Below are 89,946 nucleotides of genomic sequence, written 5' to 3' on the forward strand. Positions count from 1 at the left end.
CCCCTTCCGGTAACGGAAAGGTCTTTGCTGGAGGCAAAAGTCCCTCCGGTAAAGCGTAGAACCTCATGTGTTTATGCAGATCTGAAAGAACTTCATTTACAAATGGAAATCTTAAAGGCGGCATAAATGCAGGCAGATATACAGCGGACTACCTGCAATGTGGGAACCTGCCATATCTGGCATGGAAAAATGCGCATAACTGCGCTGGCCTAAGTTACAGGCGTATCCGCCGATATTTAGTCTGACGCCTAAAGCGTCTGGAAGCACGCGACTTCAGTCGTGTGAGGATAAAGTTTTTAATTCACGGAAGAATCCTTTATGAAAAATAAATAATGCGAATGCAGAAGAAAGGAAATAGCAACAATGGGACAGATACATGATATTGAAAAATTAAAAATCAAGACAGGCAAAAACACTCCGGAGAATTGACTTATGAGCACATTAAATATTCTTCTTAATCAGATCGGAATGTTTGTCATCTACATTCTGGCAGGCATCATTCTGATCCGGACACATGTGTTGAACCGGGAAAATATGGAAGTCGTTTCCAGACTTGTGATCAAACTGGCACTGCCGGTCATGATTTTTACAAATACGGTAAATGGAGTGGATAAGCAAATGCTTTTCCACTCCCTGCCGATTCTCGGAATCGCATTCTTTATGTACATATGCCTGTTTGGACTCAGCTTTCTTTCGGGAAAAATACTGCACCTGCAAGGTGACCACCAGCAGCTTTATTCTGCTATGAGTGCTTTTGGAAATATTGGCTTTATGGGAATCCCCATTGTCACAAGTATCTTTCCGGAAAGAGGAATGCTGTATATCTCGGTATTTACCATGATAGACCAGCTGATGCTGTGGACAGTCGGGGTAAGGCTAACCTCGAAGGCAGAGGATACAGTGGAAACTACTTCAAAAAATTCATCACAATGTGGAAAAAATGTTGGTGCCGTAAAGCATTCTACATTTGACTTTAAAAAGCTAATTAACCCGGTAACAGTTGCTATCGTATTGGCATTATTCTGTATTCTTGCAGGCCTTACCTTACCGGAGATTCTGAACACAGCATTCTCAAAAATCGGAGCAACAGCAACACCTCTGGCAATGATTTATCTTGGCGGAGTCTTTGCATGTATGGATGTAAAAAAATACATTTGCAAACTGGACTATTATGGAATCGTCGCAATCAAAATGCTGATTTTTCCGGTGCTGTTTTATCTGATACTGGGGTTACTTCCAATATCGGCAGAAATCCGTATGACCATGACACTCACATCCGCTATGCCGGTAATGTCATCAGTAGTTATGATGGCAAATACATACGGCACAGACGGCGACTATGCCATGGGTGGAATCCTGGTGACAACAGTCTGCTCGATCGTGACGTTACCGTTTGTATACTGGGTGCTGCAGTTTATCTGAAACAGGAGCAAAAATAATGAATGAGCGTAAACAAAGTTGACGAAAAGAAATAGTCCGGCTACCCTGCAATGGGAATCAATAATGCGGGAAATAGAGGGAGAAGATTCTGCTGAGGAATGGCGGGAATCTGTTCTGTACAGATACAAAATTCCGCCAAAGAAACCAAAGATCAGTCCGGTATATCCACCGGCACAAAGGATAACTGTTAATTTAGTAATACACCGATCATAGAGATGAAAAATCCTGCCAGAAGTCCGAGTGTTGTCCATTCAATAAGTGAAACTGCCAGAAATACAGCGGAAGCATGTGATTTTTTTATCTGATTGTTAATAGAAGTCCATGCGGTTTCAGGCTGTATGATTAAATGTATAACAGATTTGAAGCAGAAGGAAATGTTTATGGCAGATCAGAAAATAGATAATCTTTTAAATCTGGCTATGGATGCGACGCCAGAGGAACGCAGGAAATGTTACATCTATGCTGTTTTTATATTTGGGTGATTTTGAAATGTGCCAGACACTACGCCATGTTTTGGAACATTGAGGGTCTGACCCTATGAAGTATGAATACAGGTATTTTGCCAATTAAAAAGGAAAAAACTCAGTCTGCCTTAAACAATTTTGATGAATTTACCATGGTAAGTCCAAGTATTCTGGCGCAGTATATCGGATTTACGGAACTCTTAGCTATGATAATGACAGACAAAATTTCCGCGGGAGCTTCCGGTAAAAATATCATGTTCAGCCCGACAAGCTTGAACGTTGCACTCGGCATGATCGCAGAAAAAAGGACCCCCGAAAAACAAGAGTCCTTTTGTGCATAAATAAAATGACAGCATCTTACTGTGGCAGTGGGATGCTACTTTTTATACCAGAATTTCTTACATTGCACTTTCGTCTTTCCATCTGGGGCATCCGTCATCCTTCCGATTTTGAACCTGTAATTTTTGGTCTTTCCGGCTGGGATATTTACATTGTAGGTTTTGGTGGGCGTTGCAGTTTCATCCAGCGGTATCTCAAAATACATTGTTACCTTTGTAATGGTATAACTTGAAGTGTTTTGCATACGGGCAGTTATATACAGCTCGCCGGTGTTGGGATTATAATCATATCCCTTGTAGCTGACCTTGAGCTGGTTTAGCTTAGGGGTAGCTGACCGGTACCAGAACGATAAGCATTTTACCTTAGGTGATTTATATGGCTGCTGAGCCATTTTTCCAACATAAACAGTCTTGTTTACTGTTTTTCCAGGATTGATTGTTACACTGAAGGTCTGGGTTATGGTTCCATCTTCCATGATTGGGATCGTATATTCCATTTTTACTTTTGTAATTGTATAACTGGAAGTATTTTTCAGCTTCAGCTTCAGATATAACTTTGCGGTATCATTGTCATATTGGAATCCGCTGCAGCTTACTTTAAGCTGCTTGGCAGTTGGCTTGGAAGCAGCCAGTGTCAGCTTTGGAAAAAATGAAAGTACGGCAAATGCTGTCAGAAAGAAAAATACCAGATAGCTTCTGCGTTTTTTTATAAAGCGGTCCTTCATACTCATAAAATCTCCTCCTTACACGATAGGCTATAATAGTTTCAGGCAAATATTATGACTTTTGGTACACGTAATATTTTGCCCAAGTTTATTCTATAGTTACCATATAATAGGAGAGAGGAAATTTCTATTAACTATTGGTTAATTTTTTTATTCCAGTAATCTGTTTTTTTGATTCAGATCAATATTCTTACTGAACATTGGGGTCAGAAAGGATTCATACGCCATTTCGCCTGACAGATTACTCACGAATGTTCCTGCTCGGTTTGTCATAATTGTTTCCTTTCCCTTTCTCTTTAACTTCTTCAGATCCGCAGTTTTTCTTCATCCAGCAAATTTAATTTTTTTGCAGAAAGTATAAGTTCTGTTTGTAGAAATGCAAGATTGCAGGCTGTTAAAAATGCATCCATGAGTAACTCGATACTGATCACTAATGCAATTCCTGCAGAGGGGATTCCTAATTGTGCAAATAAAATGGTATAACAGGATAAACCTCCGCCGGGGATTGGCGGTGTTGCAATTGCCAGAATCGTACAGGTTATAATGGAGGTTATGATCCAGACGATGGTTATCTCTGTGCCAAAGCTCTGACCGGTACACAGGGATACAATAAAAAACTGGATTGCTCCAGCTGGCATAAAAATGATTTGTCCGATAGAAACACCAAAGTTAATTAATTTTTTATCTATACCAAGTGCCTTGCAGCTTTCAATGTTGGTTCCAAAAGCAGCTGATGAGGAGGAGGTAGAAAGTGCAATTAAAAAGGTAGGAAGTAATTTTTTTATTAAAACTCCAGGCTTTACTTTACACTTCCAGCAGACCAGGCCAATATAAAACATGAGAGTTATACTTGTAATGAGTATAACTAAAATAATCTGTTTTATAAGACTGAACAGCCTTGATGTTACTGTTCACTCTGTTCACAGCAACACGCTTCGCGATGCACAGAATTTATGCTGATCGCATAAATTCGCGCGGTATGTCTCGGGTTTTCTGTTGCCATGCATCCGTAGGGAGCTGCCAGTGGCAGGTCCTGTAGGTGACCTTCGCTCACAAAAAACACCTCGCGGGATATTACCAGTGAACAGTAATGCCTTGATTCTTCTTACACTGCTGTATACAGAAAGTAAGTGCCTCAAACATTGATACAGGCATGATAGCGGAATTTCCACTGTCTTATACTACACCATGTTTTGAGACACTTACGAATTCTGGTAATATACGGATAATTACCTGCTTTTGTTAAATTGCAGAACTTACCTGCTCCGGGTTGAATACAGTGAGTTTACTTCCGGCTGCTGCGGCAATGAAAATCCAGATAAACATTTTAACCGGGAAGCAGAGGAAGAGGAGCATGGTCACTGCCAGCGGTTTTTTCATAATTCCGCCAAGGAGTGCAGCGGTAACGATCGCGGCTCCGAATACAACATGTCCTCCGTCTGCTCCGCATGCCAGCATTGCTACGCCATATCCCATAGATACTCCGGCAAAGATTACGGGGAAGAAATGACCGCCCTTCAGTCCGAACTGTATACAGAGATTCGTCAGCAGAACTTTGAAAAATGCAATCCCGATAAGTGTCAGCGGAAGATAGGAAGTGTAAGTTTCCATAAGATTTCCCATCTGCTCTTCTCCGGAAAAGAGAAGTACAGGAAGGAAGGTTCCTGTGATTCCGAGACATAATCCTGCCAGAGTTTCTTTTATAACCGGTGGAACTTTCTGAGAAATACTTTTAAGCAGCTCATGTGTTCCAAGATAAAAGTATGCCAGAATAAGACCACACAGGATATACAGGATCATAAACAGGTAATCTTTCTTCTCGAGTTCAACCATATCAAAGGATGGGAAACCGGAAAGTCCTGCGCCAAACAGAGAGGATAGGCCGGCATAAATTCCTGTGCCTGCCGCAAGCGCGATCCCATAGATGAATAATTTGGAACCCTTTGTTAAGGAAGTAAGATCTTCATCTGTATTTTCCTCTACTTCAAAGATACCAAACAGTGGTGCATGAAACAGGACACTCATGGAAACTGCTGCTCCGATCTGTGAATAATTTTTGGTATTCTGTCCGGCGAATTTCAGATTGTCTCCGGCCCAGTAACATAAGCCTACGATAATTCCGGTAAGACCTGCTTCTGGTCCGATACTGCTTCCTATCAGAAGTGGAAGAAGAGCAGCAATCATCATTACAAGCATGTTTTTGTATTCGTATCTTTTTTCTTTTCGGACTTTGTCCATGACTGTTTCGAGTTCTTCGGGATAATCTCCCAACAATTTTCGAAAAACACCTGTAATTGCCGCGCCGACTGTGCAGACAAAAATCGTATAATATGGAAGAGAAATCTTTTCCGGAATCCAGTTCCACAGGAATTCTGTTCCTACGGACATTATTTTTAACAACAGCCATACCAGTGCACCGGCTGCAGCGCCAATGATCGCACAGAACAGCCATAGTTCCATCTGGTTTTTCAGAGCGACATTTTTTTCTGCTTTTTTGTTAGTCATATAGTGATAACCTTCTTATTATTTGGATTCTTTTCCAAAGCTGATTCCAAGGACAATCATGTTGATTCCCTGCATTAAAACAGAAAATGCGATCATATATCCTGCAGAGATCATGGTAAGTACAGGGTGGGTAAATGATATGATGCTGACAATGACAGATAAAACACCACAGATAATGCTCAGGATTCCTTTTCCCTTGGAGGTGTTGTATGTCTTCATGCCGCCGACGATCTGGAAAATACCATAGATCAGGATGACTGCACCGACCATATAAGCTGCCATTACATCTGTAATGAATCTCTGGATACCGCTGAAAAGTAAGATAAGACCTGCAAGTCCTTCGAGAACACCGAGGATACATGCGCCGATTTCTTTCTTTTCTTTAGATAAAGAGAGAGCTACAAGTTCGATACCATTTACAAACAGAAGGATTCCCAGAATCCAGCCGATAGAGAGAAAGGTTCTCATTGGTCTTACAAGAGTATAGATGCCTAATAATACAGTTAAAATTCCTGTGATCAGGATGACGATTTTTAATGTTTTGTTGTCTTTCATACGAGAATTCTCCTTTATATGTCACAAAGCTTTTGTGTTGCAAGTGAAACCGTTTTATACTATACTTCAATTAATTTCAGGCAGTATATTATTTCATTGGAGGACAGGTATATGAAAAGAATTAAAGTATTAGGCAGTGTGTTAAAACGGACTCGCGCAGATAAAATTATCATTGGTTTTATTGTGTTTATTTTTGCTATCGCAGCAGTGATCCAGCTGGTTGAACCGGACATTAACCGATACGGAGATGCGCTGTGGTATTGCTATGCGGTGATCTCCACTGCCGGATTTGGCGATGTGGTTGCGATTACCTTTATTGGAAAAATGTGTTCCGTTCTTCTGACGATCTATTCGCTTTTTGTAGTTGCCATTGCCACCGGGGTAGTGGTTAATTTCTACACCCAGATGGTGGAATTGCAGCGAAAAGAGACACTTGCCATGTTTATGGATCAGCTGGAAAGACTTCCTGAGCTTTCCAGAGAAGAGCTGGAGAATATTTCCAGAAAAGTGCGCCAGTTTCGGTAGCTGTGGATCTTACTGATCTCTGGAAGAATGTTCTTCTTCCTGCTTGCTGCGTACCTGCGGGATCAGAGAAGCTGCCAGCTTTCCTTTTCCGCGGTTTCGCAGATACAGAATACCAATGATAGAAAATACCACTGCGCCGATAAAGTTTACGATCAAATCTTTCATGGTATCAACAATACCAATATCAAGATAGCCTCCCAGATTCCAGGTCTCGCCGTTAACGACCAGAGACTGAACATCTACATGGATCGGAACATTTGCACCGGTAGGATTCAGCTTTACAGAGTTGATGGCCGGTACGATCCAGTCCTTCTGCATATCCATTCCAAAGAACCAGTCCATGCTGAATTCAAAGAATTCCCACATAACACCAACAGTCATTGAAAAACAGAATGCAAAAAAAGCTACAAAATACGGTGACATTTTAATGGAAAACCTGTCACTGCGGTTAAAAAGATCAATCAGTGCAAATCCGATGGCAGCCATCAGAAAACCGTTAGTAGTATGCAAAATGGTATCCCAGATAGGGATTTTTACATAAAAGGCATTGATCTCGCCAAGAATTTCTGCTGAAAAGATAAAGATCAGAATGACTGTTTCCAGTCCCGGTGGTATTGTGACGTTCAGTTTCCTGTCCAGAAACTGGGGAACCATAAAAAGGATCAATGTCAAGATTCCCAGAAACATATTGTGGTAATTTCCAAGGAAAAACTGACGTACAACGGATAAGATTACCAGGGCGGTAAGCACCATCTGGATTTTTGTTCTGTTCTTTTTCAAACCTGAATTAGCTTTCATTTTTCTTTTCCTCCTTCCTTATTTTATATCCTTATCCTCACTGTTTGTATTTTAACATAAGTGCATCCAAACAACAAGAATTATAGAATAATAAGCTGTTTCTGGGACTCGTGGCAGAATTTTCTGCCGGTTTTCAGACAAAGGAGTTTTTCATATAAATTGGAAGAAAAAACAGTTTCAGATAAAATCTGATTACCTTCACTGTCCAAAAGATTTTGGGCGTCCGCAAGCTTGGTGATAAGAGGAATTCGGCTGTGCTGCTTGATCCGGCTTAGCAGTTCACTGCTTTCTTTACGGAAACCAAGAACCCGGGCAAAGGGAATCTGTGTAGGTGCAGTATGGATATTTAATATAATATGAAGCAATGCCCTCTGTATTCTTGTCTGAGTCAGCTCTCTGGTTTTTAAAACAGATACAGACTGGGAAAAGGACAGCAGGAGATTCTGCTGATTTATGATCCTTCGGGCGAGATCTTCGGAAACATCCAGATAGGAAGAAAGGCTTTTCACATTCTCCTTCATTAGGCAGTAGGAGAGAATAGAGTCCAGAGAATTTTCTGTGAGAAATTCACCGGAATTTACAGCTTTCTGAAAAACAGGAAAAGCCTGTTCAGGAATCTGGGATGCCAGGGAATCCGGATTAGGGGAATTCTGAAGAATCAGATTTCGTATGGCAGTTGCAGATGCAAAGAAATCAGTGGGTGACTGTAAATCCGGGGAAGTTGCTGTGGAATTTCCATCAGGGACAGTGGTTTCATGATATCCCATTCCTTCCCTGCGGATCGTGACAGGTCGGATCCGGCTGTTCAGGCGGAGAAGTGCCTTGCAGTATTCGATTCCCAGGATATTATTTGGTGTATTCAGAATCTGTGTAACTTCATTTAAAAGAGGAGTGAGTACCCCGTCAAAATCGTCACCGCTGAAGTTGCGTGGATTCTTAAAAAATTCTGTCAGTGCCTGGCTTCTGGCAGCGGGAAAAGTCAGCCCTTCGCTTAAAAAGCTTTTCAGCAACTTCTTGTATTCTTCCGGTTCTTCTACAAGAATCTCAGCCAATTCCTTCAGTGCGCTGATCTCCCCGGATTCACTTCCAAAACAGAGCATATCAACAACGCCAAGGCCGTCTAACAGGGAAACACCGCCCATTGCAAAGGCTTCCGCACTTGCCGTAGAGATGGATACCGGCATTTCAAGTACAAGGTCAGCACCACACCGCAGAGCCATTTCTGCACGTGCGTGTTTGGAGATGAGAGCAGGAGTGCCGCGTTGCACATAATCTCCGCTCATGGCAACAATAACGTAGTCTGCTTTTAACCTTTCCTTTGTATACCTGATTTGATATTCATGTCCTTTGTGAAAAGGATTATATTCTGCAATAATTCCTGCTGTTTTCATAAATTTATACAGATGCTCCTTTCTGAAATTCTGTAGAGTTCTCTCTTTTTTACCATATTGCATCTTAAAAAATACTTTTTTATGTCATATTCTACCATTCAGATGCTTGAAATACAAGGCTTCAGGAGGTATAATGAAGACAGCGCAGAAAACAGATTACTGTTCACTGTATATATTCGGTGAATGGTAATGACATCTGGTATACAGATATTGTGATATCAGAACTGCTATATGAAAGGAGCCATTTTAATCATGGGATTTATTGACACACTCAAAGAGAGAGCAAAAGCAAACGTAAAAACAATCGTACTTCCGGAGACAGAGGATAAGAGAACTCTGGCAGCTACAGAGAAAATTTTAAAAGAAGGAATTGCAAAGGTTATCCTTGTTGGTAACGAAGAAGCTGTTAAAAAGAGTGCAGCTGAAGACGGATATGATATTTCCGGCGCACAGATCGTAGATCCTGCTACATCAGAGAAAACACAGGGATACATTGACAAGTTAGTAGAATTAAGACAGAAAAAAGGCATGACACCGGATCAGGCTAAAGAGATTCTTCTTAACCAGTATCTGTACTATGGTGTAATGATGGTAAAAATGGGCGATGCAGACGGTATGGTATCCGGTGCATGTCATTCTACAGCTGATACATTAAGACCATGCCTTCAGATCCTGAAAACAAAACCAGGTACAAAACTTGTATCCGCATTCTTCTTAATGGTAGTTCCGAACTGCGAATATGGCGCAAACGGCGCATTTGTATTTGCTGATTCCGGTCTGAACCAGAACCCGAATCCAGAAGAACTTGCAGCAATCGCAGCATCTTCTGCAGAATCTTTCGAACTTCTCGTTCAGGAGAAACCAGTTGTAGCTATGCTTTCACACTCCACTAAAGGCAGTGCAAAACATGCTGACGTAGACAAAGTTGTAGAAGCTACAAAGATCGCAAAAGAGCAGAATCCGGAACTTGCACTTGACGGAGAATTCCAGCTTGACGCAGCTATCGTTCCAAGCGTAGGCGCTTCTAAAGCTCCTGGAAGCGAAGTAGCTGGTAAAGCTAACGTACTTGTATTCCCGGACCTTGATGCAGGTAACATCGGATACAAACTTGTACAGCGTCTTGCAAAAGCAGAAGCTTACGGACCTGTAACCCAGGGTATTGCTAAACCTGTAAATGACCTGTCCCGTGGATGCTCTGCAGACGATATCGTTGGTGTAGTAGCTATCACAGCTGTACAGTGCCAGGCTGACGACAACAAATAAGATTTCGTCATATAACAGATTCCAATCGGATCGAAAATATTTGATTGACTACATAATTAAAGGCATCGGAGGAGATATGTTCTGATTCTGATGCCTTTGATATCATTGCTCATATTTCCCTGGAAATAGTGAGAATATTAATATTATAATATGAAAGGAAAAGCTGACAGAAATATCCGAAGACTTGTACCGGGATTATGGACAATATTCGAAATTTGTTGCCGGCAGAATATGAAAATGAACGTATTAGTAATCAACTGTGGAAGTTCATCCCTGAAATATCAGCTGATCAACTCTGATTCAGAAGCAGTTCTTGCAAAAGGTCTCTGCGAGAGAATCGGTATCGATGGAAGATTAGTATATCAGAAAACAGGCTGTGACAAAGAGATCACAGAAGCTGCAATGCCTACACATAAAGAAGCAATCCAGATGGTACTGGATGCTCTCACAAATGACAAAACAGGCGCAATCGGAAGCCTGAAAGAAGTAAACGCTGTTGGACACCGTGTTGTACATGGTGGTGAGAAATTTGCGAAATCTGTAGTTATCACAGACGAAGTTATCGCAGCAGTAGAAGAGTGCAATGACCTTGCACCGCTTCACAACCCTGCAAACCTGATCGGTATCCGTGTATGCTCCGAGCTTATGCCGGGTGTACCTCAGGTAGCAGTATTCGATACAGCTTTCCATCAGACAATGCCTGCAAAAGCATATCTCTATGGTCTTCCGATCGAATATTACAAGAACTACAAAGTAAGAAGATATGGTTTCCACGGAACATCCCACAGCTTCGTTTCCAAACGTGCTGTTGAATTCCTTGGTCTTGACAAAGACAACTCCAAAGTTATCGTTTGCCACCTTGGAAATGGTTCTTCCATCAGTGCTGTTGTAAACGGCGAGTGTGTTGATACAACAATGGGTCTTACTCCACTTGAAGGTGTTGTTATGGGAACACGTTCCGGTAACATTGACCCGGCTATCATGGAATTTATCGCTAAGAAAGAGAACCTTGACATCACAGGTATGATGAACGTTCTCAACAAGAAATCCGGTCTTCTTGGATTATCCGGCGGATTATCCAGTGACTTCCGTGACCTGAACGATGCAGCTCAGAGCGGAAACGAAGATGCAGCTAACGCAATCGACGTTCTCTGCTATGGTATCGCTAAATTTGTTGGCGGATATGTTGCAGCTATGAACGGTGTAGATGCGATCGTATTTACAGCAGGTATCGGTGAAAACGCTATTCCTGTACGTGAGAAAGTTGTAAGCTATCTTGGATACCTTGGAGTTACACTTGACAAAGAAGCTAACGGCGTTCGTGGAGAAGAAATCGTGATCTCTACACCGGATTCCAAAGTTAAGGTTGCTGTAATCCCTACAAACGAAGAACTTGCAATCTGCAGAGAGACTGTAGCTCTGGTTTAATCTGAAAGGTTGGAATAGTCTGCAGTATTACTGAAATTGAATGAAACAGTAATTGCTGTGATTCGTTTAGTACATCGTTTCGTAAATAACTATGTACCAGACTTTAGAGATAATTGAAATCAGCAGACAACAGAGTGTCTGTGTTATGTCCGAACGAGAGAAATATAGTTGGAGGAAACTATATTTATATAGAAGGGAAAGGTGCATCTGTCAGGGGCACCTTTCTTTCTGTCTAAGGCTGCAGTGGAATATAAAAAATGGAAGTTATTGTAATTCTGGTGCAGCATATGAACTGATACGAAGATATTTCTCAGTAAGGATGGAAATTGGTGTATAATAGTTCAGTCTATATGAGAAAATATCCCGTAAAGGAATATTACTTGACAAAATGTGAAATTTTTCTAATTTATCGTTGACAAAAGCAAAAGCGGTATGTATAATAAAACAAGTGTGGATAGGAGAAAAGTATGCAGATACATTTATCAGATATTTCATCCAGTGAAGGCATGCGTATTCAGAAAACTGTAGAGTTTGGAATGGATACAATTTCCTTTCAGTCGGGAACTTTTCCGGTACTTGCGAAAGAGCCGGTAGAGCTTACTATTGTGAATACAGGTGACAGAAATCTTGAGGTGACAGGAACAGGTAAGATTACCGTTGGTATTCCCTGTGACAGATGCCTGGAAGAGGTTTCCGTTGAGATTCCTTTAGAAATTGAGCGAAAACTTGATATGAAGCTTACGGATGAAGACCGTGTGAATGATCTGGACGAGAGTTCTTATCTCACAGGTATGGACCTGGATGTGGACCAGCTGGTCTATCTTGAGGTACTGATGAGCTGGCCTTTGAAGGTTTTATGTAGAGAAGACTGCAAAGGAATCTGTAGCCAGTGCGGGAAAAACCTCAATGACGGTCCTTGTGGATGCGTCGAGGAACCTAAGGATCCCCGTATGGCAGCTATCAGTGATATATTTAGTAAATTTAAGGAGGTGTAACATAATGTCCATCTGTCCGAAGAATAAATCTTCCAAAGCAAGACGCGATAAGAGAAGAGCAAACTGGAAAATGAGCGCTCCGAACCTTGTAAAATGCAGCAAATGTGGCGAACTGATGATGCCGCACAGAGTATGCAAAGCTTGCGGAAGCTACAACAAAAAGGAAATCATTAAAGTTGAAGACTAATTCTTAATGATTGCAAAGCATAGCAGGTTGTCCCATTAGCGTGGGGAGCCTGCTTTTTGTATGTAAAGAATATTTGAGTTTATAACATCATGCCAGAAAGTATTTTTCTCTGTAAAGCTGACAGTAAAGAATTGTATAGTTAGTAATAGAAGGAGTTACTGAGAACGGAGTGAACAATAACCAGAAGAAAAGTACATGTTATGATGAAATGAATGATTGAGATATATGTTTATAAGAATGGATGAGGGATAGAAGGAATGAACGAAAAGGAGAAGGTAAACCAGATCACAGAAGGTGTGATCTGGAAACAGCTGCTGTTATTTTTCTTTCCAATTGTATTTGGAACATTTTTTCAGCAGATTTATAATACGGCGGATACGATCGTTGTCGGTCGTTTCGTAGGAAAGCAGGCGCTTGCTGCAGTCGGAGGTTCTGCCAGTCAGATTTCAAACTTGATCGTGGGCTTTTTTGTAGGTCTTTCTTCAGGGGCTGCAGTTGTAATTTCGCAGTTTTATGGGGCAAAGGATAAGAAGAATGTAAGTAAGGCGCTGCATACCGCATTTGCATTCTCGATCGCAGCAGGTATTTTTCTGACTGTGGCGGGTATTTTTCTGACAAGACCGGCACTTCTGCTTATGAAGACACCGGCAGATGTTGTAGAGGATTCGGTTATTTATCTTCATATTTATTTTGGCGGAATGATCTTTAACCTGATCTACAATATGGGTGCTGCGATCCTGCGTGCAGTTGGAGATTCCAAGAGACCACTGTATGTTCTGATCATCACCTGTATTCTGAATATTATTCTGGATTTGCTGTTTGTGGTTGCTTTTGGCATGGGAGTAACGGGTGTGGCAGCGGCAACAGTTACTTCACAGGTGATCAGTGCGGTGATCGTAATGGGAATGCTGTTAAAGACAAAGGAAATCTATGTGTTAAAACTGCAGGAGATCCGCTTTGACAGGAGAATGCTGTTTTCTGTACTCAGGATCGGAATCCCGGCAGGACTGGAATCTGTCATGTATAATATTTCGAATATTGTGATCCAGGTATTTGTCAATAATCTCGGAACAGATACTGTGGCAGCATGGGGGACCCTTGGAAAGATCGATGCGTTATTCTGGATGGTAATTAATGCTTTTGCGATTTCCATTACTACCTTCGTTGGACAGAATTACGGGGCAGGAAAGTATCACCGTATGAGAAAGAGTGTCCGTGTCTGTATGACTATGAGTATGGTCGGTTCTGCAATATTGATCCTGTTTATGTATACATGTGCCCCGTGGATCTATAGTCTGTTTACTACAGACAGTGCAGTTATCGCACATGGCGTACATATGAGTCGTTTTATGCTCCCGTCATATTTCATCTATGTAATTATCGGAATTCTTTCCGGTGCATTGCGCGGAACGGGAAAAGTACTTGTGCCGATGATCCTTACCTGCGGAGGAGTCTGCTCTCTGCGTATCGTATGGCTTTTCACTGCAGGCAGGATGTATCCGGGAATTAATACAATTATGCTCAGTTATCCGGTTTCCTGGAGTATTACTGCAGTATTATTTATTGTATATTATTTTATGAAGTTTCCGAGTAAGAGAAATGAAATTTAATCAAATCAGGTAAGTCCCCTGCTTCAATTGCGAAAAGCGATAAGCAGTGGGACATATAGAAGATATTCTGGTTACTGTTCGTATGATATCCTGTAGAGGATATCATACGAACAGTAACCGTTTTTTTATATCGCAGGAAATTTCACTGTGATGTAAAATGCTCTCTGGAAAGGAACTTTTGTTACTACACCATTTTTCATGGAATAATGCAGTTTATCATATGTCTGTTGCCGAAATCTGTCAGATAAGGTAAGCTAAGAACAGAGAAAACAAAAAATTTGCGGTACATAAAAACTGTAAAAATGAAAGTATGGAAAGAATATGAGAAAACAAAAAACGGTTGGTCTGATTTTCGTGATAGCCCTGTGTCTGGCAGGCATATGGGGACTGAAAGTAAATATGACAGTCTGGGGTGCTGTGACAGAGGTGACTGATATTATTGCACCTCACGACATCCCGGCAGTGGCAGTAAAAGTGAATGAGGGCAGTGAAGCAATTTCTGAGAAACTGCCTGAAGTTTGCTATACGGTTTATACAGAAGCGGATACATTGCATGTTCCGGTATCCTGGGATGTTTCTGCTGTAAACATGAAATTGGCAGGTGTTTACACCATCGCAGGTGTACTGAAACTTTCACCGGAATATAATACTGATGGTATCCAGATTCCGCAGGTGAAGACAACGGTTTCTGTTCAGTATTCTGACAGACCTGATATTAATACATATTACAGGCTGACAGCAGCTGGGCTGTACATTTTTCCCTGGCTGGATCAGGAAGACACTGATACTATGAAAGCTTATCTGAAAAAGGACAATGGACAGTGGCTCGATCTCACAGAAGAGGGATTTGCTCTCTGTGATAGTGAAGGACTGTATGTGTCCAATCAGAGTTTGATCGTGGGGAATATCTATTCATTGCTTGTAACTTATGATAATGGAAAGAAACAAACAGGCACCTTGCGTTTTCTGTATCAAAAAGACGGCAGTCTTAAGATTTACAGTTATCAGTACAGCCAGCTTGGAAATATACAGAAACCGGGAAAGATAATACAGTCTTATAATACAAAAGATGAGAAAAATCTGAGTCGATGCGCGGCATACGCAGTCAGGACAGGGGGAAACCTGGAGAAAATTGAACAGGATCTGGAAGAGAGTGTCAAACTGAAAGTCAGCACTGCAGAGCAGTTTGAAAATACAGCAGAGAATCCGGAATTGATCCTGGAATCTTCCTGGGATCTGAGCCAGGTAGATACGGCAAAGAGAGGGGTGTACAAAGTTACCGGAACATTTGTGATCCCGGAAGGATATAAAGTAGTTGATGGTCTGACACTTCCTGTGGCATATGCCTATCTTTCCGTACAGAAAAAGGGTGAACCGCAGATCAATACATATAGCATGCCGACGGTAGACCTGCTGGAATTTCCTGTGCTGCTGGATGGATTTTCGACAGAGGAATGCCGGAATATGCAGGTTTACCTTTCTGAGAATAAGGGAAGTTACCGGAAGATTGACAGTGATCTGATGGAAGTGACTTCGGATGGAATACAGATTTACTACAGAGAGATATTAGAGAAAGGAAAGAACTACGATATCTGTGCTGTTTATGAAAACGGAAGCACAGGAATTTATTCATTTTCCTATAATGATGATTTTATTGTCAATGAATACTGGCATGAGAGGAACTTCTCGGACAGGGAGGAGAAAAATCTCCCTGATATTGTGCAGAAAGCGCCGGAGACATCAGCTTCATCAGGATCACAAGGCAGTAACAAAACACCATCAGATCCGTCGGAAGAAAATGAAGAGTATTCAAATGCGGGAAGTATGGGCTATCATTACAATGAATCCTACGGAAAATCTGACAGTATAAATGGACAGAGTAACAGCAGTGATAACAGAGAGTCTGCATCAAAAGCTGTAAATGTATCTGACGCAGATAATTCAGTAACGGAATTGAGTACAGATACGATTATTGCAATCAGCGGACAGAGACTGCTTCTGATGATTCAGCAGAATGGCGGCGCAAAGTTTGAGAAACAGGGAATCTCTGTGACTCTCTCTTCCGATATAGTAAATGGATGGAAGATTGGTGCAGATGATGAAATTCAGATCAGAATTGAGAAAACATCAGAATCAGCGTTCTCTCTGCGGATTTTTGTCAGAGGCGAGGAAGTGACGGAAGTTCCGGGAACAGTGATAGAGTTTCTGGTATCTGTATTTAATGGGATTCAATCACCAGAGACAGTGAAAGCAGAGGATGTACAGGGAAATCAATATGCAGTAGATTATCAGGAAAAGCAGAATATTTTGCGCGTTGAGATCAACCAGACGGGAGATTATTTTCTGACAGGCGAAGGAGCAGATGCGGTTCAGTGGGCTAAGGAACAGTCTGATGTCGGGCAGGCAGGATTTACAGAGGTCTTATTGTCTGAAGGTGAAGCCGAGAAGCGCACAGAGGATCCCGGCACACAGTTTCTGACAATGATACCGATTTTATTGGCAGTATGTGTGATTGTTTTTGCTGTAATTTTTGTACTTCGTAAAAAACGCAGATAAGATACAGGTAAAATATGAAGCACTTAAGAGCAGAAGGAGGTGGCAGCGATGAAGAAAAACTGGAAATATTCATTATTACTCATAACAGTTGTAGTTGCGGTGGCTATGGGTGTATTCTTTCTGTTCTATCGCTTTGATAATAAATATACGGCGAAGGGTGATCAGGCGATTCAGGGAATTCTGTATGTACCTGATGATGATTCCGTACATTATCTTGCCAGGGAATGGGAATATTATCCGGATGTATTGCTGACGCCGCAGGAATTGCGGGAGCATAAGGACGAATACTATAGTCGTTATGTTTCTATTGGTGAGTATGGCGGAATGGATATGGGTGATAAAGACAAATCTCCTTTTGGGAGTGGTACATATCGGATGACACTGGTGTTTCCTGAGCAGGAAAAAAGATATGCCATTGGCCTGGTAGAGATTTTTTCTGCCTACAAGTTGTATGTTAATGGAAATCTGATCGGACAGGTGGGAAATCCAGATCCTGAGAATTATCAGGAACAGATCCAAAACAGGGTATTTACCTTTGAAGGAAAAGGCGCAGTGGAAATTATGATCGCGGTGACAGATATGCATTCAGTGTCATCAGGAATTCAGTATGTGCCAGTTCTGGCTTCTCCATTTAAAGTAAATATCATCCGTGGACTGTCAATCGTGATTGATGCAGTTTATATAGCGCTTACATTTTTTATCCTGATTTTTTCCGTATATATGTTTGTACGTACCAGAAAACCGGAGATTGGATTTTTTGCCCTGCTCTGTGTCTGTGTGCTGGGATATAGTTTTTATCCCATCCTGCATACATTTGTGGCAGTAAAAGTACAGCCGAGTTATGGATTGGAAGCATTATTTTATTATCTGATGTTTGCCTGCGTTGTGCTGGTGCAGCAGAAGGTTCTGGGAGATGAGAGGAGGATCCCGGAGATTTTGGCATCTGCAATTGCTGCGGCAGGAATACTGATTTTTGTGGCAGAGCTGTTGTGCAGCAGAGCACAGTCTGCGGGCGGGCTATATCTGATCTCACACTTTACAGAGATTTTGAAGTGGGCAGTAGCCGGTTATCTGCTTTTCAGAAGTGTGAAAGAGATAAAACAGAAGCACAGCGATGTCCTTTTGGTGGGAATTGTTGTTTATGGGATATCTCTGGCGGCGGACAGAATATGGAAATTATATGAGCCGATCATTGGAGGGTGGTTTACAGAATTTGGTGCTGCAGTGCTTGTATTCAGTGTAGGACTGACTTTGTGGATGGAGCTTGCCAATGCTTACAGATTTCAGCTTGCCTATGGAGAATACAGCCGTCAGATGGAGCAGAAACTTCAGATGCAGAAACAGCACTATGAGGAACTGACCGAAAAAATGGATGAGATCAGCAGGATGCGCCATGATATGAGACACCATCTGCGTGCGCTCATGTCTTATGCACAGCAGGGAAAATATGAAGAATTGATGGATTATCTGCAGGAGTATGCTTCTGTTATGATGGAAGAAGAGAAAGTGGTCTGCTACTGCAGAAATATGGCAGTAGATGCAGTGATTCATTTCTATGCAGGAGAACTGAGACAACGGGGGATTTCGTTTGAATATGATATGATGCTGCCGCAGAATATCGGCATTTCAGATACAGATTTGTGCAAGATTTATGGAAATCTCTTGGAGAATGCAGTAGATGCGGTAAAAGAGCAGCCGCCGGAAAGTCATCCGTATGTAAAAGTGCTTACAAAGATTAAGAATAAAAAACTGCTGATAGAGATCTCGAATCCTTATTCTAATGAAATCCAGCGAAAAGACAACGGATTTTATTCAACGAAACATGATGGTTTTGGAATCGGAACGGCATCTGTGACAGAGGTGGTACAAAGAATTGGAGGTTATGTGGCCTTCAGCACAGAAGAGAGTATCTTTAAAGTGAATATCTTTCTGCCTGTAAAAACAGTGCAGTAAACAAAAAAGTTACTGACCAAGCCGGCAGTAACTTTTTTGTTTACTTATCAGAGTCTGATGAGAATAAGTATTCCAGATATGCTTTTTTTATTGCATTGGAACCACGCTTGCGTACAGTGACAAGTTCCTGATTGTCCATAACAAATCCCTCGTCAGTGGCTTCTTCTATATGATCCATATTTACGATGCATCCTCTGTAGCAGGAAAGAAAGCATTTCATTCCCACCAGAAGTTCTTCGAATTTCTGGAATGTAATGTAGGAGCGGATAATGCCTGCGTCTGTAGTATGTACCTGGACCGCGTTGCGGTAAGTATCTACATAGAGAATACTTTTGACCGGGATCTTTACAGGGGTACGGTCGGAGATCAGCTCGATGTATCTGGAGTTCTGCGACTGTCGGATCTGGATAGTAGAAAGAATCTTGCGGAGCTTTTCCGGATCAAAGGGCTTCAGCAGATAGTAGGATGCCTGTACGTCGTAACTTTCGACTGCATAAGAATCGCTGCTTGTAATGAAGATCAGAGCTGCCGGATCCTCAGCGTTGCGAAGCTTTTTGGCAGCATCCATGCCGGTCATGTTACCCATATAAATATCCATGATGATCAGGTCATAAAATTCAGGGGAATACTTCTGAAAAAAAGCTTCCGCACTGGAAAAAAGGCAGATCTCTGCGGATATATTCTGTGATTCATAATAAGAAGAAATAACAGACTTTACCTGGTTCAGATCTTCCGCAGAATCGTCAAGGATTGCAATATTCAAAAGGAGTACCTCCTAAGTTTAACTTAAACATGAGTTTTATTTTAGCTTATTTGCGGGCGTTATTCAAGTCTATTTTCGTTCTTGCGCATATGCTGGGACAGAAGTTGTTTTGAAATTTAAGGAGTTATTGTCTTGAATTTTCTGCCCCAAGGAGCAGCCTGCCAGACAGTGAGTGAACAGGAACCGTCATATTTCACGGAAAATGTCATTTAATCCCATGTGTATTGCAAATAATGTCGGAATTCCTTATAGTAATATCATAGAAATTCAAAGAAAAACATTTCAGGAAAGGGATGGTAAACAGTATGAAAAATTGGAAAAAATTAATGGCAGGTTTTTGTGCAGCAGCAATGGTTACTTCTATGGTGGCTCCGGTATGGGCAGCAGATGAGGAAGCAGCAGATGAGGAAGCAGCAGAAGAGGATACTGCTGACGATGGTGATGTAGCAGATGTATCAGAAGCAATGACCGGTATCTGGCAGGACAGTGCAGGAGATATCTACGGATTCTACAAAGACAATTCTTTCTTTGGACAGTGGGTTGAAGAAGAAACAGATGTTTTAGGTGTATACAGTCTTGCTTCAGACGGTGAGTATACAGCTCTGGCAATGCAGTTTGCAAATGATGACGGTACACTTGATGATGAGAATATGGAAACTTATCTGGTACAGATAAATGAAGAAGAGAATGTACTGGAACTTTATGATCCGGACAGCCTGGAGCTGACAGCAACTCTGGAACCATATGAGGCAACCGGTGATGAAGCAGATTATAATCAGACTTATCAGGACATGGGGGATCTTCTGACAGAGTGCTATTCCGGACAGACAGAAGCTGGGGAAACATTTATCTATGCAGCAAATGATGATGGAACTTTCTGTTCAGTACTTGTAATTAACGACCAGGATGAGTTCGTAAGCTTTATTGGTGAAGGTACTTTTGATGAAGAGAACAATACAGTGACAATTGATGATGAAGTATCTGAGATGTCTCTTACATTTGGTGTAACATTAAATGATGATAACACTCTGACACTGGATATGGGTGATCTTGGAAGCGCAACAGTAGAAGAAGCTTTTATCGCAGTTGCAGTTCAGGGACTGAAATATGCAGTTGAGAATGGAACAGAGATGAACTAAAGATTTCTTTCTCCTTTAGAAAAGAATAAGTGATTTGGGAAATGCTCCTCTCCGGGTTGTTCTGGAGGGGAGTGTTTTTTTGTGTGGCTGCAAAGGGACGCGAAGAAAAATCGTTTGTTTTGTGTATTATAATGCAATGAGCTTTTTTAATAGATAAAGGTTACTGGGGGTTTTAGAATGTCCGGGAAGATGGTATAATGAGATGCAAATTCGTTTTCATTCACAGGTGCAGGAACCGAAGGGAAACGAAAATTACGAGAGAGGTTTTTATTTATGAATATTTTGAACATAGAGCATGTTTCCAAGGTATTTGGAGAGAAAGTGGTCTTGAACGATGTTTCTTATGGAATCCATCAGGGTGATAAGATTGGTATTATCGGGATCAATGGAACCGGGAAATCTACGATCCTTAAGATTATTGCGGGGTTGGAGGAGCCGGATGAGGGACAGATCATTACGCAGAATGGTCTGCGTATCACATATCTGCCGCAGATGCCGGAATTTCCGCAGGGGTCTACGATCCTGGATTATGTGGCCGAGGGGAAATGGCAGAAGGACTGGAGCACAGAGAGTGAAGCCAGAAATGTTCTGAATAAGCTGGGGATCACAGATCATGAGGAGAAGATCGATCATCTCTCCGGAGGTCAGAAGAAGAGAGTGGCGCTGGCGAGGACTCTGGTAAATCCGTGTGATGTGCTGCTTCTGGACGAGCCTACTAACCATCTGGACAATGAGATGGTGACTTGGCTTGAGGATTTTCTGAGAAGCTTTAAGGGCGTTGTGATCATGGTTACTCATGACAGATATTTCCTTGACAGAGTTACCAATAAGATCCTGGAGATTTCTCATGGGAATCTTTATGCGTATGAGGCGAACTATTCTAAGTTCCTGGAGCTGAAAGCGGAGCGCGAGGAGATGGAACTTGCCAGTGAGAGAAAGAGACAGAGTGTTCTTCGTATGGAACTGGAATGGGCGAAGAGAGGATGCCGTGCGAGAAGTACCAAGCAGCGTGCCCGTCTGGAACGTCTGGAAGCGCTGAAGAATGGAAAAGCGCCTGTAAGGGATGCGAATGTGGAGCTGGATTCTGTTGAGACCCGTATGGGAAAGAAAACGATCGAGCTTCATCATATCAGCAAGAGTTTCGGGGAGAAAATGATCCTGGATGATTTCAATTATATTGTGCTGAGAAATCAGAGGCTGGGAATCATTGGTCCGAATGGATGTGGAAAATCAACTTTAATCAAGATTATTGATGGGATGATCCAGCCGGATGCGGGTGAGGTGGAGATCGGGGAGACGATCCGTATCGGTTATTTCGCACAGGAAGTGCCGGATATGGATACGAATCAGCGTGTAATCGACTATATCCGTGATGTGGCGGAGTATATTCCGACAAGAGATGGAAAGATTTCTGCAACCATGATGTTGGAGAGGTTTTTATTCGATTCTGCGATGCAGTATGCGCCGATCGCCAAGCTTTCCGGTGGTGAAAAAAGACGTCTGTATCTGCTGAAAGTTCTGATGGAAGCACCGAATGTGTTGCTTCTGGATGAGCCAAGCAATGACTTGGATATTCCGACACTGACTATTCTGGAGGATTATCTGGACTCTTTCGCGGGGATTGTGATCGCGGTATCTCATGACCGGTATTTCCTGGATAATATTGTGGACAGGATTTTTGCATTTGAGGGGAACGGACATCTGACCCAGTATGAAGGCGGATATACAGACTATACAGAGGCTCTGGCAAGAAAAGGGGCTGCAGTATCTGAAACTCAGAGTGCAGATGCAGGTACGGAAAAGAAGAAGGCATCCCAGGCAGACTGGAAACAGAATCGCCCGCAGAAGCTGAAATTTACCTATAAAGAGCAGAGGGAATTTGAGACGATAGATGATGATATTGCTGCGCTGGAGGAACTGCTTGAGAAACTGGACAAGGATATGGAAGCAAATGCAACCAATTCCATGAAACTTCGTGAGATTATGGAGCAGAAAGAGAAAGCTCAGGCAGATCTGGATGAGAAGATGGACAGATGGGTTTATCTGAATGATCTGGCAGAGAAGATTGAAGCGCAGAAGAATGAGAAATAAGCAGATGAGAAAAAGAAGCAGAATGAAAATGTGGATGGTATATTTCATGGTGCTTGTGATAGCAGCAGGATTTTCGGCCTGCAGGTCATCACAAAATGACGATAGTGTACCTCAGGTGGATGAAGCAGATGAAGATCTTACGCTGCCTGCTTATGAAGAAGAGTGATGATTATGGTTCACAGGTAATGTTCTGCGTATCGCAAAGTGTGTTGCCTGATACGAAGTGAACAGTGACAATGAATTTCTCAGATACTATTGACTTTACAGAGGATTCTTTAGTATCATACAGATTATGAGTGAAATGTAAATTGTATAAACGAAGATATTGCTCTTTATGGAAAATAAAATTTTATTGCTGCAGGCAGTTTGATATGAATTTTGATTTCATTGCTGAGAAGGCAGAAGTAACAGGCAGTATCGGCAAGATAACAGGAGATATAAATATGGCAGAACAGGTTAGAGTTGTGGTAGACGCAATGGGAGGGGACAATGCCCCGGTAGAACCTGTCAAAGCTGCAGTGGAAGCTGTAACAGAGAGACAGGACATAAAAGTAATACTTACAGGAAAACAGGAAGTAATTGAGAAAGAACTGGCGAAATACTCCGGATATCCAAAGGAACAGATTGAAGTTGTCAATGCATCCGAAGTGATCGAGACAGCAGAGCCTCCTGTTTTTGCAATCCGTAAGAAAAAAGACTCATCAATTGTGGTGGGCCTGAATATGGTTAAGAAACAGGAAGCAGATGCTTTTGTTTCCTCAGGAAGCACAGGCGCTGTTCTTGTAGGCGGGCAGGTACTGGTAGGCAGAAGCAAGGGAGTGGAGAGACCGCCGCTTGCACCGTTGATTCCTACTGTCGATGGAGTTGCTTTGCTGATCGACTGTGGTGCCAATGTAGACGCACGTCCGTCCCACCTGGTACAGTTTGCAAAGATGGGTTCCATCTACATGGAACACGTGGTAGGCATCAAGAATCCGCGAGTTGCCATCGTAAATAACGGTGCAGAAGAGGAGAAAGGAAATGCACTTGTCAAAGAAACATTCCCGCTTCTCAAAGAATGCAAGGGTATCAACTTTATCGGCAGTATTGAAGCCAGAGATATTCCGGCAGGATATGCAGATGTAGTTGTATGCGAGGCATTTGTTGGAAATGTAATCCTTAAATTATATGAGGGAGTCGGTTCCGCTCTGGTCCACAAGATCAAAGAGGGAATGATGACCAGTCTCAGGAGCAAAGTGGGAGCACTTCTGGTGAAACCTGCATTAAAGGAAACACTGAAATCCTTTGACGCAAGTGAGTACGGCGGAGCACCGCTTCTCGGACTGAAAGGCCTTGTGGTGAAGACTCACGGAAGTGCCAAAGCGGTCGAGATCAAGCATGGTATTTTCCAGTGCGTACAGTTCAAACAGGAGAAAATCAACGAGAAAATCGCAGAGCGTATCCTGGAGGACAAGGAAGATACATCGAAACCTAAAGCCGAGTAGAGGTAAATATGTGTTACTGCCTTTACGCTTTTTGCAGAATGAAAGGCGAACAGTAATCAAAAATTTGGCAGCAGAGTAAAAAGAAAAATATAGCTCAGATAAACAGGAAGGAGGCCTTTGTATCATGGAACTGGAGAAGATAAAAGCTATCATCGCAGAAGTTCTCAATATTGATGCAGATTCCATCACAGCAGACACTACATTTGTAGATGATCTGGGTGCGGATTCTCTTGATATCTTTCAGATCATCATGGGAATTGAAGAGGAATACGACATCGAACTGGAGAACGAATCTGTAGAACAGATCCAGACAGTAGGAGATGCTGTCGAAGCGATTCGCGCGATCAAATAAAATATGGAATAATATGGGACTGTCAGCTGGCAGTCCCCACTGGTATATTGTTTTGTAAATACCTATACCGGTTATGCAGGATCTGGAGTGAGTATACTGGTGAAAATACAGATGAAACAGGTAGTATAGTGCGATCAGATTTGCAGCCAAGGGAAGTGGAAAGTTATTTTTAGAACAATGTATTGGTATGGAGAGGAAAAAAAGAATGAACAAAAAAACAGAAGAATTAGAAGAAATCATAGGTTATCATTTTAAAAACAAACATTATCTGACACAGGCGCTGACACACAGTTCTTATGCCAATGAGAAGAAGCTTGGCAAACTGGGATGCAACGAGAGACTGGAGTTTCTGGGAGATGCAGTCCTTGAGCTGATCAGCAGCGATTATCTGTATGCAAGATTTACTCAGGTACCGGAAGGGGAACTGACTAAGAAGAGAGCCAGCCTTGTCTGTGAGCCAAGTCTTGCTTATTGTGCAAGAGAGTTTGGACTTCCACAGTTTCTGTTTCTTGGAAAGGGCGAAGACATGACAGGCGGAAGAAACAGAGATTCTATCGTATCTGATGCAACAGAAGCTTTATTGGGAGCTATCTATCTGGATGGTGGTTTTGCTAGTGCAAAGGAGTTTGTGCTGAATTTTATCCTGAATGATATTGAACACAAACAGCTCTTTTATGATAGCAAGACCATCCTGCAGGAAATCGTGCAGGAAAACGGAACACAGCCGGTGGAATACATTCTGGTAAAAGAAGAAGGCCCGGATCATAACAAGAATTTTTCGGTAGAAGCAAGAGTAAACGGCAAAGTAATGGGACAGGGAAGCGGTCATACAAAGAAAGCAGCAGAGCAGGCTGCGGCTTACCAGGCAATCCGTGTACTGAAAAAATAACATGATTGTTCATTTAGGGTTCGATAATATGCTTTTGTAAGGTGTTATTCGAGAATATTAATTTTGTAATATATCTGATAATATCAATAAAGGTGTTATTCAGGATACTATTAATGGGCAGCAATAGTAACAAACAGGAGAATTATGTATTTAAAGAATATAGAGGTACAGGGATTTAAGTCTTTTGCTCAGAAGATCAATTTTGAATTTCATAACGGAATTACCGGTATCGTAGGTCCGAATGGAAGCGGAAAGAGTAATGTCGGTGATGCAGTGAGATGGGTTCTGGGGGAACAGAGCGCCAAGTCTCTGCGAGGAGGAAACATGCAGGACGTTATTTTCTCCGGCACAGAGACAAGAAAGCCTTTAAGCTATGCATCCGTAGCGATCACTCTGGATAATTCAGACCATAAGCTTCCGGTTGATTTTAACGAGGTTACGGTTACCAGAAGGCTTTACCGTTCAGGAGAGAGTGAATATAAGATCAACGGAAGTGCCTGCAGACTGAAAGATATCAATGAGATGTTTTATGATACAGGTATCGGTAAAGAAGGATATTCCATTATCGGACAGGGACAGATCGACAGGATCTTGAGCGGCAAGCCGGAAGAGAGACGAGAACTCTTTGATGAGGCAGCAGGAATTGTTAAGTTCAAGAGAAGAAAGAATACGACCATCAAGAAGCTGGAAGAGGAACGCCAGAATCTGGTCCGTGTCACGGACATTCTTTCAGAATTGACCAGACAGCTGGAACCATTGGAGAAGCAGTCCGAGACAGCGAAGATTTATCTTGCAAAAAGAGAGGCCCTGAAAGAACTGGATGTAAATATGTTTCTCATGGAGTTTGCCAACACAGCGCAGGCTCTGAAAGAACTGGAAGAGAAGCATCATATTGCACAGAATCAGTTAGAGGAAACCCAGAAGTCCTACGATCAGACAAGGATTGAGTATGACCGTCTGGAAAAAGAGCTGGAAGACTTAAATACAAAGATGGATGCCCTGCGCATTTCCAGCCAGGAGCAGGCAATCCACAAACAGCAGTTAGAGGGTCGGATCAATGTATTAAATGAGCAGATCCTGGCAGGTGCACAGAATGAAGAGCATTACAAAGGACGACTCCAGACGATCGAGGCGGAGTTATCTGTAAGAGAATCTTCCAGAAAGAAATTAGAGGAAGAGCGTTCTGATATTTATGCACAATTAAAAGCTGTACGTACAAAGCTTTCCGAAGAGGAAGAGAAGTTAAAGACAGCACAGGAAAATATTGAAGCCTGCACACAGGAAGTGGAAGATGGCAAGAATGAGATCATTGAGATCCTCAACAGCCGTGCCAATGTTAAGGGAAAAGCCCAGCGATTCGATGCAATGATGGAGCAGGCGGACATCCGTAAGGCAGAGATCAGCCAGCGTATTCTCAGATTAAAGAGTGAAGAGGAAGAACAGCAGACTATTCTTTCCAAAGCGCAGAAGCAGTACGATGAGATTACAGAGCAGATTCAGTCTATCAACGATGAATGTGCTCAGTTGAATCAGAGTGCCTCACAGATCCAGAATAAATTAAAGGAGCAGAATGCTCAGTTAGAAGCAGGACAGACTGCGTATCACAGAGAAGCGTCACGTCTGGAATCTCTCAGAAATATCACAGAGCGCTATGACGGATACGGAAACAGTATCCGAAGAGTCATGGAGCAGAAGGAACGTGTTCTGGGAATCCAGGGCGTTGTTGCGGATCTGATCCATGTAAATAAGGATTATGAGATTGCCATTGAGACAGCATTAGGCGGAAGCATCCAGAACATTGTTACAGACAATGAGCAGACGGCCAAGACTTTGATCGAGTTTCTGAAGAAGAACAGATATGGTCGTGCGACTTTCCTGCCAATGAGCAGTATCAGTCCGCGTGGAGAATTTTCTCCGAGAGAGGCACTGAGAGAACCGGGAGTTGTAGGAATTGCCAGTGAACTGGTGACGACAGCACCACAGTATCAGCAGATTACGAAGTTTCTTCTTGGCAGAGTGCTTGTAGTTGACAATATCGACCATGCGATCGCGATTGGAAGAAAATACAGACACAGTCTGAGAATGGTTACAACTGAGGGCGAATCTTTAAGCCCAGGCGGTTCCATGACCGGTGGTGCGTTTAAGAACAACAGTAATCTTCTGGGTCGCCGCCGTGAGATCGAGGAGCTGGAGACAAAAGTCAACCAGTTAAAGAAGAATCTCCTTGAAATGCAGAAAGCAATTGAGGACAGCCGGAATCAGAGAAACATGATCCGTGATACTGTCGCAGAGTTTCAGGAGAAAGTGCAGCAGAAATATATTGAGCAGAACACTGCCCGGATGAATATTAAGCAGCAGGAAAAGAAGGCAGAAGAGATTCGTGGCGGATACGACCAGATCAATCGTGATCAGGCGGAGATCAAACGCCAGGTAATGGAAATCAGACAGGATTATGAGCGGATCACTCAGGAATTGGAGAATTCCAAACAGGATGAGAAAGAGCTGGAGAGTTTTATCGAGACGAAACAGTCCGAACTGGACGAGTGGAAAGCCGAAGAGAGCAGGATTTCCAAAGAGCTCGAAGAAATTCGTCTGCAGTCCTCATCTCTGGATCAGAAAGAGAAATTCGATCAGGAAAATCTAAGCCGACTGAAATCAGAGATGACAGCGTTTAAGACTGAGAAAGACGACATCTATGAATCTCTTGCGCACAGCAGTGAAGAGATGGAGAAGAAACAACAGACCATCGCAGATCTGAAGAAAGAGGCAGAGGAATCTGTTGTCAGCGAACAGCAGGCAAAGGAAGAGCTGGAGAATCTGCAGAAAGAAAAAGAAAGCAGAAATTCTCAGCATAAGGAATTCTTTGAAAAGCGCGACCAGCTTTCCGGCCAGATCGGTCTTCTGGATAAAGAATGCTACCGTCTGCAGGGCCAGATGGAGAAGCTGGAAGAGAGCAGAGAAGAGCGTATCTCCTATATGTGGGAAGAGTACGAGATTACTCCGAACAATGCTCTTTCTTATAGAAAAGAAGAATTGACAGACCTTTCCGAGATGAAGAAACAGGCAGCTCAGATCAAAGATGATATCCGCAGACTGGGTTCTGTCAATGTAAATGCCATCGAGGATTACAAGGAACTTCTGGAACGCCATACGTTCCTTTCCGGTCAGTATGAGGATCTGGTCACAGCAGAGAAGACTCTGGAGCAGATCATTCAGGAACTGGACGAGGGAATGCGCAAGCAGTTTTCCGAGAAGTTCGGTGAGATCCAGAAGGAATTTGACAAGGCATTCAAAGAACTCTTCGGAGGGGGAAAAGGAACACTGGAGCTGGATGAGGAGGCGGATATTCTGGAAGCGGGAATTAAGATCATTTCCCAGCCGCCGGGAAAGAAACTGCAGAACATGATGCAGCTCTCTGGTGGAGAGAAAGCGCTGACTGCGATCGCACTTCTATTCGCGATCCAGAACCTGAAGCCGTCACCGTTCTGTCTGCTTGATGAGATCGAGGCAGCGTTAGATGACTCCAATGTTGGACGTTTTGCCGGATATTTACAGAAGTTGACGAAAAACACACAATTTATTATAATAACTCATAGACGTGGAACTATGAACGCCGCAGACCGGCTTTATGGTATTACCATGCAGGAAAAAGGGGTATCTACACTGGTTTCTGTTGATTTAGTAGAGAACCAGCTTACCCAGTAACAGGAGGAGTGTCACATGGCAGAAGAAAAGAAAGGCTTTTTTAAGCGATTAGTCAGTGGACTGACAAAGACCAGAGATAATATCGTAGCCGGATTTGACAGTATTTTTAGTGGATTTTCCAGCATTGATGAAGACTTTTATGAAGAGCTGGAAGAGATTCTGATCATGGGTGATATCGGGATCAATGCAACCACTTCTATTATTGAGAATTTAAAGAAAGAGGTTTCCGAGCGTCATATCAAGGAGCCGATGGAATGTAAACAGCTTCTGATCGATGAGATCAAGGATCAGATGCGCGTGGACAGCACAGAGTACGAATTTGAGAACCGTAAATCCGTAGTTCTTGTGATCGGTGTCAATGGTGTTGGAAAGACTACTTCCGTAGGAAAGCTTGCAGGCAAGTTAAAGGATCAGGGCAAGAAGGTAGTCCTTGCAGCAGCAGATACTTTTCGTGCGGCAGCCGGCGAGCAGCTGACTGAGTGGGCACACCGTGCAGGTGTTGAGATCATCGGCGGACAGGCAGGAGCTGATCCTGCGTCAGTTATTTATGATGCAGTGGCAGCAGCCAAAGCAAGAAATGCAGACGTGCTTCTCTGCGATACAGCAGGACGTCTTCATAATAAAAAGAACCTTATGGAAGAACTTCGCAAGATCTACAGGATCCTGGAGAGAGAGTATCCGGATGCATATCTGGAGACACTGGTTGTTCTGGATGGAACTACCGGACAGAATGCTCTCGCACAGGCGAGACAGTTTGCGGAGGTTGCAAATGTCAACGGTATCATTCTTACCAAATTAGACGGAACTGCTAAAGGCGGTATCGCAGTTGCGATCCAGTCTGAGCTGGATATACCGGTGAAGTACATTGGCGTAGGAGAGAGTATTGACGATCTTCAAAAATTCGATGCAGATGCTTTTGTAAATGCGTTGTTTGATGTGGACCATAAAGAAAACCCGGACGCTTAAATTCTGTGCATCGCGAAGCGTGTTACTGCGAACGGAGTGAACAGTAACATTTTCAGAATGCCGGATTCTGGAAAATAGACAGTAATTACTTAACATTATAACTGAAAAAATGGAGGAACAACATGCTTACATTAGAGAGTTTTGAACAGGCATCAGAGATCGTAAAACAGGTCACACAGGAAACAAAGCTGATCAAGAGCAGCTATTTCAGTGATCTTACAGGAAACAAGGTTTATTTAAAACCGGAAAATATGCAGCGTACAGGTGCATACAAGGTTCGTGGAGCTTACTATAAGATCAGCACTCTTTCAGATGAGGAGAGAAACAAAGGTCTGATCACAGCATCCGCAGGAAACCATGCACAGGGTGTTGCTTATGCGGCACATAAATACGGTGTGAAGGCAGTGATCGTTATGCCGACTACTACTCCACTGATCAAGGTTGAGAGAACTAAGAGCTATGGTGCAGAGGTTATTCTGCACGGGGATGTATATGATGAGGCATGTGCACATGCACTGGAGCTGGCAGAGAAAGAGGGTTATACCTTTATCCATCCATTCGATGATCCGGCAGTTGCTACAGGACAGGGTACTATCGCAATGGAGATCGTTCAGGAGCTTCCGCTTGTTGATTATATTCTGGTTCCGATCGGTGGAGGCGGACTTGCTACAGGTGTTTCCACACTTGCGAAACTGCTGAATCCACATATCAAAGTAATCGGTGTGGAACCGGCAGGGGCAGCTTGTATGAAAGCTTCTCTGAAGAAAGGTGAGGTTGTGACTCTTCCTCATGTAAATACAATCGCAGACGGTACTGCTGTACAGACACCTGGTAAAAAAATCTTCCCATATATCCAGAAGAATCTGGATGATATCATCACAATCGAGGATGATGAGCTGATTGTTGCTTTCCTTGATATGGTTGAGAACCACAAGATGATCGTAGAGAACTCTGGTCTTCTGACAGTGGCAGCGCTTCGTCATCTGGATGTGAAGGGTAAGAAGATTGTTTCTATCTTAAGTGGTGGAAATATGGATGTGATCACGATGTCTTCTGTTGTTCAGCACGGCCTGATCCAGAGAGACAGAATCTTTACAGTATCCGTACTCATTCCGGACAAGCCGGGTGAACTGGTGCGTGTGGCAAGCGTGATTGCTAAGGCGCAGGGTAATGTTATTAAACTGGATCATAACCAGTTTGTAAGCACAAACAGAAATGCGGCAGTGGAACTTAAGATCACACTGGAGGCGTTTGGTACAGATCACAAAAACGAGATCGTCAAGGCCCTCGAAGACGCAGGATGCAGACCGAAGGTTATTCGTCCTAGTCTGTAATTGTGTTGGAGTAATATCCACCGTATAGGCGAATAGTGGATTTTAAAAATTCAGTGTTGGCGATTGCGATAGCGATTAAAAATTAGAATAAAGTATTACTTATTATGTAAGTAATATAGATGAAAAATGGGAAGCCCTGGTGTTCAGTGTCTGGATGCCGGGGCTTTTTGTAATTTGTATTAAAGTTCCAAAATGGAAAATTTACTTTGTCAAGAGAAAATGCTTGACACCGAATCTGAAATAGGTTAAGATAGTCAAGGTGATTACAGATGGAGAAGTTTGTAGAGCAAGGTTATTTATATGATTTTTATGGAGAACTTCTGACAGAGAGGCAGCAGCAGGTTTATGAGAGCGTGGTGTTGGAGGATTACTCGCTGAGTGAAGTCGCAGAGGATCTGGGCATCAGCAGACAGGGTGTGCATGATATGATCAAGAGATGCAACAAGACCCTTGAAGAGTATGAACAGAAGCTCCATCTTGTAGAGAAATTCCTGAATATACGGGCGCAGGTGAAGCAGATCCGTGTACTTGCCCGGGAATATCATTCCGATGAAATTGCAAATATTTCCAATGAGATTTTAGAGGAGTTATAACATATGGCATTTGAAAGCTTGACAGATAAACTGCAGAATGTATTTAAGAAGTTGCGAAGCAAGGGCCGCCTGACAGAGGAGGACGTTAAGCTTGCCCTTAAGGAAGTAAAGATGGCTCTGTTAGAGGCAGACGTAAACTTTAAGGTTGTGAAGCAGTTTACTAAATCTGTACAGGAGCAGGCAATCGGACAGGACGTTATGAGCGGTCTGAATCCGGGTCAGATGGTGATCAAGATTGTTAATGATGAACTTGTGAAATTAATGGGAAGTGAGACAACAGATCTGCCTCTTCGCCCGGGAAATGAGATCACAGTGTTCATGATGGCAGGTCTGCAGGGTGCAGGTAAGACCACCACAGTTGCGAAGCTTGCAGGTAAGCTGAAATCCAAAGGTAAGAAACCTCTTTTAGTAGCCTGCGATGTTTACCGTCCGGCGGCTATCACACAGCTGCAGGTCAACGGCGAGAAACAGGGCGTGGAAGTATTTTCCATGGGAGATAAGCAGAAGCCTGTGGATATTGCGAAAGCAGCCATAGAGCATGCGAAGGCAAATCAGCAAAATGTCGTACTTATCGATACAGCCGGTCGTCTTCATGTTGATGAAGATATGATGCAGGAACTTGCAGATATCAAGGCGAACATTCAGGTAGATGCAACCATCCTCATCGTAGATGCAATGACCGGACAGGATGCGGTAAATGTAGCAAGTACATTTGCTGATAAAGTAGGAATCGACGGTGTTATCCTTACCAAGATGGACGGTGATACCCGAGGCGGTGCAGCCCTTTCCATCAAGGCAGTAACCGGTAAGCCTATTTTATATGTAGGTATGGGCGAGAAGCTCTCTGATCTGGAGCAGTTCTATCCGGAACGTATGGCTTCCAGAATCCTTGGTATGGGTGACGTCATGAGTCTGATCGAGAAAGCGGAAGCTTCTATCGATAAAGAACAGGCACAGGATATGCAGAAGAAGTTAAAGAAAATGGACTTTGACTTCAACGATTACCTTACCAGTATGGAACAGATGAACAAGATGGGCGGTATCGGCAGTATCCTGAATATGCTTCCCGGTATGGGCGGTAAGATGAAGGATATTGAGGGAATGATCGATGAGAAAGCCATGGACAGAACCAAGTCAATTATCCTTTCCATGACACCTCAGGAGAGAAGCAATCCGTCAATCCTGAACATTTCCAGAAAGAACCGTATTGCCAGAGGCGCAGGAGTAGATATCTCCGAAGTAAACCGTCTGGTGAAGCAGTTTGAGCAGAGCAAGAAGATGATGAAGCAGATGCCTGGTCTTATGGGCGGCAAAGCCGGTAAGCGCGGCGGTGGATTTAAACTTCCGTTCGGACTGTAATTGAGAAGTTAGCGAAGCGGATAACGCTTTGACATAAAAGTTACTGTTTCATAGCTGAACAGTAATATAACATAAGAAAACAATATATTTTATTTAATGGAGGAAAAGAAACAATGGCAGTTAAAATCAGATTAAGAAGAATGGGACAGAAGAAAGCACCTTTTTATAGAATCGTAGTTGCAGATTCCCGTTGCAAACGTGATGGAAGATGTATCGAAGAAATCGGAACATACGATCCAAACCTTGAGCCAAGCGCTGTAACAGTTGATGAAGAAGCAGCTAAAAAATGGCTTGCAGCAGGAGCTCAGCCTACAGACGTTGTAGCAAAAATCCTCAAAGATGCCGGAATCGAAAAATAATTCAGATTTACCATGTAAGGTATTTCTGCAGCGTCCACAGGGGACGGGTCAGGGAGGTATGTAATGAAAGAATTAGTGGAAGTAATTGCAAAATCTCTTGTTGAAAATCCGGATGAAGTAGTTGTTACTGAGACAGAAAAGGAAGACGCGATCATTGTTGAACTGAAAGTCGGACCTGCTGATATGGGCAAGGTTATTGGACGTCAGGGAAGAATTGCGAAAGCGATCCGAACTGTAGTAAAAGCGGCTTCTTCAAAAAGCAGCAAAAAAGTGATTGTAGATATTCTGCAATGAAAATAAGGGTCAGGAGCTGTGGAACAATTCCCATGGCTCCTGATTTGGGTTTATAGGAGTCAGCAGATGGAAGATTTATTAAAAGTTGGTGTGATCACTACGACACACGGAATACGCGGGGAAGTAAAAGTATATCCTACCACAGATGCAGACAGATTTCTGGATCTGGATTATGTTCTGCTTGACACAGGCAGAGAGAAAAGAAAGCTTGAAATTGAGAATGTTAAGTATTTCAAGAACCTTGTAATTCTGAAATTCAAGGGGATTGATAATATTAATGATATAGAGATGTATAAGAAAAGAGAACTCTGGGTTCCGCGAGAAGAAGCGCAGGAGCTGGAAGAAGATGAATATTACATCGCAGACCTGATCGGAATGGACGTAGTTCTCGAAGACGGAAGCAAATTTGGAACTCTGAAAGATGTAATGGAAACAGGTGCCAATGATGTCTATGTAGTAGAGGATACCAAAGGCGAAGAAATCCTTCTTCCTGCGATCAAGGAGTGCATTCTTGACGTAGATGTGGAGAAGAATGTAATGACCATTCATCTGATGAAAGGATTAATATAAATGAATTTTCATGTTTTAACCCTGTTTCCGGAGATGATCGAAAATGGTATGAACACCAGCATTACCGGACGTGCCATCGCAAAAGGTCTCCTCACATTGGAGGCAGTGAACATCCGTGATTATGCGTTCAATAAACACCAGAAAGTGGATGATTACACTTATGGCGGCGGCGCCGGAATGCTGATGCAGGCAGAACCGGTTTATCTTGCCTATGAGGCGATCGCAGAGCGTACAGCAAAGAAGCCGAGAGTTGTTTACCTGACTCCTCAGGGACAGGTATTTAACCAGGCTATGGCCCGTGAGATGGCGCTGGAAGAGGACCTGGTGTTCCTTTGCGGACACTATGAGGGAATTGATGAACGTGTTCTGGAGGAAATCGTCACAGATTACGTGTCTATTGGAGATTACGTACTTACAGGCGGTGAGCTTCCAGCTATGGTTATGATGGATTCCATTTCCAGAATGGTCCCGGGAGTGCTGAATAATCAGGAATCCGGAGAGACCGAATCCTTTGCGGGAAATCTTCTGGAGTATCCGCAGTACAGCCGTCCGGAAGAATGGCATGGCAAAAAAGTGCCGGAGGTTCTCATGTCCGGTCATCATGCAAATATAGAGAAATGGCGCAGAGAGCAGTCAATTTACCGTACGGCAAAAAGACGACCGGATCTTCTTAAGAAAGCAGATCTGACCAACAAAGAGTGGAACTACGTGCGCCAGTTAAGGAAACAGTGGAAGGAAGAAGAGGAGCAGACAAAATGAAAACATCAGATTTTTATTATGACCTTCCTCAGGAACTGATCGCTCAGGATCCTCTGGAGGACAGAAGTTCATCCAGACTGATGCATCTGTCATTGAAAGACGGCAGCATTGAACATCGTCATTTTACAGATGTTCTGGATTATCTGGAAGAGGGAGACTGCCTGGTTATCAATGATACAAAGGTAATCCCTGCCCGTTTATACGGACATAAAGAAGAAACAGGAGCATTGATCGAGATCCTGCTTCTGAAACGAAGAGAGAACGACATCTGGGAATGTCTGGTAAAACCTGGCAAGAAAGCCCGTCCGGGTGCGAAGATCACATTCGGAAACGGGATCTTAAAAGGTGAGATCATTGATGTGGTAGACGAAGGAAACCGTCTGATCCAGTTCCATTATGAAGGAATCTTTGAAGAAATCCTGGATCAGCTTGGTGAAATGCCTCTGCCACCTTACATCACACATAAACTGAAAGACAAGAACCGCTATCAGACTGTTTATGCAAAAAATGAAGGCTCTGCAGCAGCGCCGACAGCAGGACTGCACTTTACTAAGGAACTTCTTGAGAAAGTAAAGGAAAAAGGTGTCAACATTGCCCATGTGACTCTTCATGTAGGCCTCGGAACTTTCCGTCCTGTTAAAGTAGATGACGTAGAAAGTCACCATATGCATTCCGAATTCTACATGGTGGAAGAAGACCAGGCAAAGCTGATCAATGATACAAAGAAAGCTGGCAAGCGTGTAGTAGCAGTGGGAACCACAAGCTGCAGAACACTGGAATCTGCAACAGGGGAAGATGGAATCCTCAAAGCCGGAAGCGGATGGACAGAAATCTTTATTTATCCGGGCTATCATTTTAAAATGATCGATGCCCTGATTACAAACTTCCACCTGCCGGAATCTACACTCGTTATGCTGGTATCTGCACTGGCAGGTAAGGAGAATATCATGCATGCCTATGAGGTTGCAGTACAGGAGAAATATCGTTTCTTCTCCTTTGGAGATGCCATGATCCTGATATGACACCGTTTTCCAACAAATGTTAGGTGGTTAAAAGAATACGAGGGGATTAAAAAACCGGGAGGTCTGAAAACGACTTCCCGGATATTTTTTTATTATCATTTATGATGGCTGCATATCCTTGTATATGAATTTATGAGTAAGACCGTTTTTGAATACAATTGAGGTAATTTTTCCGTCTGTAGTATATATGGAATCAAGAATTGTATCCATATATGTTTTTAAAACGTCTGGATCCACAGAGCTGGCCAGATTTTTGAAATAAATATATTTCTTATCTTTCAATTCTTTCTGAATCAAAAGATGGCTCGCCTGCTTGATAAATTCTTCATCGGACATGAAGGAACTTTGAGACATTAATCCAAGTTGTCCGTTGATGTTTTTCAGACGAGATTCTATTTCTACCTTTCGAAGAATAAAATCTTTTTCGGATATAGAATTATTTGAATACAGGTAAAGATCCTGTAGACGTTGCAAAGCACGTTCTTGTTTTTCTTTTTCCCTTTTCAATTTTGAAAGTTCTGGATTAACAGCAGCTTTCTTTTTCTTAGGCTTTTTAATGGCAAAGATATAAGAATTATCAGAACTATATTTGGACAGAAGATTAAAAAAATCATTTAATCCATTAGTTTCAATTGATGAAACTTCAGAAAAAGTGGATCCATGTAAAAGGAATTTCTGCAATTCATCTGGTGTGTTGATTGTAGAAAAGGTTTTCTTTGCATTAAGCATATTCAAAATGTAATTGATAACAAATTCGCCTACTATCATATCATTTACAGTAGGATTATCGCATTTTTTAGTATTTCGTCTTAAAGGACAGCTGTAATTAGAAGGGCGGTAGCCATCAGTATGAAGTCTGCCCGGAGTAGATACGAGACGACTTCCGCATTTGCCGCAATACATAATACCCTGAAAAATGTGAACCTTTTCAGAAGTATGGAGCCTTCCCGGAACATTATCAAGATTCCGAACGTTTGTTTTTAATGTTGAAAGCATTGCGTTATGTTCTTCCAAGGTGAATATGGAAGGGTGATGATTTGGAACCATAACCCATTCATCTTCTGGATTAATAGTTCTGTTTTCGACTCCTTTATATCGATTATATCTGTAAATACCAGCATAGAAAGGACTGGAGGCAATGACCCATACAGAATGAGGAGACCAGTTTACACCGGTTCTTGTTTTATACCCTTTATCATTTAAAGCCTTGGAAGTATAAACAAGGGATTTGTTTTTGAGATAAAGGTCTTTTAATTCGCGACAGATCATAGCTTCATCTTCACGTATGGAAAAGGCTTTTTCTTTAGGATCATAGTCGTATCCAAAGGGGATGCGTCCACCATTCCATTGACCATTGTTGGCTCTGGATATCATTGTTGCAGTGACACGCTCTGAGGTCATATTTCTTTCAAGTTCAGCAAATACCAATATAATTTTTAACATAGCCTCTCCGATTGCGGTTGAGGTGTCAAATTGTTCATTTTTACTTACAAAAGTGACTCTTAATGCACGCAATTCTTCGTACATTTCTGCAAAGTCCAGTAGATTTCTGGATACTCGGTCTATTTTCCATACCAGTACATGTGTAAATTCACCCTTGCGAATCCGTCCCATCATATCTTGGAAGGCTGGCCTATCAGTATTTTTGCCTGAGTATCCGGCATCTTCAAATATTTCATAATTATCCGTCCCGAGGATAAGCTGGCAATATGCGATGAGATCCTTTTTCTGCATAGGGATAGAATCCCTGTCTACCTGATAAATAGTAGATACTCGAATATATATTGCGACTTTTGTTTGACGTGTAGGAACTGAGACGTCCCCGTTTTTCGCCTTTTTTCTTGGCATAGTATTTTCCTCCATTGCATAAAGAAAGCCCCTGCACGGGGCTATCATTGATTTTAAATAATATTCGGCATGTATTTATTAAGTGCCGACCACACGGTTTCCCTGTCTTGTTTGGTTGCAAGCTGATAGCAGGTGAGGAGCTGTTGGAGTTCTAAGACAAATGGATCCTGCTTAGAGTCATGTGGAGAATGTGTGCTGACAGTAATTTTCTGGCTCATGTAAAAAGCCTCCTATTATTTGTACTTATTGTCCCGATACCATTTAAAATATTGCGAGGATATTATGCCCTTTTACTGTTTACATATTTTTTTGGTTTTTCAACCATATGAGTACGCAGAAAATCTTTGCAAAGCTGTTGACGTTCTTCAGGGATTTGAGAAATGATCTCAATCCATTCAGAGTCGATTTCATTATTATGAGTTTTTCCAGAGTATGGAGCCTGCCCTAATCCGTAAGTCAGTTCATCAAGACTGATCTGAAGATATTCGGCTATTTCCATAACTGTATCTAAACGCGGGAATTTGCCTATTTTCCAAGCCCCAACGCTTCCACTTGCCTTGCCAATCGCAGCTAAAACCGCAGAAATACTGGTACCATTTCGTCTGCAAGCATCTTTGAAATTATCGTAGAACATAATACCTCCTTTAAAAAACTCAAAAAAATGAGTGAAAAGTATTGACCTACTCATTATATTGAGTTAATATAACAAATGTAAGATGATTTTGAAGATGATTTTAAAGATTAAATCACTCTTCATTTTAATGCAATTTGTATAAAAAGTAAATAAAGAAAGGAGCAAAATATATGGCGGAAAAATTATCGCCTTGGTGCAAGAGAGCTAAAATCGCCATGATTCAGAATGATATCGGAGTGACTGAGATGGCAGAAAAGCTTGGCAACAATCGATCATATATTTCGTCAGTTTTAAATGGCCGTGTGGTATCACCTCCCATAAGAAAGCGTATCAGTGATTACTTGAATATATCCGATGATGATTCGTACTCAAATAATTGAGTACAAGTTCATTATAAAATGTGAGGGGTGAAAACAGAATGGAGTTTGACTGTACGAAAGATGGCAAAAATATTTACTTTGCTTGTAGAGAAAGGGCTGCAGTATACAACGATCTTGTAAGCAGTCGGGAAAGAGCAGCAGAACTGCTGGGAATAGCTACTTCAACCTTGGCAAACCATGAATTAGGTATAACAAAAAATGTGCCGCCTGATACAGTGGTGATGATGTCTGATCTGTATCATGCACCGGAGTTAAAAAGTTATTATTGCAAACACGAATGTCCGATAGGAAGAAATCTTCCACTTGCGACTCAGGTAAGTGGGCTACAGGGAATTACAGTAAAAATACTGAATAGTCTTGATGAAGATGGTGTTCGGACCATGAAAAAACAGTTATTGAGTATTGCTGAGGATGGAGAGATTACAGAGGATGAGCAGGAAGAGTTCAATGGTATTGTAAAAAAGCTGGAAGTCCTGGCAACTGCAATATCCGAATTGAGAATGCTGGCAGAGAAATATCAGAATAGATGAAAGAGGCTGGTATAAATGGAACTGAAAGATAAGTTGCGACAGATTTTAAAGGACAGATATGGCATAGAGAGTGATGCCGATGTTATGAAAGAATTTGAAAACTTTCAGGGAGTGGATTTTGGAATATTTGTAAATCCGCAGAAAGACGAGGCGAAAAGTGCATAAAAGAAACAAACCAATTGAGAATGAGAGGGCAGGCATTCCAGTAGTATTTCTGACCGGATGGATGATTGAATCCGGATGCAGAGAGGCATATACAAAATGCAGAAGTATGAAAGCATAAAACAGCAGTTGGAGAAAGACGGCTACAAAATATCAAATGCAGAATTTTCATGTTTGATAGAATATGCAAAAAAGAAAGCTGCAATTGCAGGAAAGAATGAAGATTATCTCCAATATTTATTGCCGGATATAGTAAAAGAATATTTTTTCAGAATGGCAGTAAATATGACAGCAATGTCAAATATGAGAGATAAAAAATAAAAAGGAGGCACAACACAATGAATGAAGTACAGACTAATACCAGAGGAAATGTCCAGTCGGTAGATTTTACGAGTCAGGAACAGACTTCACCTGTTAGAACATCACAGACAGAAATGATGGTGACCAGACAGGCACAGGAAGTTCAGGTTGCGATGCTGGCGGCAAAGAAATTTCCGAGAGATCAGATTGTGGCATATAACAATATTATGAGAGCATGCCAGAGGAAAAAATTGGCAGAAAGTTCTATGTATGAGTTCCCGAGAGGAAATGAAAAGATCACTGGTCCATCAATCAGACTGGCAGAGGCCATCGCTCAGAACTGGGGCAATATTGATTTTGGATTCATGGAGCTGGAACAGAGAAACGGAGCCAGTCAGGTTATGGCATATGCGTGGGATCTTGAAACCAATTCAAGACAGACGAAATTATTCAGCGTTCCTCATATCAGACATACCAGAAAAGGTGACTATCCGCTTACAGACCCAAGAGATATCTACGAAGCTGTTGCGAATCAGGCGGCTCGAAGGGTAAGGGCTTGTATTCTTGGAATTATTCCGAGTGATGTGGTGGAGGCAGCAGTGGAAAGATGCCATAAAACATTGCGAGAAGGATATGACGAACCACTTGTAGATCGTACAAGGAAAATGGCAGAGGTATTTGAAAAGGAATTTTCCGTAAACATCTCAATGATTGAAAAATATCTCGGATGTAAAAGTGATGCGTTTACAGAAAATGATTTCGTAAGACTGAAAAAGGTATACCGTACATTACGAGATGGAATGGCAAAGAGAGAGGACTACTTTGAAATTGGTCTGCCAGTGACAGATAACAGCGAAATTAGTGATCCTTTTAAAGGAGGAGAAAAGAAGCAGGAAGTCAGCAAAGAAGGTGACAAGAAATGATGCTGAATGATGAAAACTATTATAGCCCAGAAGCGAATCAAGAATATATGAGTGTATCTCAGTATAAATCGTTTATGAGCTGCGAAGCTGCGGCTATGGCGGGTATTTCTGGAAAGTATGAAAGAACAACCACCAGAGCATTATTGGTGGGTTCCTTCGTGGACACTTATTTTGAAGGTACTCTTGATAAGTTTCTGAAGGAGAATCCGGCACTTTATACCAGAAAACATGAGTTAAGAGCTGAGTTCAAAAGGGCAAATCAAATTATTGAAGCTGTAAAAACGGATCCGAAGTTTATGGATGCTATGAGCGGAGAGAAACAGAGAATCTTCACTTTTGATTTATTCGGAGTGAAGTGGAAAGCGAAACTTGACAGCTATAATCCTGGCAAAGCAATTACCGATTTAAAGGTTGTTGCTCGGATGGATAAGTTACCCATGTGGAGATATGACATTCAAGGGGCGATTTACCAGAAGGGTGTAGAGATTGTCACTGGTGAAAGGTTACCGTTTTATCTTGCCGTAGTCACAAAAGAGAGGGTGATGGACAGAGACATCTGGCAGATACCGCAGTCTACTCTTGATATGGCGTTAAGGCAGGTGGAGGAAAACATTGGAAGATATGCAGATATCAAAGCAGGTCTGTTGAAACCGACACATTGCGGAAAATGCGATTATTGCAAGAGTATAAAGCAGGCAGCAGTAAGAAATTACAATGAATTGTTGGAGGCATAAAGGGCATGAAGTTAATTAAAATTTTAAGTGATATGATCCAGATCAGATCAGATTACAAAGAATTTGACGATGTAAGAATCAATGATCTGATTTCTGTATCGGATGGAGATGTGGAACTTGTAACAATGGTAAATGCGCTGACCGATACTGACACAGAAGAAAATGAAGATATTGGAGAAAATGATTATATCTTAGAACACAGCAGCATGAAGATGCTGGAATGCTCCATTATTGGAACTGTAAAGGATGGAACCTTCCAGAAGGCGATAGACAGATATCCGACTATGAAAGTAAATGCGCATCGAATTACGAAAGAAGAATTTGCATCTATGCTGAGCAAATATACAGATGGTTTTTGCCTTGGAAAATATACCGCATATGATTTCCCTGCATATGTTGATGGAAATAAGTTTTTTCAGAGACATGCCTGCATTGTTGGAAATACAGGAGCAGGAAAGTCTGAGACGGTTGCAAAGATTCTGGAACAGACAAGCAAGCTGCAGGGGGCTAATGTAATTGTATTTGATATTCATGGAGAGTATAAAAATCTGTCCTATGCAAGAAATATTGAGATTGGCAATGAGAGACCGTTTCCGATATGGATGTTTGGCTTTACGGATATGATCTCGAATATTTTGAAAATCAAAGAGGAAACAGCGACAGTCGCAATGACTGCCCTACGTAGATGCTATCACGAAGTATGCCCGAATGGTAAAGAAAATCGTCCGGTATATTTTGACTATGTGAAATTTACCCGAATGATGAAATTTCTTGATGAAGAAGTGGTTGGAACAGGTGAATTTTACAAATCTGGAGCAAAGGCTGGAGAGGAAAAAGTGACGAAGGGAGATTACAATGGAAAGCTCACAAATATTGTAAATATGCTTGTTGATAAGGCGCAGGACAGCAAATATCAGTTCCTGTTTGAGAATATGAGCCAGCAGTATTTATACGATTTTATGGGAGATGTGCTGAATAACGATGTACCAGTTAAGAATATTGATCTTTCCGAAGTTCCACACGATGTTGCAATCTCAATTATTGGTGTGATCACAAAACTTTTATATGAAATTCAGAAAACATATAAGAGTAGTGACGTGAATCCGGTTACATTGGTTTGTGACGAAGCGCATGTATATATTCCAGATGGATTGGTACTATCTGCTTCTCAGCGCCGTATGGTGGAGATATTCGAGAACATTGCAAAGGAAGGTAGAAAGTTCGGTGTGACATTATTTCCTGCAAGCCAGAGGCCATCAGAACTCAATAAAACGATTATGGCTCAGTGCGCAAATTTTATCGTAGGCAAGATGAACAATGAAAATGATAAGTCAATGATCAAAGGAATGATGCCGGAAGGAAGTGAAAGCGTAATTGAGGAAACCTCGATGTTTTCGCCTGGAGATGTATTCGTAATTGGTGATGCGGTACCGATTCCATTGAAGATTCATGTTGCACTGGCAGAGGAAAGACCACAGTCCAGAACAATTGCATTCTGGGATAGATGGAAAAACGCCGGGAAGATTGATGTTACTGAGGCGACAACAAAATATATTACAGGATGATAAGGGGGCAGCAGGATGGCTCAGAAAAGAATGTTCACAATGAAGGTAATAGACAGCGATGCGTTTTTAGATATGCCAATGTCGGCACAATGCTTATATTTCCATTTAAACATGAGAGCCGACGACGATGGTTTTGTTGGGAATCCAAAGAGGATAATGAGATCGGTCGGGGGCAGGGACGATGACCTGAGGATCCTGATTGCTAAGCGTTTTATTCTGACATTTGAAGATGGTGTGATCGTCATAAAACATTGGCGTATGCATAATTGTATTTCACAGAATCGTTATCACGAAACTCAGTATACAGACGAAAAAAGCCAGCTACTTATTAAAGATAATAATTCATATTCTTTGACGCATGGGACTCCTATAAATGATACAAAACTTGTTAAAGCTCAAAGTGGAGCAGCGGTTTTGGAAGATAAAGATATAAACGAGGAAAGCACTAAAAAAACTAAGAGAAATGATTATCCAGATGATTTCGAGGAATTTTGGGCTGAGTATCCTAAAAAAGCCGATAAGGGAATGGCCTATAAAAAATATCAGGCTCGTATAAAGAGTGGATTTTCGCCAGAGGAGCTGAGACAGGCAGCAAGAAATTATCGAATGGAATGTGAAAGAGAACATAAGAATCCTCAGTATATCAAACATGCAAAAACATTTCTTGGAGATGCTACACCGTTTGTGGATTATCTGGAAAGAAAACAGACAGCAGAAAATAATTCGACAGGAAAAGCAGACTTTAGTCAATATTTGTAAGGGGGCAGTGAGAAATGGACACAGCAGCACAGTATATCCCCATGGAACCTTCCGAAGCAGTTACGCAGATTCATCATGGAGATTATAAAGACGAGGACGGCTTGTGGCATTGTGGCATATGTGGGAAAGCGAGACAGAAAAGAATAAACAGTCCATTTTTCCCAAAAGTGGTCTGGTGTATTTGCGATTGCAGGATAAAGGAACTAGAGGAACAGAGACAGAAAGAAGAGTATCAGGAAGAGATGAGCCGTATTCAGCGGTTAAAAGATGCTTCTATGATGGCCAGCAAATTTCGTGATGCAAGATTTTCTGAATATCAGCAGAGGGAAGAAAACCAGAAGGCGTTTAGAATTTCTCAAAAATACACTGCTCAGTTTAAACAGATGATCACGGAAGGAAATCCAAAAACAAAAGAGAAAAATGTAGGTTTGGTGTTCTATGGTCCATGTGGTACCGGGAAGAGTTTTACGGCGGCCTGTATTGCAAATGAATTGATGGAGCAGAAGATATCCGTAATCATGACATCTTTTGTGAAGATATTGCAGGACATCCAGGGGCAGGATGAAGCTGCATACATAGGAATGCTGAATGCGTGCAGTTTACTTATCATTGATGATTTGGGAGCTGAGAGGAATACGGATTATGCACTGGAAAAAGTGTACAACGTCATTGACAGCAGGGTAAGAGCAGACAAGCCAATGATTTTAACAACCAATCTTACGTTTGATGAAATGATGAGGAATCCAGATATCAGATATCGTAGGATATATGACAGGATTTTTGAACATTGTATTCCGGTTGAGATACCGGGAAAGTCTTTTAGAATTATAAAAGCCGCGCAGAGGCAGAAACAGCTTGAGGATTATTTCAGTTAAGAGGAGAAAGAACGAATGGAAGAAAGTTCAACACAGAAAGTAGGAAAAGAGATTAAAAGAGTCAGAAACCAGATGGGGTTATCTCAGAAAGCATTCGGGAAGCTTATTGGAAGAAGTGAGAGCCAGATTGGAGCTTATGAGAATGCAACAACAAGTATTGCAGTAGATGTTCTTTTTAAGATTGCTGCAGTTGCAAAAATAAATCCAGAGGAGTTGATCGCAGGACCGCCGAAGAAAGAAGCAAAAAGCGGATGGGATGCAGAATTACGTATTTATGGTCTGGAAGATCGCAAAACGGTTATGACAATCCTTGCGGTGAATGGGTACGATGTAGGGCAGCATAAAAAGCAGGTGACACCGACAGGAAAGTCAGTGGCGTATTTTGTTCATGCTACTGATCGTAAGGAGAATGCGGACACCTCAAAGTAGAAGGTGGGTAAAATGAAATATCGAAGAAGGAATCCTGTTGCAGATGCATTTCAGTTGAACAGGGATGCCGAAGTAAATGCACCAGAATGGTTTTTGCGAGCAGTCAAGAAAGAAGTCATTTATTTTGACCGATGCATTATGGATGGAGCTGTCCGTATATATGGATGCACGATAAATACCGGGTGCGGAAAGCTGAGGGCGAAAATAGGCGATTACATTGTAAGAGAACATACAGGAGAAATAAGACCGTATAAATCACGGGAATTTTCAAGTGTGTTTGAAGGAGTATAAAAGATAATGGAAGTCAAATTTACCATATATGGAGAACCGAAAGGGAAAGGCCGCCCGAGGTTTAATACCAAGACGGGACATGCCTCGACACCAAAAGATACCGTAAATTATGAAACTCTGGTTCATATGGAGTATTTGAGCCAGTGCGGAAATGCTAAATTTCCAGATGATGCCATGCTGGATATGAGGATAAAAGCATATTATTCAATTCCAAAAAGCAAATCAAAGAAGCAGCAGGGCCTTATGATGGAAGGCGTTGTCAGACCAACCAAAAAGCCGGATGTGGATAACTGTATAAAGATTATTGCGGATTCATTGAATAAGATCGCATACCATGATGATACGCAGATCGTAGATTGTCAGGTAAGAAAGTTTTATTCTGATAAGCCAAGAGTGGAAGTCCGGATTCTGGAAATAGAGAAACCTGTAAATAGATAGTTGAGAGAGGAAAAAACAAATGGGAATTAGTACAAATTGGCAGGAAATTACAATGGAAAGTGAGTCTTTTTCACAGATCAGAGAGAAATTTAATCTGTTGTTGCAGAAGCTGTTTCAGAAAATGGAACAGAACCATTCGGATGAAGGATCCATAAATATGAAGGTTGATGTTTCGATGGCAACAAGCTTTATCCCGGATGAGGACGGAAATTCCAGAGAGGTACATAAACCAGTATTAAAATACAAAATTAATACGCAGGTGCCTGTAAAAGATGGCTTTGACGGTAAGAACGATACCGAAATGGAGCTGGTATTTGATGAAGAGTTACAGCGGTTTGTCCTTAAATATGTTTCAGAAGGAGGTCAGCAGAGTTTCTTTGATCCTGAATATGCAGAGTTTATGAATACTGTTGATGCTGAGGCAACTGTCGTAGATGATAAACCTGCACTTCCTATGAAACAACCATTGCTGGAAACATCGAAAGAGGAGCCGACAGAGCAGGAAGAAAGCGTTTCAGACGGAGAAAAGACTTCTGATGATGAAATTATGGGACAGGAAGATACAAACGGTGCAGACGGCGGTACAGAATCCTCAGAAGATGATCCTTACCCTTATGATGAGTGAGAGGGGAGAACGAAAGAATATGGCGAGAGGTTCATTCGGAACATGCAGTAAATGCGGAAAAAGAATTATCTGGATAAAGACAAAAGCAGGTAAAAATATGCCGTGTGATCCAGCGTTTGTACATTATGTGGAACAGAAAGGCGGCAAGGACAGAATTGTTCTTAGTAATGGAGACGTAGTTGTAGGAACGGTTCAGGATTATGCAGAAAATACATCTGGTTATGGATATATTTCTCATTTTGCCACTTGTGAAGCAGCTAAGATGTTCAGAAGAAAAAGGAAAGCTGCAGATAGGTAAGGGGAAAAACGTTTCAATAAAAAAAGTAAGCCCCTGCCAGAACATATATGACAAGAGCCCACAAACGGATAACCTGATTATACATCGGGTGTGGATGATTAGTCAAACTATAGTTTCTGGAGGGGCATTTTATGACGGCAAAAGAGTATTTAGAACAGGTACGGCATAAACAGGCAGAGATTGGAAATCTGAAAAGAGATAAAGAAGCGGTGAAAGATATGTTGTTTTCCCTTGGTGGAGGCGGCGAATGCGAAAGAGTAGTAATTCTGATGATGTTGTTGAGAAAACACAAAAAAAGGGAATTATGAAAGCTGTTGTCGATGCGGTATCAAAAGCATTGCACTTAGATTCAACCGATGTGATTGAAAAAGGGGCGGTGAAAGATACCTACAATAAACGTATTGTCCGGGATAATTTCTGGACAGCATATTATTCTCTTTCCGATTACTTGCTGGAAACGTATAACCCACAAACAGGATGTTACGAGCCAGTACACGATGAAACCACTATCAGAGAAGCTTTAGAGGATTTCAATTCAATCGTAGTAGAATTACTGGCCAACAAAGAGGGCGTGTCTAAATCAATTGAAAAGGCAGGCAAAAAAATGAGCACGCAGAACCGTGAAGCCCTGCAGGGAATCCATGAAAGTCTGGGTGCATTTCTTGAGAAATTCAACGAAGAGGAGGACGAAGAAGTGAATAAGGCAGAAGTTGAGAAAGTTGTATCAGATGCAATTACAAAAGCTATGGCGAATCTTACTGTAACACCGTCTGTTGCGGTTCCGAGTGCCGAGGGTGAAGTAACTAATGGGGAAGGAGCTACAAACGTCGCACCGGGCGGTAACGTAGCTACAAATGGAGGCGTTACCGCTTCAGAGATTGAGAAAATGGTAGGCGAAGCTGTTCAGAAGGCTATGCAGCCGAAAGAAGAAGTCATTACTAAAGAAGTGGCAGAAGCGATGATCCAGGCAGCAGTTGCGAAAGCAATGGAGCCGATTCTAAAAAGTACAGGACTTCCTACCAATATGAATGATACAAACCTGCAGAAGAGTGCCGAAGAAGAGTGCTATCTGCACGGATTACTTTAAAAAGGGAGGAAAAACAGAATGAATGGCAATAGAACGATTGTAAGCAAAGCAGGGACAATTACGACTGGAACAATGACAAGCGGACTGATGCAGCCATATCAGGCAAAGAAATTTTTACAGCAGACTTTTGATGCTACTCCGCTTTCACAGGCAATCAGACATGAGATTAGAGACGAAAAATCTGGTGAGATTGACAAAATCGGAATTGGCAGAAGAATGCTGAGAGGAAAAACAGAGAACGTAGACGATGGCTACAGAGGCAGCGTTAAGTTTGGGTCCATCCATTATGAGACAAGTGCAGTTCGCCTTCCATGGGAAATTACAGAAGATACTCTTCGACAGAATATCGAACGTGAGAACGTTGAAAACACAATCACTAATCTTATGACAAAACAGATTGGTGTGGATTCAGAAGATTTGCTTATTAATGGTGATGAAGGAGCCAGTGAAAGTGATCCAGACTATGAGTTTCTTAAACTGAATACTGGTATCAAGAAGATGATTCTGGACGGTGGACATGTTGTCGACGTATCTGGAACTGGGGGCATGGATCTTGAAATGTTTTACAAAGCGGTTGCATCTATTCCAAATCGTTTCAATAACGGAAATCTTCGCTGGCTTATGAGTCCGACAACTGCACAGCAGTGGGAATTATTCCTTTTGGAAAAGATTACTGAAAAGGGCGGAGCCGTTCCACAGGAACTTTATAAGAGTCCTGTTGCGATTCCGTCTATGCAGGTTCCGGGACTGTCAAATGACACAATTATTCTTTCTGAGCCTAAGAATATTATTCAGGTTAATACCTATAACATGAGACTCCGCAAAGATGCGGCATCCAAAGATGCGATTATGCAGGATAAGAGATTCTACGTAGTTCACTTTGATTTCGATGTGTTACTTGAAGAGCTCGAGGCAACTGCTATTATTACAGGGCTTCCAGAATATGTATTTTCTTGATAAGGAGGAACAAAATTGTTTCATTTAAGATTACGAAAAGGACTTTCTTATTTTGGGATTGTGAGAGCGACAAGCGATAAACCGGATGTATATGTTCAGGAAAAGGAACAGGCCGACAGTCTTGTCAAGTCTGGATATTTCGAACTGGTAGGCAATACCGAAGTAGAAACGAAGAGAACGCTTGCTGTTAAAGAAGAACACCCGGAAGAGGATGGAGTTGATCTTTTCGGAGACGATGCCAAAGAAGATGAATCGCAGGAAAGACCTGAATTAATTGAACTTCAGGGGAAAACAAAAGCGGAGCTGACCGAATATGCCAACAATAAGGGTATTGATATCACCGGATGCAAGACCAAGGATGAAATATTACAGAAAATTACTGAGGCCATTGCAAGAGCGGTAGCAGCAAGAGAAGTGCTTAGTGAAGGATAAGGAGGGAAAAACATGTTACTGAATGCTTATGATTTAGGCAAGTGTGGAATCGAACAGGTATTATGTGTCGGAAGAGTATCATTTGACACAAAAGGAATTGCCGATGGTGTTGTGCTGGTAGAACTGCCTGAGAATATTATTATCACAAAAGCAGTTGCGGTAATTAAAACACCGTTTAATGCTGCGACCACCAATGTTCTTACTGTTGGTGTAAATGATAATGCAGATGATTTACTTGGTACAGATGATGTGACAGAGGGAACTGCTGGTGCATACCAGAAGGATATGTTTAAAATCTATAAAGGAAACAAAGTAAATGTAAGAGCAAAATATACATCTACCGGGGATGCCGCAACAGCAGGAGAAGCAGAAATCTACCTGAATGTTGTAAGAATCCCTGAATAAGAAAGGGCGTCAAATATGGCAGTAGAAAGACCGTGGGTCCTTCCAGAAGATGTGAAAGAGTATACGAGCCATAAGGATGTTGCAGAAAGACCAGATAAAAAGCTGGCCTTCGATATTGCCAGGGCCGAAATGAAGGTTATTCATGTTACGAATAATAAATTTACGGAATATGAAGAAATTCCCGAACCAGTGAAAATGGCAGTCATACTTGTAGCAGAGGCATATGCCAAAAATGACATTGAAGCTACTAAGAAAAAAATGAAAAGTGAATCTTTTGACGATTATTCTTATACTGCTGAGTCAGCTACGATCAGTCTTGATGGGCTTGATCTTGAGGAACTGCTTGGAGATTATATCATTACAGAGGGGATAGGCAAGACGGTGATGAGACTTAGGGTATTATAGGGAGGACGTATGTTTGAAGATTTTTTTAATCACAAATGTGATATATACCATCCTGTAAAATCTGAGACAAACATTAAATATGGCATCAAAGTGGAGCCGGTAGAAATGCGCAAGGACATTCCAGATTTAGAGAATGTACCTTGCCATTTTTATATAAATCCATCGCTGAGCATAAAGCAGAAGGAGCCATATGCAACTGTTGAAGGAGAATGCAAACTTGCACTGCCATATGGTACTGATATCAGGGAGAATGATTTTGTCAAAGGCTATGATCACATGTTTCGAGCCGGAATCCCGAAAGTTGTACATGGAAATCACCATATTGTTGTGACGATGCATAGTGAGGATGGCATAAAGGGGGCGGTTTGATGATTGATGCAAGTCAGTTAGAGGCATTCGCAAGCAAGGTTGAAGCTGCAAGAGCTGATTTGAAACCCTATATGGGTAAAACTCTGGAAGAAGTCGGAGAGGAGTTCCTGACAATCATTCAGGGCAATATCGAATCGCTTGGAAATGTGGATACAGGAAAACTGCTTGCCAGCTTTACAAAGGGCGGTGCGGGTAATATCTGGAATCTCGATCTCGGAGGATTGACACTGCAGATCGGAACAAATGTGGAATATGCTAAATGGGTTGACCGTGGACATAGACAGACGCCGGGACGTTTTGTTCCCGGTGTTTTTGATGGAGGAAAGTTCAGATACGTTCCTGGTGCAAAAACAGGAATGGTATTAAAAGCATCCTTTGTTAAGGGCTCCTTTTATTTCAGCAGGTCTGCGGATACATTGAGACGTATGCTTCCAGAAATGGCAAGCAAGTCTTTAGAACAGTTTTTCCGGCGCTATTTTCCGTAGGGGGTTAATTGTATGGACATTAGCTTAGAACAGAGCCTTGCGGCCGTGATAAGGTTTATTCAGGACAATTCAGAGGAGGGAACAAAGTTGTACTTCGAAGATATATCGGAGGACTTCTATGTTCCCTCTATTTATTTCCAGATTCCATATACCGCTGGAAGAAAAGCAACGCTGAGTTCTTATTGTACCACTATGACAATGAATATCTGGATCATGGAGCGTTCGGATTGGGAGGCGCAGGCAAAGGCGGCAGGTATGCGAGACGGCATTATGCTGAACAATTGTCTGATTCCGATTATGGATGAAGAAGGAAAAGCAACCGGGAAGTCTTTGAGAGTAACACCACCAACAACCCGAAAAATAGACGATGGAATTGTAGAATTGTCAATTTCATTTGATGTGTATTTCCAGCCGGAAGTGCAGACAACAAAGATGCAGAAATTCTATATCGCATGGAGTAAAGCAATACAGAAAACAAATAAATAGACAAGGAGGGCAAAAAGAATGGCAGCAAAAAAGATTGCTGAGGAGACTGCTGGTGCTGTTATAGCAGAACCGGCAGTAGAACCAAGCGCAAAAGAACCGAAGTATGCAGTAGAAAAGCTTCGGGAAAACAGCACGGTGTTGTTTGGCGTGTCACGAAGCACTTTTGATGGTGCGATGTATGGACATGCTGAGAAGGAATACACAAAGAAAGAAGCGAAGGCTATTATTGATAAATGGCTTTACGGAAAGGAAGGTAACGAATAATGGCAGGTGGAACATTTAAATTATCACAGCCTAAAGTACGCCCGGGCGTATATGTTAATGTAAAGAACGGAAGACAGCCAACCGCATCCAGTTCTTTACGTGGTACCGCAGTAATTCCGTTAATCGGTTATGACTGGGGACCAAGAGGAGAATGGATCGTTATTTCCGCTGATTCTCCAGATGGACATTTAGCAGAACTTGGACGAAGTGTTTACGATGACACAAGCTCCGCAATGCTGATGATGCAGCTTATGCTTCTGAAAGCGACTACAGTATATGTATATATCCCGGATGGTGGAACCGCTGCTACAAAGGATATCACTGTAGGCGGTAAGACCCTGAAAGCAACTGCCAAGTACAAGGGAAGTCTTGGGAATACAGCAAAGATTGTATCAGTTGCTAATCCGGTAGGCGGTTTTGATGTGTCCATTATTGTGAATGGTTCCGAAGTTGAAATGCTGGAAGGTGTCAAGACTATGGACGAGTTAAAGGGTGCATCCGCTTATGTAGATTTTGTCGGAACTGGTGAAATGGCAGCGTTTGCCTCTGCGACACTGGAAGGAGGAACCGACACTACATCTGGAAATGCTGGTATCTCCGATTTTCTTGATAAGTCTGAAAAGGTCCGTTTCAATTGTATGTGTTTCCCATGCACTGAAACATCTTTACAGGCGGCATTGCTTACAAAGATTAAATATATCCGCGAGAGTATCGGTTGGAAGTGTCAGGCAGTAGCACCGAATTTCTCCGCAGATTATGAGGGAATCATCAATCTGGTGAACTCCTTTGTATATGGAGATAGAGCACTGACAACAGCAGAGGCGTGTGCATGGCTTGCTGGAGCTACCGCAGGTGCAGACAAAGTTGATACGCTTACATATGCCACTGTAACAAATGCCACTGCAGTAGTAGGCGAGATGAATAACGAAGCATCCATTACCGCTATTAAAGCTGGACAGACATTTTTCAGTGTTGATGAGGAAGGTGCTGTTATTCTGGAATATGACATCAATAGCCGTGTTAATATCGGTTCTGATGATCCACAGGATATTAATAAAAATCGTCCGCTTCGTGTTTACGATAGTTTTGCCAATGATCTGCTTGTTACTTTCCGTCCAGGTAAGTACAATGCACGTCCTGAGGAATATCCTGTCGTAGAAGGAATTGGACGCTCTATGCTGAAAAACTATGAGGAAGAAGGAGCGGTCAGCGAAGTTGACTATGATAATGACTTCCTTGTAGATTCAGAGAGATCGGTTGGAGATAGTCTGTATTTCAATGTAGGACTGAAAGCCGTAGACAGTGCAGACAAATATTATTTCAATGTTGTTGCACGATAGTAAGAAAGGAGGAAAAAAGAGATGGCAGGCGAACGTGTAAATAGAAGCCCTCTTTCAGCAAGAGAGGGTAAAGTATACCTGGATGGTGTTTTAATTGCTGACGCTTGTAAGTTCTTAGTTGTATTCAAACCGACAGTATGGTCCGGTAAGCAGCTCTCAGAACGAGGAACGAACCGGCGCTGGATTGGATACGATATCGAAGTTACGGTTGAAGAGTGGAAAACCACACGAAGATACCGTGGAATGATTGACGAATATCTGAAATCAGGAAAAACCCCAGAACTTACCATTCAGGGTATTCAGGACGATAAAAACTCAGATTTCTATGACGTAAATAAGAGCGAAGAGGTTACCTGTATCGGTTGTGTTCCTACAGATGATATTAACTTGATTGATATGGATACTGAGGGCGACGTAGTTAAGGAATCTATCAAGTTCGGAGCAAAAGATCTGGTTTAAAGAGTAGTTGTAAATATAGCGAACAGGGGAGGGAACAGCCCTCCCTTTTAGTATTGAAAAATGGAGGAAAAAAGAATGGGTATCAACATGAAAGCATTTATGAAACCGGAGTTAAGAGATCGTGGAACAATGGAGTTCCCGGGAATTGCAAAGTATGTAGATGAAGAAGGAAAACCAATTCCGTTCATTATCAAGAGACTTTCGACCAAAGAAATTAGAGAAATCAGAAATAATTACAAGAGTCGGACTGTATATCGAGACAAAAACAACGGAGATCGTCCGATTGTTGCTGCTAACGGACAGGTTGCAGTCCTGAATGAATATGACAGTGAATCAGCAGGACTTGAGATGATGGTGGAGGCATTTGTGCAGCCGAAACTGGATGATCCAGAACTGATGAAATTTTATGGAGTATATGATCGCCTTGATATGCCGAACATTATCTTCCCGGACAGAGACGATTTCAAATATGCAGATCAGTGCCTGATGGAGGCGTGCGGGCTTGCTTCTAAAAAGGACGATAAAGAGGTTGTTGAAGAATTAAAAAAATGATGTCCGGGGAAAGCAAGGATGAAGATTCTTACGATTGGATGTGGGCTCACTTATTGTGGCAGAAAAGAGGACTCCGCATGGAGGAGTTTGCATCTATGGACAGGAACATACAGCTTGCTTATATAGCCTCGGAGGAACTGGCAAGAGACAGACCACTTAATGCCAATGACAAATTGGCTAAAGTTTATATAAAGACAAAATGAAAAGGACGGTGATGGAAAATGGGTGATGTGTCTGTACGTATGACCTTGCAGGATGATGTTAGTGCAAAAATGCAGAGAATAACAAGCACGGCACGGACAGCAGCTAGTCAGCTTAGCAGCGCTGGGAGAGCTATGGACAATGCTTTTCGTTCCAGCACCGTTGATTCATTTGCAAGTCAGGCAGGAAGTGCCTTCAATTCAGTTGAAGATGATGCGGAGGCACTTGGAAATGCCATTGAAGAAGCTGTAAATGGATTTAATGATTTTTCAGCAGGAAGTACAGGGGGAATAGAATCTGCTTTTTCCGAAGCGGCTAACAGTGCAGATGATTTATCTGACAGCGCATCCAGGGCTTCGGAAAGTGTAGATGAACTTGCAGGCTCAACGGACGGTCTGGGAGATGGCGCGTACGGTTTAGAGTCATTGGCAGGACAGGTGGATGATGCAGGAAACTCAATGGATGAGGCATCATCAAAGGCAATAAATTTTAGTGGAGCATTGCGAACTCTTTTTGCGGTAGTATCAGCTGCGGCAGTTATCGGACAAGTGAGAGATTTCGCCAATGATTCCGTAGAACTTGGTAGAAATTATACTTCCGTAATGTCAGAAGTTGCGGCGATTTCAGGTGCATCCTCCAGTGATCTTGCTATGATGGAGAACACTGCCAGAGAATATGGTGCAACTACTGTCTTTTCAGCATCTGAGGCAGCAGAAGCCCTCAAATATATGAGTTTGGCAGGATGGGATGCACAACAGTCAACGTCAGCTTTGGGTGGTGTCCTTAACCTTGCTGCGGCTTCTGGTATGGGGCTGGGCGAAGCATCCGACATGGTTACCGATTATTTGTCTGCGTTCGGTATGGAGGCAAGCCAATCAACATATTTTGCTGATATGCTGGCATATGCTCAGTCCAACAGTAATACCACTGCGGCACAGTTAGGAGAAGCATATAAGAATGCTGCGGCTAATATGCACGCCGCCGGACAGGATGTAGAGACGACCACTTCACTGTTGGAGGCTATGGCGAACCAAGGTCGAAAAGGTTCTGAAGCTGGTACAACGCTGGGAGCCATGATGCGAGATATTACGGCTAAAATGGACGATGGTGCGATCAAGATAGGTGAAACCTCTATTGCTGTTCAGGATGCTTCTGGAAACTTCCGAGATATGACAGATATCTTGACAGAGGTAGGAGAAGCCACAGAAGGAATGGGAAGTGCTCAGAGAGCTGCGGCATTGAGTTCCGTATTTACCGATGATTCCATTAAGGGTGTAAATATGGTGCTGACAGAAGGCATGGACAAGGTTGCTGGATATGAAGAAGCCTTGAGAAGTGCTGGCGGGGCATCAGAAGATATGGCCAATATTATGAATGACAATCTCAATGGTGATCTGGCAAACATGAACAGCGCATATGAAGAAATGCAGTTGCAGGTCTTTGAGGCGATGGAAGAACCAATGCGTGAGGGCGCCCAGTGGATTACAAGCGATATTATTCCGACGCTTACAGATTGGGTACCGGAGGCATTTGGAAGTTTAGCAGGCGGTATTTCAAAAGTGGGGAATGCGATAGCACCATTGGTGAAAAATGTATTAAAGAATCCTCAGGCAGTAGCAAGTGCATTTACATCTATTGGTGCTGGATTTGCAGCAATGAAAACTGTAAATACTGGATTTGCCATTGCGAAGAATGTGTCAGAAGCAGGCGGTATTGTCAGTGCTCTTGGAAAATTTGGAACCAGTTTATTCGGTACCCCATGGGCGGCAGGTGCTGCGGTAGCAGTAGGTGCTATTACGGCGGTAGGATTAGCTGTTAAGAAATATAACGATATTCAGATTGAAGATAGTTTGAACAGTCATTTTGGAAATATAGAACTGGATGAATCACAAATACAGGATTTTGCATCGCGTGTGATCAATGCGCAATGGCTTGTAAATATCAATGCGGCCCTTGGACATTTTGAAAACGCGGAAGAACTTAATCAGCAGGCGCAGGATGCTCTTGCGGCAAATGATGCTCTGGAATGGAAAGCACGTGTCGGTATAACGTTGTCAGAAGATGAACAGTCCAGCTATATGCAGAATATAGAGACGTTCAAGTCAAATATAGAACAGGCGCTTACAGAACAGACACTTGCTGCGGAAATGACCGTAAAAGAGTTCAATATCAAAATGCCGGATGGATCCAGTCTCAGTTCTCAAATTGAGAAATGGGCTGAGCAGGATCTTGGACAGATGGAGTATTTGTCCAGCGGTCTTACAAATCTGGTACAGTCTGCACTGGAAGATGGCATTATTGATGTTGATGAGCAGGCGGCTATCGACCAATTGCAGAGTAAGATTAACAATATCATGGAGGGGTGGCAGGAAGCAGAAGCACAGGCTCAGATGGATGTGCTGACGCAGAAATACGGCAAACTTTCAGGAAAAGATTTGACAACTGGTACCTTCACAAAAGTAGTGGAGGAACTGGGACAGCAGAGAGAGACAGCGACAGCTGCTCTGGAAACATCAGAAAAGAAATTATATACCACTTTGAATGCTTTAAATAGAGCAGACGAAAATGGTGTTCAGAGGATTTCTGATGCAGAACTTGGTGATTATAAACAGCAGGCTGGATATGCCGTAAGAAATAGTCAGGCAAGCATGATTGGAAATAGTCTGGAATTTGAGAAAAATACTTTATCTGATGCATACGGAGAAAAGTTAGAGAAAAATTATTCAGCAATCAAGGAAAAAACTGGTGATTTTTTAAGCAATGCAAATAGTTACCTTGCAAATCAAGATTATGGCTCATTAGTAAGCTCAATGGGAAATGCTTTTAGTAGCGCAATGACTGGAACTAGTTTTTTCAGTGGTAAAGATCAAAAAACACTATTCGATATATATGATACCATGAAACCTGACGTAGAAAGTATGGCAGGATTGATTGATGAGTATAGAGAGATGGGGCAAAAAGTTCCGGAAGATGTTATGACGGCGTTTAATGATGCTGTAAAGGTAGGTGCTGCAGCTGGTGATGCGGATGCTGCATGGCAGGTATTTGCAAATCAGATGATTGCTGATCCGGCAAGCGAAGCACTGGTACAGGCGATTCAGGATGGAACTGTAAGCGTTCCAGAAGAATTAAAGACTGCTATTGATAGAGCGACCACAGACGTTGATCCTGACCCGGTGACAATCGAAGGGATGCAGGCAGAAGTCGACGATATTGAAGTAAATCAGGACCATGTAGACGAATTACTGAATAAAGCCTTTGAAGGATTGGAGGCTACTGGAAATACCGCTACCATAAACGGAGTGGCAACGGTCGAGTATGAAGTAACAGCAGGCCAGACATTAAGTGAGATTGCCTTAGAATGTGGGGTTGCACTGGATGAGCTGCTTGCGGCTAATCCGCAGATTGAAAACCCAGATATCATTCAGATAGGACAGAAGATTAATATTCCGGCTAGTGCTTGTGAGGTTGATGCATCTGGTGTTGGAGAGGCTACAGAAGAAGCGGCGCAGAGTGAAACAGCAGAAACTATTGAAGCTGAGCAGGAAGTTAAAACGACTCTTACGGATAGTGGAGTAGATGCTTCTCAGACTGGACAGGCAGCAGAAGAAGCAGCAAAAAATCAGACATCTGAAACCATCGAAAGAGATCAGCCAGTAAAAACCAACATGACAAATGCTGGTGTAAATGATTCTGAGATAACGCAGGCGGCGCAGGAACAGGAGACGCAGGCAGAACCGAAAGAAACGGATGTTCCTACGACGATCAAGTTCGAAGTGGCAAGTCTGGATGATAGTGCGCTTGCATCCGCAATTTCCGAGAAATTACAGCAGGGTGAAGCTGTTCCGGTGGAAGTTCCGGCAAATGTAACTATCAAAGCTGGTGCTATTGATGATACCCAGTTATCATCCGAAATCACTGGAAAGCTGGGAGAGCAGAGTGCAGTTCCTATAAATGTTCCGGCAGATATTACGATCACCGCAGGAAATGTTGATCCTTCTCAGGCAGTGGCGACAACGCAGAGTGATGTGATCAGTGCATTTTCCACTGCACTTCCGGCTGATGGAACAGTAGACGTTACGCTTGCTAAAGGTTCCGACAACATTGACGCGCTTTATTCATACGTAGGTGGGCTTGTTACAAGTGCCTGGGCGAATCCGTATTCCGCATCCGGCACTGTAAATGTAACACTGACAGCGAATTATTCCCTTGCAAATCCATCAAAAACCATCAGTTTTGGTGGAGGAGCAACTGGATCAGCAACGGTAACCGCTTCGCTTCATGCGGATGGCGGTATTTTTGATGAGCCACATCTTGGTATGGTTGCAGAGGCAGGACCAGAAGCAATTATCCCATTGAATGGATCAGAAAATGCGTATTCCTTATGGCAGGAGGCAGGAAAACGTTTAGGTGCATTGAGTGATAGACCTATTCAAATGGCTCCGTCCATTTATTCAGAGGGGAAAAATAACGGTTCAACAAATGAAGAGAAAGCATCCGGCAATAATCGTAGTATTGATATTAATATTAATGGCAGCGGAAAAATAACTGCTGGTAATGGTGTATCAAAGGACGATATTGTGCAGGTGCTCATGGAAAAGGTAAAAGATGTATTTGTGAATATCGTAGCAGAAGAAGCATTAGTAGGAGGCGACGCATCGTATGAGTACTAATATTTTTAAGGAGAAGTCAAACAATCCAACAAAATATAGAATGTTTTTTAATTACAACAACGATAAGACGGTTCGCGTTGTCCCGATGCTTCCAGAAAAGTTTTCCGTTACAGTGAATGGAAAATTAACATCTGTAGATATAGATATGTTTGGAGAAATTCTGCACCGGGGGAAAAGGGATGCAATGACAATTGAATTTGAATCAATTTTCCCTCCGGTGTACGGAAAAAATTATTGTTCCTGCTTAAAGAAGGAATTTAAAACACCTGCAAAGTGGCACGAATGGATGATGAAGTTACTGAACAAGAAAAATCCATTTCATTTTGTACTTGTTGGAGGACCGTTTGCTATAAACATATATGCTGATCTTGCATTATATGAAGCATACGAGCAGGGCGGTGACGTAGGGGCAATTTATTATAAAGTGAAGATAAGGGAACATAGAAAACCATCCGTTACCACTTATAAGAAAAAGAATAATAAAAAGGCCAAAACAACGGATACAGGAAAAAGGCCGAGTAATAAAACAACCTTGAAATATAAAGTAACTGCTGGCAGTGGACTTCATTTGAGGACAGGGCCGAATGCAACGATAATAGCATTGATTCCAAATGGAAAGACCGTTACATCAGATGGGAAAAAGAACGGGAGCTGGTACCATGTGAAGTATGGCAGCAAGTGGGGATATGCTTACAGCTCTTATCTGAGCAAAGTATAAGAGGTACCGCACGATGAATGAAATCAAAGTAAAAATTGGGAAAAACGGTACATATACGAATGTAACAAAATTGGTAAAGAAAGTTACTGTTGCAGGACGAAGAGGAGATGCACCGCGGACTTTGACTGCAATTCTCTCAGATTCTGAACAGTATACAAGGGCAACCGCAAATTCTGGTGAAGGGCAGAACGTATTTTTTTACAGTAAAAAGAAAGAATTGTTCCGGGGCATTCTTATGACAGATAACCGGAGCAATAAAAGAACACTGTCTATAAAAGCATATGATAATTGCATTTATCTCTGCAATAATAAGGGAAATTTTTCTTTTAAAAATAAGACGGCCACATATATTTTTCAGTATTGTTTGAAACAGTTAGGACTTCCGTTAGGCGCTGCTGCGAATACAGTATATGTGATCGGTGAGCTGATAAAGAAGAATACAACCTACTGGGATGTAATAGAAGATGCACTGAGCCAGACGTATTACGCAACTGGTATTCGGTATTATGTATCTTCTGAAAAAGGGAAAATATATCTGAGGAAGAGGAGAGAACAAACCTCGATGCCTTTATTATCCCTTGATACGAATATTAAAACGTATGAAATGTCCCGGTCTATTTATAACACAAGGACCAGATTGACGTTGATAACCTCGAAGGGGAACAGTAAGGGCAGTACAATAGATTCCGCTTTAGAGAAGAAAATCGGCAGGTTTTCAGACATTGAAAGTGTAGATGAGGACATCACTCAGACAGAAATAAATCAGAGGATCAAAACTTTTAAGATGGAAAAAGGCATCATAGATAAAGATTTGAAAGTTTCTGCGACTGGTGACACAAGATGCGTTTCTGGTAAATGTGCCTATGTGAAGATTTCCCCACTGGGAGTTGAACGGATCATGTTCATTGAAGAGGATACACATACATTCGAGAATGGACATCATACAATGGATCTGAAACTCAGTTATGATAAAACCTCAGGAACATCGTCTGGAGGAAGTAGTAGCTCAAAATCAAAAAGCGGTGGAAACAAATATAAAGTTACTGCGAATAGTGGGCTGAACTTGAGAAGTGGTCCGAATGCTGGTGTTATTGCTACGATTCCGCATGGAGAAACGGTGACATGGGATGGAAAGAGTGAGGGCAGTTGGTATCATGTGCAGTATAACGGAACATGGGGATATGCAAGCAGCTCTTGGCTAGAAAAAGCATAGCGTTTGGAGGTAGAAGGATGGCAAATAATATTTCGGAAATTATTAGAATGATCGCACAACGAGACATGCCGCATATTGCTGTCGGATATATCTCATCGGTGAGTCCTTTACAAGTAGTCCTGATGGATGATATGAACGTCAGCTTATCAGAACAGTCGGTTATTATTCCGTCCAGGTCCAGACGACATATATGTGAAGGTGACAAATGGTACTTACTGGCAGTAAACAGAGGGAAAATTTATTACTTTCTGGATCGTGTATAAAAGGAGGATGCAGAGATGGATGAAGACATTATTAATTCTCCTGAAGAGGGCGAAGAGTTAGACGAAAGTGCGATTTACCGTACATATCGCATGGATTTTGAAAATAAAAGGATCATAGGAATGGTTGATGGGCTGGACGCTATTTGTCAGAGCCTATTTAAGACACTGCAAACAAGAAGATATGCTTATGACATTTATGATGATCAGTACGGATGCGATATTATGAATAAGATTGGAAACAGTGATTTGACACCCGGATATTTCGAATCTGATATTCCGGCAATGATTGAAGATGCTTTTTTAAACATGGACGAGGTTACTGGAATTGAGGACGTACAGTTTGAAATGCTGGATGGGGATTCCGTGTACGTTTCCTTTTTTGCTGAAACAACGTTCGGGGACACTATAGTAGAAGGAGACATTAACGATGGCTGAAACAATGGAGAAAAAGATACAGAAATTCAAAGAAGCAATGGCGTTAATGCTTGCCGATTCTCCTATGGAAGTGGATACAGAAATCGTAGGAAAGCTGAAAAATATTGAAGATTTACCACTGAACGATATTACGGAAGATGTCCTGATTGAGCAATTCTATGATATGGGAGCATTCCTGAATGTAGATGCGCGGCAGGGCAGTATATACTGGGATGCCTGTATGGGAAGTATTATTCGCACAAGCATGCTTCTTGAGCAGTTGAAAATGGTAAAAGAGATCATTTCACTGGATACATGTACAGGAGATGTTCTCGATGAGAAGATGGCAGAACGAGGTCTGGTGAGGAATCCAGAAAAGCCAACACCTGCAACCTATTATGTGAATTTTATCGGTCAGGCGCCTGATCTGGATTCAAAAATGTCAGTAGAAGAATATTTCTTTATACTGTCACAGGATTCCGAAGGAAGATATATTCTCATATCAGAAGATATGGGTACGGACATGAATAATCTGGCATCCGGTTTGAAAGTTGTCCCGGAGCTGGACGTAGATGGACTTATTGCTGCGACTCTTGGAGAATTGGCAATTCCTGCAACGGATGCTGAGGACGACGATTCTGCCAGAGAACGTTTGAAAAACCGTATCTCAGGTCCAGATGAAAATGGTAATAAATCTCAGGTGAGAACTTGGTGCGAATCTGTTGAAGGGGTAGGGGCAGCAAGAATCATTCCGTTATGGAACGGTCCGTATACAGTAAAAGGAATCCTTGTTTCGACTACAGGAGGCGTGCCATCACAAACAGTTGTAGATAATGTCCAGAATTACATTGATCCGGGATGTACTGGGATGGGAGAAGGCGTTGCGAATATTGGTCAGTTCTTTACTGCAGAAGCTGTTGAAGCAATAAAAGTGGATATAACGGTATCCGTATTAAAGAAAAATGATGCAACTTATTCTGGAATACAGGAAGGATTCAAAGAGTTACTTCAAAAGTATTTTACAGATATGGCATTGGAAGAATACGCAAACGGTATGGCGATTAGATATGTTCGCGTAGGTGCCATTTTAGAGAATATGGACGAAGTTATTGATTATGACCAATTGAAATTGAATGGAAAATCAGTCAATATCACTTTTACTAATGCGCAGGTTCCTGTACTTGGGGAGGTGACTGTTGATGGAAATATTTTATAATTCATCCGCTCCGGGATATGAGGAGATCGTCAGCTATGGTCCGAAGTGGTGGACAGAGTATAAAGAGATGGATGCCGTTTATATGTTTGAAGGGTGGCTCCTTGATGTTCTGGCAAAGAAGATGGAGCAGGAGGTCAAAAACCTATATCCATCTCAGGCAGATTACCCTACGTTACTTATGTATGAGAAAATGCTACGTATTGAGCATGATACAGAGATAACGATAGAAGAACGGAGAAGAATTGTACAGGCATATTATTCCGGTACCGGACATTTAAGTAGGAGTGTTATCTTACAGCTTATAAAAGCATATACCGGACATGACGGCGAAGTGTTTTGGGATGGTCCGACATTGTGCATTGAATTTAATAATGATGAGGGCGAGTTTATTTCAATCGGTATTCTGCAGAAGGTTATCGAAAGAAGAATCCCTGCACATATTCCATTCCAGACCAGATGTACCTGCAGAGCCCGTTTGGGATTGGAGGTGAATACAGAGGTATGGAGAAAACGCTTTATATTGGCAGGCTTGCTTCCAGGCGTAAATATGGGATTAGGCATAGCCCGAGAAAATGTGATCTTGGAAACGGCGGCACAGGCGCTAAAAACGACATTCCCCGTTTCTGGAAACTCAGGAGAAAGCGGTACATATCCAAAAACCAGTTTGGAATTAGAGATTGCAAGTGAGAAATTATCTTTTGAAGTGCAGACAAAAGCACTAAATACGCAATATCCCATTGCCGGAAATTCTGGTGAGAGTGGGACATTTCCGAAACAAAGCACCAAATTGCAGAGCGCAGAGGAGAATATATCGCCCGGAATCAGTACAAAGAATTGGGCGGTATCATTTCCGGTATGTGGTGATGCATTGGGAATATAACGAAAGGAGGAGCCTGAAAGAATGGCTTTACTTACAAGTGCTGCAATTCAGGGCTATTGTGATTATACAAGACGCAGGATTGCATATGCAAAATACAAGATAGGTTCGACCTATTATAAAGTGCCGATTGAATCGGTGAAAACTTCCTCGGCAGGAGTGGTGGAGATATCTTTCAAGATTGAGTTATCTTCTGGATCCGGGGAAGTATCAGAAGTGCAGCTGTATGATACAGACAGTCAATTATGGCTTTCCAAGACAGAACGCTTAAAAATGGATTCTGTTGCGGAGGGCTTTTTGTATGTTGTGCAGTTGAACATTTCAGAAATTATGTCATAGCAGAAAGAAGGTGAAAAAAGATGCGTGATCTTGTTGGATGGAAAGACCAGGTGTGTGAATTTCCAAATCGCTTCAAACATAATGTGGATGGCGATAAGGTGACTTTAGAAAGGGATCCGGGCACTGTAAAACAGCAGGGTACTCCACAGAATGCAACCAATTTCAATACTATGGATTTAGCAGCTTTGGAGGCAATGCTGATGGCATCCGAAGCAACACGAATGTTGCTGAGACAGGATGAGGAATTAAAGGGAATCACGGGAGAAGTGATCGAGGCGACCTTGACGAATAGTCAGGTATACCCTCATAACAACTCCACGCAAACCCTGAAACTTGTAACTCCGAGAAACACGAAGGATTATACCGTTACGGTTGAAGCTGTGAGTGTTACCGGGGGCGCTGTTGGTGAATTTGAGATCACCGACAAGTTACTGAACGGATTTAAGATCAAATACACTGGCTCTGCAACAAAAGTAGTAGTGCGGTGTTATGTAAGAGGAGGCATCTAAAATGGCAAATGTAATTATTCCGAATCAGGAGAGACGGGCAGAAGCAGAACACATTATGAAATCCTATGGAGTAGACAGAAGTGATCCTGCAATGAGAGAGGCAGCAGAGGTGACCGCTGCGAGAACAAATGAAACAATCAGGATGGCTGGGAACAGGAGGAAATATTACTGATGAAGGTTATTAAAAAGCCAGAAAATGGCAAAAAATTTGTGGAATACGAAGTTGATGGCAAATCTATCGACTTTGGTGATGGTGAACTCACAATCCGTGTTGACAAAAAAGAGAGGGACTATGAAGTGCCAATTGATATTTGTCAGGATTATACCGGGGGCTTGGTTATGGGGGCCAGTGCAGGCGATAAATATGTAGCGCAGCTTATTATCCCGGCAAGAGAATATACAGAAACAGAAAAAGAGAATCCGGCGTACAATCCGGAAGATGAAAATGGAACCGAGCAGCAGACCATTATGGAACGCAATCCGGTTCCTTTTTCTATGGACAAATGTACACTGATCTTATGGGAAATGGAGGAATAGCAAATGCCGAATTTTGATGATCTCAAATTATCTATTGAAGCACTTTCCGGGGGAAAGAACACGGTATTGTTTGACGATTTAGGAATGCCGTCAATCATGGTTCCGTTTCCCAAGATGAAAATGTCTGATCTGATTACAGGAGGAAGTGAGAATGTCCACCCTGCATTCATAATCAATGGAGTGGAGAAAGACGTACTGTATGTTTCTAAATTTCAGAATATTGTCCTGAATGAACGTGCGTATTCCCTTCCGATGCGTGATCCGAGAGCAAGCGTCAATTTCGATCAGGCAGTAAATTTCTGCCGGAATAAAGGTAAAAGTTGGGGACTTATGCCGTATGCATTATGGAGTGCAATTGCATTATGGTGCAGGAAGAACAGCACAATGCCACGAGGAAATAACAATTACGGATGCGATCATGCGTACACTCATGAAAAAGGTGTTCCGACTTATTACGAAAGTGGCAAGATTGCAAGATGTGCGACTGGATCAGGACCGAATACATGGAGTCATAACTGGATGCCTGACGGAATCTTTGACCTGAACGGTAATGTTTGGGAATGGTGTGCAGGTATGCGTCTGGTAAATGGAGAGATTCAGGTCATTCCATATTCAAACTGCATGTCACCCGATGTAAGCCTTGGTGCAAGTTCTACATTTTGGAAAGCGATTGCTGCAGATGGCTCACTGGTTGAACCGGGCACTGCCGGCACTCTGAAATGGGACGTTGTATCTGGAAAGATTCAGCTCACAAAAGGGGATATCACACCAAAAGATCAGGGTAACTGGTTACCGTATAATAATATGACTTTAGGTGATGGGCTTACGGTGGTACCTGAATTGGCAAAAGCTCTGCTCCTGTATCCAGATGAGCCGAACGGAGATTACGGTGGAGATTATCATGGAGTGAATACCTCTGGTGAGCGTTTGCCGATTTGTGGTGGGGGCTGGGACGGCACTGGCACTTCCGGCGTTTTCTACGTCAACTCGTACAATTCTCGTTCGAACTCCGACTCGAGCATCGGCTTGCGCTCCGCTTCTGAATAACTGTAACACTGCGTAACTGTTCTGCCCTGCGGTAGCAGGGCATTAAAAAATTGGAGGCTGTGGAAATATGGAGGATAGCCAAAATACTGGAACTGTCGCGAAAGATTATTCTTTCCAGATTCTTCAGAAGGTCGAAGATATGATGGTCTATGCATATCCAATTGTTATGAGGTGGAGTGTTGCAGAGAAGTACGCCATCGGAAATGATCTCATGGATTGCATGAAAAAGATGCTGCGGCTTGCGGTTGATATTGCAGAAAAATATTACAAGAAAACAACACTTGGGGATTTCGACAGAGAGAATAAGACATTACAAAAATATATCAAAGTGGCTTACCGGATTAGAGTTTTGAAAGGGATATCCAGCTATAAAGAATGGACGAACCGCTCAGAAGAGATAGGCAGAATGCTTGGAGGGTATATCAATACAGTAAATGGAGAAAATTCTGTTGCTGAAAATACGGCTACTCAGCAGCGGAAATCCTCAGGATATGGAAACGGCCGATATAAGAGACATTAAATTGTTTTCTTTGGGAACGGGTTATAGCGTTTGCCGATTTGTGGTGGGAGCTGGAACAACACTGGCACTTCCGGCGTTTTCAACGTCAACTTGAACAATTCTCGTTCGAACTCCAACACGAACATCGGCTTGCGCTCCGCTTCACCCTTGTATGCCAGAATCGGGAACTCCAAGGACTACCGACAGTGTGAGGGGATAAAGGAATCCGTTTCCGCTCCGGCTGAAAAGCAGGAGAAAAATGTCACTATATTGACAGCGTTGAGCGGATATAGCGACAGTTGTGGAGGCCGCGAGTACCAGATGGGAAAGCCGTTAAACACAACAAAATACAAAAAAATAAGGGGAATTAAATGAAAATCAAGCAGGTTTTTGATTTGATATTCTCTGACGAAAATCTGTATGAGGCGATTCAGGATGCATCTCAAGGCAGGAGATATAACAGGGATGTTCTGCGTGTTCAGTATGATATCTGGAATGTTATCAGGAAGATACAGCAGGACGTGAAATCAGGTGAATATAAAATTGATAAGTATTTTATCTTTTATGTGTATGAGCCTAAAAAGAGAATGATCATGTCGATTTCATTTTACCATCGCATTATACAATGGGCGATATATCGTGTTGTAAATCCTATGCTGGTAAAAGGATACATTAAAGATTCTTATGGATGCGTACCTGGCAAAGGTTCCCTTGCCGCTATGGAAAGGCTGCGATACTGGCTAAAATTCGTAGAGCATAAGCCCGGTACATGGTATTACCTCAAATTGGATATTAGTAAATATTTTTATCGGATATCCCATGAGGTATTGAAAGAATTACTTGCAAAGAAAATAAAAGATCAACGACTTTTACAGATTCTGTATAACATTATTGAATGCGAACATACACCATTTGGATTACCGCCCGGAAAGGGACCAGGCGAGGTACCTTTGGAGGAAAGGCTTTTTGATGTTGGAATGCCTGCTGGAAATCTATTGTCACAGGTATTTGCAAATGTGTATCTGGATGTACTGGATCAGTTCTGCAAAAGGACGTTGGGAATCAATTTCTATGTCAGATATATGGACGATATTATTATTCTGTCTGACAGCAAACTCCAGCTTCATGCATGGAAAGCTGAAATTGAGAGATTTGTTGAGACGCAATTGCGGTTATCTTTGAATCAGAAAACTTGTATACGTCCAATATCTCAGGGCATAGAGTTTGTGGGCTATCGGATATGGCCGCACTATGTAACTGTCAGAAAGAGCACTACATTGCAGATGAAACGAAATCTTAAAAGAAAAGTTCAAGAATATAATGCAGGCTTGATCGAGAGGGATGTGGTTACCGCAACATTAATGTCCTATTTAGGAATACTGGATCACTGCGATTGTAAGCAGTTCAGAAAAGATTTAATTGAGTCAGTTGTACTTAGTAAAAATAGCAACGCAGGAGAAGTTGCCTATGAAATTGAAAATTATTGCGAAGCTATGGTCTGCGGTTTATGATCTCTTGTTCTATATTGATGGGAAATCAGAGAAAAGTATTGAACAGATACATAATGATCTTGACGTGATAGAAGTTATGTGCCGCCCATATGCCGAGCTGTATGATCTGGAAATGCCAGAAGAAAGGGGTGGGGAAAATGAATGAATACATTTCTCGTGAAGAGCACAAAGAGTTTTGCGCAAGACTGGATGCCGAGAACACCAGACAGAACAGGAGAATTGAACTCTTGGAAGAGACAACCAAGCAGATTTCCGAGCTGACATCCTCCGTACAGACGCTTGCATTGTCTGTGAAGAATATGGTGGAGGAACAGAGCCGGCAGGGAAAACGACTTGAGACGTTGGAAAACCGGGATGGCGAGATGTGGAGAAAGGTTACAGGATATGTACTGACAACCGTTATCGGAATTATTGTCGGATTCCTGGCAAAGCAGATCGGATTCTGATTTATCCACAATTTTATCCACAAACTCACAAAGTTGAATTGTAAAATACGTAAACTCATTTATTTGAGCGTTTGGCGGCTTGTATATATGTATGTGAGGAAATGTTAGGGTAAGTGTTTTAAATTCGTGCATGAGCCTGCTACGAATGTTCAACGGCATGTTAAGCATGGGAGTGGATGTGAAAATGCAGGACAAGAAGAAAACACATAGCAAAATCAAAGTGAAGAAATGGAGGACAAGGAACAATGATGAATCTTGAAACATTTTTATTATTACTGATGATTGTATCTGTATTGACCGGATTAGTAACAGAGGGAATCAAGAAGTTACTGGACGAGGGTGAAAAGGTATACCATCCGACTCTGCTTGCTGGTGTGATTGCAGTAGTACTGTCAGTAGCAGTAGGAGCTGGATATATAATCCTTACAGAAGCCGCGATAAACGGAAAGATGGCAGTGATCCTGATTGCATTAGTATTATTATCCTGGCTGTCAGCAACGGTAGGATATGATAAAGTCATTCAGTCAATTGGCCAGATTAAATTTCCAGATAAAGACGAGTAACCGGGAGCCTGTTTAAAGGCTCTTTTTTTAGTGGGGTGAGTTTATGAATAAACAAAATGTAACCGTACTTAGAAAAATCTTATATGCAGTGGAATCAGGTGACCAGATATACGGAAGACAGGATTATTCGGCTTTTGCAGGAGTTGGAGCAAATTGCGATAACGAGAAAGCAATCACGATTGGTGCGGGACAATGGTATGCAGACGAGGCGAAAGAACTGTTATACAGGATCCAGAGAGGAAATCCAAAACTGTTCAAAGATATGGATACGGCAAATCTGGAAGCTGATCTTCTGATGAAAAGCTGGTCTGCGTATGGAGTGAGTGCTGGATCAGAAAAGGGAAAATGTATCGTAGAAATTATCAGTACCAGTCATGGTAAGCAATGTCAGGATACGTATATGGAGGAGCAGATTCAGGAATATGCTGAGAGCATTACAAAAACATATGGAGCCATGCCGGACTCTGCAATGATGGAGTGTATAAATATTATCCACCAGGGAGGCGATGCGGCATTAAAAAGAATCTTGGCAAAAACAGTAAAACCATATACAGCAGAGAAGATTTATGCAATTCTCTGTCAGGACCCGGAAGACCCGTTCCCGAATCAAGTTGGAGATTATGAAAGCAGGCAGACTGCGGTTATCGATATGATTCGAAAATATGCAGAAGATACAGACAAGAAAGAAGGTGCAGAAATGACAAAGACAGAAAAAGCAATTCAGCAGATGGAAAGTTGGGCGAATGATGATTCCCATGGTTATGATCAGGACTACCGTTGGGGAGAAAAAGGAGATTTTGACTGTTCTTCAGCAGTGATTCAGTCATGGCAGAATGCAGGAGTCCCAGTTAAAGCCAGCGGTGCAACATATACAGGAGATATGAAAAACGTATTCCTGAAGAACGGCTTCAAAGATGTTACTGCCTCCGTGAATGTTAAAACAGGATCCGGGCTTCAGCGAGGAGATGTACTGCTTAACGAAGCTAAACATGTAGCGATGTACTGTGGAAACGGAAAAGAAGTAGAAGCCTCGATCAATGAGAAGGGAACCGCGCACGGAGGGCAACCGGGAGATCAGACAGGAAAAGAGTTCTTGATCCGAAGCTACAGAAATTATCCATGGAATTGTGTTTTACGGTATGCTGGAGATCAGACCGTGACAGCGACCACTTCTGTAGAGAAAAAACAGAACACCGTTGCCTATGTTGCGAGATTTACGAAAGACTGTAAGTGTTATACTGCCAGTGATGCTACAAAGCAGTCAAAATTATTCCCGATGTTGAAGAAAAACAGCGTTGTGGATGTAATGAAGTACATAGAAAAAGACTCTGCAGGAAAGAAGTGGTATTTTGTGAGAATCCCATATCCAAATGCTGAGGGATTTGTAAGAGAATTTGTTCCGGCAGGATATTTCAAAAGACTGTAGAAAATATTCCAGAAATGTGGTAACATGATTTTGCTGCGCACCTCCGGCAGGAAGGAGGTGAGGTCTAATGCATGATTTATTCATCAGTTTGCTTGTTTCTATCGTAGCAGGTGTAATTAGCTACTACATCTGCAAATGGCTGGATGGGGACAAATAAGGCAGCGCAGACAGTCTAAAAGGTATAAGCCACCTTACATAAACGGAATAGAAAACCCCAGAAGTCTCGACCACTTCTGGGGTTTTTGTTTTTGCCTAATGCATTTTCATCAGTTTGCTTAGCTGTTATTATCATATTCCGTAGTCAGCAAAAAGTCAACTACAAAATATTGAGTTTTCTAAAATTACCCGATGCCTGAATGGTGTCGGGACTTTTTCTATTTGTCCCGGGACAATTCTGGTGCAAATGAGCATATGTATTTATCTAAAATCTTAATTCTACTTCTTAATCTCAATCTCAAAAAGCCACTTGTAAGCCAATTTGTCCCGGTATAATTGAGGGACAAAGCAGGCGGATTTGATCATATATTTTAATTATATTCTTAATCTTATTCTAAACCTAAATCTGAGCCAGTCAAAGGCTTTCAAGCGGCTTACAAATTAAAGCCAACAAATGTTGGAAAAAATAACTCATTTTAGTGAGAAATATATAAAATTTGTAATTGAATTTCGTTAAAATCTTATAAAAATAAAAAAATTATTGTCTTGGTGTATAGGAATATGAGTTGGTGTTAAAGTCCCACGTAATATCACCATATCCGTCTGTAATTGCACCGTCTGTATCTAATTTTCCGTAAGAAGGATAGTAGATATCTGATCCTGAAAAGCAAATACCAGTTCCATCTTCACAGATGATGGAGAACCAGTTATAACCACTGTTATCAACCACTGTTTGCGCAAATTCAGTAAATTGTTCTAAAGTAACAGTTTTTAAAATGTCCTTAGCGATGCTGATATATGCGTAGGTTCCAAGTGTTTTAGAATTATCTCCGCTTTTTACCGGAGCAGTAACAACTTGAGCGTTCAGCAGAGGGTTAGAAGAATCTGCATCGGACTGAACAGAAGAATTATCTTCGGCGGATAACATATTTCTATTAAGTGAAGAAAGAAGTTCTGCATCAATAGAACTACCATCTGTTAATCCTTTATCTTTTCGATAAGATGCAATCGCATTCTGAGTTCCAGATCCTGCAACTCCATCAGGAGTACCGCAGTCATAACCTAAAGCGTTTAATTTTGTTTGCACGTCCTGAATAATAGTTTTATCAGAGTAGGAAACAATAGTGGAGTTTTGGAAAGTATACATAATCATATCGTTAAGCAAATCCGAATCAGTATTATTTTGGCTAATCATAAAAGTCATGACATAAGCACCTTGATTAGTACATACGCACAAAGAGCAGCTCGAAATATTGTTGCTACTGGATGTCCATGTATAACCAATAGTAACTGAAGGATAATCTCCCATTGTTCCCTCCAGACGAGATGTTTCTGAGTAATCTGTCATACCATTCGTAATTGAACTTACGACAGCATTTACGTATGAATAATTTCCGGAGAGATTCTCACTATTAGGTAGTGGCATATACATAATCGTTAAAACAGTTCCATTTTTTATGGTGTAGTTTCTGGATTCGCGACCATCAGATGTGGTTATATCTGCTGTCCAGTGAGCCGGAATCGAATATTGGAGTTCATTTATATAGTCGGTGACAATTTCTCTGTTTTTGTATTCTCCTGATAGAAACTCATAGTCAGTGGCATGAATGGGGATGGATAAGGAAAGGAATAGACAAAAAGCCAGAATAATGGATAGTGGTACTAAAAATGCGTGGGGGGGGGTAAAACTTTTACTCTTTTTCATGTAAAAAATCTCCTTTTTCTTTTAATGATAGCATTGCACATTCTGTGACACAACATCATTAAATTGAGCATCAACGCGAAAAAACTCATTTTTTGTAAAATAGGGTATTGACAACTACTACCTACGTGTTATATTAAACTCAACAAAACGAGTAAATGAGTTATAAAAACTCAATAAAACGAGTAGAAAAAAGTCGAATAAAATCGAAAGGAGTCGAAATGTATAAGGTGATAGTTGACATAGCACCCCGGACAATAGCTGGGACAAATGGGTGCCATAAATATGTATTTGGCAGATATTGTACTAAAAAAGAAACAATTTCTGTCATGGAATCCATAAACAATGCTGAGAAATATATCGGTGTTGCCACAATGGAAAAAGAAAAATAGAGGAGGAAAAGACATGACAAAGAAACAGTATAAACGGAAAGCGATGGAAATATTCAGGGCATTTGCTAAGAAGAATGGGGGAAAATTCCATAGCACAGACAGGATCAACACTCCGAAATGGGGCTCCATCATTACTATAGGTCCGCATAAAGGCAAAGCATTAAGGAGCTATGAACAGGCATTGGATACCATAAACGCAATAATAAATGGATAGCCGAAACGGTCAGAAATGACCGTCTGGTGCTGATGATGGCAGGTCAAGCGATTGGTGCAGGACAACAAGTTTCTCTGGATTTTAGAGTGAAATGCAGAGGCGGTGAGCAAGATCGAGCAGAGAACGCCTAAAAAATGCTCAATGCAGGACAACAGGTTTGCTGGTTTTAAAGTGAAACCAGATACGGGAGCGGAAGCACCGGAGCAGCACTGCACGGGCGGTAAAGTATGGATCGCCATATAAAAGTAACATATCCAATCGCATAGCATTATGGCATGAAAGTAAGAACTTTGCAGGTCCGATGATTTGTGTCCTGGGCGGTATGGGAAAGTGTCAGAATAAGGTTGAAGCGAGAAAGAAGGGCAAATGAAATGACAGACAATTATGTTACGATTGTAGATTTTGGGGACTGGTCAGTTGTGGAAGAAAGCACAAGTGAAAATACAGCAGAAGAATATGCAAAGATCCTTGCGTATTGTAAGGCAAAAGAAAAGAGAAGCCGTAGAAGAAAAAAAGAGAGAAAGGTCGAAATAGAGACAAAGCTTTCTGGTGCATTTCTTGGTTTGTTTTCTGTAGGAGTCCCAATCATTCTGTTTTGGTTATGGCTCTTTGAAATTATATAAAAAACGAGAAAGAACTAAATAACGGAGGGTATGCTTATGAACAAAGAGTATATACAGAAAATATGCGAGATTCTAAGTCAGATTGATGATCTGGCGCAACCAGTAGCAGAGGCAAAGAAAGTGGACATTCCAGAGGAAATGGAGCAGAGCAAAGTTGAGGTAAACCACGATACATCCAAGCGGTATGATCCAGAGTTCAAAAAGATGGTGGTCCATTTGCACAAGGAGGAAAAATGGAAATTCCGACAGATTACGGAGAAGTATGGAGTATCAAAAGCTACGATCACAAAATGGTGCAGCGATGCACGATATGAGAATGCTGCACTCATGAAGGTGAAAGAAAAAGAGATTGAAACGATGCAGAAAGACTATGAGAAAGTAAAAGAAGAAAATGCTTTCTTGAAAAAGATCGTGTTTATGATGTTCGAAAAAGCAATGGGAGGAGTACAGGCATGACATTAAAAGATTTTAAGATTGGTCAGACGGCATATGCGTTTTCTTATGAGGATATCGTATTGCTGAAAGGATTGAACCCAAAAAAGTATACTGTTGTAAAGATTGGCCGGAAATACCTGTATGCAGTAAAAGGGGAAGAAGTAGATATCAAAGCGGTACCGGATTATTTGCTGATAGGATTTAAGGAACCAGACTATATAGATAGTTTTTTAGAAGAAAATATTGATTACGGACATAAGACAATATTATTTCCAGATATGAAAGCAGCAAAAGATTATTACAAAAAGAGAAAGCTTGTAAGACATTTTACATCAGGTGTGAAATGGGAGAGCTGTACATTAGATGAATTACAAGAAGTACAAAGAATCCTGGGGGTACAAGTATGACAGCATTACAGAAGATATTTCAGAGTTATTACGAAGGCAGAATCGAAGGCGATGAACCAGAACCAGAAAGCATGACAGTTACATATAAAAGGGTTACTGATATATTAAATGAGTTTCAGATCAGGAAAGATGGCATAGACGAAATCATGTTATGGGTAAGCCAGTACGGAGCAGCAGCGGAGGAAACAGGATTCTATGCAGGCTTCAAGATGGCATGGGAATTATTGAAGAATATGCAGGAGGGTGTTGAGTAAAGCAGAAGAGGATGGCTCATTAAAAATGGGCTGTCCTTTTATTTTTTGTGTGTTTTGTAAAATAGGGTATTGACAACTACTACCTACGTGTTATATTAAACTCAACAAAACGAGTTTAGTATAAAAATAACTCAATAAAATGAGCATACGGAGGAAAAATACTATGACAAAGGCAGAAAAAATTGAAATAGCAAAAACAATGGAAAACGAGAAGTTACTTGAATGTTTCTTACGTTACACCGAACAGAAATTTTATGAAATGGAAGAATCAAAAAGAGAAACATATGCAATCGTTAAAGAGGAAATTCTTAACAGAATGAGCAAATAAGAGACGAAGCCCAGAGAAGGGAGGGCACTTGATGGAAAGATATGAGCTGGCAAATGGGAATGTGTACGAGATCGCAATGTGGAGTGATACATACACAGTGACACACGAAGGCAAGGTTGTTTATTCTGGATCCTATGCGGGATGCAGGAAGTATATAAACAGTCAGAAGTAAGAAAGAGAGGGCAAAGGGCATGGCACAGATTATTCAGTTTCCAGTAAAAGAACAGGCAGTCAGTAATGGGTATGATAACCTTTCCAGACTGATTGCTATAGCAGCTACAGGAGATGTTCTTAATGTTTATATTGAGACCATAGAACAGTTGGAAAAAGCCGGAAATCTGCTGGATGGAGAAGCACAGAAGCTGACAGAGCAGGGAAGGGAGAAGCGATTGGAGCTGGCAGGACCTAATCCGGTTAAGAAAGAAACGGTTGAGGCTCCGGGAGTATATTGTTATACACCTGAAATGGGAGGGCGGAAACCTGAGTGCCAGATGGAGGCATCCAGAGGATATTACGGAAAACACTGGTTCATTGATACTCCGCTGGAAATCAAAGGCAGGGGAATTGAGTTCGTAAAGAAATATCAAGAAAAGGATTTCTGTAGCCCCGGAAACTATAGAGTCGGTTGGAATGAATACCGGGTAACAAATAAGGCATTCGAGAAATTGAAAGAAAAATACAGTATCTCGCAGGAATGTCTACTTGATTAATAACATAATCTGCCTCAGGAAACTGGGGCAGAAAAAATAAGAGGAGGAAAAAGAAGTGAAATTGAGAGAACAACCAACAGAAATTATGTTGCTGACAAATAATCAGCGCAAGATGCATGGAAAACCGATGTGCAGAAAGAACAACCGAAAGAAACGTTTTTATACGCGGTGCGAAGCAGATGAGACAATTAATGCATTTGTTGATTATTGCAATCGAGAGTAAAAGGAGGGAAAGTGCAATGGGAGAAATGATGAAAGAATTATCATTTTCAATTGACGGAGAAACTATCACGAAAATGGCAAGAGAATGGTTTTACGAAGGAGAAAAAAGCTTTGAGAAAATCATGGAATTTCTGTTTTCCTGCATGTCTGGAACGGATACACCGGAAGCACAGCTCAGAAGATATGCGGAAGATATCCTGATCGGGAGAGCAGCTTTGAAAGGAAGTACAGAAGATGAAACATACCATCTTGAGATATATGGACCAGGAGAAGAGGAGAAGTTGCCAAGAAACATGGATATTTGGCAGGAAAGCACTAAAAAAAGAAAGATAAAAAAAGAACTTGAGAAAATGGCTCAGCGCTGGAATGTAGCGATGCAATATATCCCAGAAGAAACACAGAGGAGAATCAGGGAAGAACTTGGAGAAGAAACAGAGGAAGATCGTCAGCAGAGATCCGTTGATAGTTATGTTAAGCGCATGACTGATAAAACAGAACATACTACACCGGATTATGGATGGTTAGAACCGAATGGAACTTTCCATGCAGTTGAGTGGGGCGAACACCAAAGCTGGGCTCAGTCATACTTAGATGAAAATTATCCCGAGCAGGCAGAAGATAAAGAAATTGATATGCAGGTTAAGTGCAACAATCTAGGTCTGATAGGAGCCGGAGACTGGCTTGTAGAAAGAGGATGGATCCTATTACATAATCCGACGCATGGGATTGCATATCCGTTAGTTAATCCGGTCAAGAAACCAACAAAGGCACAGAAAGAGTTTTTGTTCGATTATTATATTGAGCGTAATTGTGAAAAAGAGGCCAGTGCAGTATGGTCGGATTCTTTTGGCAGTTTCAGTTTTTGAGTTATGAGGTGAAATTATAGCTATGTGCGAAATACCGAACGAGGACGAATACTGGGAACGCCGCCGGGAGGAATTGGAAAATCCAAGAGCGTTCCGAAGACCGGGCGCATGGGATGAGCCTGTATATAAGACTGGCAGCTTATTTCTGGATGATGAGATCGAGAAGATTGAAAAAGAACGGGGCTATCCGATGGAAGAACTGTACGAAGGCGATTTACTTGAGATAGTGGAAGAACAGGAAGGAATTGCCGCTGATTCGGCGGAATGGAATAGTAACTACGGATGTATTGATTACAGATACCGTGTAGCATAGGAGGGAAAATGCAGAACATTGTAGAGTTTATTAAAAAAGAAATGACAGACAGGGGCATGACGTATGATTTATTGGCAGAAAAAGTAGGGACCAGCAGGCAGAATCTTTGGTTAAAGCTGAATAAAAATAGCAGACCAAATTTTGAAACAGTAAGAAAGATTCTTTCAGCACTGGACTATGATCTGAAAATCGAGAGAAGAGAAGGCGCAGCGGAACCCGGAGAGAAAGAGCTGCAAGAGTTTTTTGAAAGCACAGATGAAGAACAGGTAAGCTATGAATGCATTCAGAGATTATTTTCAGTAATGGGATATAGCCTGACAACGAAAACTCATAAAAATGAGCAAAATGTAAAAGAGGGTATTGACAACTACTAACTACGTGTTAAATTATAATCAAGAACTCAATAAAATGAGTTTTAAGAAAAATGAAATTCAACGAAATGAGTTCTGAAGGGCAGGTGAGAAAGTGGAGGAACATAACAATATGCCAATGACAGCAAAAGAAGCAGCCAGAGCAATGATGTGGGTAAAAGCTCAGGGGCTGAGTGATAGCAAGGCAATAGAACTTATTAATTTTATCACCGACACAAACATTCCAGATGGAAAAGAAGAAACACCAGAAACAAAAGAATAAGGCTCCGGAGCCTACCTGAGAAATAGAACCGGAGCCAAAATCCAACAAGCCGGGGCGGTTTTCACCTGCCGCCGCCTCGGTTTGATATTAACACAGGGGCAGGAAGAAAACAAGGGGGCATGATATTGAATAACGAAATTGTTATCTGCAAAGAGTGCAAGAAACCTGAATATTGGGGCGAAATGAGATGGCTCAGCGCCCGGTGCGTATGCCGTGATTGTTATAAGGCTAATTATGAACAGGAAACAAAAAAGCTTTATACATGGGATGATCTGGACGGAAAGCGTCCGACAATGGATGAATATAGAGAACAGGAGAAAAGAAAATGCGAAAATATGAATTAAGTATCAGTGCAGATTATGTTCCGAGATGGGGAACAGTAGAGGCGGTAAGAGAGTTTTTCCAGAATGCTATTGATGAGGAAACAAGAGACAGTAGTAATAAGATGCTGTTTGAATATGATCAGGAAAAAGAAACACTGACAATTGGAAATAAACACAGTGAGCTGGATATTAAATCCTTGTTATTTGGCACAACAACCAAAAATGATAATGCTGCAATGATCGGAAATCATGGAGAAGGATATAAGATTGCTACAGTTGTTCTTCTGAGACTTGGAAAAACAGTTACATTCAACAATTATTGCAGGCGTGAAGTGTGGAGACCGAGATTAGTGAAATCAAAAAAATATGATGGTGCTTTAGTACCTACATTCTTTGTAGATACGGCAGCAGTGTGGGAAAAAGTTCCAGATCATAGCCTTATGATTGAGATTTCAGGAATTACTGCAGAGGAGTATGAAGCAATTGAAACATCAAATCTTCATCTGCAGGGAGAGTATGAGAAAACAGAAACGACATATGGGGATATTCTGGAAAGTGAGGAGCATGTTGGCAAAATTTTTGTTGGAGGCTTACATATCTGTGACGAACCAAGGCTTGACATTGGTGTAGATTTCAAACCTTCCTATGTGAGACTGGAACGGGACAGAAGTATGGTTAATTCTTTCGATGTTCAATGGTATGCAGCGAGAATGATTGAAGAAGCTGAAAACGCGGAAATGTTAAAAAAATCTATGGATTCATACAGTGGCCAGTATATCAGGTGTGAACGTGTGCCGGATGAACTGAAAAATGAAATTGCAGAAGAGTTTATTGACAAGTATGGAGCGAAGGCGGCACCGGTTACAAGTCAGAAAGATATGGAGGCTTTGAAAAAGAGAGGCTATAAACCAGTTATTGTTTCAGAAGTTAAGAAAGACGTTATCCTTTCATCTGAATATTTTGCGGATGTAGAAGAAGAAAACAGGAAGATTAAGGAATCACAGAAGCCACTCCATGAAAGATTTTGCACTTTTGCAGAAAAGATCGAATCAAAGCTGGACGAGGAGGAAGTCATTGAACTGTATAGCTTTGTAGATGAATTATTGAGCGAAGAAGAGGAGGACGAAAATGAGTGAGCGTGTTTACTACGAAATCAATGAGCGGTCCGCAAAGACTGCTCATGAAATGATGTCAATGTCAAGTTATAAAGAGGGTAGCAAAACCAGAGAGTATCGAAGATGCGTTGATAAGACATATGATGCAGCAGATAAAGTGGCAAAAGAAAGACCTACGCAGGCAGAAAAAGTTTACAGTATGGCCAAAAGATATTCACGGAGAATGGCAGAGTATTTCAACAGAGATAGTCAGATAGGCTGCATGTGTCCTTCCATCCTGATTTCTGGTGCAGGCAATTTTCCTGTTAAGAAAAAAGAAAAACAGGTGCAGGCATGGGAGAGAAATCATCAGTTCCGGCAGGAGACGCAGAAGATACGAGAAAGAATTGACGGCGTGCTTCGTGGTAAAGATATTATCAAGTCCGGGGATGAGGATGCAATTGAAAGATTAGAGGAAAAGCTACAAAGTATGAAAGAAGATCAGGAGCGTATGAAAGATGCGAATAAAGCGATTCGCCTGAAGGATACTGAAAAAGGTAATGAAGAACTTTTGAACATGGGGTATTCAGAAGAACAGATTAAGAATCTTCGTGAAAAAGACTTTTGCGGACGAATAGGCTACCCATCCTATATGTTGCAGAATAACAATGCGAATATTCATAGAGTAGAAGGAAGATTAAATCGTTTAAAAGCGGCTAAGGCGGCAGGAAACACTGAAAGTGAAAATGAGTATTTCCGTGTAGTAGAAAATACCGATATCATGCGGCTACAGCTTTTCTTCGATGAGAAACCTGATTCAGAGGTAAGAAACATCTTGAAAAAGAACGGATTCAGATGGAGTCCGAAAAACAATTGTTGGCAGAGACAGCTTACAGAGAATGCCAGATATTCTCTGGAAAGAGTAAAAAAAGAAATGGAGGGGACGGCAAAATGACAAACGGAGATTGGATCCGCTCAATGAATGATGATGAACTGGCCGCATGGTTGCATAATTTGTGCCAGTTTGAGTCAGAAAAGGACGAAGAATGGTGGATATCTATGATTGATAAGCAGGATAAACAAGTAGAAATCCGTGATTCCTACGAAGATTTGAAGAATTGGTTAGGGGAGGAAAATTGATCAATGAGCACAAGTATAAGACCGAGAACAATGAAAGATAGAGGTGGCTGGCTGTGTATGCCGTTATGCGAAAATGTACCAGAGGGCAAACCTGGATGGAAAAAGATGAGTTGCCCTAATTGCGGCAAGTTATGCTGGGAGAGACCGGAAGATGCGGGGATTGTAAGAATCAGCAAACTTGATGGAGTATGTTGTACATTATGTGCGTTAGAAAAAGTTGCTGAGAGGTGTTCGAAATGACACATGCAGATAGAATCCGGGTAATGTCAGATGATGAATTGGCAGAGCTGTTTACATGGGGAATGATCAGCAGGGAAGGTATAGAAGTACCGAGTTGTGATGATGGGTGCAAAGATTTCGGAAATGGATGCGCATTCGATTGTTCGCATGACAAAAGAGAGCGAAACGTAAGAAAATGGTTACAGGAGGAAATGTGATGGCAAAGAAACAGAAGACAGGATATACCACTACAAGAGAGGTTTACAAGACAGTGAAAAAGTATGATCATCAGCAGTTTGATGAGTTTTGTACTCGTGTTTATACAAGCGGTTTCAATGATGGAAAGACATCGGTCACAGAAAAGCCGATAAAATCCATTACAGATGAGCAGCTCATGGAAGTGATCGGAGAAGTTAAAGGCGTAGGACCAGCATTGAAAGGTAAAATCAAAGAAGCAATCGAAGCAAAGTTTGGGAGCATAGGAAATGGCAAGAAAACAGATAAGCAGGAAGGAACAATTAGCTGAGGAACTTCGGAAATCTCACGAAAGATGGAAGAACATCAGAATAAATGGAGGCAGTGATCCATTATATGAAGATGGTACCAATCTGAATCTTGAAAGAAACCACATTTTATACTGGCGTAGGCTTTGCGAGGAGGAGATGGAAGAGTATCCAGAAGAATATTATTTGCCAGTTCCAGAAGAGGTACCATCAAATTATATGGTAAAAGGCGAAGAAATCCGGCAGAAAGCATCTGAACTATTAAGAAATATAAAAGAAAACCCAGATTATATGGAGATGTTTGGAAAAAAACAAAAAAGTCAGAAGGAAACAAATATAATTTGCTATGTATCTGGATATAGCCAAAGTATTTTGAAAGATGATCTTGTTGCAATGCGAAGGTTTATACATTGGGATTTTTTAGGAATGATGCAGGAGGCAAAAGAAGAACAGAGGGAAAATATGCAGGATATAGAGATCAAGAAGCCATTGCCGGAAGGTCAGCTTTCAATTTTTGATATTTTTAATGTATAAGTCAGGAGGAAAAAGTGAAGGAAAGAAAAAATATATTATTGCCGTGTCCGTTCTGTGGAGGAACTGCATACTTTAAGAATCCAGTCAGAAAAGGATTACATAAAGAATTGTCTGTTGAGTGCAAAAGATGCGGTGCGGCACCATATACACTTGAAGTGTATGGAAATAAAAGCAATGAAGAAATGAAAACTGATTTAGCTGCAGTTTGGAACCGGAGGGGCGAAAAAGAGAATGATTGGATTCCAGTCAGTAAGAAAACACCAGAATATGACAAGCCGGTTCTGGCTCAATGGAGAATATTCTATAGTGATATAGACCAAATGGACATATTGTATATGAACGGATTTGGCGAATGGTACAGCGAATCAGGAGATATTTATGGAAAAGTAATTGCTTGGAAACTGCTTCCAGAGCCATATAAGGAGGAATAGCTGATGGGACATTGTAAGTTAACCTGTCCTGAAGGTGAAGAAGAATGCTGTATCTGTTGCAAAAACAGGAACTTTGCAATTCTAAGTGCGAAGACTATGAGATTGATTGACGCAGAATTGTTCAAAAAACAGGTGGTAGCAATGGCAATAAAGAATGGTTACGCACCAGAGAAAGCCAATGCTTTGTGTAAATTAATAGATAATCAGCCGACCACTTATGATATAGATCAAGTATTAAAAGAACTGATAGAAATAAAAAATACATTTTTGTATGCAGAAGATAATTCAGTAAACAGTACTTGCTATGAAACAATGTGTAAGGCAATTGCTATTGTAGAGGAGGCGAGATTGAGTGAATAGAGTATTGCCAATCTTATTTAACACGGAGATGGTCCAGGCTATACTGGCAGGAAAAAAGACTTGTACCAGAAGAATTATAAAAAGAGCGATTCCATTTGATCCAGAGGCAAAGTCTTGGAATGTTTTGGAAAAAGATGAATGGACAGGTCCTATCGGTATTGATGATTTTGTCAAAAAATACGCTCCTTATCATTCAGGCGATACACTGTATGTCAGAGAAACATGGTGCTGGGTTCCATGCTGGGATTGCGGTATGGATACAGAAGAAGGATGCTGCGATAAGGAAACAGTTAAAATTTATCATTCAAGTAGAAAAGAATATGGGTGTTATGCATATAAGGCATCTTTCAAGGAATACGAAGAACCATTTGACAGATGGCACCCATCAATTCATATGTCGAAAGAAATAGCACGGATTTGGCTCAAAGTTACAGATGTGAGAGTAGAGCGGTTACAAGATATTACAGAGAATGGGGCAAAAGCTGAGGGCGCAAATTGTAAGAACGGGAAAAACGTTGGAGTTGAAGAAAAGATGAGCCGAACAGCAATTGATCGCTTTGCTGAAATCTGGAACGGTACTGTTAAGAAAGCTGATATCGGTATATGCGGATGGAATGCAAACCCGTGGGTATGGGTAATTGAGTTTGAAAGATGCAAGAATCCGGAATGGCTGTCGGAGGTATCAAAATGAGTAAATCAGTATTCATTGTTGACACACCAAATCAGTGCGCTGGATGCTTGTTCTGCGAAAATGAATATACTGGAGAGGGGATGAATAGAGAATACGTAACATTATATTGCCGCCTGAATGGCTATGAAATTAAAAATATCGAAAGTAAAACTGACTGGTGTCTGTTGAGATCATTTCACGAGAAAAAAAGAAAGCAGGGTGGAAGAAAATAAAATGAATTGTACTGTGAGCATGCATTACAAAATTATAGGATCGGAGATGTTTAATTTCGAAGATGGATATATGGAAATTAATGTTGACTATTTCACGAAATCTCTTGATTTAGATTTAGATAAAATTGCAGATAAGCAGAAAAAAGGGATTGCAGATATGTTCCATGTAGCAGAAGAAAATGTGATCCTGATTTCAAGAACAGAATACGAGGAGAATACACAGGATGAATAGAGAGGAGGCAAAAGGTTTTGAAGATGCTATGTTGCTGATAGAATGTGTTCTTGACACTTTGATAGAAATGGGAAACTGTGTTACAGATGTGAAATCATATGAAGTAGCAAGTGACCTGTTTAAGGTAAGAGAGATTCTTAAAAAAGAACAGGAAACAGGAAAACTGTTAAGAATCTGTTCCATGACCGGAGAAGAATGCAGCAATAGAGATGATCCGGAAAAATGTAAGCTTGTGCCAGAGGCGCTTCAGAAGCAGATTCCGAGGAAACCAACGCCGAATGAAGCGCCAGAATTTAGACATGTTAGTACGTACATTTGTCCAAGATGCGGTAAAAACTTTTCAGGATACAAAGTGGCTAAATATTGTTACCATTGTGGGCAGAAACTTGACTGGGAGGAGGAAAAAGGATAATGGACGAGCAAATTGCAATCTATTGCATGATGGTGGATATTGAAGAGAAGCGTTGCGAAGATTGTCCTGAATGCGGAAAAGTGATCAAAGGAGAACATTGTGCAAAAAGGGCTACGAAAATGGCAATAAAAGCATTGGAGAAACAGGTTCCGAAAAGTCCCATACTCAATATGAATGTGGAAAGCCCAATCTTTATTGACTATGCAGACGGACATGGCGAATGTAAGATACAGAAAAATAATTGGTGGAATTGTCCGAGCTGTGGAGCAGTAGTTGGAGAAAGAAGAATCTTACGAAATAATCGCATCTATGATCAAAAGAGAAAAGTGTATTGTGATAGATGCGGACAGAAAATAGATTGGAGGTATAAGAAACAGTGAATAAAGTTGTATTGATGGGAAGATTAACCCGTGATCCTGAGGTTAGATATTCGACAGGAGAAAATGTCTCTGCGATAGCAAGATATACGCTTGCGGTAGATCGTCGAATCAAAAGGGATGGAGAGGCAACAGCAGACTTTATCAATTGTGTATCCTTTGGACGTACAGCGGAGTTTGCCGAGAAGTATTACCGTCAGGGAATTAAGATTATTATTTCAGGACGTATCCAGACTGGAAGTTATACTAACCGTGATGGCCATAAGGTTTACACGACGGAAATTGTAGTTGAGGAGCAGGAGTTCGCTGAGAGCAAACAGGCAAGCGATAACTATCAGGCAGGTCATAATTCTGGAAATTATAATCAAAATAATCAGCCGGCAGCAGATAAGGATGGCTTTATGGATGCAAGCAGCGATGATAATTTACCATTTTAAGGAGGAACGAGGATGGCAGGAAAATGTAAAGCAGCATATTGTACAGACGAATATCATGGATATGGTTGCAGTATAACGGAAGGCGCGTGTATGTTTCTTTATCCTGATAGCAAGAAGTGTGCGGAAGAATATGGAGAAGGACCGGACGCAGAGGAGCTTTACGGCGAGGAAAACGAGTAAGAGTAGGAATAATGAAAATCCTTTCCTATTATAATACAATCCAACAAATGTTAGATTTCGGTGACAATTCATCATCATACGGGATGCGATGATTATTATTTAACTGAATCACGTAATTTCCCTGCTTCAATTGTGAAAAGCAATAAGCAGTGAAGGGGTGCATCCCCTGATAAACTGCGAAGCAGATATTGGTTTAAAACTATGAAGCGGAATAAAGTGAAAATAATTATATAATTATAAGAAAGGGCTGGAAGATGCAGAGATGTGTCATCCGGCTTTTTGATTGTATATACCAAACTTACATCACAAATATCACAAGATAAAATAAAAATACGAAAGCTGATGCTGAGATGGAGGGCGGTGTAAAATGGAATATCATACAGGTAGAAATTCAGGTTCCCGTACTTATACATCTGAGAAAAAACAAGGGAAAAATCGAAAAACAGCGGGTGTGATAGGTGCTTTTGCAGTTGTGTGTATGCTGTTTCTCGTAATTGCCGCAGGATATAAAATTTTGCCTTATATAAACAATTCAGAAGAAAAAGGCAGTTACAGGATTATTTCAGATAGAATAATTGGAATACAAAAAACTAAAAGCCGGGAAGCTCAAATGTAAACTTCCCGGCTTATTTTAGTATATCAACAAGATTGCTCCAAGAAAAAACTTATCAGCACATTAGAGCGTGTTAAAAAAATCATTCCTGTAATCTGCACGCCCCACTTTGCGGTATATTTTTTAAACATACTTTAGTTCATATCAATCAGATTATTATCCGAAATATCATCCTCCGAAGAATCTGTATCTGAAGAATTTTCACTTGAAATATCTGATTCAGATGAGCTGGTAGATGTATTACGGTTATTATATTCCGCAGTAAAAGTAGTTCCCTCAGCAGTAGAAATCCACGAACTTCGTTCATTAATCTTCTCCAGGATACGCGTTGCTTCATCACCTTCCGCAGGAGTTGGCTGATAATTATTGTATCCGTCATAAGCAGCAGAGGAAATAGAACAGGGAATAATATTGGTTACATTATCATTTTTTACTCCATCAGCATCAATAGTAAAGGTCTGCTGGTAGATCATGGTATCCATATCGCTCGGGGAACTGTTGCCGCCAAAACAGAAATTACCAAGACTGTATACAATATTCTTTCCCTTATAAGTTTCAATACCCTGAAGTACATGAGGGTGATGTCCACATACCAGATCAGCGCCCAGATCGATTGCCATGCGGCCAAGAGTTGTCTGGTTATTGTCAGGAACAGTTTCTGTTTCATTGCCCCAGTGGAAGATTACCACGATCAGCTGTGCACCATCTGACTGCACTTTGGCAATATTATCTTTTAACTGCTGTTCCCGGTCAAGATGATCGTACAGTTCATAAATACCTACCATACCTACCTTGATTCCCTTTATATCCATAACAGCAGTTTCGTCATATCCGAAATGAACAATTCCTGCATCATCCAGTGCTGCCAGGGTATCATCAAAGCCCTGATCGCCATAATCGTGGCTGTGATTATTAGCAGTATTTACTGCCTCCACGGAGCTGCCGGATAAAACAGAAGCATAGGAGGCAGGGGCTTTAAATGCAAATGTTTTGTCTTCCCGTTCATCTGAATCAGTAAGTGTTCCCTCGAAATTTGCAATGGTCAGATCATCAGCAGAGAAAATACTTCTTACATTCTGAAGAAAATAATCGGCACCATAATTCTCATAATAAGCATTTAAGCTGGTATCGTAATCGAAGGTTTCATCTGTTCCGAGGGTGCAGTCACCGACAACACTGAGAGTCAGAGAAACAGGAGCGGATATCGCGGTATCAGATGAATCTGTTTCTTGAGAATCTGTGGCAGCTGTTTGGTTACTGTCACCGGATGCGTTCATGGAAACCGCATTTTGGGCAGTGGTCTGTTTGGCCTGCATATAGTTGCTGCATCCCCGAATTCCTGCCAGAATGAGTACAAAAACCAGGATGAAACCTCCAATTCCGGCGGCGATCAGTAGTTTCTGACGTTTTTCCTGATAATACTTTGATTTTTTGTAGATATCTTTTCTGCGGGCAGAAGAGTTTTTGGCAGGAGGATGTTTTGATTTTGGATGTGAGTTCATATGTGATTCTCGCTTTCTATGTATTTATAGCAATTTCATGATTATGTATTTAACCAAATCGAGTGAGTATTCAGATTCAATTGAGAAAATCTGCCGGACGTCAGCCTGTCCGATTTTTTTCATATGTTCTTTACTTGCTATATTCAGAATTAACAAAATAAAAGAATATTTTATCGATCATATATGAAAAGTATATAGAGAATTCACAGAATCGTCAATAAATAAGTCTTTTCATAAAACCGTATTTTTGTTATAATACTATGACAAAAGGTTACATAAATATTACAGGCAGAGGAATGATATATGTTATATATAGGAAATCACACAAGTTCTTCCAAAGGATACCTGGCAATGGGAAAACAGACACTTGCAAATGGAGGTAATACCTTTGCGTTTTTTACCAGAAATCCAAGAGGTGGAAGGGCAAAGGATATTAATTTGCAGGATGTGCAGGAATTTCTGCAGCTTGCACAGGAGAATCATTTTGGAAAAATAGTAGCGCATGCACCTTATACGATGAATTGTGCCGGAGCGAAGGAGAATCTGAGAGATTTTGCCAGAGAGACAATGGCAGATGATCTGAAACGTCTGGAACTGACTCCAGGAAATTATTATAATTTTCATCCGGGAAACCATGTCGGACAGGGCGCAGAAACTGGTATTGCTAGGATTGCAGAGATTTTGAATGAAGTACTTACAGAAGAACAGAGCACTACAGTACTTCTGGAAACCATGTCAGGAAAAGGCAGTGAAATAGGTCGAAACTTTGATGAACTGCGCCAGATCATTGACAGGGTAGAACGAAAAGATAAGCTGGGTGTCTGTCTTGACACCTGTCATGTCTGGGATGGCGGATATGATATTGTAAATAACCTTGATGGGGTATTTACAGAATTTGACAGTGTGATCGGATTGGACAGATTAAAAGCAATTCATTTGAATGACAGTATGAATGGACTTGGCAGTCACAAAGACCGACATGCGAAGATTGGTGAAGGCGAAATTGGTCTGGAAGCTTTGGTACGTGTGATCAGACATCCTGCCACAAAAGGAATCCCATTTATTCTGGAAACACCGAATGATGATGAGGGATGGACTCGTGAGATTGCACTTCTCAGGAAAGAATACGAGGGAAAATAAAGATGAAAACATTGATTTTTAACGGTTCACCGCGAAAGAACGGTGAGACTGTATATATGATCCGAACTCTGCTGGAAGCCTTGGGTGGAGATTTTAAGGTGGTTGATGCGTATAGGGCAGATATCCGCCCGTGTATAGACTGCAGATGGTGTTTTGACCATGCAGGATGTGCAGTCAGAGATGAATGGCAGGAGATTCTTTCTTATATTGAAGAATGCGATCATATTATTATGGCGTCTCCGGTATATTTTGAGGAAGTTACGGGAATGCTTCTTGCAGTGATGAGCAGACTGCAGACTTATTTCAGTGCCAGATATATTCGCAAAGAGGAGCCTGTTCCGAAGAAGAAAACAGGTGCAGTTCTTCTTGCTGCAGGAAGCATCGGACCGAGGGAAAAAGCGGAAAGCACTTCAGAAATGCTTTTGCGTCAGATGAGCTGTAACAGTCTGGGAACTGTGTATGTGAACCGTACGGATAAAGTGCCGGTGAAAGACAGGGAAGATATTTTGTGTGAAATAAAAGAGCTGGCAGAGAAATTAAAGACTGTGAAAGGATGAGCGAAATGAAGAGAATAAAATACTTTATGATCACGGGAATGCTTCTGGCATCGATTGGACTTGCCGGATGTGGTAAGAAAGCAGAAGATGATATTACAAATAAAGAGATTTATCAGGATGATCTTGAACCATTGACTGAGGATGAACTTAATGAAATGGATGCAGATACTTCTGACGAAGATATGAAACAGATAGAGGAGCCTGATGAAGAGGGCACAGATAGTACAGATAGTACAGATACTACAGATGCAACAGAAACTACAGATGAAACTGAGAATTCAGACACATCAGATGCAGCGAAATCTTCAGACAAAAATACAAAGGGTTCTTCTGATAAAACAGACACAGCAAATACAACAAAATCTTCAAAATAATTATAAAGATTAACTGGAAATCATAAAAAGCAGGATAAGATACAAAAGACCATGAAAAAAGCACTCATTTGTGATCTGCCCCTTGTCAAGTAGACAAGCAAAATATTCAAAATGAATTTCTAAATGTACCCGCCATGTCTGATTTGATGTGGCGGGTATTTATGTTTATGAAACATTTATTCCACGGCCAGCTTTACAATGCGTCTCTGTGAGCATGTTTGAAGTTACGCACACCATTTTGATTTGTATGCTATAATCCGTTTATTTTCAGCAATGGGATATTGGATTGGTTCCTTTGCCGATAATGCATCCTGCCTTACTTCTGACGGAGTTTTACAGCAAAACCTATCCTGAGGTCTTTCCTCGGCATAAAACTTCATGTATCTGTCAATTGCTAAGCGAAGAGACTGTTCATCTGTTATCTGGTACATACAGTACATTTCCGATTTTATGATTCCCCACAC

At 41.5% G+C, this 89,946-nt stretch carries 122 protein-coding genes; 107 read left to right on the top strand and 15 right to left on the bottom strand.

The features are described 5' to 3' along the window. Positions 1-432 precede the first annotated feature (432 nt). Both KQI87_RS05410 and KQI87_RS05415 read left to right on the top strand, forming a co-directional pair. Positions 433-1,422, top strand: a complete 990-nt coding sequence (locus tag KQI87_RS05410; RefSeq protein WP_216459224.1) for an AEC family transporter — start codon at positions 433-435, stop codon at positions 1,420-1,422. Positions 1,423-1,984: 562 nt separating this feature from the next. Next, positions 1,985-2,245 (top strand): hypothetical protein, encoded by a 261-nt coding sequence (locus KQI87_RS05415; protein ID WP_216459335.1) that lies wholly within the window; start codon positions 1,985-1,987, stop codon positions 2,243-2,245. 35 nt (positions 2,246-2,280) lie between these two features. Here KQI87_RS05415 and KQI87_RS05420 read toward each other — a convergent pair whose 3' ends face one another. The 5 genes from KQI87_RS05420 to KQI87_RS05435 all read right to left on the bottom strand — a co-directional run bounded on the left by KQI87_RS05420 (position 2,281) and on the right by KQI87_RS05435 (position 6,027). Next, positions 2,281-2,973, bottom strand: a complete 693-nt coding sequence (locus tag KQI87_RS05420) for a hypothetical protein (protein ID WP_216459225.1) — start codon at positions 2,971-2,973, stop codon at positions 2,281-2,283. Positions 2,974-3,117: 144 nt separating this feature from the next. Continuing rightward, positions 3,118-3,240, bottom strand: a complete 123-nt coding sequence (locus KQI87_RS16800; protein WP_256444809.1) for a hypothetical protein — start codon at positions 3,238-3,240, stop codon at positions 3,118-3,120. A gap of 32 nt (positions 3,241-3,272) precedes the next feature. Then, positions 3,273-3,863 carry a cation:dicarboxylate symporter family transporter gene (locus tag KQI87_RS05425; RefSeq protein WP_216459328.1) on the bottom strand — a complete coding sequence of 197 codons (591 nt, stop codon included), beginning with the start codon at positions 3,861-3,863 and terminating at the stop codon, positions 3,273-3,275. A 346-nt stretch (positions 3,864-4,209) separates the two neighbouring features. Next, entirely contained in the window at positions 4,210-5,472 is a 1,263-nt protein-coding gene (locus KQI87_RS05430; protein ID WP_216459226.1) for a chloride channel protein, read from the bottom strand. Positions 5,473-5,490: 18 nt separating this feature from the next. Beyond that, on the bottom strand, positions 5,491-6,027 hold the full coding sequence (locus tag KQI87_RS05435; protein WP_253292386.1) for an HdeD family acid-resistance protein: 537 nt from the start codon (positions 6,025-6,027) through the stop codon (positions 5,491-5,493). Between the two features lie 111 nt (positions 6,028-6,138). On the opposite strand from KQI87_RS05435, the gene KQI87_RS05440 reads away from it, so the two are divergent. Then, a complete protein-coding gene (locus KQI87_RS05440) occupies positions 6,139-6,552 on the top strand; it encodes a potassium channel family protein (RefSeq protein ID WP_173705004.1) in 414 nt (137 codons plus the stop codon). Between the two features lie 9 nt (positions 6,553-6,561). On the opposite strand, the gene KQI87_RS05445 is transcribed toward KQI87_RS05440, so the two are convergent. Then, on the bottom strand, positions 6,562-7,350 hold the full coding sequence (locus KQI87_RS05445; protein ID WP_216459227.1) for a hypothetical protein: 789 nt from the start codon (positions 7,348-7,350) through the stop codon (positions 6,562-6,564). Between the two features lie 80 nt (positions 7,351-7,430). Continuing rightward, the gene (locus KQI87_RS05450; protein WP_216459228.1) at positions 7,431-8,741 is read right to left on the bottom strand and encodes a tRNA(Met) cytidine acetate ligase; all 1,311 of its coding nucleotides are present in this window, start codon (positions 8,739-8,741) and stop codon (positions 7,431-7,433) included. Between the two features lie 252 nt (positions 8,742-8,993). Between KQI87_RS05450 and pta the strand changes: the two genes are divergently transcribed. The 7 genes from pta to KQI87_RS05485 all read left to right on the top strand — a co-directional run bounded on the left by pta (position 8,994) and on the right by KQI87_RS05485 (position 18,733). Next, the gene (gene pta, locus KQI87_RS05455; RefSeq protein ID WP_216459229.1) at positions 8,994-10,004 is read left to right on the top strand and encodes a phosphate acetyltransferase; all 1,011 of its coding nucleotides are present in this window, start codon (positions 8,994-8,996) and stop codon (positions 10,002-10,004) included. A gap of 237 nt (positions 10,005-10,241) precedes the next feature. After that, complete coding sequence (locus tag KQI87_RS05460) at positions 10,242-11,432, top strand: acetate/propionate family kinase (RefSeq protein ID WP_117843938.1); 1,191 nt, start codon at positions 10,242-10,244, stop codon at positions 11,430-11,432. A 467-nt stretch (positions 11,433-11,899) separates the two neighbouring features. Continuing rightward, entirely contained in the window at positions 11,900-12,427 is a 528-nt protein-coding gene (locus KQI87_RS05465) for a YceD family protein (protein ID WP_216459230.1), read from the top strand. 4 nt (positions 12,428-12,431) lie between these two features. Beyond that, complete coding sequence (gene rpmF / locus KQI87_RS05470; RefSeq protein WP_008704709.1) at positions 12,432-12,614, top strand: 50S ribosomal protein L32; 183 nt, start codon at positions 12,432-12,434, stop codon at positions 12,612-12,614. Between the two features lie 257 nt (positions 12,615-12,871). After that, positions 12,872-14,224 (top strand): MATE family efflux transporter, encoded by a 1,353-nt coding sequence (locus KQI87_RS05475; protein WP_216459231.1) that lies wholly within the window; start codon positions 12,872-12,874, stop codon positions 14,222-14,224. A gap of 321 nt (positions 14,225-14,545) precedes the next feature. Continuing rightward, positions 14,546-16,780 (top strand): hypothetical protein, encoded by a 2,235-nt coding sequence (locus tag KQI87_RS05480; protein ID WP_216459232.1) that lies wholly within the window; start codon positions 14,546-14,548, stop codon positions 16,778-16,780. A gap of 48 nt (positions 16,781-16,828) precedes the next feature. Next, the gene (locus tag KQI87_RS05485) at positions 16,829-18,733 is read left to right on the top strand and encodes a GHKL domain-containing protein (RefSeq protein WP_216459233.1); all 1,905 of its coding nucleotides are present in this window, start codon (positions 16,829-16,831) and stop codon (positions 18,731-18,733) included. Between the two features lie 40 nt (positions 18,734-18,773). Here KQI87_RS05485 and KQI87_RS05490 read toward each other — a convergent pair whose 3' ends face one another. Beyond that, positions 18,774-19,496, bottom strand: a complete 723-nt coding sequence (locus KQI87_RS05490) for a LytR/AlgR family response regulator transcription factor (protein WP_216459234.1) — start codon at positions 19,494-19,496, stop codon at positions 18,774-18,776. A gap of 305 nt (positions 19,497-19,801) precedes the next feature. Here KQI87_RS05490 and KQI87_RS05495 point away from each other — a divergent pair, with 305 nt between their 5' ends. From KQI87_RS05495 to queA, 16 genes are all read left to right on the top strand, one after another. Continuing rightward, positions 19,802-20,635 (top strand): hypothetical protein, encoded by an 834-nt coding sequence (locus tag KQI87_RS05495; protein ID WP_216459235.1) that lies wholly within the window; start codon positions 19,802-19,804, stop codon positions 20,633-20,635. 273 nt (positions 20,636-20,908) lie between these two features. After that, complete coding sequence (locus KQI87_RS05500) at positions 20,909-22,726, top strand: ABC-F family ATP-binding cassette domain-containing protein (protein WP_216459236.1); 1,818 nt, start codon at positions 20,909-20,911, stop codon at positions 22,724-22,726. A 4-nt stretch (positions 22,727-22,730) separates the two neighbouring features. Beyond that, the gene (locus KQI87_RS05505) at positions 22,731-22,892 is read left to right on the top strand and encodes a hypothetical protein (protein WP_216459237.1); all 162 of its coding nucleotides are present in this window, start codon (positions 22,731-22,733) and stop codon (positions 22,890-22,892) included. A gap of 277 nt (positions 22,893-23,169) precedes the next feature. Then, entirely contained in the window at positions 23,170-24,210 is a 1,041-nt protein-coding gene (plsX, locus tag KQI87_RS05510) for a phosphate acyltransferase PlsX (RefSeq protein ID WP_216459330.1), read from the top strand. A 124-nt stretch (positions 24,211-24,334) separates the two neighbouring features. After that, the gene (gene acpP / locus KQI87_RS05515; RefSeq protein ID WP_216459238.1) at positions 24,335-24,562 is read left to right on the top strand and encodes an acyl carrier protein; all 228 of its coding nucleotides are present in this window, start codon (positions 24,335-24,337) and stop codon (positions 24,560-24,562) included. 205 nt (positions 24,563-24,767) lie between these two features. Further along, the gene (gene rnc / locus KQI87_RS05520) at positions 24,768-25,451 is read left to right on the top strand and encodes a ribonuclease III (protein ID WP_216459239.1); all 684 of its coding nucleotides are present in this window, start codon (positions 24,768-24,770) and stop codon (positions 25,449-25,451) included. 144 nt (positions 25,452-25,595) lie between these two features. Then, on the top strand, positions 25,596-29,156 hold the full coding sequence (smc, locus tag KQI87_RS05525) for a chromosome segregation protein SMC (RefSeq protein ID WP_216459240.1): 3,561 nt from the start codon (positions 25,596-25,598) through the stop codon (positions 29,154-29,156). A gap of 15 nt (positions 29,157-29,171) precedes the next feature. Further along, positions 29,172-30,122 (top strand): signal recognition particle-docking protein FtsY, encoded by a 951-nt coding sequence (gene ftsY, locus KQI87_RS05530; protein ID WP_216459241.1) that lies wholly within the window; start codon positions 29,172-29,174, stop codon positions 30,120-30,122. Between the two features lie 122 nt (positions 30,123-30,244). Beyond that, the gene (gene ilvA, locus KQI87_RS05535) at positions 30,245-31,456 is read left to right on the top strand and encodes a threonine ammonia-lyase (protein ID WP_119233536.1); all 1,212 of its coding nucleotides are present in this window, start codon (positions 30,245-30,247) and stop codon (positions 31,454-31,456) included. Positions 31,457-31,725: 269 nt separating this feature from the next. Continuing rightward, positions 31,726-32,049, top strand: a complete 324-nt coding sequence (ylxM, locus tag KQI87_RS05540) for a YlxM family DNA-binding protein (protein WP_216459242.1) — start codon at positions 31,726-31,728, stop codon at positions 32,047-32,049. 3 nt (positions 32,050-32,052) lie between these two features. After that, complete coding sequence (gene ffh / locus KQI87_RS05545; RefSeq protein ID WP_128865848.1) at positions 32,053-33,408, top strand: signal recognition particle protein; 1,356 nt, start codon at positions 32,053-32,055, stop codon at positions 33,406-33,408. A gap of 113 nt (positions 33,409-33,521) precedes the next feature. Then, the gene (gene rpsP, locus KQI87_RS05550; protein ID WP_008704685.1) at positions 33,522-33,767 is read left to right on the top strand and encodes a 30S ribosomal protein S16; all 246 of its coding nucleotides are present in this window, start codon (positions 33,522-33,524) and stop codon (positions 33,765-33,767) included. A gap of 63 nt (positions 33,768-33,830) precedes the next feature. Next, positions 33,831-34,061: a KH domain-containing protein gene (locus KQI87_RS05555; protein ID WP_008704683.1), complete on the top strand. Its 231-nt coding sequence runs from the start codon at positions 33,831-33,833 to the stop codon at positions 34,059-34,061. 66 nt (positions 34,062-34,127) lie between these two features. Next, complete coding sequence (gene rimM / locus KQI87_RS05560) at positions 34,128-34,631, top strand: ribosome maturation factor RimM (RefSeq protein ID WP_216459243.1); 504 nt, start codon at positions 34,128-34,130, stop codon at positions 34,629-34,631. Beyond that, the gene (gene trmD / locus KQI87_RS05565; RefSeq protein WP_216459244.1) at positions 34,632-35,390 is read left to right on the top strand and encodes a tRNA (guanosine(37)-N1)-methyltransferase TrmD; all 759 of its coding nucleotides are present in this window, start codon (positions 34,632-34,634) and stop codon (positions 35,388-35,390) included. Then, positions 35,387-36,412 (top strand): tRNA preQ1(34) S-adenosylmethionine ribosyltransferase-isomerase QueA, encoded by a 1,026-nt coding sequence (gene queA / locus KQI87_RS05570; protein ID WP_216459245.1) that lies wholly within the window; start codon positions 35,387-35,389, stop codon positions 36,410-36,412. Before trmD ends, queA begins: the two co-directional genes overlap by 4 nt. Before the next feature lie 99 nt (positions 36,413-36,511). On the opposite strand, the gene KQI87_RS05575 is transcribed toward queA, so the two are convergent. The 3 genes from KQI87_RS05575 to KQI87_RS05585 all read right to left on the bottom strand — a co-directional run bounded on the left by KQI87_RS05575 (position 36,512) and on the right by KQI87_RS05585 (position 38,894). Continuing rightward, positions 36,512-38,260, bottom strand: coding sequence for a recombinase family protein (locus KQI87_RS05575; protein ID WP_216459246.1), 1,749 nt, complete (start codon positions 38,258-38,260; stop codon positions 36,512-36,514). A 53-nt stretch (positions 38,261-38,313) separates the two neighbouring features. Continuing rightward, positions 38,314-38,478, bottom strand: a complete 165-nt coding sequence (locus KQI87_RS05580; RefSeq protein ID WP_216459247.1) for a hypothetical protein — start codon at positions 38,476-38,478, stop codon at positions 38,314-38,316. A gap of 62 nt (positions 38,479-38,540) precedes the next feature. Beyond that, the gene (locus KQI87_RS05585) at positions 38,541-38,894 is read right to left on the bottom strand and encodes a helix-turn-helix domain-containing protein (protein WP_216459248.1); all 354 of its coding nucleotides are present in this window, start codon (positions 38,892-38,894) and stop codon (positions 38,541-38,543) included. 170 nt (positions 38,895-39,064) lie between these two features. On the opposite strand from KQI87_RS05585, the gene KQI87_RS05590 reads away from it, so the two are divergent. The 46 genes from KQI87_RS05590 (at position 39,065) to KQI87_RS16535 (ending at position 70,896) form a co-directional block, all read left to right on the top strand. Continuing rightward, entirely contained in the window at positions 39,065-39,274 is a 210-nt protein-coding gene (locus KQI87_RS05590) for a helix-turn-helix domain-containing protein (RefSeq protein ID WP_216459249.1), read from the top strand. Between the two features lie 38 nt (positions 39,275-39,312). Beyond that, positions 39,313-39,804: a helix-turn-helix domain-containing protein gene (locus KQI87_RS05595; RefSeq protein ID WP_253292387.1), complete on the top strand. Its 492-nt coding sequence runs from the start codon at positions 39,313-39,315 to the stop codon at positions 39,802-39,804. Between the two features lie 15 nt (positions 39,805-39,819). After that, positions 39,820-39,969 (top strand): hypothetical protein, encoded by a 150-nt coding sequence (locus KQI87_RS05600; RefSeq protein WP_216459251.1) that lies wholly within the window; start codon positions 39,820-39,822, stop codon positions 39,967-39,969. Next, positions 39,962-40,087: a hypothetical protein gene (locus tag KQI87_RS16805; protein ID WP_256444810.1), complete on the top strand. Its 126-nt coding sequence runs from the start codon at positions 39,962-39,964 to the stop codon at positions 40,085-40,087. Before KQI87_RS05600 ends, KQI87_RS16805 begins: the two co-directional genes overlap by 8 nt. Continuing rightward, the gene (locus KQI87_RS05605) at positions 40,066-40,287 is read left to right on the top strand and encodes a hypothetical protein (RefSeq protein ID WP_216459252.1); all 222 of its coding nucleotides are present in this window, start codon (positions 40,066-40,068) and stop codon (positions 40,285-40,287) included. The genes KQI87_RS16805 and KQI87_RS05605 overlap by 22 nt, the downstream gene beginning before the upstream one ends. Positions 40,288-40,304: 17 nt before the next feature. After that, positions 40,305-41,189 (top strand): hypothetical protein, encoded by an 885-nt coding sequence (locus KQI87_RS05610; protein ID WP_216459253.1) that lies wholly within the window; start codon positions 40,305-40,307, stop codon positions 41,187-41,189. Next, positions 41,186-41,923, top strand: a complete 738-nt coding sequence (locus tag KQI87_RS05615) for a PD-(D/E)XK nuclease-like domain-containing protein (protein ID WP_216459254.1) — start codon at positions 41,186-41,188, stop codon at positions 41,921-41,923. The genes KQI87_RS05610 and KQI87_RS05615 overlap by 4 nt, the downstream gene beginning before the upstream one ends. A gap of 5 nt (positions 41,924-41,928) precedes the next feature. Then, positions 41,929-43,488, top strand: a complete 1,560-nt coding sequence (locus KQI87_RS05620; RefSeq protein ID WP_216459255.1) for an ATP-binding protein — start codon at positions 41,929-41,931, stop codon at positions 43,486-43,488. Between the two features lie 15 nt (positions 43,489-43,503). Beyond that, entirely contained in the window at positions 43,504-44,247 is a 744-nt protein-coding gene (locus KQI87_RS05625; RefSeq protein ID WP_216459256.1) for a hypothetical protein, read from the top strand. Between the two features lie 14 nt (positions 44,248-44,261). Next, positions 44,262-45,122: an ATP-binding protein gene (locus tag KQI87_RS05630; RefSeq protein WP_253292388.1), complete on the top strand. Its 861-nt coding sequence runs from the start codon at positions 44,262-44,264 to the stop codon at positions 45,120-45,122. Positions 45,123-45,137: 15 nt separating this feature from the next. Further along, positions 45,138-45,551, top strand: a complete 414-nt coding sequence (locus KQI87_RS05635; RefSeq protein WP_216459257.1) for a helix-turn-helix domain-containing protein — start codon at positions 45,138-45,140, stop codon at positions 45,549-45,551. Between the two features lie 12 nt (positions 45,552-45,563). Next, on the top strand, positions 45,564-45,842 hold the full coding sequence (locus tag KQI87_RS05640) for a hypothetical protein (RefSeq protein WP_216459258.1): 279 nt from the start codon (positions 45,564-45,566) through the stop codon (positions 45,840-45,842). 6 nt (positions 45,843-45,848) lie between these two features. Next, on the top strand, positions 45,849-46,280 hold the full coding sequence (locus tag KQI87_RS05645; RefSeq protein WP_216459259.1) for a RusA family crossover junction endodeoxyribonuclease: 432 nt from the start codon (positions 45,849-45,851) through the stop codon (positions 46,278-46,280). Positions 46,281-46,299: 19 nt separating this feature from the next. Beyond that, entirely contained in the window at positions 46,300-46,905 is a 606-nt protein-coding gene (locus KQI87_RS05650; protein WP_216459260.1) for a hypothetical protein, read from the top strand. Between the two features lie 19 nt (positions 46,906-46,924). Beyond that, complete coding sequence (locus KQI87_RS05655; RefSeq protein WP_216459261.1) at positions 46,925-47,203, top strand: hypothetical protein; 279 nt, start codon at positions 46,925-46,927, stop codon at positions 47,201-47,203. A 131-nt stretch (positions 47,204-47,334) separates the two neighbouring features. Further along, a complete protein-coding gene (locus KQI87_RS05660; protein ID WP_216459262.1) occupies positions 47,335-47,511 on the top strand; it encodes a hypothetical protein in 177 nt (58 codons plus the stop codon). After that, on the top strand, positions 47,451-48,290 hold the full coding sequence (locus KQI87_RS05665; protein ID WP_216459263.1) for a hypothetical protein: 840 nt from the start codon (positions 47,451-47,453) through the stop codon (positions 48,288-48,290). Before KQI87_RS05660 ends, KQI87_RS05665 begins: the two co-directional genes overlap by 61 nt. A gap of 18 nt (positions 48,291-48,308) precedes the next feature. Next, positions 48,309-49,247 (top strand): phage major capsid protein, encoded by a 939-nt coding sequence (locus KQI87_RS05670; RefSeq protein ID WP_216459264.1) that lies wholly within the window; start codon positions 48,309-48,311, stop codon positions 49,245-49,247. Between the two features lie 15 nt (positions 49,248-49,262). After that, positions 49,263-49,679, top strand: coding sequence for a hypothetical protein (locus KQI87_RS05675; protein WP_216459265.1), 417 nt, complete (start codon positions 49,263-49,265; stop codon positions 49,677-49,679). A gap of 12 nt (positions 49,680-49,691) precedes the next feature. Continuing rightward, entirely contained in the window at positions 49,692-50,084 is a 393-nt protein-coding gene (locus tag KQI87_RS05680) for a hypothetical protein (protein WP_216459266.1), read from the top strand. Between the two features lie 15 nt (positions 50,085-50,099). Beyond that, positions 50,100-50,489 carry a protein YqbG gene (gene yqbG / locus KQI87_RS05685; protein WP_216459267.1) on the top strand — a complete coding sequence of 130 codons (390 nt, stop codon included), beginning with the start codon at positions 50,100-50,102 and terminating at the stop codon, positions 50,487-50,489. Between the two features lie 9 nt (positions 50,490-50,498). Continuing rightward, positions 50,499-50,858: a DUF3599 family protein gene (locus KQI87_RS05690; RefSeq protein ID WP_216459268.1), complete on the top strand. Its 360-nt coding sequence runs from the start codon at positions 50,499-50,501 to the stop codon at positions 50,856-50,858. Further along, positions 50,858-51,343: an HK97 gp10 family phage protein gene (locus KQI87_RS05695; RefSeq protein WP_216459269.1), complete on the top strand. Its 486-nt coding sequence runs from the start codon at positions 50,858-50,860 to the stop codon at positions 51,341-51,343. The genes KQI87_RS05690 and KQI87_RS05695 overlap by 1 nt, the downstream gene beginning before the upstream one ends. A 12-nt stretch (positions 51,344-51,355) precedes the next feature. Then, the gene (locus tag KQI87_RS05700; protein WP_216459270.1) at positions 51,356-51,829 is read left to right on the top strand and encodes a hypothetical protein; all 474 of its coding nucleotides are present in this window, start codon (positions 51,356-51,358) and stop codon (positions 51,827-51,829) included. Between the two features lie 18 nt (positions 51,830-51,847). Next, positions 51,848-52,093, top strand: coding sequence for a hypothetical protein (locus tag KQI87_RS05705; protein ID WP_216459271.1), 246 nt, complete (start codon positions 51,848-51,850; stop codon positions 52,091-52,093). Beyond that, positions 52,093-53,433 carry a phage tail sheath subtilisin-like domain-containing protein gene (locus KQI87_RS05710; protein WP_216459272.1) on the top strand — a complete coding sequence of 447 codons (1,341 nt, stop codon included), beginning with the start codon at positions 52,093-52,095 and terminating at the stop codon, positions 53,431-53,433. Before KQI87_RS05705 ends, KQI87_RS05710 begins: the two co-directional genes overlap by 1 nt. A gap of 21 nt (positions 53,434-53,454) precedes the next feature. Beyond that, the gene (locus KQI87_RS05715; RefSeq protein ID WP_216459273.1) at positions 53,455-53,892 is read left to right on the top strand and encodes a phage tail tube protein; all 438 of its coding nucleotides are present in this window, start codon (positions 53,455-53,457) and stop codon (positions 53,890-53,892) included. A 75-nt stretch (positions 53,893-53,967) separates the two neighbouring features. Beyond that, positions 53,968-54,444, top strand: a complete 477-nt coding sequence (locus KQI87_RS05720) for a phage tail assembly chaperone (protein ID WP_216459274.1) — start codon at positions 53,968-53,970, stop codon at positions 54,442-54,444. A 221-nt stretch (positions 54,445-54,665) separates the two neighbouring features. Continuing rightward, positions 54,666-59,318 carry a phage tail tape measure protein gene (locus KQI87_RS05725; protein WP_216459275.1) on the top strand — a complete coding sequence of 1,551 codons (4,653 nt, stop codon included), beginning with the start codon at positions 54,666-54,668 and terminating at the stop codon, positions 59,316-59,318. Further along, positions 59,308-60,036, top strand: a complete 729-nt coding sequence (locus KQI87_RS05730) for an SH3 domain-containing protein (RefSeq protein ID WP_216459276.1) — start codon at positions 59,308-59,310, stop codon at positions 60,034-60,036. Before KQI87_RS05725 ends, KQI87_RS05730 begins: the two co-directional genes overlap by 11 nt. A 13-nt stretch (positions 60,037-60,049) precedes the next feature. Further along, positions 60,050-61,249 (top strand): SH3 domain-containing protein, encoded by a 1,200-nt coding sequence (locus KQI87_RS05735; RefSeq protein ID WP_216459277.1) that lies wholly within the window; start codon positions 60,050-60,052, stop codon positions 61,247-61,249. A gap of 17 nt (positions 61,250-61,266) precedes the next feature. Continuing rightward, complete coding sequence (locus KQI87_RS05740; protein ID WP_216459278.1) at positions 61,267-61,512, top strand: hypothetical protein; 246 nt, start codon at positions 61,267-61,269, stop codon at positions 61,510-61,512. A 15-nt stretch (positions 61,513-61,527) separates the two neighbouring features. Then, positions 61,528-61,947: a DUF2634 domain-containing protein gene (locus KQI87_RS05745; RefSeq protein ID WP_216459279.1), complete on the top strand. Its 420-nt coding sequence runs from the start codon at positions 61,528-61,530 to the stop codon at positions 61,945-61,947. Further along, entirely contained in the window at positions 61,940-63,142 is a 1,203-nt protein-coding gene (locus tag KQI87_RS05750; protein WP_216459280.1) for a baseplate J/gp47 family protein, read from the top strand. Before KQI87_RS05745 ends, KQI87_RS05750 begins: the two co-directional genes overlap by 8 nt. After that, entirely contained in the window at positions 63,126-64,022 is an 897-nt protein-coding gene (locus KQI87_RS05755; protein ID WP_216459281.1) for a putative phage tail protein, read from the top strand. Before KQI87_RS05750 ends, KQI87_RS05755 begins: the two co-directional genes overlap by 17 nt. 21 nt (positions 64,023-64,043) lie before the next feature. Next, positions 64,044-64,358 carry a hypothetical protein gene (locus tag KQI87_RS05760; RefSeq protein WP_216459282.1) on the top strand — a complete coding sequence of 105 codons (315 nt, stop codon included), beginning with the start codon at positions 64,044-64,046 and terminating at the stop codon, positions 64,356-64,358. A 20-nt stretch (positions 64,359-64,378) separates the two neighbouring features. Then, positions 64,379-64,867, top strand: a complete 489-nt coding sequence (locus KQI87_RS05765) for a hypothetical protein (protein ID WP_216459283.1) — start codon at positions 64,379-64,381, stop codon at positions 64,865-64,867. Between the two features lies 1 nt (position 64,868). Further along, complete coding sequence (locus KQI87_RS05770) at positions 64,869-65,039, top strand: hypothetical protein (protein ID WP_216459284.1); 171 nt, start codon at positions 64,869-64,871, stop codon at positions 65,037-65,039. Next, a complete protein-coding gene (locus KQI87_RS05775) occupies positions 65,039-65,404 on the top strand; it encodes a hypothetical protein (protein ID WP_216459285.1) in 366 nt (121 codons plus the stop codon). The genes KQI87_RS05770 and KQI87_RS05775 overlap by 1 nt, the downstream gene beginning before the upstream one ends. 3 nt (positions 65,405-65,407) lie before the next feature. Beyond that, positions 65,408-66,451 carry an SUMF1/EgtB/PvdO family nonheme iron enzyme gene (locus KQI87_RS05780; protein ID WP_216459286.1) on the top strand — a complete coding sequence of 348 codons (1,044 nt, stop codon included), beginning with the start codon at positions 65,408-65,410 and terminating at the stop codon, positions 66,449-66,451. 67 nt (positions 66,452-66,518) lie between these two features. Next, positions 66,519-66,971, top strand: coding sequence for a four helix bundle protein (locus KQI87_RS05785; protein ID WP_216459287.1), 453 nt, complete (start codon positions 66,519-66,521; stop codon positions 66,969-66,971). A gap of 350 nt (positions 66,972-67,321) precedes the next feature. Further along, positions 67,322-68,461 carry an RNA-directed DNA polymerase gene (locus KQI87_RS05790; protein WP_216459288.1) on the top strand — a complete coding sequence of 380 codons (1,140 nt, stop codon included), beginning with the start codon at positions 67,322-67,324 and terminating at the stop codon, positions 68,459-68,461. After that, positions 68,418-68,606, top strand: a complete 189-nt coding sequence (locus KQI87_RS05795; protein WP_216459289.1) for a hypothetical protein — start codon at positions 68,418-68,420, stop codon at positions 68,604-68,606. Before KQI87_RS05790 ends, KQI87_RS05795 begins: the two co-directional genes overlap by 44 nt. Continuing rightward, a complete protein-coding gene (locus KQI87_RS05800; protein WP_216459290.1) occupies positions 68,599-68,907 on the top strand; it encodes a hypothetical protein in 309 nt (102 codons plus the stop codon). Before KQI87_RS05795 ends, KQI87_RS05800 begins: the two co-directional genes overlap by 8 nt. A 245-nt stretch (positions 68,908-69,152) precedes the next feature. After that, entirely contained in the window at positions 69,153-69,470 is a 318-nt protein-coding gene (locus tag KQI87_RS05805; protein ID WP_253292389.1) for an aminopeptidase, read from the top strand. A gap of 43 nt (positions 69,471-69,513) precedes the next feature. Then, complete coding sequence (locus KQI87_RS16535) at positions 69,514-70,896, top strand: NlpC/P60 family protein (protein WP_253292390.1); 1,383 nt, start codon at positions 69,514-69,516, stop codon at positions 70,894-70,896. A gap of 694 nt (positions 70,897-71,590) precedes the next feature. Here the strand turns inward: KQI87_RS16535 and KQI87_RS05815 are convergent. After that, complete coding sequence (locus KQI87_RS05815; protein WP_216459291.1) at positions 71,591-72,757, bottom strand: peptidoglycan-binding domain-containing protein; 1,167 nt, start codon at positions 72,755-72,757, stop codon at positions 71,591-71,593. Positions 72,758-72,975: 218 nt separating this feature from the next. Here KQI87_RS05815 and KQI87_RS05820 point away from each other — a divergent pair, with 218 nt between their 5' ends. The 32 genes from KQI87_RS05820 to KQI87_RS05975 all read left to right on the top strand — a co-directional run bounded on the left by KQI87_RS05820 (position 72,976) and on the right by KQI87_RS05975 (position 85,912). Next, on the top strand, positions 72,976-73,146 hold the full coding sequence (locus KQI87_RS05820; RefSeq protein ID WP_216459292.1) for a hypothetical protein: 171 nt from the start codon (positions 72,976-72,978) through the stop codon (positions 73,144-73,146). A 13-nt stretch (positions 73,147-73,159) separates the two neighbouring features. Beyond that, a complete protein-coding gene (locus KQI87_RS05825) occupies positions 73,160-73,360 on the top strand; it encodes a hypothetical protein (protein ID WP_216459293.1) in 201 nt (66 codons plus the stop codon). Between the two features lie 371 nt (positions 73,361-73,731). After that, on the top strand, positions 73,732-73,983 hold the full coding sequence (locus tag KQI87_RS05830; RefSeq protein WP_216459294.1) for a hypothetical protein: 252 nt from the start codon (positions 73,732-73,734) through the stop codon (positions 73,981-73,983). A gap of 36 nt (positions 73,984-74,019) precedes the next feature. Further along, on the top strand, positions 74,020-74,439 hold the full coding sequence (locus tag KQI87_RS05835; RefSeq protein ID WP_216459295.1) for a transposase: 420 nt from the start codon (positions 74,020-74,022) through the stop codon (positions 74,437-74,439). Next, positions 74,436-74,825 (top strand): beta barrel domain-containing protein, encoded by a 390-nt coding sequence (locus KQI87_RS05840; protein WP_216459296.1) that lies wholly within the window; start codon positions 74,436-74,438, stop codon positions 74,823-74,825. Before KQI87_RS05835 ends, KQI87_RS05840 begins: the two co-directional genes overlap by 4 nt. Beyond that, positions 74,822-75,079: a hypothetical protein gene (locus tag KQI87_RS05845; RefSeq protein ID WP_216459297.1), complete on the top strand. Its 258-nt coding sequence runs from the start codon at positions 74,822-74,824 to the stop codon at positions 75,077-75,079. The genes KQI87_RS05840 and KQI87_RS05845 overlap by 4 nt, the downstream gene beginning before the upstream one ends. A 163-nt stretch (positions 75,080-75,242) precedes the next feature. Next, positions 75,243-75,407: a hypothetical protein gene (locus KQI87_RS05850; protein WP_216459298.1), complete on the top strand. Its 165-nt coding sequence runs from the start codon at positions 75,243-75,245 to the stop codon at positions 75,405-75,407. Between the two features lie 31 nt (positions 75,408-75,438). Continuing rightward, positions 75,439-75,579, top strand: a complete 141-nt coding sequence (locus KQI87_RS05855) for a hypothetical protein (RefSeq protein ID WP_216459299.1) — start codon at positions 75,439-75,441, stop codon at positions 75,577-75,579. Between the two features lie 19 nt (positions 75,580-75,598). After that, positions 75,599-76,117: a hypothetical protein gene (locus KQI87_RS05860; protein ID WP_216459300.1), complete on the top strand. Its 519-nt coding sequence runs from the start codon at positions 75,599-75,601 to the stop codon at positions 76,115-76,117. Positions 76,118-76,172: 55 nt separating this feature from the next. Then, the gene (locus KQI87_RS05865; RefSeq protein WP_216459301.1) at positions 76,173-76,340 is read left to right on the top strand and encodes a hypothetical protein; all 168 of its coding nucleotides are present in this window, start codon (positions 76,173-76,175) and stop codon (positions 76,338-76,340) included. A 16-nt stretch (positions 76,341-76,356) separates the two neighbouring features. Then, on the top strand, positions 76,357-77,205 hold the full coding sequence (locus KQI87_RS05870) for a hypothetical protein (protein ID WP_216459302.1): 849 nt from the start codon (positions 76,357-76,359) through the stop codon (positions 77,203-77,205). Between the two features lie 22 nt (positions 77,206-77,227). Beyond that, on the top strand, positions 77,228-77,518 hold the full coding sequence (locus KQI87_RS05875; RefSeq protein WP_216459303.1) for a hypothetical protein: 291 nt from the start codon (positions 77,228-77,230) through the stop codon (positions 77,516-77,518). 8 nt (positions 77,519-77,526) lie between these two features. Beyond that, positions 77,527-77,892 carry a helix-turn-helix domain-containing protein gene (locus KQI87_RS05880; protein ID WP_216459304.1) on the top strand — a complete coding sequence of 122 codons (366 nt, stop codon included), beginning with the start codon at positions 77,527-77,529 and terminating at the stop codon, positions 77,890-77,892. Positions 77,893-78,001: 109 nt separating this feature from the next. Further along, positions 78,002-78,151: a hypothetical protein gene (locus tag KQI87_RS05885; protein ID WP_216459305.1), complete on the top strand. Its 150-nt coding sequence runs from the start codon at positions 78,002-78,004 to the stop codon at positions 78,149-78,151. 125 nt (positions 78,152-78,276) lie between these two features. Beyond that, positions 78,277-78,495, top strand: coding sequence for a hypothetical protein (locus KQI87_RS05890; protein WP_330655703.1), 219 nt, complete (start codon positions 78,277-78,279; stop codon positions 78,493-78,495). Then, complete coding sequence (locus tag KQI87_RS05895) at positions 78,477-79,610, top strand: hypothetical protein (protein WP_216459307.1); 1,134 nt, start codon at positions 78,477-78,479, stop codon at positions 79,608-79,610. Before KQI87_RS05890 ends, KQI87_RS05895 begins: the two co-directional genes overlap by 19 nt. Beyond that, entirely contained in the window at positions 79,603-80,523 is a 921-nt protein-coding gene (locus tag KQI87_RS05900) for a hypothetical protein (RefSeq protein WP_216459308.1), read from the top strand. The genes KQI87_RS05895 and KQI87_RS05900 overlap by 8 nt, the downstream gene beginning before the upstream one ends. Beyond that, entirely contained in the window at positions 80,520-80,708 is a 189-nt protein-coding gene (locus tag KQI87_RS05905) for a hypothetical protein (protein ID WP_216459309.1), read from the top strand. Before KQI87_RS05900 ends, KQI87_RS05905 begins: the two co-directional genes overlap by 4 nt. 3 nt (positions 80,709-80,711) lie before the next feature. After that, on the top strand, positions 80,712-80,948 hold the full coding sequence (locus tag KQI87_RS05910) for an alanine racemase (protein ID WP_216459310.1): 237 nt from the start codon (positions 80,712-80,714) through the stop codon (positions 80,946-80,948). Then, entirely contained in the window at positions 80,945-81,145 is a 201-nt protein-coding gene (locus tag KQI87_RS05915; protein ID WP_216459311.1) for a hypothetical protein, read from the top strand. Before KQI87_RS05910 ends, KQI87_RS05915 begins: the two co-directional genes overlap by 4 nt. Continuing rightward, positions 81,145-81,453 carry a glutathione peroxidase gene (locus KQI87_RS05920; RefSeq protein ID WP_216459312.1) on the top strand — a complete coding sequence of 103 codons (309 nt, stop codon included), beginning with the start codon at positions 81,145-81,147 and terminating at the stop codon, positions 81,451-81,453. Before KQI87_RS05915 ends, KQI87_RS05920 begins: the two co-directional genes overlap by 1 nt. Further along, positions 81,413-81,964 (top strand): hypothetical protein, encoded by a 552-nt coding sequence (locus KQI87_RS05925; RefSeq protein WP_216459313.1) that lies wholly within the window; start codon positions 81,413-81,415, stop codon positions 81,962-81,964. The genes KQI87_RS05920 and KQI87_RS05925 overlap by 41 nt, the downstream gene beginning before the upstream one ends. Before the next feature lie 14 nt (positions 81,965-81,978). Further along, positions 81,979-82,395, top strand: a complete 417-nt coding sequence (locus tag KQI87_RS05930; protein ID WP_216459314.1) for a Lar family restriction alleviation protein — start codon at positions 81,979-81,981, stop codon at positions 82,393-82,395. A gap of 3 nt (positions 82,396-82,398) precedes the next feature. Then, positions 82,399-82,755, top strand: coding sequence for a hypothetical protein (locus tag KQI87_RS05935; protein WP_216459315.1), 357 nt, complete (start codon positions 82,399-82,401; stop codon positions 82,753-82,755). Continuing rightward, positions 82,748-83,446, top strand: a complete 699-nt coding sequence (locus KQI87_RS05940; protein WP_330655704.1) for a hypothetical protein — start codon at positions 82,748-82,750, stop codon at positions 83,444-83,446. The genes KQI87_RS05935 and KQI87_RS05940 overlap by 8 nt, the downstream gene beginning before the upstream one ends. Further along, on the top strand, positions 83,443-83,658 hold the full coding sequence (locus tag KQI87_RS05945; protein ID WP_216459316.1) for a hypothetical protein: 216 nt from the start codon (positions 83,443-83,445) through the stop codon (positions 83,656-83,658). The genes KQI87_RS05940 and KQI87_RS05945 overlap by 4 nt, the downstream gene beginning before the upstream one ends. Position 83,659: 1 nt before the next feature. Next, positions 83,660-83,890 carry a hypothetical protein gene (locus KQI87_RS05950; RefSeq protein ID WP_216459317.1) on the top strand — a complete coding sequence of 77 codons (231 nt, stop codon included), beginning with the start codon at positions 83,660-83,662 and terminating at the stop codon, positions 83,888-83,890. After that, a complete protein-coding gene (locus KQI87_RS05955; protein ID WP_216459318.1) occupies positions 83,883-84,302 on the top strand; it encodes a hypothetical protein in 420 nt (139 codons plus the stop codon). Before KQI87_RS05950 ends, KQI87_RS05955 begins: the two co-directional genes overlap by 8 nt. Further along, positions 84,302-84,682: a hypothetical protein gene (locus KQI87_RS05960; RefSeq protein WP_216459319.1), complete on the top strand. Its 381-nt coding sequence runs from the start codon at positions 84,302-84,304 to the stop codon at positions 84,680-84,682. The genes KQI87_RS05955 and KQI87_RS05960 overlap by 1 nt, the downstream gene beginning before the upstream one ends. Continuing rightward, entirely contained in the window at positions 84,679-85,116 is a 438-nt protein-coding gene (locus KQI87_RS05965) for a single-stranded DNA-binding protein (RefSeq protein ID WP_216459320.1), read from the top strand. The genes KQI87_RS05960 and KQI87_RS05965 overlap by 4 nt, the downstream gene beginning before the upstream one ends. Before the next feature lie 12 nt (positions 85,117-85,128). Next, the gene (locus KQI87_RS05970) at positions 85,129-85,296 is read left to right on the top strand and encodes a hypothetical protein (RefSeq protein WP_216459321.1); all 168 of its coding nucleotides are present in this window, start codon (positions 85,129-85,131) and stop codon (positions 85,294-85,296) included. Between the two features lie 367 nt (positions 85,297-85,663). After that, entirely contained in the window at positions 85,664-85,912 is a 249-nt protein-coding gene (locus KQI87_RS05975; protein WP_216459322.1) for a hypothetical protein, read from the top strand. A gap of 23 nt (positions 85,913-85,935) precedes the next feature. Here KQI87_RS05975 and KQI87_RS17505 read toward each other — a convergent pair whose 3' ends face one another. Next, positions 85,936-86,040: a DUF6783 domain-containing protein gene (locus KQI87_RS17505; RefSeq protein WP_349826280.1), complete on the bottom strand. Its 105-nt coding sequence runs from the start codon at positions 86,038-86,040 to the stop codon at positions 85,936-85,938. A gap of 3 nt (positions 86,041-86,043) precedes the next feature. Further along, entirely contained in the window at positions 86,044-87,411 is a 1,368-nt protein-coding gene (locus KQI87_RS05980) for a CapA family protein (RefSeq protein ID WP_216459323.1), read from the bottom strand. A 303-nt stretch (positions 87,412-87,714) separates the two neighbouring features. On the opposite strand from KQI87_RS05980, the gene KQI87_RS05985 reads away from it, so the two are divergent. Genes KQI87_RS05985 through KQI87_RS05995 form a run of 3 tightly spaced genes read left to right on the top strand, consistent with a single transcriptional unit; the run spans position 87,715 to position 89,482 of the window. After that, a complete protein-coding gene (locus tag KQI87_RS05985; RefSeq protein WP_216459324.1) occupies positions 87,715-88,551 on the top strand; it encodes a deoxyribonuclease IV in 837 nt (278 codons plus the stop codon). 2 nt (positions 88,552-88,553) lie between these two features. Beyond that, positions 88,554-89,108 carry a flavodoxin family protein gene (locus tag KQI87_RS05990; RefSeq protein WP_216459325.1) on the top strand — a complete coding sequence of 185 codons (555 nt, stop codon included), beginning with the start codon at positions 88,554-88,556 and terminating at the stop codon, positions 89,106-89,108. A 5-nt stretch (positions 89,109-89,113) separates the two neighbouring features. Continuing rightward, entirely contained in the window at positions 89,114-89,482 is a 369-nt protein-coding gene (locus KQI87_RS05995) for a hypothetical protein (RefSeq protein WP_216459326.1), read from the top strand. 224 nt (positions 89,483-89,706) lie between these two features. On the opposite strand, the gene KQI87_RS06000 is transcribed toward KQI87_RS05995, so the two are convergent. Beyond that, positions 89,707-89,946, bottom strand: a 240-nt coding sequence (locus KQI87_RS06000) for a hypothetical protein (protein ID WP_216459327.1), incomplete at its 5' end; no start/stop codon positions are given.

Source organism: Blautia sp. MSJ-9 (assembly GCF_018919065.1).
Lineage (GTDB): Bacteria > Bacillota > Clostridia > Lachnospirales > Lachnospiraceae > Blautia_A.

Bases quoted from the DNA above. Each gene is read 5' to 3' on its own strand.
- KQI87_RS05410 (WP_216459224.1), top strand. From the start codon at position 433: ATGAGCACATTAAATATTCTTCTTAATCAGATCGGAATGTTTGTCATC.
- KQI87_RS05415 (WP_216459335.1), top strand. From the start codon at position 1,985: ATGAATACAGGTATTTTGCCAATTAAAAAGGAAAAAACTCAGTCTGCC.
- KQI87_RS05420 (WP_216459225.1), bottom strand. From the start codon at position 2,973: ATGAGTATGAAGGACCGCTTTATAAAAAAACGCAGAAGCTATCTGGTA.
- KQI87_RS16800 (WP_256444809.1), bottom strand. From the start codon at position 3,240: ATGACAAACCGAGCAGGAACATTCGTGAGTAATCTGTCAGGCGAAATG.
- KQI87_RS05430 (WP_216459226.1), bottom strand. From the start codon at position 5,472: ATGACTAACAAAAAAGCAGAAAAAAATGTCGCTCTGAAAAACCAGATG.
- KQI87_RS05435 (WP_253292386.1), bottom strand. From the start codon at position 6,027: ATGAAAGACAACAAAACATTAAAAATCGTCATCCTGATCACAGGAATT.
- KQI87_RS05440 (WP_173705004.1), top strand. From the start codon at position 6,139: ATGAAAAGAATTAAAGTATTAGGCAGTGTGTTAAAACGGACTCGCGCA.
- KQI87_RS05445 (WP_216459227.1), bottom strand. From the start codon at position 7,350: ATGAAAGCTAATTCAGGTTTGAAAAAGAACAGAACAAAAATCCAGATG.
- KQI87_RS05450 (WP_216459228.1), bottom strand. From the start codon at position 8,741: ATGAAAACAGCAGGAATTATTGCAGAATATAATCCTTTTCACAAAGGA.
- pta (WP_216459229.1), top strand. From the start codon at position 8,994: ATGGGATTTATTGACACACTCAAAGAGAGAGCAAAAGCAAACGTAAAA.
- KQI87_RS05460 (WP_117843938.1), top strand. From the start codon at position 10,242: ATGAACGTATTAGTAATCAACTGTGGAAGTTCATCCCTGAAATATCAG.
- KQI87_RS05465 (WP_216459230.1), top strand. From the start codon at position 11,900: ATGCAGATACATTTATCAGATATTTCATCCAGTGAAGGCATGCGTATT.
- rpmF (WP_008704709.1), top strand. From the start codon at position 12,432: ATGTCCATCTGTCCGAAGAATAAATCTTCCAAAGCAAGACGCGATAAG.
- KQI87_RS05475 (WP_216459231.1), top strand. From the start codon at position 12,872: ATGAACGAAAAGGAGAAGGTAAACCAGATCACAGAAGGTGTGATCTGG.
- KQI87_RS05480 (WP_216459232.1), top strand. From the start codon at position 14,546: ATGAGAAAACAAAAAACGGTTGGTCTGATTTTCGTGATAGCCCTGTGT.
- KQI87_RS05485 (WP_216459233.1), top strand. From the start codon at position 16,829: ATGAAGAAAAACTGGAAATATTCATTATTACTCATAACAGTTGTAGTT.
- KQI87_RS05495 (WP_216459235.1), top strand. From the start codon at position 19,802: ATGAAAAATTGGAAAAAATTAATGGCAGGTTTTTGTGCAGCAGCAATG.
- KQI87_RS05500 (WP_216459236.1), top strand. From the start codon at position 20,909: ATGAATATTTTGAACATAGAGCATGTTTCCAAGGTATTTGGAGAGAAA.
- KQI87_RS05505 (WP_216459237.1), top strand. From the start codon at position 22,731: ATGAGAAAAAGAAGCAGAATGAAAATGTGGATGGTATATTTCATGGTG.
- plsX (WP_216459330.1), top strand. From the start codon at position 23,170: ATGGCAGAACAGGTTAGAGTTGTGGTAGACGCAATGGGAGGGGACAAT.
- acpP (WP_216459238.1), top strand. From the start codon at position 24,335: ATGGAACTGGAGAAGATAAAAGCTATCATCGCAGAAGTTCTCAATATT.
- rnc (WP_216459239.1), top strand. From the start codon at position 24,768: ATGAACAAAAAAACAGAAGAATTAGAAGAAATCATAGGTTATCATTTT.
- smc (WP_216459240.1), top strand. From the start codon at position 25,596: ATGTATTTAAAGAATATAGAGGTACAGGGATTTAAGTCTTTTGCTCAG.
- ftsY (WP_216459241.1), top strand. From the start codon at position 29,172: ATGGCAGAAGAAAAGAAAGGCTTTTTTAAGCGATTAGTCAGTGGACTG.
- ilvA (WP_119233536.1), top strand. From the start codon at position 30,245: ATGCTTACATTAGAGAGTTTTGAACAGGCATCAGAGATCGTAAAACAG.
- ylxM (WP_216459242.1), top strand. From the start codon at position 31,726: ATGGAGAAGTTTGTAGAGCAAGGTTATTTATATGATTTTTATGGAGAA.
- ffh (WP_128865848.1), top strand. From the start codon at position 32,053: ATGGCATTTGAAAGCTTGACAGATAAACTGCAGAATGTATTTAAGAAG.
- rpsP (WP_008704685.1), top strand. From the start codon at position 33,522: ATGGCAGTTAAAATCAGATTAAGAAGAATGGGACAGAAGAAAGCACCT.
- KQI87_RS05555 (WP_008704683.1), top strand. From the start codon at position 33,831: ATGAAAGAATTAGTGGAAGTAATTGCAAAATCTCTTGTTGAAAATCCG.
- rimM (WP_216459243.1), top strand. From the start codon at position 34,128: ATGGAAGATTTATTAAAAGTTGGTGTGATCACTACGACACACGGAATA.
- trmD (WP_216459244.1), top strand. From the start codon at position 34,632: ATGAATTTTCATGTTTTAACCCTGTTTCCGGAGATGATCGAAAATGGT.
- queA (WP_216459245.1), top strand. From the start codon at position 35,387: ATGAAAACATCAGATTTTTATTATGACCTTCCTCAGGAACTGATCGCT.
- KQI87_RS05575 (WP_216459246.1), bottom strand. From the start codon at position 38,260: ATGCCAAGAAAAAAGGCGAAAAACGGGGACGTCTCAGTTCCTACACGT.
- KQI87_RS05580 (WP_216459247.1), bottom strand. From the start codon at position 38,478: ATGAGCCAGAAAATTACTGTCAGCACACATTCTCCACATGACTCTAAG.
- KQI87_RS05585 (WP_216459248.1), bottom strand. From the start codon at position 38,894: ATGTTCTACGATAATTTCAAAGATGCTTGCAGACGAAATGGTACCAGT.
- KQI87_RS05590 (WP_216459249.1), top strand. From the start codon at position 39,065: ATGGCGGAAAAATTATCGCCTTGGTGCAAGAGAGCTAAAATCGCCATG.
- KQI87_RS05595 (WP_253292387.1), top strand. From the start codon at position 39,313: ATGGAGTTTGACTGTACGAAAGATGGCAAAAATATTTACTTTGCTTGT.
- KQI87_RS05600 (WP_216459251.1), top strand. From the start codon at position 39,820: ATGGAACTGAAAGATAAGTTGCGACAGATTTTAAAGGACAGATATGGC.
- KQI87_RS05605 (WP_216459252.1), top strand. From the start codon at position 40,066: ATGCAGAAGTATGAAAGCATAAAACAGCAGTTGGAGAAAGACGGCTAC.
- KQI87_RS05610 (WP_216459253.1), top strand. From the start codon at position 40,305: ATGAATGAAGTACAGACTAATACCAGAGGAAATGTCCAGTCGGTAGAT.
- KQI87_RS05615 (WP_216459254.1), top strand. From the start codon at position 41,186: ATGATGCTGAATGATGAAAACTATTATAGCCCAGAAGCGAATCAAGAA.
- KQI87_RS05620 (WP_216459255.1), top strand. From the start codon at position 41,929: ATGAAGTTAATTAAAATTTTAAGTGATATGATCCAGATCAGATCAGAT.
- KQI87_RS05625 (WP_216459256.1), top strand. From the start codon at position 43,504: ATGGCTCAGAAAAGAATGTTCACAATGAAGGTAATAGACAGCGATGCG.
- KQI87_RS05630 (WP_253292388.1), top strand. From the start codon at position 44,262: ATGGACACAGCAGCACAGTATATCCCCATGGAACCTTCCGAAGCAGTT.
- KQI87_RS05635 (WP_216459257.1), top strand. From the start codon at position 45,138: ATGGAAGAAAGTTCAACACAGAAAGTAGGAAAAGAGATTAAAAGAGTC.
- KQI87_RS05640 (WP_216459258.1), top strand. From the start codon at position 45,564: ATGAAATATCGAAGAAGGAATCCTGTTGCAGATGCATTTCAGTTGAAC.
- KQI87_RS05645 (WP_216459259.1), top strand. From the start codon at position 45,849: ATGGAAGTCAAATTTACCATATATGGAGAACCGAAAGGGAAAGGCCGC.
- KQI87_RS05650 (WP_216459260.1), top strand. From the start codon at position 46,300: ATGGGAATTAGTACAAATTGGCAGGAAATTACAATGGAAAGTGAGTCT.
- KQI87_RS05655 (WP_216459261.1), top strand. From the start codon at position 46,925: ATGGCGAGAGGTTCATTCGGAACATGCAGTAAATGCGGAAAAAGAATT.
- KQI87_RS05660 (WP_216459262.1), top strand. From the start codon at position 47,335: ATGACGGCAAAAGAGTATTTAGAACAGGTACGGCATAAACAGGCAGAG.
- KQI87_RS05665 (WP_216459263.1), top strand. From the start codon at position 47,451: ATGCGAAAGAGTAGTAATTCTGATGATGTTGTTGAGAAAACACAAAAA.
- KQI87_RS05670 (WP_216459264.1), top strand. From the start codon at position 48,309: ATGAATGGCAATAGAACGATTGTAAGCAAAGCAGGGACAATTACGACT.
- KQI87_RS05680 (WP_216459266.1), top strand. From the start codon at position 49,692: ATGTTACTGAATGCTTATGATTTAGGCAAGTGTGGAATCGAACAGGTA.
- yqbG (WP_216459267.1), top strand. From the start codon at position 50,100: ATGGCAGTAGAAAGACCGTGGGTCCTTCCAGAAGATGTGAAAGAGTAT.
- KQI87_RS05690 (WP_216459268.1), top strand. From the start codon at position 50,499: ATGTTTGAAGATTTTTTTAATCACAAATGTGATATATACCATCCTGTA.
- KQI87_RS05695 (WP_216459269.1), top strand. From the start codon at position 50,858: ATGATTGATGCAAGTCAGTTAGAGGCATTCGCAAGCAAGGTTGAAGCT.
- KQI87_RS05700 (WP_216459270.1), top strand. From the start codon at position 51,356: ATGGACATTAGCTTAGAACAGAGCCTTGCGGCCGTGATAAGGTTTATT.
- KQI87_RS05705 (WP_216459271.1), top strand. From the start codon at position 51,848: ATGGCAGCAAAAAAGATTGCTGAGGAGACTGCTGGTGCTGTTATAGCA.
- KQI87_RS05710 (WP_216459272.1), top strand. From the start codon at position 52,093: ATGGCAGGTGGAACATTTAAATTATCACAGCCTAAAGTACGCCCGGGC.
- KQI87_RS05715 (WP_216459273.1), top strand. From the start codon at position 53,455: ATGGCAGGCGAACGTGTAAATAGAAGCCCTCTTTCAGCAAGAGAGGGT.
- KQI87_RS05720 (WP_216459274.1), top strand. From the start codon at position 53,968: ATGGGTATCAACATGAAAGCATTTATGAAACCGGAGTTAAGAGATCGT.
- KQI87_RS05725 (WP_216459275.1), top strand. From the start codon at position 54,666: ATGGGTGATGTGTCTGTACGTATGACCTTGCAGGATGATGTTAGTGCA.
- KQI87_RS05730 (WP_216459276.1), top strand. From the start codon at position 59,308: ATGAGTACTAATATTTTTAAGGAGAAGTCAAACAATCCAACAAAATAT.
- KQI87_RS05735 (WP_216459277.1), top strand. From the start codon at position 60,050: ATGAATGAAATCAAAGTAAAAATTGGGAAAAACGGTACATATACGAAT.
- KQI87_RS05740 (WP_216459278.1), top strand. From the start codon at position 61,267: ATGGCAAATAATATTTCGGAAATTATTAGAATGATCGCACAACGAGAC.
- KQI87_RS05745 (WP_216459279.1), top strand. From the start codon at position 61,528: ATGGATGAAGACATTATTAATTCTCCTGAAGAGGGCGAAGAGTTAGAC.
- KQI87_RS05750 (WP_216459280.1), top strand. From the start codon at position 61,940: ATGGCTGAAACAATGGAGAAAAAGATACAGAAATTCAAAGAAGCAATG.
- KQI87_RS05755 (WP_216459281.1), top strand. From the start codon at position 63,126: ATGGAAATATTTTATAATTCATCCGCTCCGGGATATGAGGAGATCGTC.
- KQI87_RS05760 (WP_216459282.1), top strand. From the start codon at position 64,044: ATGGCTTTACTTACAAGTGCTGCAATTCAGGGCTATTGTGATTATACA.
- KQI87_RS05765 (WP_216459283.1), top strand. From the start codon at position 64,379: ATGCGTGATCTTGTTGGATGGAAAGACCAGGTGTGTGAATTTCCAAAT.
- KQI87_RS05770 (WP_216459284.1), top strand. From the start codon at position 64,869: ATGGCAAATGTAATTATTCCGAATCAGGAGAGACGGGCAGAAGCAGAA.
- KQI87_RS05775 (WP_216459285.1), top strand. From the start codon at position 65,039: ATGAAGGTTATTAAAAAGCCAGAAAATGGCAAAAAATTTGTGGAATAC.
- KQI87_RS05780 (WP_216459286.1), top strand. From the start codon at position 65,408: ATGCCGAATTTTGATGATCTCAAATTATCTATTGAAGCACTTTCCGGG.
- KQI87_RS05785 (WP_216459287.1), top strand. From the start codon at position 66,519: ATGGAGGATAGCCAAAATACTGGAACTGTCGCGAAAGATTATTCTTTC.
- KQI87_RS05790 (WP_216459288.1), top strand. From the start codon at position 67,322: ATGAAAATCAAGCAGGTTTTTGATTTGATATTCTCTGACGAAAATCTG.
- KQI87_RS05795 (WP_216459289.1), top strand. From the start codon at position 68,418: ATGAAATTGAAAATTATTGCGAAGCTATGGTCTGCGGTTTATGATCTC.
- KQI87_RS05800 (WP_216459290.1), top strand. From the start codon at position 68,599: ATGAATGAATACATTTCTCGTGAAGAGCACAAAGAGTTTTGCGCAAGA.
- KQI87_RS05805 (WP_253292389.1), top strand. From the start codon at position 69,153: ATGATGAATCTTGAAACATTTTTATTATTACTGATGATTGTATCTGTA.
- KQI87_RS16535 (WP_253292390.1), top strand. From the start codon at position 69,514: ATGAATAAACAAAATGTAACCGTACTTAGAAAAATCTTATATGCAGTG.
- KQI87_RS05815 (WP_216459291.1), bottom strand. From the start codon at position 72,757: ATGAAAAAGAGTAAAAGTTTTACCCCCCCCCACGCATTTTTAGTACCA.
- KQI87_RS05820 (WP_216459292.1), top strand. From the start codon at position 72,976: ATGTATAAGGTGATAGTTGACATAGCACCCCGGACAATAGCTGGGACA.
- KQI87_RS05825 (WP_216459293.1), top strand. From the start codon at position 73,160: ATGACAAAGAAACAGTATAAACGGAAAGCGATGGAAATATTCAGGGCA.
- KQI87_RS05830 (WP_216459294.1), top strand. From the start codon at position 73,732: ATGACAGACAATTATGTTACGATTGTAGATTTTGGGGACTGGTCAGTT.
- KQI87_RS05835 (WP_216459295.1), top strand. From the start codon at position 74,020: ATGAACAAAGAGTATATACAGAAAATATGCGAGATTCTAAGTCAGATT.
- KQI87_RS05840 (WP_216459296.1), top strand. From the start codon at position 74,436: ATGACATTAAAAGATTTTAAGATTGGTCAGACGGCATATGCGTTTTCT.
- KQI87_RS05845 (WP_216459297.1), top strand. From the start codon at position 74,822: ATGACAGCATTACAGAAGATATTTCAGAGTTATTACGAAGGCAGAATC.
- KQI87_RS05850 (WP_216459298.1), top strand. From the start codon at position 75,243: ATGACAAAGGCAGAAAAAATTGAAATAGCAAAAACAATGGAAAACGAG.
- KQI87_RS05855 (WP_216459299.1), top strand. From the start codon at position 75,439: ATGGAAAGATATGAGCTGGCAAATGGGAATGTGTACGAGATCGCAATG.
- KQI87_RS05860 (WP_216459300.1), top strand. From the start codon at position 75,599: ATGGCACAGATTATTCAGTTTCCAGTAAAAGAACAGGCAGTCAGTAAT.
- KQI87_RS05870 (WP_216459302.1), top strand. From the start codon at position 76,357: ATGGGAGAAATGATGAAAGAATTATCATTTTCAATTGACGGAGAAACT.
- KQI87_RS05875 (WP_216459303.1), top strand. From the start codon at position 77,228: ATGTGCGAAATACCGAACGAGGACGAATACTGGGAACGCCGCCGGGAG.
- KQI87_RS05880 (WP_216459304.1), top strand. From the start codon at position 77,527: ATGCAGAACATTGTAGAGTTTATTAAAAAAGAAATGACAGACAGGGGC.
- KQI87_RS05885 (WP_216459305.1), top strand. From the start codon at position 78,002: ATGCCAATGACAGCAAAAGAAGCAGCCAGAGCAATGATGTGGGTAAAA.
- KQI87_RS05895 (WP_216459307.1), top strand. From the start codon at position 78,477: ATGCGAAAATATGAATTAAGTATCAGTGCAGATTATGTTCCGAGATGG.
- KQI87_RS05900 (WP_216459308.1), top strand. From the start codon at position 79,603: ATGAGTGAGCGTGTTTACTACGAAATCAATGAGCGGTCCGCAAAGACT.
- KQI87_RS05905 (WP_216459309.1), top strand. From the start codon at position 80,520: ATGACAAACGGAGATTGGATCCGCTCAATGAATGATGATGAACTGGCC.
- KQI87_RS05910 (WP_216459310.1), top strand. From the start codon at position 80,712: ATGAGCACAAGTATAAGACCGAGAACAATGAAAGATAGAGGTGGCTGG.
- KQI87_RS05915 (WP_216459311.1), top strand. From the start codon at position 80,945: ATGACACATGCAGATAGAATCCGGGTAATGTCAGATGATGAATTGGCA.
- KQI87_RS05920 (WP_216459312.1), top strand. From the start codon at position 81,145: ATGGCAAAGAAACAGAAGACAGGATATACCACTACAAGAGAGGTTTAC.
- KQI87_RS05925 (WP_216459313.1), top strand. From the start codon at position 81,413: ATGGCAAGAAAACAGATAAGCAGGAAGGAACAATTAGCTGAGGAACTT.
- KQI87_RS05935 (WP_216459315.1), top strand. From the start codon at position 82,399: ATGGGACATTGTAAGTTAACCTGTCCTGAAGGTGAAGAAGAATGCTGT.
- KQI87_RS05945 (WP_216459316.1), top strand. From the start codon at position 83,443: ATGAGTAAATCAGTATTCATTGTTGACACACCAAATCAGTGCGCTGGA.
- KQI87_RS05950 (WP_216459317.1), top strand. From the start codon at position 83,660: ATGAATTGTACTGTGAGCATGCATTACAAAATTATAGGATCGGAGATG.
- KQI87_RS05955 (WP_216459318.1), top strand. From the start codon at position 83,883: ATGAATAGAGAGGAGGCAAAAGGTTTTGAAGATGCTATGTTGCTGATA.
- KQI87_RS05960 (WP_216459319.1), top strand. From the start codon at position 84,302: ATGGACGAGCAAATTGCAATCTATTGCATGATGGTGGATATTGAAGAG.
- KQI87_RS05970 (WP_216459321.1), top strand. From the start codon at position 85,129: ATGGCAGGAAAATGTAAAGCAGCATATTGTACAGACGAATATCATGGA.
- KQI87_RS05975 (WP_216459322.1), top strand. From the start codon at position 85,664: ATGGAATATCATACAGGTAGAAATTCAGGTTCCCGTACTTATACATCT.
- KQI87_RS17505 (WP_349826280.1), bottom strand. From the start codon at position 86,040: ATGTTTAAAAAATATACCGCAAAGTGGGGCGTGCAGATTACAGGAATG.
- KQI87_RS05980 (WP_216459323.1), bottom strand. From the start codon at position 87,411: ATGAACTCACATCCAAAATCAAAACATCCTCCTGCCAAAAACTCTTCT.
- KQI87_RS05985 (WP_216459324.1), top strand. From the start codon at position 87,715: ATGTTATATATAGGAAATCACACAAGTTCTTCCAAAGGATACCTGGCA.
- KQI87_RS05990 (WP_216459325.1), top strand. From the start codon at position 88,554: ATGAAAACATTGATTTTTAACGGTTCACCGCGAAAGAACGGTGAGACT.
- KQI87_RS05995 (WP_216459326.1), top strand. From the start codon at position 89,114: ATGAAGAGAATAAAATACTTTATGATCACGGGAATGCTTCTGGCATCG.